At 68.6% G+C, this 112304-nt stretch carries 92 protein-coding genes and 1 pseudogene; 39 read left to right on the forward strand and 54 right to left on the reverse strand.

Features of this window, described 5'->3' with window-relative positions:
* Positions 1 to 585 precede the first annotated feature (585 nt).
* Positions 586 to 987: a septal ring lytic transglycosylase RlpA family protein gene (locus NR810_RS45150; RefSeq protein WP_257461819.1), complete on the forward strand. Its 402-nt coding sequence runs from the start codon at positions 586 to 588 to the stop codon at positions 985 to 987.
* Here the strand turns inward: NR810_RS45150 and NR810_RS45155 are convergent.
* The gene (locus tag NR810_RS45155; protein ID WP_257461820.1) at positions 956 to 1876 is read right to left on the reverse strand and encodes a LysR family transcriptional regulator; all 921 of its coding nucleotides are present in this window, start codon (positions 1874 to 1876) and stop codon (positions 956 to 958) included. The two genes, NR810_RS45150 and NR810_RS45155, sit on opposite strands and share 32 nt — an antisense overlap.
* Before the next feature lie 101 nt (positions 1877 to 1977).
* Here NR810_RS45155 and NR810_RS45160 point away from each other — a divergent pair, with 101 nt between their 5' ends.
* A complete protein-coding gene (locus NR810_RS45160) occupies positions 1978 to 2874 on the forward strand; it encodes an alpha/beta fold hydrolase (RefSeq protein ID WP_257461821.1) in 897 nt (298 codons plus the stop codon).
* Between the two features lie 91 nt (positions 2875 to 2965).
* On the opposite strand, the gene NR810_RS45165 is transcribed toward NR810_RS45160, so the two are convergent.
* From NR810_RS45165 to NR810_RS45175, 3 genes are all read right to left on the reverse strand, one after another.
* Positions 2966 to 3559, reverse strand: a complete 594-nt coding sequence (locus tag NR810_RS45165) for an SRPBCC family protein (protein ID WP_257461823.1) — start codon at positions 3557 to 3559, stop codon at positions 2966 to 2968.
* A 379-nt stretch (positions 3560 to 3938) separates the two neighbouring features.
* Complete coding sequence (locus NR810_RS45170; protein ID WP_257461824.1) at positions 3939 to 6176, reverse strand: carboxypeptidase regulatory-like domain-containing protein; 2238 nt, start codon at positions 6174 to 6176, stop codon at positions 3939 to 3941.
* Positions 6177 to 6315: 139 nt separating this feature from the next.
* Entirely contained in the window at positions 6316 to 6633 is a 318-nt protein-coding gene (locus NR810_RS45175) for a hypothetical protein (protein ID WP_257461826.1), read from the reverse strand.
* Between the two features lie 153 nt (positions 6634 to 6786).
* Here NR810_RS45175 and NR810_RS45180 point away from each other — a divergent pair, with 153 nt between their 5' ends.
* Positions 6787 to 8670: a M23 family metallopeptidase gene (locus tag NR810_RS45180; RefSeq protein ID WP_257461827.1), complete on the forward strand. Its 1884-nt coding sequence runs from the start codon at positions 6787 to 6789 to the stop codon at positions 8668 to 8670.
* A gap of 60 nt (positions 8671 to 8730) precedes the next feature.
* On the opposite strand, the gene thiE is transcribed toward NR810_RS45180, so the two are convergent.
* Together thiE and thiM are read right to left on the reverse strand one after the other, a co-directional pair.
* A complete protein-coding gene (thiE, locus tag NR810_RS45185; RefSeq protein ID WP_257461828.1) occupies positions 8731 to 9393 on the reverse strand; it encodes a thiamine phosphate synthase in 663 nt (220 codons plus the stop codon).
* A gap of 11 nt (positions 9394 to 9404) precedes the next feature.
* Positions 9405 to 10199, reverse strand: a complete 795-nt coding sequence (gene thiM / locus NR810_RS45190) for a hydroxyethylthiazole kinase (RefSeq protein WP_257461831.1) — start codon at positions 10197 to 10199, stop codon at positions 9405 to 9407.
* A gap of 138 nt (positions 10200 to 10337) precedes the next feature.
* On the opposite strand from thiM, the gene NR810_RS45195 reads away from it, so the two are divergent.
* Positions 10338 to 11309: an SH3 domain-containing protein gene (locus tag NR810_RS45195; protein WP_257461832.1), complete on the forward strand. Its 972-nt coding sequence runs from the start codon at positions 10338 to 10340 to the stop codon at positions 11307 to 11309.
* Positions 11310 to 11313: 4 nt separating this feature from the next.
* On the opposite strand, the gene NR810_RS45200 is transcribed toward NR810_RS45195, so the two are convergent.
* The 3 genes from NR810_RS45200 to NR810_RS45210 all read right to left on the reverse strand — a co-directional run bounded on the left by NR810_RS45200 (position 11314) and on the right by NR810_RS45210 (position 17337).
* Positions 11314 to 12045 carry an immunity 52 family protein gene (locus tag NR810_RS45200; protein ID WP_257461833.1) on the reverse strand — a complete coding sequence of 244 codons (732 nt, stop codon included), beginning with the start codon at positions 12043 to 12045 and terminating at the stop codon, positions 11314 to 11316.
* Between the two features lie 12 nt (positions 12046 to 12057).
* The gene (locus NR810_RS45205) at positions 12058 to 13551 is read right to left on the reverse strand and encodes a restriction endonuclease fold toxin 5 domain-containing protein (protein WP_257461834.1); all 1494 of its coding nucleotides are present in this window, start codon (positions 13549 to 13551) and stop codon (positions 12058 to 12060) included.
* 462 nt (positions 13552 to 14013) lie between these two features.
* Positions 14014 to 17337, reverse strand: coding sequence for an amidohydrolase family protein (locus NR810_RS45210; RefSeq protein WP_257461835.1), 3324 nt, complete (start codon positions 17335 to 17337; stop codon positions 14014 to 14016).
* A 420-nt stretch (positions 17338 to 17757) separates the two neighbouring features.
* Here NR810_RS45210 and NR810_RS45215 point away from each other — a divergent pair, with 420 nt between their 5' ends.
* Positions 17758 to 20706 carry a tetratricopeptide repeat protein gene (locus tag NR810_RS45215; RefSeq protein ID WP_257461836.1) on the forward strand — a complete coding sequence of 983 codons (2949 nt, stop codon included), beginning with the start codon at positions 17758 to 17760 and terminating at the stop codon, positions 20704 to 20706.
* 9 nt (positions 20707 to 20715) lie between these two features.
* Here NR810_RS45215 and NR810_RS45220 read toward each other — a convergent pair whose 3' ends face one another.
* Positions 20716 to 22065 (reverse strand): sensor histidine kinase, encoded by a 1350-nt coding sequence (locus NR810_RS45220; RefSeq protein ID WP_257461837.1) that lies wholly within the window; start codon positions 22063 to 22065, stop codon positions 20716 to 20718.
* Positions 22066 to 22184: 119 nt separating this feature from the next.
* Between NR810_RS45220 and NR810_RS45225 the strand changes: the two genes are divergently transcribed.
* A complete protein-coding gene (locus tag NR810_RS45225) occupies positions 22185 to 22901 on the forward strand; it encodes a tetratricopeptide repeat protein (RefSeq protein WP_257461838.1) in 717 nt (238 codons plus the stop codon).
* 4 nt (positions 22902 to 22905) lie between these two features.
* On the opposite strand, the gene NR810_RS45230 is transcribed toward NR810_RS45225, so the two are convergent.
* Positions 22906 to 23283, reverse strand: a complete 378-nt coding sequence (locus NR810_RS45230) for an Hpt domain-containing protein (RefSeq protein ID WP_257461839.1) — start codon at positions 23281 to 23283, stop codon at positions 22906 to 22908.
* An 87-nt stretch (positions 23284 to 23370) separates the two neighbouring features.
* Between NR810_RS45230 and NR810_RS45235 the strand changes: the two genes are divergently transcribed.
* The 5 genes from NR810_RS45235 (at position 23371) to NR810_RS45255 (ending at position 28154) form a co-directional block, all read left to right on the forward strand.
* Positions 23371 to 24795, forward strand: coding sequence for an ArnT family glycosyltransferase (locus tag NR810_RS45235; protein ID WP_257461840.1), 1425 nt, complete (start codon positions 23371 to 23373; stop codon positions 24793 to 24795).
* A 47-nt stretch (positions 24796 to 24842) separates the two neighbouring features.
* Positions 24843 to 25295, forward strand: coding sequence for a PaaI family thioesterase (locus tag NR810_RS45240; RefSeq protein ID WP_257461841.1), 453 nt, complete (start codon positions 24843 to 24845; stop codon positions 25293 to 25295).
* A gap of 3 nt (positions 25296 to 25298) precedes the next feature.
* Entirely contained in the window at positions 25299 to 25745 is a 447-nt protein-coding gene (locus NR810_RS45245) for a PaaI family thioesterase (protein WP_257461843.1), read from the forward strand.
* Between the two features lie 149 nt (positions 25746 to 25894).
* On the forward strand, positions 25895 to 27325 hold the full coding sequence (gene dgt, locus NR810_RS45250; RefSeq protein WP_257461845.1) for a dGTP triphosphohydrolase: 1431 nt from the start codon (positions 25895 to 25897) through the stop codon (positions 27323 to 27325).
* The gene (locus tag NR810_RS45255) at positions 27318 to 28154 is read left to right on the forward strand and encodes a hypothetical protein (RefSeq protein ID WP_257461847.1); all 837 of its coding nucleotides are present in this window, start codon (positions 27318 to 27320) and stop codon (positions 28152 to 28154) included. Before dgt ends, NR810_RS45255 begins: the two co-directional genes overlap by 8 nt.
* Positions 28155 to 28187: 33 nt before the next feature.
* Here the strand turns inward: NR810_RS45255 and NR810_RS45260 are convergent, their stop codons facing one another.
* The 4 genes from NR810_RS45260 to NR810_RS45275 all read right to left on the reverse strand — a co-directional run bounded on the left by NR810_RS45260 (position 28188) and on the right by NR810_RS45275 (position 31630).
* On the reverse strand, positions 28188 to 28724 hold the full coding sequence (locus NR810_RS45260) for a DUF2059 domain-containing protein (RefSeq protein WP_257461848.1): 537 nt from the start codon (positions 28722 to 28724) through the stop codon (positions 28188 to 28190).
* 114 nt (positions 28725 to 28838) lie between these two features.
* Positions 28839 to 30263: a protein kinase domain-containing protein gene (locus NR810_RS45265; RefSeq protein ID WP_257461849.1), complete on the reverse strand. Its 1425-nt coding sequence runs from the start codon at positions 30261 to 30263 to the stop codon at positions 28839 to 28841.
* A 53-nt stretch (positions 30264 to 30316) separates the two neighbouring features.
* A complete protein-coding gene (locus NR810_RS45270; RefSeq protein ID WP_257461850.1) occupies positions 30317 to 30643 on the reverse strand; it encodes a pilus assembly protein N-terminal domain-containing protein in 327 nt (108 codons plus the stop codon).
* A gap of 90 nt (positions 30644 to 30733) precedes the next feature.
* Entirely contained in the window at positions 30734 to 31630 is an 897-nt protein-coding gene (locus NR810_RS45275) for a sigma-70 family RNA polymerase sigma factor (RefSeq protein WP_257461851.1), read from the reverse strand.
* A gap of 225 nt (positions 31631 to 31855) precedes the next feature.
* On the opposite strand from NR810_RS45275, the gene NR810_RS45280 reads away from it, so the two are divergent.
* Entirely contained in the window at positions 31856 to 32521 is a 666-nt protein-coding gene (locus NR810_RS45280; protein ID WP_257461852.1) for a tetratricopeptide repeat protein, read from the forward strand.
* Between the two features lie 304 nt (positions 32522 to 32825).
* Here the strand turns inward: NR810_RS45280 and NR810_RS45285 are convergent, their stop codons facing one another.
* Positions 32826 to 33122 (reverse strand): hypothetical protein, encoded by a 297-nt coding sequence (locus NR810_RS45285; protein ID WP_257461853.1) that lies wholly within the window; start codon positions 33120 to 33122, stop codon positions 32826 to 32828.
* Positions 33123 to 33319: 197 nt separating this feature from the next.
* Here NR810_RS45285 and NR810_RS45290 point away from each other — a divergent pair, with 197 nt between their 5' ends.
* Together NR810_RS45290 and NR810_RS45295 are read left to right on the forward strand one after the other, a co-directional pair.
* Positions 33320 to 34672, forward strand: coding sequence for an RtcB family protein (locus tag NR810_RS45290; protein WP_257461854.1), 1353 nt, complete (start codon positions 33320 to 33322; stop codon positions 34670 to 34672).
* A gap of 159 nt (positions 34673 to 34831) precedes the next feature.
* Positions 34832 to 35767: a TIGR02266 family protein gene (locus NR810_RS45295; RefSeq protein ID WP_257461855.1), complete on the forward strand. Its 936-nt coding sequence runs from the start codon at positions 34832 to 34834 to the stop codon at positions 35765 to 35767.
* A gap of 9 nt (positions 35768 to 35776) precedes the next feature.
* Here the strand turns inward: NR810_RS45295 and NR810_RS45300 are convergent, their stop codons facing one another.
* Positions 35777 to 36358 (reverse strand): Uma2 family endonuclease, encoded by a 582-nt coding sequence (locus NR810_RS45300; RefSeq protein WP_257461856.1) that lies wholly within the window; start codon positions 36356 to 36358, stop codon positions 35777 to 35779.
* 148 nt (positions 36359 to 36506) lie between these two features.
* On the opposite strand from NR810_RS45300, the gene NR810_RS45305 reads away from it, so the two are divergent.
* Complete coding sequence (locus NR810_RS45305) at positions 36507 to 38066, forward strand: DUF5722 domain-containing protein (RefSeq protein WP_257461857.1); 1560 nt, start codon at positions 36507 to 36509, stop codon at positions 38064 to 38066.
* Positions 38067 to 38129: 63 nt separating this feature from the next.
* Here NR810_RS45305 and NR810_RS45310 read toward each other — a convergent pair whose 3' ends face one another.
* The 3 genes from NR810_RS45310 to NR810_RS45320 are packed head-to-tail and all read right to left on the reverse strand — an operon-like array spanning position 38130 to position 40188.
* A complete protein-coding gene (locus tag NR810_RS45310; RefSeq protein ID WP_257461858.1) occupies positions 38130 to 38648 on the reverse strand; it encodes a hypothetical protein in 519 nt (172 codons plus the stop codon).
* A complete protein-coding gene (locus tag NR810_RS45315) occupies positions 38645 to 39655 on the reverse strand; it encodes a M28 family peptidase (RefSeq protein WP_257461859.1) in 1011 nt (336 codons plus the stop codon). Before NR810_RS45315 ends, NR810_RS45310 begins: the two co-directional genes overlap by 4 nt.
* Entirely contained in the window at positions 39652 to 40188 is a 537-nt protein-coding gene (locus tag NR810_RS45320) for a hypothetical protein (RefSeq protein ID WP_257461861.1), read from the reverse strand. The genes NR810_RS45315 and NR810_RS45320 overlap by 4 nt, the downstream gene beginning before the upstream one ends.
* A 235-nt stretch (positions 40189 to 40423) precedes the next feature.
* Between NR810_RS45320 and NR810_RS45325 the strand changes: the two genes are divergently transcribed.
* Positions 40424 to 41362 carry an MBL fold metallo-hydrolase gene (locus NR810_RS45325; RefSeq protein ID WP_257461862.1) on the forward strand — a complete coding sequence of 313 codons (939 nt, stop codon included), beginning with the start codon at positions 40424 to 40426 and terminating at the stop codon, positions 41360 to 41362.
* 12 nt (positions 41363 to 41374) lie between these two features.
* On the opposite strand, the gene NR810_RS45330 is transcribed toward NR810_RS45325, so the two are convergent.
* Both NR810_RS45330 and NR810_RS45335 read right to left on the reverse strand, forming a co-directional pair.
* The gene (locus tag NR810_RS45330) at positions 41375 to 42181 is read right to left on the reverse strand and encodes a hypothetical protein (RefSeq protein WP_257461864.1); all 807 of its coding nucleotides are present in this window, start codon (positions 42179 to 42181) and stop codon (positions 41375 to 41377) included.
* Between the two features lie 5 nt (positions 42182 to 42186).
* Positions 42187 to 44463, reverse strand: a complete 2277-nt coding sequence (locus tag NR810_RS45335) for an ATP-binding protein (RefSeq protein ID WP_257461865.1) — start codon at positions 44461 to 44463, stop codon at positions 42187 to 42189.
* Positions 44464 to 44709: 246 nt separating this feature from the next.
* Here NR810_RS45335 and NR810_RS45340 point away from each other — a divergent pair, with 246 nt between their 5' ends.
* Positions 44710 to 46917 carry a tryptophan synthase alpha chain gene (locus tag NR810_RS45340; protein ID WP_257461866.1) on the forward strand — a complete coding sequence of 736 codons (2208 nt, stop codon included), beginning with the start codon at positions 44710 to 44712 and terminating at the stop codon, positions 46915 to 46917.
* A gap of 90 nt (positions 46918 to 47007) precedes the next feature.
* Here NR810_RS45340 and NR810_RS45345 read toward each other — a convergent pair whose 3' ends face one another.
* The 8 genes from NR810_RS45345 to NR810_RS45380 form a co-directional block, all read right to left on the reverse strand.
* Positions 47008 to 47586 carry a hypothetical protein gene (locus NR810_RS45345; RefSeq protein ID WP_257461867.1) on the reverse strand — a complete coding sequence of 193 codons (579 nt, stop codon included), beginning with the start codon at positions 47584 to 47586 and terminating at the stop codon, positions 47008 to 47010.
* A 117-nt stretch (positions 47587 to 47703) separates the two neighbouring features.
* Positions 47704 to 48864: an App1 family protein gene (locus NR810_RS45350; protein WP_257461868.1), complete on the reverse strand. Its 1161-nt coding sequence runs from the start codon at positions 48862 to 48864 to the stop codon at positions 47704 to 47706.
* An 85-nt stretch (positions 48865 to 48949) separates the two neighbouring features.
* Complete coding sequence (locus NR810_RS45355; RefSeq protein ID WP_257461870.1) at positions 48950 to 49459, reverse strand: hypothetical protein; 510 nt, start codon at positions 49457 to 49459, stop codon at positions 48950 to 48952.
* 2 nt (positions 49460 to 49461) lie between these two features.
* A complete protein-coding gene (locus tag NR810_RS45360) occupies positions 49462 to 49932 on the reverse strand; it encodes an endonuclease/exonuclease/phosphatase family protein (protein ID WP_257461871.1) in 471 nt (156 codons plus the stop codon).
* 551 nt (positions 49933 to 50483) lie between these two features.
* Positions 50484 to 51128, reverse strand: a complete 645-nt coding sequence (locus tag NR810_RS45365) for a YdcF family protein (protein WP_257461872.1) — start codon at positions 51126 to 51128, stop codon at positions 50484 to 50486.
* Positions 51128 to 51739 carry a putative glycolipid-binding domain-containing protein gene (locus tag NR810_RS45370; RefSeq protein ID WP_257461873.1) on the reverse strand — a complete coding sequence of 204 codons (612 nt, stop codon included), beginning with the start codon at positions 51737 to 51739 and terminating at the stop codon, positions 51128 to 51130. The genes NR810_RS45365 and NR810_RS45370 overlap by 1 nt, the downstream gene beginning before the upstream one ends.
* A gap of 400 nt (positions 51740 to 52139) precedes the next feature.
* Positions 52140 to 52526: a TipAS antibiotic-recognition domain-containing protein gene (locus NR810_RS45375; protein WP_257461874.1), complete on the reverse strand. Its 387-nt coding sequence runs from the start codon at positions 52524 to 52526 to the stop codon at positions 52140 to 52142.
* A 179-nt stretch (positions 52527 to 52705) separates the two neighbouring features.
* Positions 52706 to 53572 (reverse strand): DUF2867 domain-containing protein, encoded by an 867-nt coding sequence (locus NR810_RS45380; protein ID WP_257461875.1) that lies wholly within the window; start codon positions 53570 to 53572, stop codon positions 52706 to 52708.
* Positions 53573 to 53695: 123 nt separating this feature from the next.
* On the opposite strand from NR810_RS45380, the gene NR810_RS45385 reads away from it, so the two are divergent.
* Positions 53696 to 54325 (forward strand): TetR/AcrR family transcriptional regulator, encoded by a 630-nt coding sequence (locus tag NR810_RS45385; protein WP_257461876.1) that lies wholly within the window; start codon positions 53696 to 53698, stop codon positions 54323 to 54325.
* Between the two features lie 203 nt (positions 54326 to 54528).
* Here NR810_RS45385 and NR810_RS45390 read toward each other — a convergent pair whose 3' ends face one another.
* A complete protein-coding gene (locus NR810_RS45390) occupies positions 54529 to 55110 on the reverse strand; it encodes a TetR/AcrR family transcriptional regulator (RefSeq protein ID WP_257461877.1) in 582 nt (193 codons plus the stop codon).
* Between the two features lie 166 nt (positions 55111 to 55276).
* On the opposite strand from NR810_RS45390, the gene NR810_RS45395 reads away from it, so the two are divergent.
* Both NR810_RS45395 and NR810_RS45400 read left to right on the forward strand, forming a co-directional pair.
* Positions 55277 to 56269, forward strand: coding sequence for a Rossmann-fold NAD(P)-binding domain-containing protein (locus NR810_RS45395; protein WP_257461878.1), 993 nt, complete (start codon positions 55277 to 55279; stop codon positions 56267 to 56269).
* Between the two features lie 62 nt (positions 56270 to 56331).
* A complete protein-coding gene (locus NR810_RS45400) occupies positions 56332 to 56724 on the forward strand; it encodes a cytochrome c oxidase assembly factor 1 family protein (protein ID WP_257461880.1) in 393 nt (130 codons plus the stop codon).
* A 291-nt stretch (positions 56725 to 57015) separates the two neighbouring features.
* Here NR810_RS45400 and NR810_RS45405 read toward each other — a convergent pair whose 3' ends face one another.
* Entirely contained in the window at positions 57016 to 57960 is a 945-nt protein-coding gene (locus tag NR810_RS45405) for an HNH endonuclease (RefSeq protein WP_257461881.1), read from the reverse strand.
* A gap of 285 nt (positions 57961 to 58245) precedes the next feature.
* Between NR810_RS45405 and NR810_RS45410 the strand changes: the two genes are divergently transcribed.
* Together NR810_RS45410 and NR810_RS45415 are read left to right on the forward strand one after the other, a co-directional pair.
* Positions 58246 to 58818 carry a hypothetical protein gene (locus tag NR810_RS45410; RefSeq protein ID WP_257461883.1) on the forward strand — a complete coding sequence of 191 codons (573 nt, stop codon included), beginning with the start codon at positions 58246 to 58248 and terminating at the stop codon, positions 58816 to 58818.
* Positions 58815 to 59192, forward strand: a complete 378-nt coding sequence (locus tag NR810_RS45415; protein WP_257461884.1) for a hypothetical protein — start codon at positions 58815 to 58817, stop codon at positions 59190 to 59192. The genes NR810_RS45410 and NR810_RS45415 overlap by 4 nt, the downstream gene beginning before the upstream one ends.
* Positions 59193 to 59414: 222 nt before the next feature.
* Here the strand turns inward: NR810_RS45415 and NR810_RS45420 are convergent, their stop codons facing one another.
* Positions 59415 to 61238 carry a serine/threonine-protein kinase gene (locus NR810_RS45420; RefSeq protein WP_257461885.1) on the reverse strand — a complete coding sequence of 608 codons (1824 nt, stop codon included), beginning with the start codon at positions 61236 to 61238 and terminating at the stop codon, positions 59415 to 59417.
* Positions 61235 to 62113 carry a DUF2381 family protein gene (locus NR810_RS45425; RefSeq protein WP_257461887.1) on the reverse strand — a complete coding sequence of 293 codons (879 nt, stop codon included), beginning with the start codon at positions 62111 to 62113 and terminating at the stop codon, positions 61235 to 61237. The genes NR810_RS45420 and NR810_RS45425 overlap by 4 nt, the downstream gene beginning before the upstream one ends.
* Positions 62114 to 62270: 157 nt before the next feature.
* Between NR810_RS45425 and NR810_RS45430 the strand changes: the two genes are divergently transcribed.
* The 5 genes from NR810_RS45430 to NR810_RS45450 all read left to right on the forward strand — a co-directional run bounded on the left by NR810_RS45430 (position 62271) and on the right by NR810_RS45450 (position 67657).
* Entirely contained in the window at positions 62271 to 62747 is a 477-nt protein-coding gene (locus NR810_RS45430) for an SMI1/KNR4 family protein (RefSeq protein WP_306819061.1), read from the forward strand.
* Between the two features lie 67 nt (positions 62748 to 62814).
* Entirely contained in the window at positions 62815 to 64593 is a 1779-nt protein-coding gene (locus NR810_RS45435) for a hypothetical protein (protein ID WP_257461890.1), read from the forward strand.
* 50 nt (positions 64594 to 64643) lie between these two features.
* Positions 64644 to 65933, forward strand: coding sequence for an adenylate/guanylate cyclase domain-containing protein (locus NR810_RS45440; RefSeq protein ID WP_257461892.1), 1290 nt, complete (start codon positions 64644 to 64646; stop codon positions 65931 to 65933).
* A 176-nt stretch (positions 65934 to 66109) separates the two neighbouring features.
* Entirely contained in the window at positions 66110 to 66940 is an 831-nt protein-coding gene (locus tag NR810_RS45445) for an alpha/beta fold hydrolase (RefSeq protein WP_257461893.1), read from the forward strand.
* Between the two features lie 60 nt (positions 66941 to 67000).
* Positions 67001 to 67657 (forward strand): TetR/AcrR family transcriptional regulator, encoded by a 657-nt coding sequence (locus NR810_RS45450; RefSeq protein WP_257461894.1) that lies wholly within the window; start codon positions 67001 to 67003, stop codon positions 67655 to 67657.
* A gap of 77 nt (positions 67658 to 67734) precedes the next feature.
* Here NR810_RS45450 and NR810_RS45455 read toward each other — a convergent pair whose 3' ends face one another.
* The 3 genes from NR810_RS45455 to NR810_RS45465 all read right to left on the reverse strand — a co-directional run bounded on the left by NR810_RS45455 (position 67735) and on the right by NR810_RS45465 (position 71567).
* Positions 67735 to 69585, reverse strand: coding sequence for a glycoside hydrolase family 15 protein (locus tag NR810_RS45455; RefSeq protein WP_257461896.1), 1851 nt, complete (start codon positions 69583 to 69585; stop codon positions 67735 to 67737).
* 155 nt (positions 69586 to 69740) lie between these two features.
* Positions 69741 to 70370, reverse strand: a complete 630-nt coding sequence (locus NR810_RS45460; protein ID WP_257461897.1) for a cyclase family protein — start codon at positions 70368 to 70370, stop codon at positions 69741 to 69743.
* A 102-nt stretch (positions 70371 to 70472) separates the two neighbouring features.
* Positions 70473 to 71567 carry a glucose 1-dehydrogenase gene (locus NR810_RS45465; protein ID WP_257461898.1) on the reverse strand — a complete coding sequence of 365 codons (1095 nt, stop codon included), beginning with the start codon at positions 71565 to 71567 and terminating at the stop codon, positions 70473 to 70475.
* Positions 71568 to 71760: 193 nt separating this feature from the next.
* Here NR810_RS45465 and NR810_RS45470 point away from each other — a divergent pair, with 193 nt between their 5' ends.
* Positions 71761 to 72321, forward strand: a complete 561-nt coding sequence (locus tag NR810_RS45470; RefSeq protein ID WP_257461900.1) for a hypothetical protein — start codon at positions 71761 to 71763, stop codon at positions 72319 to 72321.
* A gap of 5 nt (positions 72322 to 72326) precedes the next feature.
* Here the strand turns inward: NR810_RS45470 and NR810_RS45475 are convergent, their stop codons facing one another.
* Genes NR810_RS45475 through NR810_RS45495 form a run of 5 tightly spaced genes read right to left on the reverse strand, consistent with a single transcriptional unit; the run spans position 72327 to position 76797 of the window.
* The gene (locus NR810_RS45475; RefSeq protein WP_257461902.1) at positions 72327 to 73868 is read right to left on the reverse strand and encodes a GMC oxidoreductase; all 1542 of its coding nucleotides are present in this window, start codon (positions 73866 to 73868) and stop codon (positions 72327 to 72329) included.
* 35 nt (positions 73869 to 73903) lie between these two features.
* A complete protein-coding gene (locus NR810_RS45480) occupies positions 73904 to 74443 on the reverse strand; it encodes a hypothetical protein (RefSeq protein WP_257461903.1) in 540 nt (179 codons plus the stop codon).
* A 24-nt stretch (positions 74444 to 74467) separates the two neighbouring features.
* Positions 74468 to 75346 (reverse strand): hypothetical protein, encoded by an 879-nt coding sequence (locus tag NR810_RS45485; protein WP_257461904.1) that lies wholly within the window; start codon positions 75344 to 75346, stop codon positions 74468 to 74470.
* Positions 75347 to 75352: 6 nt separating this feature from the next.
* A complete protein-coding gene (locus NR810_RS45490; protein WP_257461906.1) occupies positions 75353 to 75895 on the reverse strand; it encodes an NUDIX hydrolase in 543 nt (180 codons plus the stop codon).
* Between the two features lie 5 nt (positions 75896 to 75900).
* Complete coding sequence (locus tag NR810_RS45495) at positions 75901 to 76797, reverse strand: radical SAM protein (protein WP_257461908.1); 897 nt, start codon at positions 76795 to 76797, stop codon at positions 75901 to 75903.
* A gap of 373 nt (positions 76798 to 77170) precedes the next feature.
* Between NR810_RS45495 and NR810_RS45500 the strand changes: the two genes are divergently transcribed.
* The 3 genes from NR810_RS45500 (at position 77171) to NR810_RS45510 (ending at position 80875) form a co-directional block, all read left to right on the forward strand.
* On the forward strand, positions 77171 to 78640 hold the full coding sequence (locus NR810_RS45500) for an MDR family MFS transporter (RefSeq protein ID WP_257461909.1): 1470 nt from the start codon (positions 77171 to 77173) through the stop codon (positions 78638 to 78640).
* 84 nt (positions 78641 to 78724) lie between these two features.
* Positions 78725 to 80074, forward strand: a complete 1350-nt coding sequence (locus tag NR810_RS45505; RefSeq protein ID WP_257461910.1) for a transporter substrate-binding domain-containing protein — start codon at positions 78725 to 78727, stop codon at positions 80072 to 80074.
* A gap of 108 nt (positions 80075 to 80182) precedes the next feature.
* Positions 80183 to 80875, forward strand: a complete 693-nt coding sequence (locus NR810_RS45510; protein WP_257461912.1) for a C40 family peptidase — start codon at positions 80183 to 80185, stop codon at positions 80873 to 80875.
* A gap of 67 nt (positions 80876 to 80942) precedes the next feature.
* Here the strand turns inward: NR810_RS45510 and NR810_RS45515 are convergent, their stop codons facing one another.
* Complete coding sequence (locus NR810_RS45515) at positions 80943 to 83003, reverse strand: PilZ domain-containing protein (protein WP_257461913.1); 2061 nt, start codon at positions 83001 to 83003, stop codon at positions 80943 to 80945.
* Positions 83004 to 83427: 424 nt separating this feature from the next.
* Here NR810_RS45515 and NR810_RS45520 point away from each other — a divergent pair, with 424 nt between their 5' ends.
* Both NR810_RS45520 and NR810_RS45525 read left to right on the forward strand, forming a co-directional pair.
* Positions 83428 to 86289 (forward strand): protein kinase domain-containing protein, encoded by a 2862-nt coding sequence (locus NR810_RS45520; RefSeq protein ID WP_257461914.1) that lies wholly within the window; start codon positions 83428 to 83430, stop codon positions 86287 to 86289.
* Between the two features lie 95 nt (positions 86290 to 86384).
* Positions 86385 to 87089 carry a head GIN domain-containing protein gene (locus NR810_RS45525; protein ID WP_257461915.1) on the forward strand — a complete coding sequence of 235 codons (705 nt, stop codon included), beginning with the start codon at positions 86385 to 86387 and terminating at the stop codon, positions 87087 to 87089.
* Between the two features lie 16 nt (positions 87090 to 87105).
* On the opposite strand, the gene NR810_RS45530 is transcribed toward NR810_RS45525, so the two are convergent.
* The 3 genes from NR810_RS45530 to NR810_RS45540 form a co-directional block, all read right to left on the reverse strand.
* Positions 87106 to 88446 (reverse strand): hypothetical protein, encoded by a 1341-nt coding sequence (locus tag NR810_RS45530; protein ID WP_257461916.1) that lies wholly within the window; start codon positions 88444 to 88446, stop codon positions 87106 to 87108.
* On the reverse strand, positions 88443 to 90356 hold the full coding sequence (locus tag NR810_RS45535; RefSeq protein WP_257461917.1) for a hypothetical protein: 1914 nt from the start codon (positions 90354 to 90356) through the stop codon (positions 88443 to 88445). The genes NR810_RS45530 and NR810_RS45535 overlap by 4 nt, the downstream gene beginning before the upstream one ends.
* 441 nt (positions 90357 to 90797) lie before the next feature.
* Complete coding sequence (locus tag NR810_RS45540; protein WP_326522550.1) at positions 90798 to 91061, reverse strand: sensor histidine kinase; 264 nt, start codon at positions 91059 to 91061, stop codon at positions 90798 to 90800.
* Between the two features lie 248 nt (positions 91062 to 91309).
* Here NR810_RS45540 and sitA5 point away from each other — a divergent pair, with 248 nt between their 5' ends.
* Complete coding sequence (sitA5, locus tag NR810_RS45545; RefSeq protein WP_456062045.1) at positions 91310 to 92989, forward strand: SitA5 family polymorphic toxin; 1680 nt, start codon at positions 91310 to 91312, stop codon at positions 92987 to 92989.
* Positions 92990 to 93000: 11 nt separating this feature from the next.
* The gene (locus tag NR810_RS45550) at positions 93001 to 93630 is read left to right on the forward strand and encodes a hypothetical protein (protein ID WP_257461920.1); all 630 of its coding nucleotides are present in this window, start codon (positions 93001 to 93003) and stop codon (positions 93628 to 93630) included.
* Between the two features lie 186 nt (positions 93631 to 93816).
* On the opposite strand, the gene NR810_RS45555 is transcribed toward NR810_RS45550, so the two are convergent.
* From NR810_RS45555 to NR810_RS52690, 3 genes are all read right to left on the reverse strand, one after another.
* On the reverse strand, positions 93817 to 94029 hold the full coding sequence (locus tag NR810_RS45555; protein WP_257461922.1) for a hypothetical protein: 213 nt from the start codon (positions 94027 to 94029) through the stop codon (positions 93817 to 93819).
* Between the two features lie 340 nt (positions 94030 to 94369).
* Entirely contained in the window at positions 94370 to 96016 is a 1647-nt protein-coding gene (locus tag NR810_RS45560) for an ADYC domain-containing protein (protein ID WP_257461923.1), read from the reverse strand.
* A gap of 84 nt (positions 96017 to 96100) precedes the next feature.
* Complete coding sequence (locus NR810_RS52690) at positions 96101 to 100036, reverse strand: nSTAND1 domain-containing NTPase (RefSeq protein WP_257461924.1); 3936 nt, start codon at positions 100034 to 100036, stop codon at positions 96101 to 96103.
* Between the two features lie 252 nt (positions 100037 to 100288).
* Here NR810_RS52690 and NR810_RS45570 point away from each other — a divergent pair, with 252 nt between their 5' ends.
* Positions 100289 to 100726: a hypothetical protein gene (locus NR810_RS45570; RefSeq protein WP_257461926.1), complete on the forward strand. Its 438-nt coding sequence runs from the start codon at positions 100289 to 100291 to the stop codon at positions 100724 to 100726.
* Positions 100727 to 100783: 57 nt separating this feature from the next.
* Here the strand turns inward: NR810_RS45570 and NR810_RS45575 are convergent, their stop codons facing one another.
* From NR810_RS45575 to NR810_RS45585, 3 genes are all read right to left on the reverse strand, one after another.
* Positions 100784 to 102208: a sigma 54-dependent Fis family transcriptional regulator gene (locus tag NR810_RS45575; protein WP_257461928.1), complete on the reverse strand. Its 1425-nt coding sequence runs from the start codon at positions 102206 to 102208 to the stop codon at positions 100784 to 100786.
* 44 nt (positions 102209 to 102252) lie between these two features.
* Positions 102253 to 103908 (reverse strand): ADYC domain-containing protein, encoded by a 1656-nt coding sequence (locus NR810_RS45580; RefSeq protein WP_257461929.1) that lies wholly within the window; start codon positions 103906 to 103908, stop codon positions 102253 to 102255.
* A 169-nt stretch (positions 103909 to 104077) separates the two neighbouring features.
* Positions 104078 to 105544 (reverse strand): mechanosensitive ion channel family protein, encoded by a 1467-nt coding sequence (locus NR810_RS45585; RefSeq protein ID WP_257461930.1) that lies wholly within the window; start codon positions 105542 to 105544, stop codon positions 104078 to 104080.
* Between the two features lie 195 nt (positions 105545 to 105739).
* Here NR810_RS45585 and NR810_RS45590 point away from each other — a divergent pair, with 195 nt between their 5' ends.
* Positions 105740 to 106339, forward strand: coding sequence for a class I SAM-dependent methyltransferase (locus NR810_RS45590; protein WP_257461931.1), 600 nt, complete (start codon positions 105740 to 105742; stop codon positions 106337 to 106339).
* Between the two features lie 58 nt (positions 106340 to 106397).
* Here the strand turns inward: NR810_RS45590 and NR810_RS45595 are convergent, their stop codons facing one another.
* A complete protein-coding gene (locus tag NR810_RS45595; RefSeq protein WP_257461933.1) occupies positions 106398 to 106961 on the reverse strand; it encodes an imm11 family protein in 564 nt (187 codons plus the stop codon).
* Positions 106962 to 107035: 74 nt separating this feature from the next.
* A pseudogene (locus NR810_RS45600) lies at positions 107036 to 107173 on the reverse strand (AHH domain-containing protein); the annotation flags it as partial.
* 147 nt (positions 107174 to 107320) lie between these two features.
* Between NR810_RS45600 and NR810_RS45605 the strand changes: the two are divergent.
* Both NR810_RS45605 and NR810_RS45610 read left to right on the forward strand, forming a co-directional pair.
* Positions 107321 to 108301 (forward strand): aldo/keto reductase, encoded by a 981-nt coding sequence (locus tag NR810_RS45605; protein WP_257461937.1) that lies wholly within the window; start codon positions 107321 to 107323, stop codon positions 108299 to 108301.
* A gap of 221 nt (positions 108302 to 108522) precedes the next feature.
* On the forward strand, positions 108523 to 112304 hold a 3782-nt coding region (locus tag NR810_RS45610), incomplete at its 3' end, for an SIR2 family protein (protein ID WP_257461938.1).

The raw sequence follows: 112304 nt of genomic DNA on the forward strand, positions 1-112304 counted from the left end.
TGCCCCTTACTGCCCCTACCCGCCCTGCCCCTTACTGCCCGCCCTGCCCCTACCCGCCCAACCCCGTACTTCTGCTGCCCCTTACTGCCCCTACCCGCCCTGCCCCTTACTGCCCCTACCCGCCCTGCCCCTTACTGCCCCTACCCGCCCTGCCCCGTACTGCGCGTCGACCCCTGTCGACCACGGGGAAGAGCCTTAGCATTCGCCGTGCCGGACCCCCGCGATGCCTGAAACTCCTCTGATTTCAACGAGATAGGCGACGAGGCCGGGTGAGACTCCGGTACGATTGCGCGCGCATCCTGTAAAAACACCACCCCCTCCCGTTCCAGCCCTTCCGGACCTCGTCTCGCGCGCGCCTCCACGCCCACCCGTCAATCTCATCCACAGGGAAACCGAGACTCCCGTCCTACGACTCGCCCTCGCCGTGCTCGAAGGCGAGCCCCGCCAGTGGCAACGGGGGCGCTCCATTTGGCCGCATAAAACCCGAAAAAAAAGGCCAGCGCTCAATAGGGGCGTCAAGTCGCTGCTCGAAAGACAGAGGCCTGACACTCCCAATTTCTCTCACACCCCGACTGGAGAATGAGCATGAACAAGAATCTCGTTCGTCGAGCCGCCATTGCCTTTGCCGCCATGGGCCTCCTGGGCCTGACGGGCATCCTGACGGCGCCGTCCGCCAATGCCTCTCAGGTGAACGCCCTGGCCACCTGCAACGCGACCTGGTACGGCGCGGAGGGCGAAATCCCCGAGGGGTGGCCGACCGCCAGCGGTGAGCCCTTCAGCCGGTGGGCGCTCAAGGCCGCACACAACTCGCTGCCGTTTGGCACCCGCGTCAAGGTGACCTACCAGGGCCGCTCCGTCATCGTGACCATCAATGACCGCGGAGGCTTTGGCGGCTCGACCTGCCTGGACCTCACCTACGGCGCGTTCATCCAGATCGCCAATCCCGACCTCGGCGTCATCCCCGTGCAGTACGAGATCCTCTGGTGAGCTCGGCCCTCCGGGCGAACTCGGCCTTGAGTCTCGGCACGGCGAAGTCCACGAAGGCACGGACCTTGGGAACCGACAACCGTCCCTCGGGAGTAATCAGATGGACGGGCAGTGGCGGCGGCTCGGCGTCTGGCAGCAGCACCACCAGACGGCCACTGCGCACCTCATCCGCCACCTGATACGAGAACACCCTCGTCACGCCGTGACCTTCGACCGCGGAGGCAACGGCCGCCTCGACGCTGTTCACGCTCAACCTCGGCTCGATATGGACGTTGCGTTGGGGAAAGCTCCACGCGTCCTGACCCAGGTGACTCACGGCGATGCAGGCGTGCGCCAGGAGCTCTCCTGGCTCGTGAATGGGTGGCCGTCCGGCAAGATAGGACGGTGACGCGCAGACGACCCTTCGCACCTCGCCGATGCGGATGGCCACCAGACTCGAATCCGGCAGATGGGAGATCCGAAGCGCCACGTCGATGCCCTCGTCCAGCAGGTTCACCGGGCGATCGAGCAGCAGCAGCCTGGCCTTGACGGTGGGGTACAGGTCGAGAAAGGCATCGAGGATGGGCCGCAAGACACGCGCCCCGCTGACGAGCGGGGCGGTGAGCGCGAGCAGGCCCCGGGGCGCCGCGCGCTCCCCGGCGGCGAGCAGGTCCGCCTCCTCCAGCTCGGTGAGCACCCGCCGGCAGGCCGCCGCGTAGCGCTCGCCGGCCTCGCTCAGCCTCATGGAGCGGGTCGTGCGGTGCAGGAGCTGCGTCCCGACATGGGCCTCGAGAAAGGCGATGGCCCGGGAGACGGCGGCCGGTGAGCGTCCGAGCCGCCGCCCCGCGCCCGCCAGGCTGCCCTCGTCCAACGCCGTCACGAACACGCGCATGGCCTCGATGCGATCCATGATTCTTCCACTTAGCGGAAGAGTGGCTTCCGCGCCGTAGGTATTCAGCCGCCACGCGCACGGCCGCATATCTCCTCGTGTCACCGCACAGGAGACTTCCCATGACCGCAGCTGCCACTCGTTCCACGTTCGCCGTCACCCATCATCGGACCACCCAGGTCGAGGGCATCGACATCTTCTACCGCGAAGCGGGTCCGGCCGATGCGCCGGTGGTCGTGCTGCTGCACGGCTTCCCGACGTCCTCTCACATGTTTCGCCATCTCATCCCGGCGCTGGCGGATCGCTACCACGTCATCGCGCCCGACTATCCGGGCTTCGGCCAGAGCGCCATGCCCGCCCGCGAGGACTTCCCCTACAGCTTCGCGAAGTTCGCGGACGTGGTGGATGGCCTGCTGGACCGGCTCGGAGCCACGTCCTACGCGCTCTACGTCATGGACTACGGCGCACCGGTCGGCTTCCGGCTGGCCCTGAAGCATCCCGAGCGGGTGAAGGCGCTCATCGTGCAGAACGGCAACGCCTATGAAGAGGGCCTGCGGGCGTTCTGGGATCCGCTCCGGGATTACTGGGCGGACGGCTCGGCCGCGAAGCGCGAGGCACTGCGCCCGACGGTGTCGCTGGAGTTCACCCGGTTCCAGTACGTCGATGGCGTCAAGGACGTCTCCCGCATCGACCCGTCCAACTGGGTGCACGACCAGGCGCTGCTCGACCGGCCCGGCAACGCGGAGATCCAGCTCGACCTGTTCTACGACTACCGCACCAACGTCGCGCTCTATCCGAGGTTCCAGTCCTTCTTCCGCGAGCACCAGCCACCGACCCTGATCGTCTGGGGCGCGAACGATCAGATCTTCCCCGCCGAGGGCGCCAGGGCGTTCAAGCGGGAGCTGCCGAACGCCGAGCTGCACCTCCTCGAGAGCGGGCACTTCGCGCTCGAGGACAAGGCCGACGAGATCATCCCGCTGATGCGCGACTTCCTCGCGCGAGCGCTTCCCACCCGGTAACGACCACATCGACGAGGTGGAAGGACCGGGGCGTTGGCGGCCCGTCGGGCGAAGCCTACCGGGCGGCGGGCCGTGGCCCGGGGAGGGAGGCTCAGGGCACCGGGGTGGCCGCGGCCTCCTGGGCCAGGGCCTGTGCGGTCTGCCCCCGCTTCAGCGCCTCGGCTCGCGCGGCGGTGTCCAGGTCGGCAAGGCCCTTCTCGAAGTCCTTGCCCACCAGCGCGTCCATGTCCATGAAGGCCGAGAACGCCTTGCCCATGAAGTTGTTCTTCCCTTCCATGATCCAGCTCACCTGGGTCCCCGCCTCGGACTTCGTGAGCGTGAAGGTCGTCGTGTTCGTGGCCTCGAAGGGCCTGAGGAACTCGAGCTTGAGGTAGACGCGCTCGCCGGGCGTGCTCTCCAGGATCGTCATGCGCCCCGCTCCGGCCTTGTCGTTTCCGTTCCAGGAGTAGCTGGCACCCGGGCCCGCCGTGGGACCCTCGAAGCTCCTCTTCATGTTCGGGTCGAGCTTGTCGTAGGGCGACCACTGACCCCACTGGTGGAAGTCGTTGATCATCGCGAAGACGACCTCCGGGGGCGCGCTGATCCGGGCGCTCCGCTCGATGCGGAAGCTGTCCGGGCGCGTGCTGATGAAGGCGATCGCTCCGACGACGAGCACGAGGACGGCGATTCCGATCTTGATGGCCATGAGAATGACTCCTGAAACGTTCGAGTACCGTGGATGGCCGGGTCGTTTACCCGGGCTTCATGGACACGTCGAACGAGCCCCCGGGAGATCGACACGCCCGCCGCTTTTTTTCTCAGTGCGGCCAAGTGCCTGGAATGACTGGGGGAGGGGGAGACTCGACATTCACTCCTTGCGGAGAGCGGCAATCAAGCCAGGTGGAGCAGGTCCTTTCAGGGGGGCTCCTGCGGAAAGGGCGGAGAGCACCTTCTTCCGGCCGCGCGGCGCGCCAACTGGTCCGACCATCGGACCAGTTGCGCCCAAGTGCGACCGGAACCTCCCCCTGAAAGAACCTGGTTCGGATGGCTTGGAGCGCGGCCCCCGGACCAGGAAACCACGGACGTCAGAAGGCGGTGCCGTTGCTGCGCTTGCCCGCCGAGGCCGTGAGCGAGGAGAGGGTGTTGTGCAGCACGAACCCGGCCCCCACGGTGGCATCCGGGCTCCGGTTCATCGACACGCCATCCGCCGAGGCCAGCGAGCTGGAATAGGTGTAGCTGTCGATGCTGGCGTTGGCCGTGTTCTTCAGGGTGACCGTGTCGGTGGTGTTGGCCAGGTTGAGCGTCCCGGTGGAGGCGCCCACGGCGTTGGACAGGCCCACGGGGATGCCGGAGGCCCCGCCGAACACCACCAGCGCCTTGCCGGGAGCCAGCACCGTGCCGGCAGCGAAGGTGTGACGCACGGCCGTGGCGTCCGAGAGCGTCCATCCGCCGATGTCGATGGAGGTGCCGCCCACGTTGACCACCTCGACGAACTCGCCGGAAGTCGTGGAGCCGGGCTCGTTGGCGAGAATCTCATTGAGGATGACGCGCGCGGGAGCCGCCGCGCAGGTGAAGCCATCTCCGCTGTAGCCCGGCTTGCAGGCGCACGTGCGGGAGCCCGGAATATTGGTGCAGATGGCGTTCTCGCTGCACCCGCCATTGTTGTACCCACACTCGTCGAGGTCGGCGATGACGTACTCGCTGCTACCGGAGGTGGAGAACGTCTCGTTGGGAAGAGGCGTCTGCAGGTAGCCGGACCCCGAGGCGGGATTGAGCTGCATGGAGGAATAGGTGCCCGGGAGCATACGCACCGTGAACCGTCCGTCCGAGCCGGAGGTGGGCGACAGGTAGTTGCTGCCCTCCATGCTGTACCCGTAGCCCGACAACTGAGCGCCCGCGACGGGCTGGCCACTGGTGTTGAGGACACGGCCATTGAGCAGGATGTCGGAGAGCGTCAGGTTCAACGTGGTGCTGGCGCTGAACGTGTAGGACTGCACCACCCGCTGCGAGCCATAGAAGCCGGGCGAGTTGAACTGGACGCTGATGTTGTAGGTGCCAGGGCTCAGGTTCAGCGAGTACAGGCCGGAGGCATCCGAGGTGGTGTACTGCGAGGAGCTGCCCGAGGTGGGGTTGGCGGACACCGTCGCCCCGGACACCCCGCTGCCATCGGCGAACTTCACCTGCCCGCTGAGCTTGAACGCGTTGGTGAGGACGAAGTCCTTGCTGGTGGAGACGGAGAACGTCTCGTTGGGCAAGGACGTGATGGCATAGGGGCTGCTCGCGGGGGGCGTGAGCTGCATGGAGGAGTAGGTGCCCGGGAGCATGCGCACCGTGAACCGCCCATCCGAGCCGGAGGTGGGCGACAGGTAGTTGCTGCCTTCCATGCTGTACCCGTAGCCCGACAGCTGAACGCCCGCGACGGGCTGGCCACTGGCATCGAGGACACGGCCATTGAGCAGGATGTCGGAGAGCGTCAGGTTCAGCGTGGTGCTGTTGCTGACGGTATGAGACTGCACCACCCGCTGCGAGCCATAGAAGCCGGGCGAGGTGAACTGGACGCTGATGTTGTAGGTGCCAGGAGCCACGTTCAGCGAGTACGCGCCCAGGGCATCCGAGGTGGCGTACAGCGAGGGGCCGCCCGAGGTGGAGCTGGCGGATACCGTCGCCCCGGACACTCCGCTGCCATCGGCGAACTTCACCTGCCCGCTGAGGATGACCGCGTTGGTGAGGACGAAGTCCTTGCTGGTGGAGACGGAGAACGTCTCGTTGGGCAAGGACGTGATGGCATAGGGACTTCCGGTGGGAGGCGTGAGCTGCATGGAGGAGTAGGTGCCCGGAATCATGCGCACCGTGAACCGCCCATCCGAGCCGGAGGTGGGCGACAGGTAGTTGCTGCCCTCCATGCTGTACCCGTAGCCCGACAGCTGGACGCCCGCGACGGGCTGGCCACTGGCATTGAGAACGCGGCCGGTGAGCAGGATGTCCGAGAGCGTCAGGTTCAGCGTGGCGCTGCTGCCGACGGTGTGCGACTGCACCACCCGCTGCGAGCCATAGAAGCCGGGCGAGGTGAACTGGACGCTGATGTTGTAGGTGCCGGGGATCAGGTTCAACACGTACAGGCCCGAGGCATCCGAGGTGGCGTACAGCGAGGAGCCGCCCGAGGTGGGGCTGGCGGACACCGTCGCCCCGGACAACACGCTGCCATCGGCGAACTTCACCTGCCCGCTGAGGGCAACCTGCGCCCAGGCGGAGCCGGGCAGGCACAGCAGGACCAGGGCCACGAGGGCCATTCGGTAGAGCGGGACGGCGGACTGGGGCTTCAAGGTACGACTCCGGCAAAAGGGGTTCATGGTGAGAGCCATGACATTCCCGCGAAACCGTTTTCCCAGTTTATAAGGAGACGCCAAATACTGTCGGTAAGGCGCCAGCCGTTCGTCCTGCCCCCTGCCGTCCCGGTGAGCGCTACGGCTCGGCCTCCGCCTCCCCCTCCACCGCCTCCGGCTCCGGCTCTCCGGCGGCGGGGCCAGGTTCCTCGTCAGGCGCCTCCGGCGCGTCCCGCGCATCCGCGACCTCCTGCGCGTCCTCCTCGACGGGCTCCTCCCCGTCGAAGGAGAGCACCACGCCCATGAGGATGAAGAAGAACCCGGACACGTACGCCGCCACGCGCGAGGCCATCCCCACCTTGGGAATCTTGAGTTCCTTCACCTCGAGCCCACCCCCCACGATGCCCGTCAGCACCAGGAGCGCGCCGAACACGCACATCATCACTTCAACCTTCATGGATGTCCCCGGGGCGAGTCACGCCTTCGTCCACCAGGACGACACGCGCAGACGTTCGTGACACGACAGCGGGAATCACAAACGCGGACAGCGTTCTCTTTCCGTGGAGCCCGATGCTTCTTACGAGCATCCGCACGATGAAAAGAGATACTCATGGCTGCCCCAAATATCGCCATCCAGATCGAACCCTCTGAATCGGGAAAGGCCGTCTACCTGCCCCTCGCCGCGACGACAGCGACCGGCAAGACGATGGTGAAGCTCGTGCTGCGGCTCCGGCTGGAGAACAAGGGCAGCGGCACGGTGAAGGTGAAGGCCATCCGCTTCTCCTTCCCCGGCTCATCGCAACCCGCCATGGACATGCAGGGCGTGAACATGGATGGCGGCCTCGACCTCGACGCGGGCGAGACCGCCACCTGGTCCAACGGGATGGTGGACCTGGATCCAGACCCGGACGTGAAGAACATCATCAACAATTCCGTGTACCTGACCGGCGCCGCCCCCTCGCAGGTGAAGGTCGAGGTGACCTGCAAGGATTTCTCGGAGCCCGCGACGGTCACCCTGTCACTGGCGGCACATCAGAGCCCTGTCGCCGGGGAGGCCTACCGCTTCCCCTACGCGGCTGGCGAGCTGCGCGACGACGAGTACTACCAGACCTCCGCCGTCCACTGGGCCAACGGCGGCGCGGGGGGGACGCAGATCTTCGCGCATGACATCGGCGTCGTGGGCTGGGACAGCAAGGCCAAGAAGTGGTCCGGCCTCCTGCCTGGCGGTGACAGGCTGAAGAACGAGGACTACCGCATCTGGAACAAGCCCATCCGGGCCATGGCGGACGGTACCGTCGAGGCCTGGTCCGATGGCATGGAGGACAACACCCTCTCCGCCGACGAGGATGGCAACCTCCAGTTCCCCGTCCCGACGCCCTCGCCGGTGGGTGGCAACACCCTCACCGTCAGGCACGGCACCGAGCTGGTGACGTACTGCCACCTGCGCAAGGGCTCCATGCCCGAGGAGCTGAAGAAGAAGGGCACGCCCGTGTCGGAAGGCCAATTGCTGGGGCGCGCCGGCAATACGGGCAACAGCACGAATCCGCACACGCACATCCAGAGCGTCCGCGCCTCCGACTCGGCGCTGCGGCCCTTGCCGTTCCGCGACGCCTCGGTGATCGAATTCGGCAAGCTCTCGCCGCCGAGCGCCGACGGCCCGTGGTTCCGGCTCCAGGGTCACGGCATCCCCAAGGACGCCGTCGCCATCTGGCCCGCTTCCACGTCACCGGGCTTCCCCGTGCCAATGGTCGGCATCTCCATGGAGGGCGACTGGGCCAACTCCTACTTCATCCGTCCCGACCTCCCCAGCTTCCAGAAGACGGCGCAGGACCTGTTCGACCAGAAGGGCCGGCGGCTCATCCGCGCGACGACCTTCCTGGAGAAGGGCGTGCGCCGCTGGGTCGGCATCTCGCGCGCTGGCGACTGGGCCAACCAGTGGTGGGTCAGCCCGAGCCTGGCCCACTTCCAGAAGACGGCGCAGGACCTGTTCGACCAGAAGGGGCTGCGGCTGATCTACGTCAGCAGCTTCGTCGAGGGCGGCAAGCGCTCGTGGATCGGCATCTCGCGCGGCGGTGACTGGGCCAATCGCCTCATCATCCAGGACGACCTGGCCAGCTTCTCCAAGGAGGCCCAACACCTGTTCGACGACCAGGGCCTGCGCCTCATCCACGTCATGACCTGGCTGGAGGGCGGCAAGCGCCGGTGGCTCGGGATTTCACGCGCCGGCTCCTGGGCGAACAAATGGTGGATCAGCCCGGACCTGGGACACTTCTCCACCCGCGCGCAGCAGCTCTTCGACAACGAGGGCAAGCGCCTCGTCCACGTGACGACGTACCAGGAGGGCTCCAAGCGCAGGTGGGTGGGAATCTCGCGCTCCGGCACCTGGGCCAACCGCTGGTTCCACCGCTCCGATCTGGACTCCTTCGGCCTCGAGGCCCAGCGCCTCTTCGACGACAAGCACCTGCGCCTGGTGCACGTGGAGCCACTCGAATAGGAGGACCCTCCGGGTTGACGCGCTCCGTCATTCAGGGCTCCTCGCGGGCCCACGAGCGGCTCAGGGAGAGCGAGCCCCCGAGCGGAACCGTCCCTCCCGGACGGCCCTGGCGAGGGTGCTCGCGGCCACCTCGCAGTCGTCCGCGGAGCAGATGGCGGACACCACCGAGACGCCGTCCGCTCCCGCGGCGATGACGTCCGCGGCGTTGGCGGAGGTGATGCCACCGATGGCGACGACCGGGACGGGCAGCTGGCGCCGCAAGCGGGCGAACGCCTCCAGTCCGAGCGCCGGGGTGGCGTCCGCCTTGGAGGTGGTGGGGAAGAGCGGTCCCACGCCCGCGTAGTCCACCACCGAGGGGTCCAACGTGGACAGGTCTCCCGGCCCGGTAATGGAGAGCCCCACCAGGGCGTCGGGCCCGAGCAGGCGCCTGGCCACCTCGGGCGGCAGGTCGCCTTGTCCCACGTGGACGCCGTCGGCGCCCAGCGCCAGCGCCAGGTCCACCCGGTCATTGACGATGAGCGGCACCCCGAGCGGCCGGAGCCGCTGCAGCAGCACCCGGCCCAGCTCCAGCGTCTCGCGCGCCGGAGCGTCCTTCTCGCGCAGCTGCACCACGGTGGCTCCGCCCCGTACGGCGGAGAGCACCACGTCCACCAGCTCGCGCCCGCGCGACAGGGAGCGATCCGTGACGAGGTAGACGGACAGGTCGGGCACTCGGCGGGGCATGGCGGGCCTCCTCAGCGCACGCGGGCACGGGCCCGCACGGTGACCTCGTCCAACATGTAGAGCGCGTCCAACAGGTGCAGCTGCAAGGAGCCCGGTCCCTTGGAGTGCTCGGCGGCGAGCTCGCCCGCGATCCCCAGCACGGTGAGGGCCTGCGCGGCGGCCAGCACCGCGTCGGGCTCCACCGCCAGGAAGGCGCCCACGAGCGCGGACGCCGTGCACCCCATGCCCGTCACCCGGGGCATGAGCGGGTGGCCGTTCTCCACCGCCACCACGCGGGAGCCATCGGTGATGAAGTCCGTCCGGCCGGTGACGGCCACCACGGTGCCCAGACTGGAGGCCAGCCGCCGAGCCGCCTCGAGCGAGTCCTCGGAGGACTGGGTGCTGTCCACCCCGCGCGTGGCCTCCGCCTCGCCGGCCACCGCGAGCACCTCCGAGGCGTTGCCGCGGATGACGGCCGGAGCCTGGCGCGCCAGCTCGGCCGCGGTGGTGGTGCGGTAGCGCGTGGCCCCGGCGCCCACGGGATCCAACACCCAGGGCACCTGCGAGCGGCGCGCGGATTGGATGGCCAGATGCATGCCCTCCACCCAGTGCGAAGAGAGCGTGCCGATGTTCACCACCAGCGCCTGCGAGATGGCCGCGAAGTCCGCCACCTCCTCGCGCGCGTGCACCATGGCGGGCGACGCTCCCACGGCGAGCAGGGCATTGGCCGTGTTGTTCATCACGACGTAGTTGGTGATGTTGTGCACGAGCGGCGACCGCTCCCGCACCCGCCTCAACGACTCCCAGACGCCTGCGCTCAGGTCCAACGCGAGTTCCTCCTGGCGCGTCATCTCGCACCATCGCGCCAGGTGCAAGAGCGGGAACTTGCGTCGGGTACACCGCGAGTCGTGGATGGGATAAAGCTCCCGCACCCTCGTTCCGGGTCCCTACCCCAGGAGTCTGTCGTGCCGTATCCGCGCCTCGTCTTCGCCACCCTCGTCCTGCTGTTGTGCCAGAGCGCGCCCGTGTTCGCGGCCGCGCCGCCGAAGGCGGAGCAGCACCGCATCACCCTGGCCTCGGGGGTGAAGATTCGCGCCACGCCCGCCGCTGGCGGGCAGGAGGTGACCCGGCTCCCCATCGGCACGGAGCTGCGCGAGCTCGAGCGCTCCGAGCGGCAGGAAACGGTGGGGGACAAGACGGACCACTGGTACCGCGTCGCCACGGCCGAGGGGAAGGAGGGCTGGGTGTTCGGAGCCTTCGTCCGGCCCTTCGACCCGGAGCAGCGGGTGGGTATCTATCTGCAGATCGCCAGTCAGCGCATGGAGGACCAGAATGCGTCCTTTCTGGACCGGGCGGATGTGGCCAACTTCCTGAAGCGTGTGACGGAGAAGGAGACCGACAAGGCGAAGCTGGCGATGTTGGAGCTGGCGCGCTGGCGTGCGGTGAGCTGGGCGCTGGAAGCCATCACCCCGGACCTGCCACAGACGGTGTACGAGCCCTGGGCGAAGCGGCAGGGCGAGGCGCTGGTGAACAGCGAGCTGTCGGGAGGGTGGATCCTGAAGAGCGGCTTCCTGTGGAAGCTCGAGGAGAAGTACCGGGGCCTGCCCGAGGCCGAGGCGTTCGCCTGGGATGCGGTGAAGGCGCCCATCGAGGGCGAGTGCGAGGGATATGCGCCGTGCAGCCTGAACCTGGCCCAGACGATGGAGGGCGAGTACCTGCGGCGCTACCCCGCCGGGCCGCATGCGGAGGAAGCCCTGAAGGGGCTCTCGGAGGTGCTGACCCTGGACGAAAGCATCACCGAGCTGGACAAGGACGGACGCGCCGAGCTGCACAAGGAGCTGAAGGCGCTGGAGAAGGCGCTCGCCAAGGTGAAGCCCGAGCAGAAGAAGACGGTCGTGGAGAAGATCAAGGCCATGCGGAAGGCCACGGGCGGCTGACGCGTCATCCGCCAGCGCCAGCCGCTCCCACCACGGGCCGGAGCAACCCCCGTTCCTCCAGCAGATTCTGGACGAGCCGAGCCAGGGCCACGTGCTCGGGGTTGCTCTGGGTGAGTCGCTCAGGGGAGAGGATGACGAGCGTGCCCTTGTCTCCTACCGGCTCCACCCGCACGGGCGCGGGCAGGGCAGGCACCTCACCCCGTTCCCGCGAGAAGTACGTCATCCAGCCCACGAAGCAGCCGAGCCGACTGCCGCCGGAGAGTTCGTCCCATAGTCCGTCCGACGTCGCGATGGCCCACTCCGGCTCCCAGGCCACCGCCATGGCCCGCATCACGCCAGCGAGCACGGGAGCGCCGAGCATGCGCGCACTCCCCGCTGGCTCCGATGGGAAGAAAAGCCGAACACGATTCGGGGCGACCTCCGCGGCACTGCCACACCTGAGCAGAACCATGCCCCCCTGGTCCTGCTCCACATGTCCCGTCCACGCGCCAAACGAAAAACCGTCCGGGCCGCTCTGATACTTCTTCTTCCCGAAGAAGCGCAGGAAGGTCTCATGCGTGGGCTCGAATCCCAGTTGAAGCGCCTTCCGGGTGGAGTCGTTCTGCTCGTACCAGCGCGCGTAGCTCGGGTGGCACCCGGCCAGCAGCCTGAAGAATGTCTCCGCCCGCGTGGCGCAAGGGTCAGCCGACTCAGGCCGGCAACCCCAATAGGCTCCGGCTCGATAGTGTTCACTCATACGTGTCGGGCCTCACGGCAGCGGCAGCGGCTGGGTATGGACGACTTCAATCGCTTCAAAGCCCGCGTCGTCGAAATGCTTCCGAAGAACCGCGACCATGCGCTCCTCCGCGACGTGCCACCGCAGGCGCATTCCTCTCGCCACCCGAAACTGCCGCTCCGCCTGGTCGAGCATGCCTTTGAGTCCCTGATAGTTCCATTGGGGATCGAGATTCTTGTCGAACCACTTTTGGTACTCGAGGGCCTTGGCCTCGAGCAGAGTGCCCGTTTTCGGGTCGAATCCGTCGTACTCCGCGCAGTCCGTTCCGCGGCAGATCTTGTAGCACCACCGCCTGGGTGCGCCCGTCACCTGGGCCTGGTAGGCCCGGGCCTGCTCGGACATGCTGGAGGTGTCCTCCACCCACTGTCCGGGCCCACCCACCGGAGGCCACCCACTACCGCCTCCCGCGCCCTGGGCACTCGTGTTGGCCATGTGCAGGACGTAGGTGGCACCCAGCGCGTTGCCCGCCACGGCGCCGGCACCACCCACGGGCACGGCCACCAGTCGCACCGCCAGGAGGCCATCACCGGTGAGCGACAGCAGGGGGACGGAGAGGCTCCCCAGCTTGCCACCCCAAGCCGCCGCCTTGGCCGCTCCCGCACCGGCGGTGCCCACCGTCAGCACCGCGCCCGTGACGAGCCGTGAGACGGTGCGCACTCTTTCCGCGTAGGGCTTGTGGCGAAACGCCTCCCAGAGCCACGGGGCATTCTCGTACATCGCGCGCACGGCCGTTGGGAGCTGTGCCAGGCCCTCCAGCGTCTCCCCCGTGCGGAAGACGAGCCGATAGAGGCCCTCCACCATATCCACCACCGCCAGCACGGCGCCCTCCGCAACCGCCAGCGGCACGTTCTGGTCTGGCGTGTAGAGGCCCGCTGGGCGGGCTCCTTCCGGCACCTCGAGCGTTTCATCCACGGGGAAGAGGCGCCCGCCGTCGATCGCGTAGAACGGGCCCACCTCGAAGTGGCCAGCTCGCAGCGTGCCATCTTCCGCCAGCACCACCTCCCCCGCCTTCTGTACCGCAACGCCCGTGGTGGGCTTCACCAGGTAGCCATCCGGGCGGAGTACGAGGAGCTTCACGAACCGCCGCATGCGCGCGTGCAGTTCGTCGCGTGACACCGGGACGCCTCCCACGGCCACCTCCAGAAGCAGGTGCGCCACCATCCGCCGAGGGCCGAAGTTGCCCAGTACCACTGGCGTGGATAGAAGGTGGGGCAGCAGTTCCATGGCCTGCTGCGGTGACAGCGTGCGCCCATCTCCGGGCAAAGCAGTGGTGGGCACCCCAGCCTGCACGAGGAAGCCCTGGAAGTAGTCGAGGGTGATGGGCACCTCAACTGGCCGGCCATCCCCAACCCCATCTGGCCACCCTACTCCGTCGCCTTCCAGGTCCTCGCCCTTGCCCATCGTGCCAGCGCGGCGGGCCTGGAGCCCAGGAGGTGCGGCAACTCCGTTGCCAGGGGCCGTGCTCATCTCCCCTACTCCTGAACCGCTGAGTTGCCGCGTACTGGCGTCGCCGCTGGCTCTCGCCTCCGAGGGGGCGTCGGCCGTCGCCGCTGCCGGGACCGTCTCCGCCCTCCTCCTCGCGTCCGGGCCTTCCGGGGGATTCCGTGAGCTGTAGCGGTAGCTGCTCCCCATCATCCGGCCGCCCATGGGGTAACCCGTTGCACACGCGGCCTGGAGCACGACAACCAGCAGCACCAGCACCCACCGTGGCGGGCCCAGCGAGCTCCGCCGAGCCTCGAATTGCGTACCGCCGCCCTCCCCGGCCCCAGGACTTCGGTACTCCTTCGCCATGACGCTGGCCTTTCCCCCAGGTGGAACAATCCCGAAAACCTGTTTCCTGGCCATCGCGGGCAACGATCCCGCGGCGCCGGGCTCGAGCGGTAGAGGGAGAGGGGACTTCCATGTCCCCTCCCCTCCTCGTGACTCCGCTCAGTCCTCCTGCGTGCTGATCGTCGTCGTCGGGCCCCAGGTCTCCTGGCCCTCACGCTCGAAGAAGAGCGGGTCGCGTTTGAACTGACGCCCCCCCACCTCGTTCAGCGTCATCGCGTCGAACAGCCGGCCCCCCACCATCGTGTAGCGGATGGTGCTGCTGTTGCGCAGGTCCTCCAGCGGGTTCTTGTCCAGCACCAGCAGGTCCGCCAGCTTGCCCTCCTCCAGCGAGCCGATGTCCCCATCCAATCCCAGGTAGTGCGCCCCCGACAGCGTCGCCGCCCTCAGCGCCTGCAGGGGCTTCATCCCTCCCTGGCCGAACATCCAGAGCTCCCAGTGCGCACCCAGGCCCTCGCGCTGGCCGTGCGCGCCCAGCTGCACGCTCACGCCCTTGTCGTTGAGCGCCCGCGTCACCTCGGCCACCCGGATGTGGTTGAACTCGTCCTCCGGCGCCATCACCGGCCGCCGGCTGCGCGAGTCCACCACCCGCCTCGGCACGAACGACAGCAGCCGCTTGTCGTCCCACACGTTCGTCTTCTGGTACCAGTAGTTCTCACCCCACACGCCGCCGTACCCCACGATGATCGTCGGCGTGTAGCCCGTGCCACTCCGGCCCCAGAGCTGCAACATGTCCGCGTACGCACGCGACACCGGCACCGAGTGCTCCACCCCCGTGTGCCCGTCCACCACCATCGTCATGTTGTGCTGGTAGAGCGAGCCTCCCTCCGGCACCACCATCATCTGCAGCTCGCGCGCCGCCTGGATGACCTTCTGCCGCTGGTCCCGCCTCGGCTGGTTGTAGCTCTTCACGCTGAACGCTCCCACGGCCTTCATCCGCCGCAGGTGCGACCGTGCGTCGTCCAGCGTCTCGATGGGCGCGCGGAACGCCCCCGACGCGCCGTACAGGATGGTGCCCGTCGAGTAGACGCGCGGGCCCACCATGCCGCCCGTCCTCACCAGCTCGCTCGTGGCGAAGACCGCGCCCGTGTCGTTCGACGGGTCGTGCACCGTCGTCACGCCGAACGCCAGCGAGGACAGCAGCTTCCAGTTCTGCTCCGGGAGGATTCCCTCGTCCCCCATCGACCCGTGCCAGTGCACGTCCACGATGCCCGGCATCAGCGTCTTCCCGCTCACGTCCACCACCTTCGCCCCCGCCGGCACCGCCACCTTCCCCTTCGGGCCCACCGCCACGATGCGGTTGCCCTTCACCACCACCACGCCCTCCTCGAGGACCTCGTCCCCCTTCATCGTGATGACGCGGCCTCCCACGAACGCCACCGTCCCCGAGGGCACGTCCGTCTTCGCCTGGAAGCCGATGTCCTGCCCCTTCTCCGGCGCCTCCGGCAGCTTCTCCGGCGCGCCCTCCTGGAAGCGGAAGGCCTCCTTCAGCTCGCGCGTGTAGAGCTCGGGGCCCAGCGCCCAGTGCAGCCGCTTTCCATCCCCCGACCAGTGCAGCCACTCGCCCGAGTCCTTCGACACCTTCGACACCGGCAGCGCCTTGCCCTCGGGGCTCGCCACCGCGCCCTTCGCCCCGCGCGGCAGCGGCTGGATGAACGCGTTGAAGTTCTCCCGGAACGCCACCCACTTCTCGTCCGGCGACACCCGGTACTCCGTCGCCTCGTCGCTCGACAGGTGCGTGCGCTGCTCGCTCCCATCCAGCCGGATGCTCTTCAGCGCCCGGTCATCGTCCTTCTCGCGGTACTCCACCGTCAGGAAGAACACCCGCTCCGAGCTCGCACCGAAGTGCGGCTGCTCCCCGTCCTTCGACAGCCGGCGCGGCGTGCCACCCGCCGCCGGAATCACGAACAGCCCCTGCTCGTGGCTGTAGAGCCCGCTGCGCAGGTAGCCGCCGCCAATGCCCCGGTACACGATGGACTTCCCGTCCGGAGACAGCACCGGCTCCACGTAGTGCCCCGGCTTCGACGTCACCACGCGGCCTTCGCCGCCCGTCACCGGCACCACCCGGATGCTGCCCAGCTTCTCGTCGTCCCACGTCGTGTAGACGATGCTCTTTCCGTCACGCGAGAACGACGGGTACAGCTCGGTGTGGTCCGTCTGCTTCGTCAGCCGCTTCGGCGTGCCGTTGGGCAGGTCGCGCACGTACAGGTGCCCCAGCGCCTGGAACACCACCTTGTCCGCCTTCGGCGACACCTGCACCCACCGCAACATCTTCACCTGGAAGGTGTCGGGGGAGACCGCCTGCGGGAAGCGCAGCGCCTCGTGAATGGCGCGCGTGCCGCGCACGCGGAAGGGGATGGGCGTCACCTTCTTCGTCGCCACCTCGATGCGCTGCAGCTTGCCGCCCGCCCAGAACACCAGCGACTTGTTGTCCGGCGTCCAGGCGATCGTCGGGTACACGCCGTGGATGGCCCACGTCTCCTGCATGTCCCGCTCGAGCCCGTCGTAGAGGGGGCGCTCCGCGCCGCTCGCCAGGTCCGCCACGTACAGCGTGCTCTTGCCGCGCACGCGGCGCACGAACGCCAGCGACTTCCCGTCCGGCGACGGCGTGGGGCGGATGGAGCCGCCCGGTCCCACCACGAAGCGCTCCGTCTCCCGCGTGTCCAGGTCCAGCCGCTGGATGACGTAGATTTCGCCGTTCGGGTCCTTGTTGTACTCGAACGTCTTCCCGGGCGTGATGTCCTGGCTGTAGTAGACGTAGCGGCCGTCCGGGGAGAACACCGGCTCGCCCACGTCCTTCTGGTCATTGGGACGCTCGGTGAGTTGCACGCCGTCACCGCCCGAGCGGTGGTACATCCAGATCTCACCCGCGCCCAGCGAGCGCCGCGAGGTGAAGTGCTTGCGCGCGATGACGAACTGCCCGTCCGGCGACCACGCGGGGCTGTTGAGCAGGCGGAACTTCTCCTGCGTCACCGCGGTGGGCCCGCTCCCGTCGCGCTTCATCACCCAGATGTTGTCACCGCCGCCGCGGTCGCTCGTGAAGGCGATGGACTTGCCGTCCGGGCTGTAGCGCGGCTGCATGTCCCAGGCGACACCGCTGGTGAGCGCCTTCGCCTCGCCGCCGCCGATGGGCAGCACGTAGATGTCGCCGAGCAGGTCGAAGACGAGCTCATCGCCCTTGGGGCTGACGTCCAGGCTCATCCACGTGCCCTCGGTGACGTCGAGGTCCACCTGGGTGGCGGGGAAGCCGGGAGCGTTCACGTCCCACTTCTCCTCGGGCTTCTTCTCCTCGGGCTTGCCCGCGTCCTTCGACGCCTGGGGCACCGGGGGCTTCACTTGGATGGGGGCCGGCGCCTGCGCGCGGGCGGACAGGGGCAACGCGCTCGTGAGCACGAGCGCGAGGCAACGGAGGCTCAGTCGATTCACCGCGAATCCTCTTCGGGGGTGCGTGAAAAAGCGGAGCGCAGACTACCCCGGCGTCTCACGCCCTCGCGCATCCCCGTGACCACCTCGGCGAGGATGCCTGCACCCTCTCACCCGCCCTCCGCTCACACCCTCATTCCGGGCTTTTCTCACCGAGGGTCGCCGTGGTCTGTTCAAGCGCGCCCCGCTGCCTCTCGTTAGAAGTAGGGCCCACCGCCGCTCGAGTCGTGCCCCTCCCGCGCATCCTGCGGCTCCGGGGCCCGCTCGTCCGGCTGCCATACACAGGACGTCTTTTTGGGTCATGATGCGGCGCGGTACACAACCGACGATTCCTCCTGAACCTGGAACAACATCCTTCCTGCTTTTTCGGGATTGTAATATTCTGTTAGTGCTACGCAGCGAGGGCGTGAAGTCCGTAGGGGGATGTCAGTGGGGAGCCTGAAGCAGTCGCAACCGGAGCAGCAGGCGGCCCTACCCGAGAGGGAAGGTGCCCCGCATCCGGACGACTGCCCGGGTTGCCCCGAGTGCGTGGGCGACGCGCTGGAGCAGGAGCTGTTGCGCGCCCACTCGAAGATGTGCGAGGGCGAGCTCGAGCCCACCCGCGTCGTCGGCCCGCCCCCACCGCTGCCCACCTCCACGCCCGAGGCGCTGCCCCGGGGCACCTCCGTGGGACGCTACCTGGTGTTGGAGCGGCTGGGCTCCGGCGGCATGGGCGAGGTGTACGCGGCGTTCGATCCCCAGCTCAACCGCAAGGTGGCCATCAAGCTGCTGCTGCCGGGAGGCGAGGGGCTGGACCGGAACGAGGCGCGCCTGCGGCTGATGCGCGAGGCCCAGTCCATGGCCCGCCTGTCGCACCCCAACGTGCTGCCCGTGTACGACATCGGCGAGTACGGGGACCAGGTGTTCATCGCCCTGGAGCTGGTGGAGGGCTGGACGCTGCGGCGCTGGCTCAAGGAGAAGCCGCGCTCCAGCCGCGAGGTGGTGGAGGTGCTCACACGGGCCGGGCGGGGGCTGGCCGCCGCCCACGCGGCGGGGCTCGTCCACCGCGACTTCAAGCCGGACAACGTGCTGGTGGGCCGGGACGATCGCGTGCTCGTCTTCGACTTCGGCCTCGCGTGCGAGCAGGGCACGGCCAACCCCCAGGCGCCCGCGCCGGTGGACCTGGCCGAAATCCTCCGCGCCGAGCCGGTCTCGCACGACTCGGGCTCCATCTCCGGCCTGCACACCCGCGAGCCGCTGGAGACGCCGGTGACGCGCGCCGGCCTCATCATGGGCACTCCGGGCTACATGGCCCCCGAGCAGTACCGCCACGAGCCCGTCACCGCCCAGGCCGACCAGTTCAGCTTCTGCGCCACCCTCTATTATGCCCTCTACCGCGAGCACGCCTTCGAGGGCAGTGGCGCCGCGGCGCTGGCCCGCGCCACGCTCGAGGGCCGCCTGCGTCCGCCGCCCCGGGACTCGCGCGTGCCGGGCTGGCTGCGGCGCATCGTCCTCAAGGGACTCAACCTCCACCCGAGCGAGCGCTACCCTTCCATGGCGGCGCTCCTGGATGCGCTCCAGGATGATCCGCGCACCCGGCTGCGGCGCGAGGTGTTCATCGCCGTGGCCGCGGCCTTCCTCGTGGCGGTGGTGGCCGGCGCCGTGGGCCAGTGGCACCAGCGCCAGGGCCTGTGTCAGGAATCCGCCGCGAGGATGGACGGGGTGTGGGACGCCCCGCGCCAGCAGGCCGTGGAGAAGGCCTTCCTCGCCACCGGCCAGCCCTATGCCGCCACCACCTGGCAAGGGGTGAAGCGCGAGCTGGATGCCTACGCCGCGAGCTGGGTGGAGCATCAGCGGGAGGCGTGCGTGGCGACGCGGGTGCGCGGCCAGGCCTCCGAGGAGGTGCTCACCGCGCGCACCACCTGCCTGGAGCGCCGGCGCGGCGAGCTGAAGGCCCTCACGGACGTGCTCGCCGAGGCCAACGCCACCGTGGTGGAGCGCGCCGTGGAGGCCACGCGCGGCCTGGCGGAGCTCGGCCCGTGTGTCGAGGTGGAACCGGCGCCCGTGCACCTGAAGCCGGACCCCCAACTGGAGGCCCGGGTGGAGGGGCTGCGCGCCTCGCTCGCCAGGGCCCGGGCGCTGCGCATCTCCGGCCAGTACCCGGCGGGGCTCTCCGTGGCCGCTCCCGTGGTCGCCGAGGCACGCGGCCTGGGCCATCACCCGCTGCTGGCCGAGGCCCTGCTGGAGCTGGGGCAGCAGCAGGCCGGCTTCGGCAGCGCCGAGGCCGAGGACACCCTGAAGGAGGCGGTGTGGAGGGCCGACGCGGTGCGGCTGGACGAGGTGCGCACCGAGGCGCTGGTGGCCCTCACGCAGCTCGTCGCCTACGACGCGGCGCGCGTGCGGGACGGCCATGACTGGTTCCACCAGGCGCGCGCGCTGCTGATGCGCACCCACCGGCAGGGCCGCCTCCTGGCGGAGCTGGAGAGCGCCCACGGGCTGGTGTACGCCGCCCAGGGAGACGTGGGCGCCGCCGAGGCCTCGCACCGCAACGCGCTCACCGTGCTGGAGCAGGTGTCCTCCGCGCGCGGTCCCGAGAAGGCGGTGGTGCTGCGCCGGCTGGGCAACGCGCTCGCGGCCCAGGGCCGTCACGAGGAGGCGCTGGCCGTGTACCAGCGCGCCCACGCGGACTTCCTCGAGGCCCTGGGGGACGAGCACCCGCGCGTGGGCAGCTCGCTGGTGAACATCGGCACCACGCTCAGCGCGCTGGGCCGCCCCAGCGAAGCGCTGGAGCCGCTGCGGCAGGGCGTGGCCATCGTGGCGCGCACGCTCCCGGTGAAGCACCCCTTCCGCTCCCAGGCGCTCAACGCGCTGGGCTTCGCGCTGTGGAAGGACGGGGACACGAAGCAGGCGCTGGACGTGCTGCGCCGGGCGGTGGCGACGGCGGAGCACACCCGCGGGCTGGAGCATCCGGAAGTGGCGCAGCCGTGCAACACGCTGGGCCTGGTGCTGCTGGACACCGGGAAACCCTCGGAGGCGCTGGAGGCCTTCGCGAGGGCGCTGCGCATCCGCGAGCACGCGCTGGGGAAGAATCACCCGGAGCTGGCCGGGTCGCTCACCGGCCAGGGCGAGGCGCTGATGAAGCTGGGCCGCCCCGCCGAGGCGCTCGCCCCGCTGGAGCGGGCCCTGGCGCTGCGCGAGACGCACGCCGTGCCCCCGGTGGAGCTGGCCGAGACGCGCTTCGCCCTCGCCCGCGCGTTGTGGGCGTCCCACAAGGACACGGCCCGGGCGAAGCAGCTGGCGCGGGTGGCCCACGGCGCGCTGGAGCAGCCGGGCACCGAGCACCTGCGCGCGGACATCCAGGCGTGGCTCGACACCCACGCGCCGCGCGGGTAGCGGAGCGCCTCACTCCGCCTCTTCGTACACCGGGAGTTCCAGCCGCAGCCGCGCGCCGCCCTCCTCCCGGTTCTCGGCCACCAGCGAGCCCCCGAACTGCTCCACCAGCTCGCGCGAGAGGGCCAGTCCCAGCCCCGTTCCCTTCTCAGGACCCTTGGTGGTGAAGAAGCTCTCGAACAGCCGGGGGAGCACCTCGCGGGGGAAACCCGGGCCGTTGTCCTCCACCCGCAGCAGCACCTTGGAGCCCTCGCGCCCGCCGGTGACGCGCACCTCGGAGCCGGCCCGGCCCTCCAGCGCATCGCCCGCGTTCACCAGCAGGTTGAGCAGCACCTGCGCCAGCCGCCGGTGCACGGCGAGCACCGGGGGCAAGTCCCTGGGCACCTCCACCTCCACCCGCGCCACGTGCTCGAGCCTCAGCCGGGCGATCCGCACCGCGTCCCCCACCACGTCCGCCAGCGAGCACGCCGTGGGCCCCTCCACGTCCATGCGCGAGAAGCCCCTCAGGTCCGCGATGATCTGCCGCACACGCTCCAATCCCTCGCGCGTCTCGCCGAAGACCTCGACGAGCTCCTCGCGGGACGGGTGGGGATGCGCCAGCACCTCGCGCTCGAGGAACTCGAGGTTGGCGCGGATGTAGGCCACCGGGTTGTTGATTTCGTGGATGACGCCCGCGGCGAGCCGCCCGATGGTGGCCAGCTTCTCGGACTGGGCGCGGCGGCGCTCACTCATGGCGAGCGACTCGAGGGCCTCGCGGCGCCCGCGCTCCAGCCGGGCCTCGCTCTCCGCGCGCAACACCTGACGGAACTGGCTGGAGCCGTATGCCCCGATGAGGGTGGTCGTCGCCGTGATGCCGGCCCACAGCAGCGCCTTGGTCCACGGGTGCCCATCGGCCAACTGCAGGCCCGCGGCCCCGAGGCCACACAGCAGGCCGCTGATGGTGATGGCGCTCGCGTCCCGCGGATAACCGAGCGCCAGGATGAGCGGCAGGAAGGGGAAGAAGGCGATGTAGGGACTGGAGGTGGCGCCCGTGACGCGCACCAGCCCGAAGAAGCTGAGGCTGGCGAGCACGCTCTGGAGGGCGATGTGCCAGCGCACCCCGGACACGGAGCGCTCGTCCAGCAGCAGCGCGGAGGCCAGCAGACCCAGGGCCCACACGACGCGGATGGCCAGGACCCGCACGTCGTGCCCCACCGAGAGCATGTCCAACAGGTATTGGGAGAGGACGGCCCCGGAGAACAGGAACAGCATCTTGCGAGGCGGTGCCCCCGAGACGGGCGCCGGGAGACTCGCGGCGACACGCGGACCGGTGTGCGCCACCGGAGAAGCCGGCTCGGCGCGAGGAACGGGGGAAATGCGCATGGATTGCACCCGGGGGCGGGAACGAGCCTGATCCTATCAGCGATGGGTGCCCCTCCGTCCGGGACCCCGGACCTCTGTTGCTTTCGCGTAGGATGCGCGCCCGTGAGGGAGTGTAGGCAATGACGGAGCGCAAGGGGCGCGAGGCGTGGCCGCCGGAGCTCACCGAGCAGTTGCGCAAGGTGGACCGGCTGAGGCGGAGCGGCAGGTACGTGGAGGCGCTCTCCCGGATGAGCCGGCTCGTGGAGGAGCACCCGCGCCAGATGCGCGTCCTGTTGGAGATGGGACTGACACTCAGCGTGTGGGGTGGTGCTCCCGCCGAGGCCCTGCCCTGGTTCGAGCGTGCCCTGGAGATGGCGCCGGGCCACGTGTCGGCGCAGCTGCACCGGGCGCTCGCCCTGGCCCGGCTGGGCCGCCATGCGGAGGCCGTGGCCGACTTCGACGCGCTCGAGGCCCTGGGCTACCGCAAGGCGCTCGTGCTGCACATGAAGCGCGCCGAGTCCCTGGAGGTGCTCGGCCGGCTGGAGGAGGCCGAGCGCGATTGGACACAGGCGCTCGCCGAGGACCCTGGCAACCCGTGGTTGCTCCAGCAACGAGCCTCGGCGCGGGCCCGGCTCGGACGGTTGCCGGAGGCCATCGCGGATCTCACCGAGGCGCTGGCCGTGGGTGAGGGAGACGTGGACGCGGAACTGCTGCGCGATCGGGGCGTGCTGCGCGCGCGGCTGGGAGACACGGCCGGAGCCCGCGCGGACTTCGAGGCGGGACTCGCCGCCCTGCGCGAGGGCGACCCACCGGGGCTCGCGGAGGAGATGCGCCGGGGACTCCGGGAGGGCTCGTGACGTTTCAGTCCTGGAGGCCCAGCTCGGCCACGAGCAGGGGACGTGCCCGCGTGAACTCCCGCTCCACCTCGTCCAACATCTCCCCCGCTCCCGCCAGGCCCTGCTCGCGCACGAGGTTCTCCAACGCCTTGCAGAGCTGACGCACCCGCATCATCCCGAACATGCCGCTGCTCGATGCCATGCCATGGGACTCATTGGCGAGCCTCGCGGCATCACCCGCGGCCAGCAGCTTGCGCATCTGGTCCATCCGCTCCGGAGAGCGCGACAGGAAGCCACGAGCGAGATCCACCACCACGTGCGGATCCTTCTCGTCCTCCAGCACACGCAGCTTGTCCAGCTGCTTCGCGTCGAATACGGGGGCCGACTGCTCCATGGACGTCATTCTGCACGACTCGACGCCAGATGTTCAGTGGGCCCCCTCGGGACTCCCGGTGGCCGCCGGGAGTGGGATATGAGGGCTCCCGCCCCGATGTCTCCCTCCGACGCCTCTCGCATGCCGGGCCCCATGACCTGGGCCGCGCTCGTCTTCCTCGGCCTCACCACCGCCACCTGGTGGCCCCACACGGACCTCGGGGACTCGCAGCTCTACCAGGTCGTCGCCCGCCACATGGTCGAGGACGGGAGCTGGACCCAGCTGCGCTACCTCCCCACCGTCCACCCGCGCTTCTTCGAGCACCTGCCCTTCGGCTTCTGGCCCTTCGCCCTCGTCATCCGCATCCTCGGCGAGCCCGCCCTGCGCCCCCTGTGCGCCGCCTTCTCCCTGGGCACCCTCCTCCTCACCGGCTCCGTCGCCCGCCGCTCCGCCGGGACCTGGGCAGGCGTCACCGCCATGCTGGTGCTCGCCTTCCCCGATGGCTTCTTCATCCGCGGCGGCCACCCCTTCCTCGAGCCCCTCCTCCTCCTGCTCGCCACCGGCTCCGCCGTGCCCCCGCTGCTCGGTGTGCCTCGCGCCCGTGACTGGCTCGTCTGCGGAGTGCTCGCGGCGGGCGCCTGCGCCGTGAAGGGGCCCTTCGGTCTACTGCCCTTCGCCGGTGCCACCGTCGCCCGCGCCCTCGTCGAGCGCTCCTGGAAGGTGCTCGTCATCGGCACCCTCGTGGGCCTCGCCTCCACCGCGCCCACCGTGCTCTTCCTCGTCACCCACCCGGACTGGTGGGAAGGCTACGTGCGCCACCAGGTCCTCGCCTCCGCCACGGGCGAGCGCCTGGATGGACAGAACGCCTGGTACATCCCCTTCAGGACCCTCGGCAGCCGCTTCTGGCCCGGACTGCCCCTGCTCGCGGCGGGCGGGGTGCTCGCCCTCGGCCGGCCCGCCCGTGCCTTGCGCGCCCTGCTCCCCGAGGGTACCCCAGAGCCAGCCCGCGTCCTCCGCTCCGCCCGCGTGCTGCTGCTCGCGAGCCTGTTCGTCCTCACCGCGCTCTGCCTCCCGGGCCGCAAGGTGTGGAACCACTCGCTCGTCGCCTTCCCGCTGCTGGCCATGCTCGCCGGCGTGGGGCTCGGCCCGTGGCTGGAGGCCCGGCTCGCGCTTCCCGAGCGGGCGCGGCGGGCCCGGCTCGGACTGGCCGTGCTCGCGCTCCTCGTGTTGGGAGCTTCGGCGGCTGGAGCGGGCCGGCTGCTCTTCCCCAAACGGTGCCCTGCCTCGGGAGTGCTCGCCCCGGCGCTCGCGGACGTGCCTGCCGGTGCGCCCGTGCTGGTGGTGTCGACGCAATACGAGTGGACCACCCTGGCCGCGTTCGCCGTGGAGCGGCGCTGGCTGCCGAGGCGTCTCCCCGAGCTGGGCTCCGAGAACCCCGACGGGGCCCAGGTGGCCTTCGTCGCGGATGGGGCCACCGTGAGTGCCTCGGGCTGGCGTGAGGTGGGCCGCGACGGCCGTTGGCGACTGCTGCGCAGTCCGTGAGCCCCCCTGGTGCCTGGGGGCGGTGAAGCTGCTATCCACCGTCTGGCATGGCGAGCGACGACGCGTTCCCTCCAGACAAGCAGCAGATGATCGACAGCATCAACCGCTTCATGGCGGACTCCGTGCCGCACAACCGCGAGCTGGGGCTGAGCGTGGTGGAGCTCGGGGCGGAGGATGCCACCATGCGGCTGCCCTACTCGGAGAAGCTGGTGGGCAACCCCGAGACGGGGGTGCTGCACGGCGGGGCGGTGACAACGCTCATCGACGCCACGTGCGGCATCGCCGTCTTCATGAAGATGGCGCGCATGGCGCGCATCGCCACGTTGGACCTGCGCATCGACTACCTGCACCCGGCCACTCCGGGGAAGGAGCTGCTGGCGCGCGCCGAGTGCTACAAGCTCACGCGCGCGGTGGCCTTCGTGCGAGCGCTCGCGCACCACGGAGACCCCGGCAACCCGGTGGCCTCGGCGCAGGGCACCTTCATCATCGTGGAGGACTGAGGCATGGAGAGCACGTCCACCCGCATCGCCGAGATCCTCCGCCAGGTGCGCCAGACGGGCGACTACCGTCTGCTCACCGAGGCCATTCCCTACACGCGCTTCCTGGGCATCGGCGTGGAGAACACCACGGGCGAGGTGCTCTGCCGCATGCGCTACGCGCCCATGCTGATTGGAAACAGCTCGCTGCCCGCGCTGCACGGAGGGACGCTCGGCGCGCTGATGGAGTCCGCCGCCATCTTCGAGCTGCTCTTGCGCACCCAGGAGGAGCGCGTGCCGAAGATCATCAGCATCACGGTGGACTTCCTGCGCTCGGGCCGGCCGCAGGACACGCTGGCCAAGGCCACCATCACCCGGCTCGGCCGGCGCGTGGCCAACCTCCAGGTGCAGGCCTGGCAGGAGGACCGCTCCCGCCCCATCGCCAGCGCCAACGCCCTCTTCCTCCTGTCGTGAGGCACGCGGCATGCCCTCTGCATGACGCTCTCCCGCGACGCCAACAGGGTGCGCCCGGCGGAGGGCGCCCTCATCGTGCGTGGCCGCCGTCCGGCCGTCGCCGAGGCGGCATATTCATCGAGGAGAAGGAAGGAGCGCGGTGTAGGGGCATGGCTCTCGATTGGAACAAGCTGCTGTGTGCAACACGCATCCGGGAAATCCTCCGGGGTCGCGCATCCGCGTCCACGCCAGGAGACATCCGTTCAGAGTTTGAACGCGACCATGACCGGACCGTCTTCTCGACTCCCGTGCGGCGCCTCCAGGACAAGACGCAGGTCTTCCCCTTGGAGCCGAATGACGCGGTCCGGACGCGACTGACCCATTCGTTGGAGGTCTCGACGCTCGCGCGGGGTCTGACCCGAGGTGCGACCGGATGGCTCGTCACCCAGGGAGAGATTGCTCCAGCGCGAGCATCCGATATCGAGTCCATCGCCGCCACCTGCGGGCTGATCCACGACCTGGGCAATCCACCTTTCGGGCACGCGGGCGAGGCGGCGATCAGCAGTTGGTTCGAGAAGAAACGAGCGCGCGACACGGGCTTTTTCGGAGAGCTCGAGCGGAGCCGACAACTTCAGGACGACTTCCTCCACTTCGAGGGCAATGCACAGACGCTGCGCATCGTCTCCAGGCTTCAGATCCTGGCGGATCAATACGGATTGAACCTGACCGTCGGAACACTTTCCGCCGCCATGAAGTACACGGCGTCGTCCGATGCCCTCGCCGGGCCGACAGGACCTCACGAGAAAGAGAAACCCGGCTACTTCGCGTCCGAGCGGGAGATCGTCGAGGCAATCCGGGAGCACTCTGGGACCGGAGACGTCCGCAACCCCATCGCCTACCTGGTCGAAGCCTGCGACGACATGGTGTACGCGACGGTAGACATCGAGGATGGGGTCAAAAAGGGAGTCATCAGCTGGCCGGGTGTCGAGGATGCCTTCGAGCACCTGACTTCCAAACCATCCGCTCAGGCTCTGGAGTCCATCCAGGACCACATCCGGCGCGCCAGTGATTACATCGACCAGGCCGCGACCGAATTGAGTCCGAAGGCGCGTGGCGAAGCCATTGCCCAGCACTTCAGGACACTCGTCATCGGGACGACCAAACAGGCCGTCCTCGAGACCTTCGCGTCAAAGTACCAGGACATCATCAACGGCACCTACCATGGCGAGCTCATCAAAGACAGCTCCGCGGCTGGGCTCATCAAGGCTTGCAAGTCCGTCGGCCGTGCGCACATCTACCGTTCGGAAGAGACACTCAGATTGGAGACCATGGGCCGCCGCATCATCCATGATTTGATGGACTTCTTCTGGGAAGGCGCTTCCGCCTATGACCCATCCATGGATCGCGCGGAATTCGATAGGACGTTCCAGGGGAAGATCTACAACCTGCTCTCGAGCAATTACCGCGCCGTCTTCGAGACCTCCATCAAGTCCCCGACGCTCCCCATTCGGTACCACCAATTCCAGTTGGTGACGGACTACGTTTGCGGCATGACGGACTCGTTCGCCTGCAAGCTCCACTCCCAGCTCACCCATGGATAGCGGCGAGACCGGACAGCTCGAGGAGCTGCTGCGCGGGCGATTGAACGCCTTCATCCACCGCACGTCTCCATGGCATCACGCGATTCATTCCATCCTTCGAAGAGCCAGGGAGCATGACTGGAGGGTCTTCGTCTTCGGTGGAACGCTGCGAGATCTGCTCACCCACCCCGAGACCGCCACCCCCCGGGATCTGGACCTGGTGGTCTCGGGCACGACGAGCGACAGGCTGCGCTCCGTCTTCTCCAGCGAGGTCATGAGGGTCACCCGGTTCGGTGGACTCCACCTGAACCTCCACGAGCAACCCGTCGACATCTGGACCCTCGATTCGACCTGGGCCTTCCGCGAGCGGCTGGTTGCTGGCTGCGACTTCGCGGACCTCCCCAAGACCACCTTCTTGAACGTCGAGGCCGTCGTCGCCGAGCTCACCGAGCAACCCGGCCGGCCACGCACGGTGTATTCCCAGGGATTCTTCCGAGGCATCCAGGAACGGCAGGTGGAGATCAACCTGGAGCACAATCCCTTTCCCAGCCTCTGCGTGGTCAGGGCCCTCATCACGGCGCAGCGACTCCAATTCTCTCTCGGCCCCAGGCTGGTACGGTTCATCCTCCACCATGGGATGAGAACTCCCCTCGAGGAACTCGAGGCCGTACAGCTCCCACACTACGGCCACATCAGGCTTGATCGTCACGAGCTGCATTCGCTTCTCGGCTCGATGCGAGAACAGGCCAGTACCCTCAAGGTCCGTCCCGTCTCGCTGCCTCGAAAGCAGCAGCTTGAGCGACCTTCAAGATGGAACCTGGGTGCCGTCCCAGACAAGGTGCACCGCTAAGGCATCACGCGGCTTCCCGTCGTCCACGAAGGCCTACAGCTGCTGGCCCTCGCTGCTCACGCGCTGGTGCCGCAGCTCCCGCTCCTCTTCCGCGAGCGCCCGGAGCGTCTTCTCCGCGAGCCTCAGGCCCCACTGCTCGCCCAGCTGCATCGCCTCCTGCATCACCAGCGGCTGCGCCGCGAGGAAGCGCTTGCCGGCCGGTGACTCGTGGAAGGCGATGGCCGCGTCCAGGTCCTCCTCGGAGAAGTGGTTCATGTACACCGGCACCAGCAGCTCCACGATGGGCTCCTGCGCGGCCACCTCGCGGAACTTCTCCAGGAAGCCCGATGGGATGTTGGACATCTCCCCGAAGTGCTGCGTCATCGAGTCGAGCATCCGCCTGCCCGTGTCCTCCGCCCCCGTGAGCACCATCAGCTTGCGGACCTTCTCCTCCTTGCGGTGCGAGGACTGCCACTCGGCCTCGGGTGGGGAGGACTCCACCGGAGCGCTCGCGCTCGAGTGCGCGCAGCCCACGGCGAGAAACGCGAGAACACACCACCGCCAGGACGCCAGGAGCCGGAAAGAGCGCATGGAGCAGCCCTCCGCATCGAGATGGACTCCAGGATAGTCCCCGCGCCCACGCACCGGTAAAGGGGGGTGCTCCCCGCCAGGCCCGGGCCAGCTCGCGCCCGTCGACTGCCCGACTCAGTGCGCTCGCACCGACACGCGCCACTCCCGGAGGGTGCCGTCCTGCTTCCAGACCATCAGGTAGGTGCTTCCAGGCTTCAAGGGCGACAACCGCACCCTGTTATCGCTCATCGGCTGTACCTCCACGAGCTCCGGATCGCCCACCGCGACGCGCTTCACTCCGGGCACCTCGAGCTCGTGCCGCTCGCCCATCACCACCGTGAGGGGCAGGGCATCCGGACGGAGCTCCGCTGTCTCCGTGCTCCGTGGCTCCCGCTTGCCCCACGTCAGGACGTCGGCTCCCGCGAACACCAGGAGCACCGCGGCCACCAGCACCACCGGCCGCCAGCGAGAACCCGGAGGCCGGGCCAGCGCCGCGAGCAGCTCGTCCATCGAGGGGAAGCGAGCCTCCGGCTCCAGTGCCAGTCCCCGGTCGAGCGCCGCCCTCACGTGTCCCGGGAGACCGGGACGCCGGGGCACGGGCACGCGCCGCCAGCGCGCCTCGTCCCGGGCACGGGCCTCGAAGGGACGCACGCCGTACAGCGCCTCGTGGAGCGCCACACAGAAGCTGAACTGGTCGCCCCGCGCATCCACCTCGCGGCCGGCGAGCTGCTCGGGGGACATGTACGCGGGTGTGCCTGGCACAACCCCCGCCCTCGTGAGCGCCGACTCCTCCGAGTCTCCCGGCTCCGCTCCCGAGGCCCCGCCGTCCTCGCCAGCTCCGTGGCGCACCAGCCCGAAGTCGGTGACGCGCGGCCGTCCGTCCGCGCCCACCAGCACGTTGGCCGGCTTGAAGTCGCGGTGCACCAGCCCCGCCCGGTGCGCCGCCGCCAGCCCCTCGCCCGCCTGGAGGAAGAGGGCCAGCACCTCGCGCCAGGGCCGCTCGCGCTCCCGCAGCCAGCCCGCCAGCGTGGGACCTTCCACCCGCTCCATCGCCAGGAAGACACGCCCCTCCTCCAGGCCCAGCTCGAAGAGGGGCAGCACGTTCGGATGCGAGAGCCGCGCCATGGCCTGGGCCTCTCGCACCAGCCGCGCCCGCCCCTCGTCCTCGCCCGTACCCGCCCCGGGACGCAGCAGCTTCAGCGCCACCGTGCGCCCCAGGGAGGGATCCCTCGCCGCGTACACCACGCCCATGCCCCCCGCGCCGAGCTGCGCCTCGATGACGTAGCGGCCGAGCCTGTCACCCGGGCTCAACGTGGGCGACCCGGGGTGCGCGGGCAGCGTGGGAGCGCCCGTGTCCAGGCGGGTGGGTGCGTTCGTGGCCTCCGGCGAGGAGGACTCGGCCGCCACCGCGGCCACCAGGGCGCGGCACGCGGCACAGTCGTCGAGATGGGGCTCCAGCTCCGGCACGTCTTCGAGGGACAGCGCGCCGGAGGCGAAACCCGCGAGCACGTTCTCGTCCGGGCACCCGTCCGGCGCGCGGAGCTGCGATTGCGGAGACATCGAGGCCAATCCTCGCACGCTCGCACCGGGACGGGAAACCACCGGGCCCGGGCTCAGCCCTGGGTGACGATCCGGTACGCCTTGCGCGCACCGTCCTTCGTCCACACGAGCAGGGTCGTCTCCCCCTTCTTGCTCCCGGTGAGGCGGATGATCATGTCATCGGAACCCTCGAAGGTGACCTCGGCCACCTCGGGGTCGCCGATGGCCACGCGGACGAGGTTCTTCACCTCCAGGGTCCGCCCCTCGCCCTTCCTCAGGACGAAGGTGTCCTCGACCTTGGCCGGGGCCTCGGTCTCGTTGGGCGCCGGAGGCTTCGCGCCCGCCCCCGAGCCGAACATCGTCACCGCCAGGACCACGGCCACTCCGACCAGCTTCTTCATGTACATGGGTGTCTCCCTTTTTCGACTTCTGCCCGGGTGACACCGGTGGCCGCGCGGTGTTGCACGACGGCGCGAAAAAAAGTGTCCGCGTCACTTCGCGCTGGCGAGGAGCGCGGAGAGGCTCTCATCGAGCTGGGCGGGCACATCGCGCAGGAGGCTGTTCAGCTCGCCCGAGGAGAGCCGGAGACGCTCGGCGAGGCGGGCGCGGGTGCCGGCGAGCACCTCCTCACGGGCGCGGGCCAGCCAGCGCGAGACGGTGGACTTGTGGGTGCGGTACAGCGTGCCGATGCGCTCCAGCGCGAGCCCCTCCACCAGGTGGAGCCGGAGTACGGTGCGCTCGCGCGAGGGCAGTGCGGCGAGGGCCTCGGCGAGCGCGGCCTGGAAGTCGGCCCGGTGGCGCTGGCGGAGGTGCTCCAATTCGGGGTCGCCCTCGGGGAGGGTGGCATCGGCGAGCGCCTCCTCCTCGGCGCGGGCCTGACGCCGGGCCGAGCGCCGCAGGTTGAGCGCCATGCGGACGGCCGCGGCGCGCAGCCACGCGGCGAGCGGACCCTGGCCCTGGTAGTCGGCCATGCGGGGCGGGCGGCCTCCCTCCGAGGTGAGGAGCTTCTCGCGCAGCGACTGGCACACCTCGGAGGCGGCATCCGCGCTCGCATCCACGCGGGCCACGGCGGCGGCCACCTTCGGGAGGAAGTGCGTCTCCAGGAGGCCCTGCGCGACGGTGTCCCCCTGTACGCAGGCACACGCGAGGAAGAGGTCCGACACGTGGACGGCGCGCAGGGTGCGCTCGGGATCGGCGCTCGGCGGGAGACGCTCGGCCAGGTGGCGGAGGAAGACGGCCTCGTCGAGCCGCACCTGGGGCCATGCCCCACGGGCGGAGGCGAGCAGCTCCGTGAGCACCGGCTCCAGCGAGGGCAGCTCGGCGTACGTCCTTGCCTCGGATCTCAGGTGGGGAGCGAGGAAGCGGGCGAGCGGTGGGTGAGGCGGCATGGGTTGGGACCCGGGAGGGATTACAGCATGGAAGTGGGCGCTCGACCTTTCTTACAGGGTCCGGGAAGACGTGATGAGCGGGGAGCCAGCGAAATCCCTCTCGAAGCGCCGGGTTGGGGAACGTATTGCCCACTGCGCTCCCCGGCACAGCCCATGCTTGTACCCCGGGGGGCAGGATGGCGGGGACGGAGCTCGTGCACGGGTAGTGGGGGTGTGGTGATGGGGGTGAGGGAGTTGAAGGAGGAGGCGCTGGACCTCTACACGCGGCGGAAGTTCGCCGAGTGCGCGCGCACGTACGCGAAGCTGCTCGAGTTGGAACCGAGGGATCCGCACCTGTACGTGCGCCACGCGGAGGCCTGGCGGCGCGCGGGGGACAAGCGGAGGGCGATCTCCTCATACCGGACGGCGGCGGAGCTGCTGTTGCAGTTCGGGTGCGAGGCCCGGGCCAGGGCGGCGTTGAAGGTGGCGCTGGAGCTGGACCCTCGGGACACGGAGGTGGCGCGAGCGCTGGCACAACTGTCGCCCGCCTACGCGCCCCGCCGCGAAGAGACACAGACCCACCCGCGAGGCCCGGGTCAGGAGCCGCGGAGCAGACCCCCCTCGCGGATTCCCGAGCACCAGCGGGAGCAGGTGGAGCTGCACACGCGGCAGGCGAACGTTCCGGGGAGGCTGGCACTGCCACCGGGGCCGGCCGAGTCACCTGCGCCGCTGCCATGTCCGGCGGAGGTACGCAGACTGTCGGGGAACACGTTAGCGGTGAGGACAGCGCCGGGGACGCGCTGGCTGGTGGTGTCCTCGCGCACGCCGCTGACGGCCTACGAGGTAGACGAGCTGGAGCGGGTGAGAGCGAGGGAGTTCACGTTGGAAATCACGGAATCGCCCGAGGCCTGAGCCCCCATCCCCTCTCCCTTCGGGAGAGGGACGGGGTGAGGGTATCTCGCATCCCAGGTTGAGCCCGTGAATGCCCCCTCTCCCTCTGGGAGAGGGCTGGGGTGAGGGTCATCCCCCGTGCGAGAAACGACCCGCGTCCCGAAATGAGGCCCCGGGCCACCATCACGCTGGCGGCCCCCGTCCACGGCGAGTCCCGAATCACGAATCAGAGCCACGAATCCGGGGGGATCCTCTCGAGAGAGGAGAAGACCCTCACCCCGGCCCTCTCCCAGAGGGAGAGGGAGAGCCTGCTACCGTCCAAGACTCAGAGAGCGGAGGAGCACTGCTGCGCCTGCTCGGTGGAGGAGTCCTTCTCGGTGGAGAAGAGCTGCCGGGCGCTGGAGGCGTTCTGCTCGGAGGACTCAGGGGCCTGAGCCATGGCCTCGCAGTGGTCGCTCTTGCGCTTGGGGTGACAGTGGCGGATGCCGTAGACGTGGTGGCAGCCACAGGCATCCACGCGTTTCTTGGCACAGATGGCCGGGTTGAACACCGGAGCCGTCTTCACCTCGACAGGCCCCGCGTTGACGGTCACAGCCACCAGCAGCGCTCCGAAAATCCCCATCACCCAGCCCCCTTGAAGCTCCGCGAGTAGAAATGGGAATTCTTCAGTGAAGGGGCAACTGCGGGATCACTCCAGTCGACATCCGCACCACATCAGCCGTTGACCGATCGCACGAAGGGACGCCCGCTCTGTTCGTCAGCATCCAGAGGACGCATCCGTCGCTGCCAGCGGTTGAACCGACCGAGGGGACAAACGCCATGAGCTGGACGCAAAGGTTGGAGAAGATCGCGGAGGGGCACTACGTCCTGCCGAAGACCAAGACGATGAGGGTGGATGCGCACCTGTTCCTGTCGGACAAGCTGTTGTGGGGCGAGGGCCCCGAGCTGCCGGGGCTGGAGGAGGGCGTGTTCGACCAGGTGGTGAACGCGGCCTCGTTTCCGGGGGTGACGCGGGTGGCGGTGACGCCGGACTGCCACGTGGGCTACGGGGTGCCGATTGGCACGGTGGTGGAGACGGAGGGAATCCTGCTCCCCACGGCGGCGGGCTACGACATCGGCTGCGGCATGGTGCAGCTCAAGACGACGCTGACGGCCGAGGACGTGGCGGACAAGGTGAAGCGCCGGCGGTGGATAGAAGAGGTGACGAGCCGGATCGCGGTGGGGGTGGGGGCGTCACGGGTGCAGAAGCAGCGGCGGATCGACTCGCGCACGTTCGCGGAGGTGGTGCGCCACGGGGCGAAGGCGCTGGGCCGCAACGCGTCGGTGACGGAGCGCAACTTCATCCCGGTGGAGGACGACCGGGTGGACATCCCCGAGCGGGCGTACGAGAAGAGGGATCAGCTGGGGAGCCTCGGAGGCGGCAACCACTTCACCGAGATGCAGGTGGATGAGGAAGGGCGCGTGTGGGTGATGTTGCACACGGGGAGCCGGGGCTTCGGGTGGAACATCGCGAAGCACTACTTCGTGGAGGGGGCGGCGGAGCTGGGGCTGAGCAAGCGCAGCGAGGACTTCATCTGGCTGGACGCGGCGAGCCGGTTGGGCAAGGAGTACTGGAACCTGCACAACATGGCGGCCAACTTCGCGGTGGCCAACCGGCTCATCATCGGCGAGGCGGTGTGCGCGGCGCTCGAGGAAGTGTTCGGCGGGACGGCGGACATCTACTACGAGATTTCGCACAACCTCATCCAGAAGGAGTCGGGGAAGTTCGTGGCGCGCAAGGGGGCGACGCGGGCGTTCCCGGGTGGGCATCCAGGACTCAAGGGCACGCCGTGGGAGAAGTCGGGACACCCCATCCTGATTCCGGGCTCGATGGAGACGGGGAGCGCGATCCTCTTCGCGGAGAAGGGGGCGGAGCAGTCCATCTACTCGGTGAACCACGGGGCGGGGCGGAGGCTGTCGCGAGGCGAAGCGCGACGGGTGCTGAACCAATCCGAGACGGACAAGCGGATGGCGAAGGCGGACATCCTGCTCAACACGAGGACGACGCCGCTGGACGAATCGGGGCCCTGCTACAAGAACCTGGACGACGTGCTGGACACGGTGGAGATGGCGGGGCTGGCGAAGGTAGTGCACCGGCTCAAGCCGATCGCCTGCATCAAGGGAGCGGACTGAGCCCTCTACCCCTCTCCCACCGGGAGAGGGACGGGGTGAGGGTATCGGGGTTCCCGGGTTTGACTCCGTGTATGCCCCCTCTCCCCCTGGGAGAGGGCTGGGGTGAGGGTCTTCCCCACTCGTCACCCCCGAGGGCACGCGCTAGAGTAGGTGCCCGAAATGACCGCGCCGTCGCCCGCAGCCCCGTCCCCAGCGCCATCACGCGAGGCCGACCTCGCACGAGCCGAGGCCGAGCAGGCCAGCCAGGAAGCCCGGCTGGCGGATCAGCTCAACCGAGCGGCGGCGGAGGCGGAGACGCTGTCCCGCCAGCTCGCCGAGCTGCGGCAGCAGGTGTCGCAAGTGCCCGCGGAGCGGCAGGGAGACGAGCACGTACGGGGAGCGAGCGCGCGGCTGGAGTCGGCCTCGGTGCACACGGGCTCCACGGAGGACGCGCGAGAGCGGGCCCTGTCCGCGCGCAGCGAGGCGCTGGAGTCCCGGAGGCAGGCGACGCAGGAGGTACAGGCGGCGCTGAAGACGCTGCAACTCCTCAACACGCGGGCGCAGCAGGAGCTGGCGGAGGCGGAGGCGGGGCTGAAGCGCTCGGCGGAGGAAGCAGCGCGGGCGCAGCGCGAGCGCGAGGCGGCGGCCCGGGCGCAGCAACGCGAGCGCGAGCAGCGCGAGCGCGAGGCCACTCAGCAGGCCCGGCAGGCGACGGTCCCTGCGCGCCCGGCGGCGGCGGCCTCGGGGAACATCACGATTCCGGAGCCCCGGCCGCTGGGAGCCCGCTCGTCGCGGGTGCGGATGCAGACGATGATCGATCTGCGCAGCGACTCGAACTTCTTCACGGGCTTCTCGACGAACATCAGCGAGGGCGGCATCTTCGTGGCGACGGTGCAGACGGTGCCGCGAGGGACGACGGTGGACGTGGACCTCACGCTGCCGGGTGGGAGGCCCATCAAGGTGACGGGCGTGGTGCGCTGGACGCGCGAGGTGAACGACAAGACGCCCGAGCTGATGCCGGGACTGGGCGTGCAGTTCTCGAATCTGCCGCCCGAGGTAGCCGGGAGCATCTCGGACTTCGTGGCCACGCGCGAGCCGCTGTTCTTCCCGGACTGAGCCGCTGACTCAGGCGAACAGCTCCGCGACGGGGAGCGCCAGGCGGGGCAGCGTGGAGGAGGAGAGCGTCTCGCCCACTCCGAGTGTCCGCATGGTGCGGTAGCGGCCCGCGTCCGCATCCGGCTCGGAGTACACCTCGACGGTCTGGCCAGCCACATCCACGACCCAGTACTCGGGTACCCGGGCCCGCGCGTAGATACGGCCCTTGAGCAACCGGTCCCTGCGCAACGACTCGTCCGCGACCTCGACGACGAGCAACGCGGAGCGGGGGTGCACCGGAGCCGTCTCCTCCTCCTGCCGGGTGACGATGGCGAGGTCCGGCTCCGGCTCACTGTCGTCTCCCAGCGAGAGCGACAGTTGGACACGAACCCGGCAGTCGGACCGACGCGCATCCGAGAAGCTCTCGCTCAGCCGGGAAACCACCAGCGCATGGGCTCGGCCTTGTGGCGCCATCTCGACGATCACCCCCTCCAGCAACTCCACGCGCTCATCCTCGCCGAGCACTCCGACATCGATGAGCCGGTGGTACTCGTCCAGGCGGAAGAGACGTGGGGCCACGAGCCCGCTGCCGAGGATGTCTGGAGAGTGCATGGCCGAGCCTCCTTGCTCCCTCAAGCTAGTGCCGCCCGTCCCTGGGCGTCCACCGCGCCCAGGCACACAGCGAATCCTTGATTTACCCGTTTGAAGCGAATAGGTCCCGAGCCGGGCGAGAGAACCTCTCGGAGCACAGGAGACCCGAATGCGGATGATGCGTCTCATGGCGGTGGTGGCCGTACTGGGAATGAGCGCGGTGGGCACACCGGCCTCGGCGGGGCTGCCGTACCCGACGCGGAGCGCGTACCGCATCAAGGGCCTGCAGCCGGACTTCTGGCCGAGCTACGACGAGGTGGCGGGCAACAACACGGGCGGGGTGGCCATGAACCTGACGTGGTTCACCTGGGAGCCGCAGGTGAAGGCGCCCCCGTGTGCCTCGGGGCAGGTGGAGTACGGCGGGCGCTGCTTCGTGGTGGACGCGGCCGTGGACGCGGCCATCCGCGAGTGGACGGCGCGCGGCGTGGTGGTGACGGCGGTGGTGTACGGCGTGCCCGCCTGGGCTCGCGCCGGCCGGGTGTGCACGCCCGCCGCGGCGGGCTTCGACATCTTCTGCGCCCCCAACAACGCGGCGGACTACGGCCGCTTCGCCGGCATGCTGTCCTGGCTCTACAACGGGGAGAACGGGCACGGCCGCATCGCCGACTTCGTCATCCACAACGAGGTGAACTCGAATGTCTGGTTCGACGTGGGCTGCGGCCAGGGCGCGGGCGCCTGCGACACCCAGCGCTGGCTCGACACGTACGCGGCCAACTACACCGCGGCCTATGACCAGGTCGTCTCCTGGCAGCCGGCCGCCAAGGTGCTCATCTCCCTGGAGCACCACTTCGGCACGGAGTTCGACCAGCCGGGCGCCCACGAGCCGCTGCTGTCGGGCATGACGTTCCTGAATGGCTTCGCCGCCCGCGTGGGCTCCCGCGCGTGGCGGGTGGCCTGGCACCCCTACCCGCCCGACCTCACCCGCCCGCAGTTCTCCGCGGATGACTACCCGCGCGTGACGTACGGCAACATCGGCGTCCTCGCCGGATGGCTGCGCAAGACGTTCCCCCGGGTGCCCTCGGCCTGGGAAATCCAGCTCACGGAGAGTGGCGTCAATTCCATCTCGCCCAACTCCAACGAGGCGGCCCAGCAGGCCGGTGTCTGTGATTCGTTCCGCAACGTGCTCGGGACTCCCGGCATCGAGAGCTACATCTATCACCGCATGACGGACCACCCGACCGAGGTCGCCCAGGGTCTCGGCCTCGGGCTGCGCCGCCCGGACGGGAGCGCCAAGCCGGCCTGGAGCACCTGGGCGCTCGCCAACCGCAACGACCTCAACCCGCCACGGCTCTCGTGCGGCTTCGAGGACCTGCCCTACACACGCCTGCGCCGGGGCTACCACGCCTCGCGAGGCCACTGGGCCTCCTCGCGCCTGCTGCCGCCCGGCTTCACGCTCGAGCGCTCCTGGCGCCTGCTGCGCGAGCCCCAGGCCGGCACCCGCATGCTCTACGAGTGCCGCGTGGGCAACCACAACCTGCTGACGCCGGACGTGAACTGCGAGGGGCTGCAGCCGCTCGGCCCCGTGGGGTACGTCTACACCTCGCAGGTGGCGGGCACCGTGCCGCTCTACCGCTGCCGGATCGGCGCCGGACAGGACCACTTCGTCTCGCCGGCGTCCAACTGCGAGGGGCAGATCTTCGAATCGCTGCTCGGCTACGTGGTGCAGTGAGTCAACCCGGGAGGCGGATACCCTCACCCCGACCCTCTCCCAAAGGGAGAGGGGTGTGTTGGGTCACAGCGCCACGCCCACCTCGAGCAGCGTGAGCCCGTAGAGCAGGCCCAGTCCGGGACTGTCCGTCCCCACGCCTACCCCGAACTCCAGCAGGGACACCTGCGCGCTCCCCAACATGAAGCGCGCGGGCGCCACCGTCACCCCGAGCCCCAGCGCCGGTCCCGCGATGGCCACGGGGTGCTCGGGCGTGAGGAAGTCCAGCTTGTCCCCGAAGACTCCCGTCAGGTTCACCAGCACCGCGGGCGACCACCACCCCTGGCGCTGCACGCCCGCCCCCAACCGCACCGCGAACGCCGAGCCCAGTCCCGTGAGCGCATTCGCGTCGGCCTGGAGCAACCACCGCCCGTCCACCGTGTCGCGCAGGCCGAGGCCTCCTCCCAGTCCTCCCTGGGTGCGCGCCGGGGAGAGGTACACCGTCCCCCCCGAGCGGACGTACAGCGAGAGCTGGTGCCGGGGCGCATCGGCCACGGCTGGCGCGGAGGCCAGCGCGGAGAGCACGAGAAGTGTGGAAATGCTCATGGCAGCGGTCCTCCCGCCCAGAAGGAGAGCCCGGCGGCGGACAGCTGGGTGACGTCAGCGAGGAAGTCCGGATCGAGCGTGGAGGGCACGTCGGTTTTCTGGTGGTAGTGGGGGTTGCGGAAGTTGGCGGTGTCGGTGAGGAAGAGGGCGCTCTGTCCGGCCACCCAGAAGGGGGCGTGGTCGCTGCGCATGAGGTTGCCCGCGGCGGCGCCAGAGCCATCGTTCGGCGTCACCGCGCCTCGCAGGAAACCCAGGTCCAGCTGGGAGTTCAACGCGTACAGCTCCTCCAGCCGGGGACGGGAGTCCTCGTTGGCGATGGCGGCGATGAAGTCGCCCGTGGTGGGCATCGGGAAGCCCGGCAGGCCCTGCTGGGCACCGGGGCTCGGGTCCTTGTAGCCAACGCAGTCGAAGATGATGGAGGCGACGATCCGCTCGTCCGGGTGCGCCTGGATGTAGCGCGTGCTGCTCACCAGCCCGAGCTCCTCCAGGTCGAAGCCCAGGAAGCGCACGGTGCGGGCGAAGCGCTTGCCCGAGGCCAGCCGCGCCATCTCCAACATGACGGCCACGCCCGAGCTGTTGTCGTCCGCCCCCGCGAAGTAGGCGTCGTAGTGGGCCCCCACCACCACCACCTCGTCGGGGTGCTCGGTGCCACGCACCTCGGCGATGACGGTCGAGGTGGGCAAGCGCGCATCCTCCGTGTCGTGCGTGGTGACGGTGTAGCCGAGCGACTCGAAGCGCTCACGTACCAGCTGGCGCGCCTTCTCCCGGGTGAGGTTGCACACGGGCCGGTCCGCCGGGTCGGTCCGCGAGGGCGAGAAGAGGCCGCAGTCCAGCGGGGTGTCCGCGCGGTGGGCGGCGACGAGCGCGTCCACGTTCGACATCAGCCGGCCCTTGTCCACGCCCGAGGCGAAGTCGCCAGCGCGGGAGACAGCGGCCGCGTCGAGGGAGGGCCGCGAGGAACAGGAGCTCACGGCGAGGAAGAGGAGTGCGGCGAAGAGCGGTCTCACAGTGTCATCCCCAGGTGGACGAGGCCGAGTTGCAGGCGAAGGGTGGAGCCGGGCTGGCTGAGGGGGGTGCCCCACTGGAGCTCGAGGGCACTCGCGGTGAAGCGCTGGAAGACGAAGCGCAGGGGCGCGGCATGGAGCGCGACATAGGCGGGGCCGATCTGCCCGGACTGATGGCGCGTGAGGTCATCGGCATAGCCGTTCCGGGGCGTGACCATGACGGGCAGGCCACTGAGGCCCAGCTCCGGACCCACCGCGGGCCGCCACGTGCCCAGCCGTGGACCGAGGAGGACCCGGGCGAAGACCTCGGCCGGGACGCTCCCCAGACCGGCGGGAAACCAGCGGACACCGCCGCCGAGCCGCCAGGAACCGAGCTCCTTCGAGTAGGCGGCCTCGAAACCGAACCGGGGAGATCTGACGTTATAGGTGCCACCGTTGGAGAGGATGACGGCGGTGGAGCCGAGGGACACCTCGTGTCCGGCGGCGGCCGCGGCGCCCGGGAGGAGCGCGGCGGCGAGGAGGAACCAGGATCGCATGGGAGGGGACTCTACCCGGACCCGGGCAGCAGAGCAGGCGGGAGTCGCACCGATGCGGCCCCTGCCTCCCTCTCCCCCTGGGAGAGGGCCGGGGTGAGGGTCTTCCCCGAGCGCCAGGCAACCGAGCACAACCCAGCCCCGGCATCTGGCTCGCCGGATGACCACATCCCACCTTTGCGAGGAAACGAAGCCACGGGCCCGGCGAGGCCGGCCGAAGGCGGAAGGGAGCCGCGGGATGCGCGTCCACCATTTGAACTGCGTGACGATGTGCCCACCGGGTGGGCGGCTGATGGATGGCAGGCGTCGGCCGGGCGGAGTGCCGGCGGCGCTGGTGTGCCACACCCTGCTGTTGGAGACGGACCAGGGGCTGGTGCTGGTGGACACGGGCTTCGGGTTGGAGGACGTGCGCAACCCGAGGCAGCGGCTGAGCCCCATCTTCCTGGACTTCCTCTGCCGGCCGCAGCTCAACGAGGCGATGACGGCGGTGCGGCAGATCGAACGCCTGGGCTTCAAGGCGGAGGACGTGCGGCACATCGTGCTGACGCACCTGGACTTCGACCATGCGGGAGGGCTGGACGACTTCCCGGCGGCGCGGGTGCACGTGATGGCGGCGGAGGCGGACGCGGCGGTGTCGCAGCTGACGTGGCTGGACCGGAGGCGCTTCCGTCCGAGGCAGTGGAGCACGCAGCCACACTGGGTGACGTACCCGATGCCGCGCGGGGGAGACCGGTGGTTCGGCTTCGAGTGCGTGAGGGACCTGGAGGGCCTGCCGCCGGACATCCTGCTGGTGCCGCTGGTGGGGCACACGCTGGGGCACGCGGGGGTGGCCGTCCAGCAGTCGGACGGGTGGCTGCTGCACGCGGGCGACGCGTACTTCTACCACGAGGAGATGAACCCGACGCGGCCGCGGTGCACACCGGGCCTGTGGGCCTACCAGGAGCTGATGCAGAAGGACGGGCGGATGCGGCGGCTGAACCAGGAGCGGCTGCGCGAGCTGGTGCGCCGGCACGACCGGGATGTGCGGGTGTTCTGCGCGCACGACGCGGTGGAGTTCGAGCGGCTGGAGGAGGACGCCCGCGCCCACGAGCCGCACGCGCTGCGCGGACTGGCCTCGGTGGAGGAGACACGGGAACCACCCCTGCCCCCGATGCCCCCCATCATCCCGACGGTGTGAGCACGAGAAGGGTTACAGCTGGATGTTCTCGTGCTTCACCAGCGCGGTGAGCGCCTCCTCCATCACCGCGCGCGCCGCCGCCGTGTACTTGTACAGCAGCGCGTGCACCTGCCGGTCCGCCTCGTTCCGGTTCTCGCAGTGCTTCGAGTACTCCTCGAAGGCCTGCAGGCTGCTCACCAGCTGCGACAGGTGGTTGGGGCACTCGCACTGCACCGCGCTGGAGACCTCCAGCAGCTTGCCCAGCTTCTCCGGTGAGTAGAGCGGCGGCCTCGGCGTCGCCGGCACCGTCACCGTCGCCAACGTCCCCGACCCCGGTGCCCCCAACTGCAGCCCCGCCGCCGAAGCTCCCGCGCCCACCACCGGTGCCCCCTGGGCCACCGGCGCCTTCACCGCCGCCGGCTGCAACATCGCGTCCAGCACCGCCAGGTGCACGTGCGCCCTCAGCAGCGACAGCGAGATGGGCCCCTGCAGCAGCCTCACCTTCCCCGCCGGGTACTGCTGCAACACCCCCCGCCTCGCGAACCGGTACGTCACGATGGCGTGCCTCGCCCCGGAGCCCTCCAGCAGCGTCGGCACCACCCCCGTCTCCACCCCGTTCAGCTCCAGGAAGTCCAGCGCCAGCACGTCCGGACGCCTCGCCGGTACCTCCTCCCGGAAGGCTCCCAGCGACGTCCCCGACCACACCACCTCCACGTCTCGGAGCGCCTGCGGATTCTCCCGCAGCTGCGCGGGATAGGACTCCCCCAGAAGGGCCAGCTTCACCATGTGACTCACCTCGCGGAACTTCCCCAGGGTGTCCTGGCCCGATACCCCGTTCAATCGGACTAGTGCACCAGCCCCGGAGGCTGTGAGAAGGCATCCACTTCCCGACTGGCTGGCGAAATCGGAAGTTCAACGGTGAACGACGTCCCCTCCCCCACCTCGCTGTCCACCCGCACGGTGCCCCCGTGCGCCTCCACCAACTGCCGCACGATGTAGAGCCCCAGCCCGAAGCCCTCCTTCTTCTCCCCCTCCGTCGGCGCCTTCTTGAAGCGCTCGAAGATGTGGCGCTGCTGCTCCCGCGGAATCCCCGGCCCGTGGTCGCGCACCCTCAACCGCCCGTGCCCATCCGTGCGCTCCACCCGCACCTCGATGGGCCTCCCCTTGCCGTACTTGAAGGCGTTGGACAGCAGGTTCGTCAGCACCCGCTCCAGCCGCAGCCGGTCCCATCTCCCCACCACTCCCAACTGCACGTCCAGCACCAGCCGGCTCCCCACCTCCGCCGCCTGCTCCGCGTGCCGCGCCACCGCCTCGTGCGCCAGCTCCGCCAGATCCACCTCCCCCAGCTCCAGCTCCATCCTCCCCGAGCCCAGCCGCGACAGGTCCAGCAGGTTGTGCAGCAGCCTCCCCAACCGCTGCGTGTAGCGCATCGCTGCGGTGAGCCCCTCGCGCAGCTTGTCCACGTCCGCCGGCGGCGCGCGCCGCAGCTTGCCCAGCATCAACTGCAACGCCTGTAGCGGCGTGCCCAGGTCGTGCGACGCCACCCCGATGAGCTCCAGCGCCGCCTGCGCCTCGCGCAGCAGCCGCGCGTTGTCCAGCGACAACGCCGCGCGCCCGGCCAGCTCCTCGACGAACACCTGGTCCGTCTCCGTGAAGCGCCGCTCGGGCTTCTGCGTCATCAGCACCAGCACGCCCAGCGTCCTCCCCCCGGCTCGCAGCGGCACGGTCAGCGAGGAGCTCGTCGCCAGCTTCCGGACCAGCTGCTGCTGCCCGGCCTCCACCGCCACCTGCTCCAGCCGCTCCGGCGCCACCTCGGTCACCAGCTCCGAGCGTCCCGACCGGAGCACCTCCCAGAGCCGGTGCAGCAGGCCCCTCGCCGGCGTGCGGCGTTGGCTCATCTCCCACAACAGGCGCTCCATCTCCGGCGAGACGTGGCGCACCGTGCGGGGCGTCAGCTCGCCCGTGGGCGTGAGCAGGAAGAGCAGGCAGCCATCCGCCAGATCCGGCACCAGGTGCCGCACCAGCTCCGCCACCACCAGGTCCGGATCTCCCGCGGAGAGGAAGAGCCGCTCGGCCTCCACGAAGAGACGCTGGGCACGCTCCATCCGCCGGCGCTCGGTGATGTCGCGCGTGAGCACCACGAACCCATCGAGCCGGCCCCGCTCGTCGCGCAGCGGGGTGAGCAGGCTCTCACCCCAGAAGCGCGAGCCGTCCTTGCGCAGCCTCCACCCCTGCGACTCCAGCCGCCCCTCGCGCGTCGCCCGCTCCAGATCCTTCCGCGGCTGCCCCTCCGCCACCTCCTCCGGCGGGTACAACAGCGCGCCCGGCTGATGGATGATCTCCTCGGCACGCCAGCCCTGGATGCGCTCGGCGCCCGGGTTCCAGCTCGCCACCCGTCCCTGGGGGTCCAACAGGTACAGGGCATAATCCTTCACCCCCTCCACCAACAGCCGGAAGCGCTCCTCGGAGGCACGCGCCTCGTGGTGCAGGGGCCACAGCGCGCGGGTGAGCACCCAGGCCAGCCCCATCGCCACCAGCAGCCCCAGCGTGGCCGCGACGAGGATGAGCCAGAGCGCCCGGCGGTCCGCCCGCCTCTCCTGTTGGACTCCCGCCTCCAGCCGCTCCCGGGTGAGCTGCGCGAGCGCCTTCAACGCCTCGTCGGTCCGCGCCCGCGCCGCCACCACCTTCTGGCCCAGTTGCCTCAGCTCCGTGAAGGAGGCATCCCGCAGCAGCGCCTCCCTCTTCCGCGCACTGAGGGCCTGGTGCGCCTGCTCGCTGGCGGCCACCTCCTCCAGTGCCCGCACCTCATCCTCCCCCTGGGCGTGCGAGCGCAGCTCCTCCAGCGTCTCCTGGAACTGCGCCCGGGCCCGCTGCTCGTCCCCCCGGAAGGCGTCGTTGCGCGTCAGCTCGAAACCGCGCTGGGCGGCGAGCTTCTCGCTGAAGGCCCGGCGCAGGCTCTCCACCTTCGCCAGGTGCAGGGTCGGGCCCGTGGTGAGCTGCTCGTTGCCGGTGAGCACCGAGCGCAGGGCGAGCGCGGAGATGGTGGCGATGGCCAGAGCGATCGCCAGCGAGGCAGCGAATCCCACCGCGATACGTGTCGCGAAAGTCCAGGGACGCCGCATCAGCTCCCACACCCCCCTCACGCGAGCGGCAGCCCGCCCACGCAAGGTGGCGCCCTGGAGCGGATGTAGGAATCGGTGCTCCCGGGCAAGGGGGTGTCGGAAACCGTTCACCCTCCTGTACCCGGGGACGAGCCCCATCCGTTCACCGGGGAGCGCTCGGCCCCCGGGGACCCCTTCCCTCGCGGGGGGTGGCGCCACAGGTTGTGCCCTCGTCGGCCACTCGAAGCGTGGGCGAAGGGCAGGGGCATGGGCGTGCGGTGGAGCGGGCTCCTCGGGTGGGTGGGCCTGGTCTCGGTGCTGCTGGTGGCATGCGGGGGGACGGTGGATGAGGATCCGCCCCCGGGCACGCTCGCGCGCAACGGGTGCCAGCCGAGAAGCTGCGAGGAGCAGGGGCTGGAGTGCGGCACGGCCATCGATGGCTGCGGCGGCGTCCTCTACTGTGGCACCTGCCCCGAGGGCATGGCCTGTGGCGACAGTGGCCTGCCCAACCGGTGCGTTCCCATGCCCTGCACGCCGGCCTCGTGTGAGTCGCTGGGCAGGAACTGTGGCGCCGTGCCAGATGGGTGCGGAGGGATGCTGGAGTGCGGCCTCTGCACGCCTCCGGAGACGTGTGGAGGAGGCGGTACCGCCAACGTCTGCGGCCGGGCGCCCTGCACGCCCATCACCTGCGAGGCACTGGGCAAGAACTGCGGCACCCTGGCCGATGGCTGTGGGGGAACGCTCGAGTGCGGCACCTGCCCCGAGGGACAGACGTGCGGCGGCGGCGGCGCGCCCAACACCTGCGGCCGGGCGCGCTGCACGCCCACCACGTGCGAGGCGCTCGGGAAGAACTGCGGCACGCTGTCGGACGGGTGCGGGGGGACGCTCGAGTGCGGCACCTGCCCTGGGGGCACGACGTGCGGCGCCGCCGTGCCCAACGTCTGTGGCAGCCCGCCCTGCGCGCCGGCCACGTGCTCGGGGCTGGGGAAGAACTGCGGCACCCTCCCGGACGGGTGCGGTGGGACGCTCGAGTGTGGCACCTGTCCCGGGAGCGAGTCCTGCGGCGGAGGCGGAGCGCCCAACGTGTGCGGCCCGGCCACATGCATTCCCACCACGTGCACGGCGCAGGGGAAGAACTGCGGCATCATCTCCAACGGGTGCGGGGGGGTGCTCGACTGCGGACAGTGCTTCGGGAACGAGACGTGCGGCGGAGGCGGCGTGGCCAACGTCTGCGGCTCGCCGTGCCTGGCGGCCACGTGCGCCGAGCTGGGCAAGGACTGTGGCATCGTGCCGGACGGGTGCGGAGGAATCCTCGACTGCGGCACCTGCGGGCCGGGGGAGACCTGTGGGGGCGGGGGCGTGCCCAATGTCTGCGCCGAGACGGTGTGCCGGCCGTACACCTGCTGCTTCCTGGGGAAGAACTGCGGCACGGTGAAGGACGGGTGCGGCGGGACGCTCGACTGCGGCACCTGCCCCGAGGGCGAGACGTGCGGCGGAGCGGGTGTGCCCAACGTGTGCTACCGCTCGACACCGGTGTGCGTGGACAGGGATCTGGGCAGCGAGCTGCCGGTGCGGGTGAAGGGAAGCACGGCGTACGCCAATGATGACCACCAGTCCGCGTGCGGGGGCCGGGGCGCGCCGGACCGGGGCTTCCTCTGGACGGCGCCGAGGAGCGGCACCTTCACCTTCGACACGGCGCGCTCGGCGCTGGACACGCTGCTGAGCGTGAGACGGGACGGCTGTGGGGGCGCGGAGCTCGCGTGCGCCACGGACGGCATCAGCTACGGCGGAGGCGCGCGGGTGTCGGCGACGCTGCTGGCGGGCCAGCGGGTGCTGGTGGTGGTGGACTCGCCGCTGGGAGGCAACTTCAGCGCGGGGGACTTCGAGCTGCACATCGACGAGCTGCTGGCCACGGAGGCCGGGCGCTGCTTCGACGGCACGGACAATGATGGAGACCGGTGGGTGGACTGCGCGGACACGGACTGCCAGGACGCACCGGGCTGTGGCGGGAGCGGGTGCGCGGACACGGACCTGGGCAGCGCGTTGCCGGTGACGTACCTGGGGGACACGGCGCAGGCGGGGGACGGCTTCCAGGGCACGTGCGGGGCGGTGCTGCAGCAGGACCGGGCGCACCTGTGGACAGCGCCGAGGAGTGGCACCTTCGTCTTCGACACGGTGGGCAGCGGCCACGGCAACGCGCTGTACGTGCTGACGGGGTGCCGGGGCCGGGAGCTGGCCTGCTCGGCGAGCCGCACCGCGGGGAAGACGGGGGCGCCGGTGGTGAAGCTGCCCTTGCTGCAAGGACAGACGGTGCTGGTGGTGGTGGACGGCCTGACTGGCAATGACAGGGCCTCGCCCATCCGCTACTCGCTGCACATCACCGAGTACGTGCCCCGCGAGTCCGGCCGCTGCTCCAATGGCGCGGACGACGACGCGGATGGATGGGCGGACTCGGCCGACTCCGACTGTCAGTGAGCCCGCCAGGACGTCCAGGCACTGCCGCCGGGGCCGGACTTCCAGCGGGAAGCGGCCCCGGCCCTCTCCCCAGGGGGAGAGGCGTCCGGCTCAGGTCTCGTAGGCGGTCTGCTCGAAGACGATGACCTTGCGCGACTGCGGGAACAGGACGACGTACAGGTTGAACCAGCCCGTCGAGCCCGCGGCCACCAGGTAGCTGGTGTAGTAGCGCTTCACCTGCACCGTCTCCGCCCCGTTGCTGTACGCGGCGAGGAGGGAGGGGGGCACCGGCTGGAACTCCGAGTACACGTCCGTCTTGAACTGCGCGAAGCTCAGCACCACGCCCGGCTCACCGTAGAGGCCATAGTCCTGGAGGCCCAGGACGGCCTCGGCGGCCTTGTCCACCGAGGGAGAGCCCGAGTACGGCCACGCGAAGTCGAACCCGCGCAGGTAGCCCTCGGTCCAGTGGTGCACGGCGTTGCCCGAGGCCAGCGCGGACAGCGGCCCCGCGTCCACCGAAGCCTCCTCCAGCTCGAGCTGATAGTTCGCCGGGGGCGCGGGCAGCACGACACCCTGGGTGCTCTGGCCCGGCTCGGCCTCCTGCGCGGTCTCCACCGCTCCACCACAGGCGCCCAGCAGGGCCGCCGGAACCACGCACAGCAACGTCTTCATCAGCTTGCGACGCATCATCGTCCTCGGGGGTTGGTGGACGGGCCCCCCAAGCTCCGCCCTGGGTCCGAGTCGCCGTCTGCCACGCCCTCCCGGGCGACTCAAGCAACAACGGAGAAACCCCGGGCGGCGGGCGGCTCAACCCGGCTCGCGGTCCAGCTTGTCCAGGAGGGAGCGCGCCTGGGCATCCTCCTGCTGATGGGCCTGGACCTCGGCGACCTCGCGCCAGCGGATCCACCCCTGGCTCGCGGCGTGGCGGGCGGCCGTCACGGTGTCGTCCACCATGAGCATCTGGCTGCCGGCGGCGCGGATGTCCTCGGCGATGAGGGCCAGCTCGCGCTCGCGGCCGGAGTGGTGCCACACGTTGCGGATGTAGACGCAGCGGATGCGGCCGGGGAACTCGCGGACGATGGTGCGGTAGTGCTCGGCGTCCTCCTGCCCGCTGTCGCCGATGAGGATGAAGGGCAGCGACTCCAGCGTGCCCAGCACCCCGCGAATCTTCTCCAGCTTGTGCCCGTGCCCGCCCCCGGGCGCGAAGCCGTGGCGGCTCAGCCCCCAGTCGCGCAGCAGCAGCGGCCCGGCCGGAATCCGGTGCAGCCCGAGGAACTCGTCCAGGTGCTCGTACAGGTTCCACGGACTGGAGGAGACATAGAAGATGGGGTTGTTGGCCGAGCCACTCCTGCCCTGGTGGAGCGCCTCGTAGAAGGCATCCACGCCCTCGAAGGGCAGGCGCGTGCGGTGCTCGGTGAGGAAGAGCGTCCAGGTGCGCTTGAGGAAGTTGGTGACGTTGGTGACGATGACGGTGTCGTCGATGTCGCTGATGATGCCGTACTCGGCCTCGGGGCCGGCCACGAGGACGGGGGTGCGCACGCGCTCCACGCCCTGGGAGGCGGGAGAGAGCAGCTCCAGCTCCACGTCGTGCCAGCCGGACTTCAGCCCCTCGGGAGGGGACACCCAGAGCTCCAGGAAGCCCTCCTCGTCGGTGGTGCCCTCCCAGCGGTGCTCGCCCCAGCGCGCCACCAGGCGGGCATGGGGAATCTCCACCGTCATGTAGCGCTTCCACGAGGCGATGGCGCTGCCCAGCAGGGTGTGCCGCTTCCAGGGCGGGCGCACGTGGCGGTTCTCCAGCACGCGGGCCTTGATGACGGCCTGCCCGTTCGTCCCATAGCCGCGGTAGGGGAGGATGCGAGGCCGGCCGGCCAGCCCCAGCTTGCGCCGGATGCGCCAGCCCCACGCTTCGGCGTGGTGCTCGACGAAGAAGGCGAGCCGGACGAGGGCATTGGGCCGCTTGCGGGACATGGGCGCACAGCTTCCTTCCTTCGGTCCTCCCAGACAATGACTCTATCGGAGGCGCATCGCCCATCCCCCCAGTTCGTGACAGTGCCTAATCCCCCTTGCCGTTCCGCACGTCAGTCACCTGGGGATGGCCGCCAGCCCCACCACTCCTCGTCTTCGCCTGCAGGTCCATCAACTGCCGAAGCACCCCACCCGTGACGGGATGCCCGAGCAGATCGACCAGGGCCTGCTCCAACGATGGCTTGTCATGGCAGTACTCATGGACATCGGCGTAGGCGATGGAGACGGGATAACCGCGGGGGGAGAGCTTGTACTCGCACAACTCCACGGCACCCGATTGCGTCCCATCTGCGATCCTGGCCTCGAGCGCCTCGTAGGATTCATAGGTGGGCAAGACACCCGTCACCACGTCGGCGATGGTCTTATTCCCGCGACGTTCTCTCGACTTCTCCCTGTACGACAAGCTGATGGCCCCTCCACTCGCAGCACTCACCTGCTTCGCGCAATCATCGAACACCGCGAAGATCTCCTTCCTCGCGCGGTCCGCCGATTCGTAGGCCTCAAGACCTTTGTGGAATGCGTCTTGGAAGCTCGTCATGCTCATGCTCCTGGATTTTCTGAGGGGCGCATGTGGGTCAGCACGCCCAGGATGGGGAAGTGATCGAAGGAAGAGGCGAATCTGCCCGGGGATCTCAACAAAGGAGGCTTCTGCCAGATTCGTGTGCCCCCTTCCTTGAGGACCCAACCCGGGCCGGACAGGAGAGAAGCCGATACCAGGAATTGGTCATACGTATGCCAGTGCGTGGCGACCGTACCCTCGAAGTAGTGGGTGCCCGCTCCGAGGCGACCATCCTTCTCTTCTTCGAGCACCTGCCGCTCCCCCATGAGTCGCCAGAAGGGGTTGTACAAGAGCTGGGGCACCTTCCGGACCAGGTTCCGATCCCTCGACCCCAGCAGGGCGGTACTCATGGACTCGTTGAACGGCTCGTCGTTGAAATCACCGAGAACCATCACTTGGGTCGGACGCTGACCTGAGTTGGATAGCTCGTCGATACGCGTCTGGAGGGCCATCCCGAGCCCCGCGAGGGCCAATGCACGGCGAAGAGATGGAAGGGCGCTGACGAGGGGACGATGGAAAAGAGCAGGTGCATGCCCACATGAAGCCTTTTCCCACCCCAACGGTCGTATAGCTCCCATGGCCCACCGATGCGCTGGAGCCTGTCCCCATTGTAGAGCACCGCCAGGTTCCGGTGACCTCCTCCTTCTGGACCAGCGTCGACCAAGAAACGCCTTGAAAACTCAGGCTCACAGGCCCGCCTGAGTCGCTCTGCCTCCTCCGCCGTCACTTCGCCAAGCGCCAGCAGGTCGACAGCGTCGATCTGGATCAATTGCCGGACGACCTCGCGAGTACAGTCCCACTGTTCAGGCGGGTGTACCACCTGCTGGCGCTTTCGAGGCGGCCGGAGCCCTGTGTTCCACCAAGCAAAAAAGAGGAGGTCTTCCTGCACATCATGGGCCTTCAGAAGATATTACCTGAAAAGTAACTTGGAGGCCCAGAATACGACCGCTCCCGAGCGGTAGGCGACCGGGCGGCTCCTCTCTCCAGCTCCCGTCCGGGCGGCTCACTCCACCCCCTGTGCAGTCAGCTCGCGGGCGAACAGCACGCGGGGGTGGGCGAGCAGCGCGAAGGCCTCGCGTACCGTCCAGTAGAAGCGGCCGGAGGCGCGCAGGTTGCGGTCGGTGAGGAAGGCGGGGCTGGTGGAGACCTCGAAGCCGTGGAGCCGGAAGTACTGGCGGGCGCGAAGCAGGTGGTAGGGGTCGGACACCACCACCACGCGGCGGGCGCCGAGCGAGCGCAGCAGCGCCGAGGAGAAGCGCGCGTTCTGCTCGGTGGAGTGGCTCTGCTCCTCGAGGAGACAGGCGTCCGCGGGCACGCCGAGCCGCACGGCGACGTCGCGCATGACGCGGGCCTCGGAGGGGGAATTGACGCCCACGCCGCCGGAGAAGAGGAGCCGGGGAGCGAGACCCTGGTGGTAGAGGTCCACGGCCTTCTCGACGCGGGCGCGCAGTGCGGGAGAGGGGACGCCGCCCGGCAGCACGCGGGCGCCGAGCACCACCACGACATCGGCCCGGGTGGCGCGCTCACGCTGGCCGAAGCGGTCCACGACGAAGGCCAGGCCGAAGACGCCGCAGGTGAGGACGCCCAGGCCCACGAGCACCAGGCGCCGGAGGGAGCCCGGCCCCTTCTGGAGAGCGAGAGGAGGCATCAGCGCGGGGGCAGGCGGCGGAAGAGGCCGGGGTAGTCGAGGACGAGGCTGGCCGGGTCGACGGGGAGCTCGGCGCGGAAGCCGGTCTCGAGGCTCTCGAAGAGGTAGAGGGCGGGGCCGAGAGAAGTGTAGCGCTGGCGGCAGCGGCGGGTGGAGAGCGAGGGGACGTCGAGGTAGACGACGGCGATGTCATCGGACGCATCGGGGGCGAGCCCGAGGCGCCGGATCGGGAGGGTGTTGGTGAAGGGGGTGACGGAGATGTCCACGTCGATGCAGCCATCGAGCTCGGGCTGGGACCGGCCCTTGTCGTCGGACCACTGGCCGGCCCCATCGGAGCGGAGGGAGAGCCGGGCATCACTGCCGAGGAGGGCCAGCTCCACCTCGCGAACGCGGCAGGCGGAGTCGGTGCGCAGGAAGTAGCGAAGGGAGAAGCGGCGGCCCTGGTCCGAGACGCCCTCGACGGTGCTGTGCGCGGTGAGAGCACCGGAGACCTCGCGGAGGACCAGATGCTCGTGACCCGGGCCGGACCAGGGGGCCCAGGCGACGTGTAGCTCGTTCATGCTCGGACGCAGCATACGGGAGCCCCGGCCGTGGGCCAGGAGAACCTTCATGCCCGCGAGCACCGGACCTGTCCACGTTCCATTAGAATCGACCGCTCTCTCTTATCGGCATCATTCTGGCCGTGACGCACTGCTGCTGCGACTACCCCCTGGCTCCGATCTCGAGAAACGACGTAACGAATGGAATAACGCACGAGAGAAATACCGTAGGGATTGGATCGAAGAATATGGAGGCTGGCCTACTGATACGAACGGGAACAGCTGGCCAGGACATCACGTTTTCGACCTGAGACGTGGCGGGCCGTCGACAATACCAGGCGGTATCATTCCCGTGCCGCTGGATACTCATTCTCTCCCACGAAGGGGGCGAAGTGAACCCCGGCCAGCGTCGCTGACGCTCCGACTGTTCCACATGGCCGGAACGGGTGTTCCACTTCGCCGGAATACGCAACTACCGCACGTTCTGCTGCGCGTAGGCGTAAATCGCCTCGCCCAGAAACTCAACCATGCGCGGGTGGTACCCGTTGTGAAACGCCTTCATGTCGGCGTTGTCTGCGTAGAACAGGGCGGTGCCCACATAGGCGTCACGCGACGGCGTGTAAAAGCGCGATGCGATGGCAAAGTGTTTTGCCATCAGGGCCTGGATTGCGGGAGACGCGGGGGCGTTCGCATCGATCAGCGGGGCCAGTTCTTTGTAGAACGCATCGAAGTCGGCATGCGCCTGGGGCTTGTCGACATGCGCCCAGTTGTTCGTGCTGGCCAGGGACTGTTCCTGCTCCGCGCGCTGTGCGGCGCGGCATTGGTCGAGGTATTCGGGTGTGGCCTGTTGAAGACCCATGGTGTCGTGTGTTCGTTTCTAAAAAATGATGAGCGCGCCGCAGCGTGCGTCGCCACTGGCAGGGCAGTCCAACCGAGGGGAACGCGGACTATAGCGGCGCATCTGCGCAAGCCGCAACCGCCCTCGAGTGCGGAGCTCCCTCCACCTCCCTCTCCCGTTGGGAGAGGGTCTGGGCGCTCTCAGGCCAGGCCCAGGGCGGGCCCTTGCCGCGCCGCGCTCCGGGCCATTCCCCCCACGACGAGGTGATGGAAGGGCCGGATGACGTTGAAGTACACCGGTCCGGTCCAGTGCCGGTAGTGCACCAGCGTCACGACGTGGAAGCGCTTCCGGGCTCCGCCGGTCGGCTCCATGACGACGGCGAGGGTCGCCTCCAGGTGCGAGTCCGTCGCCGCCGCCACCCAGACGTGCTCCTCCTCCGCGTGGCGCACCGTGAAGAACGCGGCGGCGCTGCCCGGGGTCATGGGGATGTCTTCCGGGCGCGGGTGCTGGGGCCTGGGAATGCCGAGCTGCCTCAGCCCGAGCATCCGGACGAAGACGCGCCGCACCCCATACAGGGCCGTCACCCACGCGGGCTGGTACGACAGCAGCCCCGCGAGGAAGGCGCGCAGCGAGGCCTCTGATTCCACCGTCTTCACGTCCACGTGGTCCGCCCGTTTCGCGAAGGGGCGCAGCACCTCTGGCAGTGCCTTGGGCGTTCGGGCCTGGAAGAGGACGCGAAGGCCCAGCGGGAAGAACACCCAGGCTCCGGTCTCGAACATGGGGACCACGCAGAAGAGAGCCACGCCGAGCAGCCCCCAGCCGAAGCTCGCCGGGAGGGGGCGGTTCAGCTCGCGCTCCACCCAGCGGCACAGCGCTCCGATGAGGAGCATGAGCCCGCCCGCGGCCAGGAACCAGAAGGCCGCCGCGCGGGCACTGGTGTCCTCGCCCACGCTGTTGAACACGCCCGCATGCACCATTTCCAGCAGCGGCTTCCGGTAGACCACCAGCCCCACGACCTGGTGCACCGCTCCGGTGAGTATCAGCAACGACCCGTTCGTCACTCGCATGTGCAGCACCCCGTTCTCGTCATAGGATACGGCACCGTATCCCGATACGGTGCCGTATTGTCCAGGCCCCTGTGGACGCCACCCTGGACGCCGGGAAGGGGGTCCGCCAGACTGCGGCGAACGATGAGACGCACTTCCGCACGTACACCCGCGCCCACGCCCCTACGGCCACTCGAGGACATTCGCGGGCAGCGCCGGGGCCCGGGGCTCTCGGCCGAGGACTGGGCGGACGCCGCGCTCTGGAGCCTCGCGGATGGCATCGAGGCCCTTTCGGTGGAGAAGCTGGCCCGGCGGCTTGGGGTGACGAAGGGGGGCTTCTACTGGCATTTCAAGGACCGCGCGGAGTTGCTCCAGGCGGCGCTCGCACGCTGGGAGCAACTGGCGACCACCCATGTCATCGCCCGGCTGGACGCACTGCGAGACCCCCGGGAGCGGCTGTATCAACTCCTGGTGTTGACGTTCGAGGCGGACCCGCAGGGGAAGATCGAGGTCGCCATCGTCGCGGGCGCCGCCGCGGATCCACGCATCCAGCCGGTCCTCGCGCGTGTGTCACAGCGGCGCATTGGCTATCTGGTGACGCTGTACCGGGCGCTCGGCCTGCCGGCTCGCGAGGCGCGCCACTGGGCGCTGCAGGCCTATTCCACGTACGTGGGTCTCCTGCACCTGGCCATCTCCAGCCCGGACACGCTGGGTACGAGCCGCGCCCGCGCCGACTACGTCAAGCACCTCACCCGGGCGCTGATTCCGGCGTGAGCAGTGTCCAGCTTCAGGTCCTTGTTCAGTCCCGCGCCCCGGCTCACGCGCGCGAAGCCCCAGATGAACCCCTCCATCAGGTGTCGCAGCGTGAGCCCCGCCGCCAGCGGAACGTGCCAGTCGAAGCCTCCACAACCTGGGTGCGCGCCGAAGCCACTTCGAGTCGGTCTCGCTCCGAGCCCCGCGGGGAGTCATGTGGGGGCTCACCCGGCACTCGATCGGAGAGCCCCCAGCATGATGTGCGAGAGCGCGCTGACCGCCTGCGCGCGTGAGAGTCGGCCCGAGGCCGCGGCCTGCGACAGGGAATCGGAGGCACCGAGGAGGCCCGTCAGCAGCGCCTGCCCCTCCCCTCGGGGGAGCTTCGTGAAGGGCGCGAACGCCTTGCGGAGCTCGGCGATATAGGAGTCACGCAGGGACTGCAGGAAGTCCTCCATCTCCTCGGTGGCGGAGAGCGCCGCGGCGATCGCGCCAAACTCCGGCCCAGCTGTGAGGAGGCAGTCCACATAGGCGGCGCTGACGATCCCGACGACGTCCTCGAGCGTCCTCCCGTTGGCCTCCAGGGCCGCGCGCATGGCCTGGGCCTGTCGCTCGTCATAGTCGCGATACAGCGCGATGAGCAGCCCGGAGCGCGAGCCGAAGTGCTCGTAGGCGATCGGCTTGGTCACGCCTGCACGCTCGGCCAGATAGGAGAGCGTCAGCGCCTCGGTGCCCTCGGACCGGACGATCTCGAGCGCCGTCTCCAGGAGCTGCCTCCTGCGCGCCTCCTTCGCCATTCGTTTCGCCACCGCCAATGCTCGTGCCTCCCGTTCCCCGGCCGCCCAGGGCCAGGGACGTTCATACCCCGAACCTCCTGGCAGTCATATTACCATGCGTAACTTACTATTGGTAATTAGAGAAGCGCCGTGGGGCATTCAGTCGATACGTCATCGAGAGCCCCCCGGGAGAACACTCGTGAAGGCACGCATCCTCATCGCAGGGGGTTATGGGCTGGTGGGCAGTTTCATCGCGCGGCACGTCAGGAAGCTCAGCAAGGAGGTGGAGCTCATCCTCGCGGGGCGGAATCCCGAGAAGGGGGCGGCCCTCGCACGCGAGCTGGGCGGTGCCACGACGGCTCGGCTCGACGTATCGAACGCCGCAAGGGGACTGAGTGAGGTGGGACATGTCGACCTCATCGTCGCGGCCTTGCAGGATCCCGGCGACAACCTCATCCACGCCGCACTGTCGCGTGGCGTCGCACACATCGGCATCACGAAGCTGGCGGAGGACGTCGCGCCTGCGACCTTCGCGGCGCTGCGCTCGCCTCCGACGCGGCCCATCGTCCTGCTGGGGCACTGGCAGGCAGGCGTCCTGCTGCACGCCGCGTGGAAGGCCGCCGAGCCGTTCAGCCGTGTGGACTCGATCCAGCTCGCGGGGCTCTACGATACGAAGGACCCGATTGGCCAGATGACCGCCAGCGACAGCGAGCATTTCGTCGGCCGCGCGCTGTTGCGTGAGGCCGGAGCCTGGAAGTGGCTTGACGCCACGCAGCACGTCAGGGACATCCGCCTATCGGACGGGCGTGTCCTGCAGGGGCTCCCCATGTCCGTGCTCGACGTGCCAAGCCTCGCCGCCGTGACGGGGGCCCCCAATGTCCGCTTTGACTTCGTCCAGGGGGACTCCCTGGGCACTCTGGCCGGAGGCCCGGCTTCCCATGACCTCTACATCGACATCGAAGGCCTCCTGAAGGAAGGAACGCCGGCCCGCCGGAGAACGATGGTCTCCGGTCCGGCTGGCAACGCGCACCTGACCGCGCTGGGGGTTCTGGTCGTCATCGAGCGTGTCCTGGGCCTGGACGGACGGCCCGCCGCCCCGGGTGGCCTGCACCTGCCCGAGACGCTCGTGGCGCCCGACGAGGCCCTCGCGCGGTTCAAGGAGTTCGGCGTCCACATCGCCAGCGATGCCTGAGGCTGCCATGCTCCGCGTGACGAGCAACCTCCAACGCCCCCCAGGCAGGGATCGCGCCGCCAATGGCTGAATACGACGATGGTCGAGGCAAGCACTTCACGAAGTGGTTCATCGGCTTGATGCTGGGAATTCCGCTGCTGTGCGGCGGGTGTGGGGTGCTGGGGTTCCTCTTCCTGCGGAGCGAGAGCCCATACGATCAGGCCGTCGAGCGCGCCACGAACCACGCCAGGGTCAACAAGGTCCTTGGCGCGCCGGTGACCGCCGCCTCCCTGTTCTCGGGGCAGATGAACACCACTGGGGATGATGGCCTGGCCACGATGGAGATTGAGCTGTCTGGGAGCAAGCAGACAGGCACGCTTCACGTCAAGGGTGTGCAGACGAGCGGCTTGTGGGGCTTCAGCACGCTGAAGCTGGTAGCGCGCGATGGGACCGTCATCAACCTCCTGGGCTACTGAGGCGCCGCCAGGTCCTTGTAGTGTTCCGCGTCGTGCCTGTCCGTGGAGCACTCACCCGTCGCAAGAGTGCGCTGAGCACTCACCGGTCCACTGCCCCCATCTTGGATGACGCGGTTTTCACTCCTGGAGGTCAGTGCATTCCCCGCCAACGTGATGGTCGTACGAGCCGAAAACCTCGTCTTTGTTCTGCAGAATGCAACAAGGGGCCTCACCCAGAATCAGTTCAGAGCACTCAGCGCGGCAGCCAAAAAAACCAGCGCCTGGAGTTGAATGAGCGCGAATGGGAGATACTCATCCCACCTGACGGAAACGCGCGTACCGCTCCTCCAAGAACCGCTGTCCTGGCTGCTCCTCTCGATTCCGGGGCAAATGGAGGCTCTGGCCATGGAAGGCCTTCACCGCGTGCTCCAGCGTCGGACCATCACGAGTCTCGAGCAGCGTCTTGGACAGTTCGATGACCCCATCGGGGCGGATACCCATCAAGTCTGTGTCGAACACGCCGTGATGCAGCCGGCACAGCGCCAGTCCGTTCGGCACCACGGGCTCTCCCTTCTCCTCCCGGTCCGGCACGATGTGCGCCGCGTCCAACAGTTCCGCCCGAGGTAGCCGGCACACCGCGCATCTCGTCTCGTAGGCCCTCAGCACCTCCAGCCTGAACCGGGCCTGGTGCAATCTCCGCTTCGCCTGGACCGTGACGTACTCGCGGCGGCCGTCGCTGCCCTTCGCATCCGCCACCATCGGCACGCCGAGTTGCCGCACCGCCAGCACCGCATCGTCGGCCGAGAGCGTGCACTCCATCCGCTCCCGGTCGATTCCCCGGATGTAGATGGGCCAAATGGGTTGGTAGACGCCCACCTCGACCGCGCAGAAGTAGATCAACGGCACCGACCACTTCCACGCCCACTCGAGCAACTGATTGTCCCGATTGTCCGGGTCGTCCCCCTGCAGCTTATAGATGAAGACCCCATCATCCTTCTGGGAGTCCTCGTAGCGCGCGATGCGGCCCCCACGCGGAATGATGGTCTTGATGGAGAGGGGTCCACCTCCTCGCATCTCCTTCGGCCGGAAGATGCCTCTCGCCTTGGTGGCGAAGTGGAAGTGCTGGCCCTTGAAGTCGAAACCTCGCTGGACGATGTCCCACTCCAACGTGGGCCCGTAACGCGCCACCAGCCGCTCCAACATCTGGAAGGCGGCAGCGCGGACTTCCCAGTCTGGATCAACCGTAGGTAGGGCCATCAGGGCCCGACCAGGTTAGCGGGCCCACTCCCATCCCACAACCCTCTGGGTCCCGACCGTCGCGGGAGACCTGCCCAGGCGCTGAATAGGAGGGGCCTCCGGGCGCGAATTCGAGCAACTGGTCCAATGGTCGGACCAGGGGACCCAGGCGATGTGTTGCTCGTTCATGCTCGGACGCAGGCTGGAGGGCAGTGCGTACTGCTGGCGCTGCTGCCCATACCGGAGAGCAGTCCCGAGAACGAATTCGATCCGGTATCATGGCCTGGCAAGAAAGGACTCTTTCCCATGATGCTGCTGCCGCGACTGACCCTCGGCCTGCTCCATCTGATGCTCGCGCTGGGCGTTGGACAGATTGCTCCCAACTCGGGGCGCATGCAGTCCGACTTTCCGCTGGGCACCCCGCGACTCCTGGTGGGGCAGGTTTTGGCTCACCCAGACACCCTCAAGATGCAGATTTTCGCGGCACTCGCCAAGGGTGATGTCGAAGCAGCAGTCGCCGCCTACATGGCCAACAAGGGATTGACCGATGCACCACGTTGGTTGCAGGCGTTCCAGGCCGCCTTCAACGTGGCCAACCGGCAGATGGGGCGTTGCTCCCAGGTGGCCAGGGACATCCACGCGGCACTTACGCGCTTCGGTGGTTCACCAGAGTATGTGCGTGTCAGCAGTACGGAAGGAGAATACCTGTCATGGAGTAGCAAACAGATCATGTCAGACAACAACGTTCATTTCGCCGTTCGCTGTGGTGGACGGATTTATGATGCATTCACGGGCGTCAGTGGAATGCTCGAACAAGAATACATGGCCTCAATCCATGCTCTTGGAAGAGTGAGCCTGGTCGTCACGGGGGAGCCATGACGGCCATCCTGCCGCCAGAAGAATGGAGAGGTCACAGCATCTATACCTTGGAAATGCTCATGTTCCTCCGCGAGCAGGTTCACCAAGGGGTGATGCTCGAAATATTCATCGGGCAAGTGGATGTCATGGCTCTGCACTCCATGATCCTGGGCATCCGGTTCGGCCAGTTTTGCAACCGTATCGACGACAAGGACTACAAGGAGTTCGTCGAATGGTTGCGCGACGTGAAGAAAGAGTTCCCCAGTGGAGGTGGCTGGGCAGGGAAGTGTCTGGATGAGTGTCATGGTGATCACCGGGCGGCGATTGAGAGGTTCCTGGGCTTCGTCGCCGAGTTTGTCGAGCTCAAGAAGAGAGAACGGCAGCCCGGGACATGAAGCCCGGCTGAGAGGATGTTGAACTAATGCAGGCAGGTTTCGTCTACCGCGGCACCGTCAGTGCATCCGATGATGCGCAACGGTCGACCTCCTGGTGTGTGTGATCCCAGCATGCAGATGGTCGGTGTCCCCCTTCACCAGCCCAGTTCAACACCCTTTGAACAAGAGCGGAGTTCCTTCGCGCACGGGCTCCGCTCTTGCCGCACCAACTACGCCTCGGATTCAGTAGGGAAAGCGAGCCCCGGGCCGCTGGACGTACGTGTCCACCATGGGAACATTGAGGACGGCGGCGTCGGGGCTGTGGTCTACCTTGGTTGGGTCGACCTCGACGCCCCTGATGGGGAATGCCGCGTACGTCTGTACTCCGAACTGCTTCCTGGAGCCCTGGTCCACGGCCGCCGCGCAAATGGGAGAGGGCACGCGGCCGCGTGTCGGGTAGAGCTGATCGAGGTAGATCCGGTCGAATTGAACGTAGACCCGATCCGGAAACACCTTCGCCTCCCCCTTCACCCAGTAGGTCCTGTCGTCAGGCAAGATCATCCACCCCTCCACCGGCCCGGTCCGGATGTTGATCGCGGCCGACTCCGTGACACCCGCCAAGGTGGTTGTCACCAGTTCGACGTCCGTGAGGGGTCCCTTGAGGTTCATCTTGTCGGCCGTCGCAAGAGCCTCGGGAGGGCAGCGCGCGAGGAGTTCCCCATGGTCGGGCCTAACGGGCACTCCCGCACAGGCCAGGAGATTTGCCGAGGCCGCACAGGCTCCAAGCAGCGCACAGATGCCCCCGAAAGGTCTTGGCGGTGCTGAGAACAAGGAGGAGTCATCGTCAGTCCAGGAAGTGAGCACGGGAGTGTGTCCTTTCTCGGTAGGCGCTGGCATGACCAGCGAGGTGGAAGCCGCGCCGCGACACGCCTCTTCCATGGCAGACGCGCACACCGCGCGGATGAGCCAACACCCTATCCCGAGCAGAACCAATCCGAGAGCGAGCACTGCCAGCGACCTTTCCCAGGTTGCGTGATGCGGCGCCTCCTGCTGCCGCTCATCCGTGCGCCCGGCCTCCTCGGGAGCTTCCTGGACCTCGCCAGTTCCAGATAGGAGCAGTTCCTCCTCGCGCCCGGCGGGAAAGGCATACGGCACTGTCCAGGCTTCCGTAGCCACATCCCTTCGCAGCACTCGCATCAACTCCTCGTGGACAGCCCTGGCACTCAGAGGTCGCTGCTCTGGATCCTTCGCCAGCAGCCTCATCACCAGCGCGTTCAGGGCTGGTGGCACTCGCGGGTCCAACAGCATGGGTTCCTTGGGCGGAAGGAACTCGATGGCGAGCAGCAACTGTGCCGGAGGCAGACGGGGATTGAAGGGATGACAGTCGGTAAGGGCCTCGTAGAGCAGGGCCCCGAAGGCATAGAGGTCAGCCGAGGGCTTCGCGGGAAGGCGAGCACCGTCCTCCCACTCGCCACTTCGCAGGAAGGCAGCCACCTCCGGGGGCATGTTGTGGAACGTCACCGGCGGCAGAGCTTGCGTCAGCGTGTAGGCCCCCGGCAGGAACACCGCGCCGAAGTCGATGAGGAAGGGCTTTTCATCGCCATCCCTCACCAGGATGTTGTCGGCCTTGATGTCTCGGTGGCACACGCCTCGCTCGTGCAGTTCCGCCAGCACCAGGGCCACCTCTCCCAGCACACCCACCAGCCGGCACAACGGAGCGTGCGTCCTCCAGCGCCATTCGTTGAAGGTGGAGCCGGGAACGTAGTCGGTGACGAAGAAGAAATGGCCCCGCTCCAGGTCCGGCCAGCGGCCCATCTCGTGGACGACCAGCAGGTTGGGGTGCCGGAAGTGCCCCAGCGAGATCGCCTCACGAAAAGCCCGCTCGTCCTCACGGGCCTCGTCATCATCGCTCGGCGGATGTGCCGCCATCTTGAGTGTGTAGGGCTGGCCTTCGTGCTCCACCAGGAAGGCGATCGCGAAACCACCCCGGCCCAGGCGACGAACCACCCGGTAGTGCCGAATGGTATCTCCCGGCTGAAGCAGGTCCGGATGGAAGGGCTTTGTCATGGCGGCAATCTCACATCCTCCAGACGCAGTGTCCGAGGGCCCGCCTCCTCCAGCGTCAATGCCAGACACTGGACCCCCTCCGGAATCCACACGGCGAAAGTGTGGACCTGCCGTTGCTGCCCACCCACGGCCTTCGTCATGAGAGTGGGAGGCGTGAGTTCCACACCCGATCGAGCGTCCTTGCACCGTGTCTCCAGTCGATAACGCAGGAGCTGCCAGGGCTTGGAGGTACGTCGAATGGACTTGATGGCCACGGTCACGAACAGACGCCGATCCATCCGGAGAAGGGATTCAACCCGGGCCTGGACATCATCCACTCGCGTGAAGATCTGCGCTTCATCGTAGATGACGAGCGCCAGCCTCGGTTGAGCGCCCGGCTCGTGACTCGCGAGGAGCATCCTCGCCACCGCGTCCACGTCATTTCCCTCCACTGTCTCCGACCCTTGAGCCTGCCCCGGCGCGAGCACCACACGCGCTGTCAGGTCCACCTCGTTCCGCCGGGTGACGAGCGCCAGCGTCAGTGTGCGCGTCTCGCCCGCCTCCGTCCTTCCCGTCACCGGCAGCAGGACGCGCTCCCCGTCCGCCAGGTCGCGCAAGGGAACGACCACCAGCGAACGCGCCCCCACCCGAAGCACCCCGACCCGCTCCTCCACCCCGGGCGGCAGGAGCACGTGCGGTTCGAGCAGGCCCTCGAAGTCCACCAGCGTGGACAGACCCGCGGCCACGCACAGCACGGGTGATGCCCCTCCCGGCTGTCCCGCGAGGAGCACGGTCCCCTGCCTCTTCTCCCGCCCGGAGGCCCATGCCTCCCTCGCGGTCACCGTCGTGGACACGAGCAGGACCCAGAGCAGGACAGTCCAGGAACGAGGACGCACGGAGCCTCCGTGAAAGGGGCCGCAGGGTAGAGGAGCCCGCCTGCCCGGGCAAGGACTGTTCGACTTCGTGGGTCACCCCCTCACAGGTGACTCGAAAAATCACGTCCGGGTCCCTAGAGTCGCTCCCGCACCCATGTACTTCGACCGATTCCTCGAAATGGTGGCCCGCAGTCACTTCCCCAATCCCCCTGCCTCGCCTCGACAAATCGAAGTGTTCGAGACCCGCATGGGCTGGAAGCTCGATGACGAGCTGCGCGCCTTCTATCTGCGCTTCAATGGCGCCGCCCTCTTCAAGCGGCCCGACTCGCCCTACCGTCTCCTCTCCCTCTCGGAGATCGTCCGGGCCCGCGTCGCCCTCTTCGGCCACAGCGGGGACACCGATGCCCACGGCCCGGCTTCCTGGTTCGTCCTCTGCTCCGTCCAGGATGGAGACTATGTCGCCATCGACGTGGGCCGCTCCTCCAACGGCCGCCATCCCATCTTCGACTGTGTCCACGAGCTACTGCCCGGCTCTCCCGCGAACGCGCGCATCGCCTGGTCCTTCTCCGACTTCCTCGAACGCGCCCTGGAGAGCGATGGCCGCCTCTACTGGCTGAGCCGCGGCTGGACACTCGGAAAGCCAGACACGCCGTAGGCCCGGGAACCAGCCGAGCACTCAGGGGTGGTCAGACATGACGGCCGAGGTCATATTCTGCTCACCTATGGCTGAAGTCGACCTGTCCCATCCCCAGAAGCTCTCCCTCAAGGTGTTCCGCGAGGCCGTCGAGACGCGCCTGGAGTCCTGCTCCACCGACGAGCTGCGCGCCATCCTCCGCACCCTGTCCCACCGCGTCCGGCCCTCCGAGCGTCTGGCCTTCCTCGAAGCGCTCGCGCATCCCCTCCGTGCCGACAGCGCTCACGAGCCCCTCCACATGGACGCGCTCCTGGAGGACATCACCGAGCTGACCCAGGAGCTCGCCGAGCGCATGGAGAAGGCGGACTCCTGGGACGAGGACTACGACGAAGAGGACTCGCTCGGGCCCTACGCGGAATTCGTGGCGCCCCTCACCGCCCTCTTCGAGCGGGCGCACGAGGCCTCCGAGCGGGGCCAGTCCCAGCTCGCCCGCGAGGCCTACCGGGCGCTGTTCTCCCTCATCCAGCGCGAGGACGAATACGGCCGGGGCCCGCGCGCCGAGCACCTCTCCCAGGTGGACCTCCCCGAGGCCCGCGCCCGCTACCTCCGTGCCGTCTACCTCACCACCCCGCCCGAGCAGCGCGCTCCCGTGCTCCTGGAGGAGCTGCGCCGCGTCCGCTCCCTCCTTCTCCAGGAGCCCCGGCCCCGGATGCGCGAGTGGCTCGACATCTCCTCCGAGCCCCTCCCCGACTCCGACGCCTTCCTGCGCGAGTGGGTCTCCCTCCTCCGCCAGCACGAAGACCCGGACGCCGATGCCTGGTTGCGCGAGGCCATCGGTCTCTCCCAGGGCACGCGCGGCCTGCGCGAGCTCGCCTTCTCCGAGCCCACCCGCCACCCTCGCGCCTTCGTGGATCTGCTCGCCGCGCTGGAGCGCGAGGGCAAGCCGCGCGAGGTGCTCTCCACCGCCCGCGAGGCCCTCGACGTCCTGCCCGCGGGCCTCCCCCTGCGCGCCGCCGTCGCCAGCCATCTCGCCTCCTCGGCCGCGCGGCTGAAGCAGCCCGACACCGTGCGCTCCGCTCGCTGGGAGGCCTTCGTCGCCCAGCCCACCCTCCCGCGCCTGTTGGACTTGAGGGACGCTCACGCCCCCGAGCCCGCGCGCGCCAGCGTCATGCTCCAGGCCGCACGGCATCTCGAGGGCGTCCTCCACCAGCCCCGCCAGCTCTCGGGCTCCCTGGTGGCGCCGTCCGTTGACGTGGAGGATGACCTCGAGACCCCCGCGCGCGTCGACCGGCGGCTGCTCGCCCACGCCCTTCTGCTCGCCCATGACTGGGAGGCCGCCCACGCGCTCGCCGCCAGGGACAGCGCGCTCGGGTGGACGTACGGCGACAATCCGCAGGGCACCGTGGTGCCGTGCTTCCTCGCGCTCCTGTCCGGCCAGCCTCCCGGAAAGCTGCCCCGAAACGTGGCCCGGCTCTGGCAGTGGGCGCTCGAGACGGGCACCCAGGCCGGGGACTGGTACTCGGGTGACGACCGCCAGGACGCGGCGCTCCAGAAGCGGCTGGAGAAGGCGTATGCCGAGGCCCTGCCCGAGCTCCTCCTGGAGCCTCCGGAGCAGGAGCGGATGTTGGAGTGGTGCCTGGAGGTGGCCCGCAAGCGCGCCAGCACCATCGTCAGCCGCAAGCACCGGCGCAGCTACGACAAGGCCGCCGTGCTGCTCACCGCCTGCGCCGAGGTGCTCTGGCTGCGCGGCGAGGAGGGCCGGGGCAACGTGCTGCTCGCCGGCTTCCGCGAGGGCTTCCGCCGCCACCGCGCCTTCCAGGCCGAGCTGGACGAGGCAGTGGGGCGCTCGTCCCCCCGCCTCCTCTAAATGGTAACAAGGTGCCGGTGCGCCTCCTCCTGGCGCTATCCTGTCCTCCAATGCCCGCCGCCACCGGCTCCCACCCCCTCCCCAGTGGGTTCGACGCCCTCTATGGGGAGACCCTGCTGAAGCTCGAGTCGCGCGTGGCCCGGGTCGCCACCGTGGCCGGCGTCGTCGCCACGGGGCTGGTGCTCGCCTCCGTTCTCTCGGGCTCGTCCATCCCCCGCGTCATCCTCGCCGCCACCCTGGGGTTCCTCGGCTGGTACCTGTGCGTCGCCCTGCTGCTGCGCACCGGCCACTTCCGCCCGTGGATGCGCTACGCCTCGTCGCTCGTGGACGTGTCCATGGGCACCTTCGTCGCCCTGTTGGACCTGCACGTCAACGGCCCCGCCTTCGCCCTGTCCGCCGGGGGGCCCGCCCTCTACGCCGTGGGCGTGGCCATGGCCACCCCCCGCCTCCAGCCCCGCCTGTGTCTCTTCGCGGGCCTTGCCGCCTCCGTCCAGCTCGTCGTCCTCATCCACTTCATCCTCCGCCCCGCCGCCTCCCCCGAGCTGCTCGCCACCGGCGCGTATGACTTCTACGTCACGCTCGCCAAGGCCATCTTCCTCGTCACCATGGGCGCGCTCGGCATGGTGGCCAGCCGCTCCATGCGCGCCATGCTGCTGCGCCTCACCGAGAGCGCCGTCGAGCGCGAGCGCGTGCAAGGCCTCCTGGGCATGCACGTGAGCGAGCAGGTCATGGAGCACCTGCTCTCCGGCCGCATCCCCGAGGGCGGCGAGCGCCGCGCCGTCACCATCTGCTTCACCGACATCCGCGACTTCACCCGCCTCTCCGAGTCCCAGTCCCCCGAGGAGACGCTGCGTCTGCTCAACCTCTACTTCGGCCGCATGTGTGAAATCGTCGCCAGCCACGGGGGACTGGTGAACAAGTTCCTCGGGGACGGGATGCTCATCGTCTTCGGCGCGCCCACGCACCAGCCGGACGATGCCCGGCGCGCCCTGGACGCCGCGCGCGAGATGCTCGCCGAGGCCGACCTCATGCGCGAGCGCGGCGAGTTCCCCGGCCTGCGCATCGGCGTGGGGCTGCACCGCGGCGAGGCCGTGGTGGGCAACGTCGGGGGTGCCCAGCGCCAGGAGTACACCGTCATCGGCGACACGGTGAACACCGCCGCCCGCGTGCAGGACCTCACCAAGGTGCTCGGCCGCTCCCTGCTCCTCTCCCGCGAGTGCCGTGAGGCCCTCGGCCAGGACTCCGCCTTCGAACCGCTGGGCGCGCATGCCGTGAAGGGCCGCCTGCAGCAGCTCGAGCTCTTCGGCCTGCCCGAGCGCGACTCGCGCCAGGCCGCGTGACACCGGCGGGAAGACCCTCACCCTGGCCCTCTCCCAGAGGGAGAGGGGACTTCACGCAGTGATGGGCAGCCGACGGCGGCACCGCACCCGCGTCCCCTGTCCTTTCTCTCCCCTCCTGGAGCATGACTTCGCACCCGCACGAGGGATGGACCCGAGTGCCCCGGGGGAGCACGCACATGGCCGAGACACGCAAGGGTGGGGCTCGCATCCACTACGATGACCTGGGTCAGGGAGAGCCCGCGCTCCTCTTCATCCCCGGCTGGTGTACCAGCCGCGCCGTATTCCGCGAGCTCGTCCCCCCGTGCAGCGCCCTCCACCGGGCGCTCGTCGTGGACCTGCCCGGCCATGGTGAGTCCGATGCCCCCGGCCCCGACTTCGACAACGCCACCGTGGTGGAGCACCTGCGCGCCGTCATCGACGCCAGCGGCGCCCGCCGCGTCATCCCCGTCGCCCTCTCCCATGGGGGCTGGTGGGCCCTCGAGCTGCGCCGCCAGCTGGGCCCCCGCGTCCCCGCACTCGTCCTGCTGGACTGGCTCGTGTTGGAACCGCCCCTGCCCTTCCTCCAGGCCCTCCAGGTCCTCCAGACGCCCCAGTGGACGCAGGCCCGCGATGGGCTCTTCTCCGTCTGGCTCCAGGGCACGAGCTCCCCGGCCGTCACCCGCTTCGTCCACGAGGACATGGGCTCCTTCGGCCAGGACATGTGGAAGCGTGCCGGGCGGGAGATCTCCCGCGTCTACGCTCAGCACGGCAGCCCCCTGAACGCGCTCGCCGCCCTCCCCCTCCCCGTCCCCACCCTCCACCTCTACGCCCAGCCCGACGACGACGCCTGGCTGGCCGCCCAGCGGGCCTTCGCCTCCTCGCACCCCTGGTTCCACGTCCAGCGGCTCGCCTCCCACAGCCACTTCCCCACGCTGGAGATGCCCGAGGAAATCGCCGCCCGCCTCGGCCGGTTCCTCGACACCCGTCTGGGCACCCCTCCTGAAGGGTTGTCCTCTTCCAACCCTTGATTCCCACCCCGTCGAGGGGTTAGTTAGTTAGCACTAGCTAACCAATCAGCGGGCGGTTTCATGGGGCGTCCCCGACAGGTCCTGGACGAAGACATTCTGGTAGCGGCGCGAGCCTGCTTCATCGAGCACGGAGCCTCGGTGAGCACGGAGACGATCGCCGCGCGTCTGGGGGTGTCGGGTCCGGCGCTGCTCAAGCGCTTCGGCAGCAAGCGGGAGCTGCTCAAGGCCGCCTTCGGGGTGGCCAAGGAGCCACCCTGGCTGCGGCTGCTGGAGACGGGCCCGGACGAGCGGGATTTGATGGCTCAGATCCTCGAGGTGGCCTCCGCCATCGATGCCTTCTTCCGGGAGATGGTGCCGGCCTTCTCGGTGTTGCGCGAGGCGGGCATCACCCCCGAGGAGTGGCGGGGCGAGAACAAGGACGTGCCCCCGCCGGCGCGCACCTACGAGACGGTGGCCGGTTGGTTCCGCCGCGCCCAGGAGCAGGGCCGCCTGCGCAAGGGAGACCCCAGCGCCATGGCCGGCATGTTCCTGGCCGGCTTGCAGTACCGCTACTTCCTCGCCCACATCACCAACCAGCCCGTCCCCACCGAGCAGGAGGTCCCCTGGATGCAGAACATGGTGGACATCTTCTGGCGCGGCGTGGCCCCCGAGTCCGAGCGGGGCTCCTCCGACAAGGCCCGCGCCCCCAGGGGCAAGGGTGATGCGAAGCGGGGCTGAGTCCGGGAGGGGAACTCTGGATTCTCGATACCCTCACCCCGTCCCTCTCCCAGGGGGAGAGGGGTGGGTTCAGGGGTTCAGTCCCGGTGGCCCAGGAACCGATCCAGGTTGTACGCCGCACTGATGAGGGACAGGTGCGTCAGCGCCTGCGGGAAGTTGCCCATCGCCTCCCCTGATGTCCCTATCTGCTCCGCGTACAGCCCCAGGTGGTTCGCGTACCCCAGCATCCTCTCGAACGTCAGCCGCGCCTCGTCCAGCAGATCCGGCCTCGTCACGCTCGCCCGCGTCATCGCCTCCACCAGCCAGAAGGTGCACAGGTTGAACGTCCCCTCCCTCCCGTACAGCCCGTCCTGTGTCGCCTCCACGTCGTAGCGGAACACCAGCCCGTCCGACGTCAGCCCCGCCTTCGCCGGCGCCTGTCTCACCCGGTCCAGCGTCGACAGCATCCGCGGATCCACCGGTGACAGGAAGAACACCAACGGCATCAGCAGGTTCGCCGCGTCCAGCACCTTGTGCTCGTACGACTGGATGAACGCGCCCCTCTTCGCGCACCACCCCTTCTGCATGATCTCCTCGAAGATGAGGTCGCGCGTCTGCAGCCACCTCGCCCGGTCCGCCGGGAAGCTGCGCTTGTCCGCCAGCCGGATCGCCCGGTCCACCGCCACCCAACACATCATCTTCGAATACACGAAGTGCTGCTTCCCCCCTCGCACCTCCCAGATGCTCTCGTCCTTCTCCCGCCAGTGGTCGCATACCCAGTCCACCAGCCTCCGCAGGTGCCGCCAGAAGTCATACGAGATGGGCGCCCCGTGCTTGTTGTACAGGTACACCGAGTCCATCAGCTCGCCGTAGATGTCCAGCTGCAGCTGGTGCGCCGCCCCGTTCCCCACCCGCACCGGCCTCGCACCCCCGTACCCCGCCAGGTGCCACAGCTCCTGCTCCTTCGGCACCTCGCCTCCGTCGAGCGCGTACATGAGGGGCAGGGGCTCGCCCTCCGGCAGCTCCGCGATGCGCTTCTCCAGCCACCGCATGAAGGCCCCCGCCTCGTCCCGGAAGCCGATGCGCATCAGCGCGTACACCGTGAAGGCCGCGTCTCGAATCCACACGTAGCGGTAGTCCCAGTTGCGCACCCCTCCCGGTGACTCCGGCAGGCTGCACGTGGGCGCCGCGACGATCGCCCCCGAGGGCTCGAACGTCAGCAGCTTGAGCAACAGCGCCGAGCGCTGCACCACCTCGCGCCACCGCCCCGTATAGGTGCACTTCGCCAGCCAGTGCCGCCAGTAGTCCACCGTCGCCCGGAACAGCGCCTCCGAGGCCTCGTGCCCCAACACCCGGTCCGTGCACGACTCCGGCGCCCCCTCGCGCAGCGTGAACACCGCCGACTGGCCCTCTTGCAGCGTGAAGCGCGCCGTGAGCCGCTGCCCGTCCGTCTCCAGCTTCACCCCCGTGGCCAGCGTCAGCTTCAGCTTCTCCGACAGCAGCGTCGCCCCTCCCTGGATGAGCCGCACCGTGTGCGTGTCCCGCCCGTAGTCGAACGCCGGCAGGCACTCCATCCGGAACGTCAGCGCTCCTCGCACCACCCGGATGCGCCTCACCACCTGGCGCACCCGCTCCCCCTTCCCCAGGGGCATGAAGTCCACCAGCTCCCCCACCCCGTCCGGTGAGTAGAAGCGCGTCACCAGCACGTTCGTGTCCGGCCAGTAGAACTGCTTGCGCATCACCCGCTCGCCATCCAGCTCCGGCGTGATGCGGAAGTGCCCCCCCTTCTCCGGATCCAACAGCGCCGCGAACACGCTCGGGCTGTCGAAGTGGGGAAAGCACAGCCAGTCCAGCGTGCCGTCCGTCGCCACCAGCGCCACCGTGCGCAGATCGCCGATGACTCCGTGGTCCTCGATCGCTGGAGGCCGCGACGTCTTGTCGCTGTCCATTCACTCCTCCCGACTGAAGGGCCTCGGATTTCTTCCTATCCGGTGGCCCTGCCGCGTTCAGAGTCTGGAGGGGCCCGGCGTGATGTGCTCGCCCCCTCGCATGGACCTCGGGGCCGGACCGAGCGCCCGGCCGCCAGCTCGGTGTCCTTCCCGCCCTACTCGCGCAGTGCTCGCACCAGCGCCCGCGCCGGCGATCCCCACTCCGCCTTCACCTTCAACGGCAGGCACACCAGCTCGTGCATCCCCACCCTCACCTCCGTCAGATCCAACCCCTCGATGAGCCACATCCCCGCCTCCCTCATCAGCTGGTGCACGCCCCGGCTCTCCGAGTGGAAGCCCGCTCCCGCCCTCGACACGTAGTCCACCCCCACGCACGCCACCTGGCGCTCCACCAGCAGCCGCGCCGCCGCCTCCGACAACATCACGAAGTCCTCCCCGTGCGGCTTCTTCCACCACTCGCGCTGCGAGTTGCGCGTGCGCAACAACAACCTCTCCCCCGCCCTCGGCTCGTACTCCGCCAGCGAGTCCGCCCGGATGCAGTCCACGTCATCCAGGTGCAGCACCCTCGCCTTCCCCACCGTCGCCGACAACGGCAGCCTCTCCGTGTCCTCCAGATCCAACTCCAGGCTCGGCGGCGCCGTCACGTACGTCCCCATCCACGCCGCCCTCTTCAGCCACTCCGCCTGCGCCTCCGCCCCCTCCGGGAGCCCTTCTCTCGCCACCGCGCCCTCCTCCGAAGGCTCCTCTCCGAACGGCACCGAGATGTCCAGCCAGGCTCCCTCCATGTGTTCCTCCTTTTCGAGGCGCGGATGCGCAGCAGGTAGAGATGACCCTCACCCTAACCCTCTCCCAGGGGGAGAGGGGATAGACGCAGTGTCATCTACTTCTCACCCCTGGGAGAAGACCAGGATGTCCTTGATGTCCGTCCTCTTCTCCCCATTCACCACCTGCGCGTAGTCCTCCGGCCGGTGTCTCGCCGTGATGAGCCGCTCCGTCTTCCCTGGCCACTTCGTCCGGAATCGTCCCAGGTCCTCCAATGCCGCCTCGAAGTCCACCGCCGCCGCGTTCACCGTGCCGATCAGCACCTGGTTGTTCATCACCCACTGCTTCATCATCTCGCCCTGGTCCAGCTCCTCCTCCTCGCTCTCCGGCACCCCCGTGAAGACGAACACCCCGTTCGGCGCCAGCCCCTTCACCAGCTCGAACGCCGCGCTCGCCACCCCCGCCGCCTCGTACACCACGTCCGCCTTCCCCCTCCGCTCCACCAGCGCTTCCACCCTGTTCTTCTTCGACGACACGTAGGCCGCTCCCAGCGCCTCCGTCATCTCCGTCTTCGCGTCCGGCCCCTCCCCTCGCGAGTACACCGTCGTCTCGAAGCCCGCCCTCATCAGCGCCATCGCCCCCAGCAGCCCCACCGGCCCCGCTCCCAGCACCACCGCCCTGCCCGGTAGCGCCCGCTTCCACGGCATCCGCGTCTGGATGTGCGCCACCTCCCGCAGCGCCTTCTCCGCGATCGTCAGCGGCTCCGTCAGCACCGCCACCTCCCGCAGCTCGCGCGGCACCTTGTGCAGGTACTCCACGTCCTCCACGAAGTACTCCGCCGCGAAGCCGTGCGCCCCGTGGATTCCCCGCTCCGTGTACTCACCCGTCACGCAGAAGTCCGTGTTCCCCGTGCGGCACGGCAGGCACTCCTCGCTCGGGCACGGTCTGCGCACCCGCGGCACCACCAGGTCCCCAGGCGCCAGGTTCTTCACCTGCCCGCCCACCTCCACCACCTCGCCCACGCACTCGTGCCCCACGATGAGGTGATCCTCCCCCTCCGGTGGCTTGCCGTGCTTGAACTGCACCACCTCCCGATCCGTCCCGCACACGCCCACCTCGAGCGTCCGCACCTTCACCTCCGTGGGGGAGCGCAGCTTCGGCTCCGGCACGTCGATGACCTTCACCTCTCGGCCCTTGGGAAAAACCGCCACCGCCTTCATGGCACCTCCTCGCTGTGTCCCCGTCGATGCATCGGATTGCTCCACCGTGCACCTGCCCCGTCACCGGGAGCCCCGCTGGTGGACACTCCCGCGCGCCGCCCGTCTTCCATCCGACCTTCGGCACTCGTGCGGGGCCTTCCCGGGACGCGAGTTCGCGCGTGCTCCCACCTCCCGGCTGGTCTATGACGGGGCCGTGAGCAACCCAGCGCCTTCCGTCACACCCTCGCGCTCCCTGTTCATCGGCGCCATCGGCGTCCTGGCGCTCGCCGTCCCCTTCTTCATCTTTGGACTGGCCTTCCTCGACATCAAGGCGCGCGTCGAGCTGCAGTGCCAGCGCGGCGGGCCCTGCACCGTCACCCGCGTGGGCTGGCTCACCCGGGACGAGGTGGGCACCTTCCCGCTGGCGGAGATCCAGGGCGCCCGGGTCGAGCGCGGCCGCAGCCGGCGCGGCAGCCAGCCCAGCATCTACCGTCCCGTGCTCGTCACCACCCGGGGCGAGCTCCCCCTCTCGCGCGAGTGGATGGCCGAGGAGGCCGAGGTCCAACGCGCCGTCGACGCCTTCGAGCGCTTCCGCCAGGCTCCCGAGGCCTCACCCTTCGAGCTCGTGTACGACGACCGGCCCCAGGCCAGCCGGATGGGTGCCCTGTTCACCGTGGCGGCCATGCTGGTGCTGTGCCTGGGGCTGTGGCTCACCACGCGAGCCCTCAAGCGGCGCGCCGAGGAGCGGGCGCGCGCGGCCGCGCCCAGGGCGTAGCGCCTCTACAGGGTGGGAAGGACTTCCCGGGCCCACCGCAGGCACATGGCCGTGAGCGTCAGGGTCGGGTTGACGACCGAGCCGTTGGGGAAGTTCCCGTTGGACAAGGCGTAGAGGTTGGTCGTCCCGAAGGTCCGGTGCCGGGCGTCCACCACGCCCGTGCGCTCATCATCGCCAAAACGTACCGTGCCTATCGAGTGGTCCGCCCTGCGGGTGGTCTCCACCGTCTGGATGGTGTCCTCCGGGCAGCCCGAGGCGCGCAGCACCTGCTTCATCTTCTGCTCCGCCCAGCGCAGCCGCTCCGGGAAGCCCGTCCGGCTGTGGTACTCCACCTCCACCTGCCGCAGCGGCGAGGAGGGGCCCAGCACGATGCGGTTGGACTCGTCCGGAATCTCCTCGATGAAGCCGTGCAGCTCGATGACGTTGTCGCGGGCGAACCGCTCCACATAGGCCGCGTCCATGCCCTTGCGCACCCACGTCTGGGGGCTGGGGTGCTGGGGATAGTCGGCGAACATGAACTTGCCCTGGGCCTGGTGCTCCGGCGTGTCGAAGTGGCGCGAGAACAAGCCCGGCATGGGGACCTCGCGGCCATTGAAGGCACGCGAGGAGCGCGCCACGCCCCGCACCGTCAACATGGGGTGCGAGGTGAGGAAGCGGCCCAGCATGGGCAGCCGCCGCTCGTCCAGACCGGAGCGCCACAGCAGCTTGGGCGTCTCCAGCGCCCCCGAGGCCACCACGAAGACATCCGCCTCCACCCGGGCCTCACCGCCCTCCGCCGTGCGGTACACCGCCGCGGCCACCTGCCCCTTGGACAGCTCCAGCCGCAGCACCGGGCTGTCGGAGAGCAGCCGGAAGCCCGGCCGCTGCTCCAGCGTCTCCAGCAGGAGCGTGGGATCGAACCGGGCCCCCAGCGGGCAGTAGCGGCACGTGCCAACGGCCATGCACGGCAGGCCGGGGCTCTCCCCACCCGGTCCCCGGCGTGACAGGGGCACGTGGTCGTAGGTGATGCCCATGGAGTCCAGCGCGCCGCGCAGCTCCTCCGTCGCCTCCGGGAAGGGCGGGCTGTCCCAGGGGTAGTGCACCGAACGCCACGGCGTGGGATGACCGGAGCGCGGCGCGCTCGGGCCCGTCACGTTGAGCAGCCGTTCCGCCTCACAGTAGTAGGGCTCGAGCTGCGCGTAGGTGAAGGGCCAGTCCCGGCCGAGCCCCGTGCGCGAGTGCAGCTCGAAGTCCTCCGGCTGGAAGCGCGGCGTCCACCCGCTCCAGTGCAGCGTGGAGCCGCCCACCCCCATCAACCGCCCCCCCTTCAGCTCGAAGGTGGTGGAGCCGGGCGCGGACTCCTGGAAGCGCCGGTTGACGTTCTCCTGCGTGTCCTCGCACGAGTGGTAGGGCCGCACTCCCGTGGTGACGAAGTCCAACCACTTGCGCCGCTCGCGCATGGTCACCCGCGGACCCGCCTCCACCATCACCACCTCGTCGCCGCGCTCCAACATGGCCCGGGCGATGACCGTGCCGGCCACACCACTCCCGACGATGCAGAATCTCATGACACCTCTCCCTGGAGCCCGGCTCCGCTGCCCACTCAGTCCTTGCTGACGCGGAACGCACCACTGGTGGCGGACTGGTGCCAGGAGCCAGCCAGGTACCCGTTGAAGTTCTGGAAGCCGAAGGCGCGGAAGCCACCGTTGACGAGCAACAGCACGGCCAGCTCTCCCACCACGAGCACCCGGTAGGATTCCTCCAGCTCCTCGACCCAGCGCGCGGACATCTCGGCCGGCAGCCGGACCTCCTCCGCGTAGCGCTCATACAGGCCCAGGTACGAGGGCTGCTCCGAGCACTTGAGCTGGATGGCCTCCGCGACCACCTCCTCCTGGAAGGACTCACCGAAGCGCAGGTGCTCGGCCAGCGACCGCGCCGTGCGCAGCAACGCCTCGCGCACCTCCGGAGAGGGCGTCCCCGTCCGCTCCGGCCGCACCAGGCCCACCGGCCGCTCCGCCTTCAGCAGCCGCCACGCTCCCCCGGTCCCACCCGCCACCAGCGCGACGCCCAACAACCGCAAGAAGTGCTTGCGGCTCAGCCCCTCCGACGGGCGCTCCCCGCTCCCCGGCGCAGCTTCCTTCATGACACCTCCACTCCTTTCCGCTCCCTAGAGGCTACCCTTGAGCAATGACAGGCAGATGATGGCCGCCACCGTCACCATCTCCCGGCGCGCCGGCCTCTCCTTGAGGAAGAGCCCCGCCAGCCCCACCGACACCAGCGTCGACGAGTTGAGGATGGGCCACACCACCACGCGATGACCCCCCGCCAGCGCCAGCATGAAGGTGACCTGCGCCGCCACGGTGAAGAGCGCCCGGAAGAGCGCATGCAGTTGCATCCGCGCATCCAGCACCACCGCCAGCATGCTCGCGGGCGGGTGCGTCCGGAAGCCCAGGGGCAACAGCAGCAGGCACAGCATGCTGCGCCAGAACATCAGCGCCGTGACCGTCCCCAGGTCCGTCCCCACCGCTCCCTGTCCCTGGAAGAAGAGCTCCCCACACAGGCTCTGCACGATGAGCGCCAGGGCGATCCACAACCCCGGCACCAGCAACAGCTTGCGCGAGCTTCCCCCTCCCTGCCCCAACACCAGCGAGCAGCCCGACAGCGCCGCCGCGAAGAGGTAGTCGCGCCAGCCCACCACCCCCCCACACAGCAGGATGGAGAAGGGGATGAGGATGTCCCCCACCCGCGACGCGATGTTCACCTGCGCCACCGTGAGGTGCCGGAACCCATACGAGAAGGCGTAGCCCACCGCCTGCACGCTGAGCGCGAAGAAGATGAGCCTGACATCACCCAGCGCGGCCGCCAGCCCCTCCTGCTTCCCCAACACCGCCCCTCCCGCCAGCAACAGCAGGAAGGGAACGAAGTTGTTGAGGAAGTTGATGAGGGTGATGGACTGGTTGCGCAGCCCGAAGCTCAGCCGATCGAACACACTGTTCGCCGAGCGGAAGAGCACCGAGGCCAGCGCCAGCAGGATCGTCTCGAGCACGAAACCTCACCCCTCGGAGCGCGAGGGCTGGCCGAGGTAGCGCTCCAGACATGGCACGAGCTGCGGGTGCAGCTTGTCCCGCGGCAGCGCGTCCAGCTCCTTCCGGTCGCAGAACATCCCCCCGTCCACCTCCCCGTCCGCGAAGTGCACCGACTGCGCGGTGCGCGCCCGGAACAGGCTGATCCTCCGCCGGTGGCCGCCCGACTCGAAGTCGAACTCCTCCACCAGCTCCACCGGCACGTCCAGGCCCAGCTCCTCCTTCAGCTCGCGCCGGGCCGCCACCTCCACCGGCTCACCCGCCTGCACGTGTCCCCCCGCCGAGGTGCAGTAGAACCCTGGCAGGAAGGACACCGTCTGGGAGCGGCGCTGGATGAATACCTTGCCCTCCCACTCCAGCATGACGTGGACGATGCGGTGCGGCAGCTTGCGGCCATAGATTTCCTCACGCGGCACGCTGCCCACCACGTTGTTGGCCGTGTCGAGGACGTCGATCAAATCCATCATCCACTCCTTGTCTCCCAACCCCGGGGGAGGCCGCAAGACCGACATCCACCTCACCCCGTGGGCGAGAGGGCCTGGTCCAGCTTTCCGTAGTGCAGGTGATGGTTGTCGTTGTAGTTGACGCCCGTGATGTGCTGCTGCCAGCGCCCCACCACTTCCTCGAGCGGCATGCGCAGGAAATCACCCACCGGCAGCTCATGGGTCACCCCGTTGCGATCCGTGGGGATGACCACCTGCGCCTTGGGGTTCACCATGAAGTACGCCTTGTCCCGGCTGCCGGCCGAGGCGAGCATGATCTTCGACGCCAGCGAGGTGTTGGCCTTCAGCTCCGCCATCTCCTTGTCGAAGCCGCCACGCTCGTGGACGATTTCCTTGCGCAGCTCCGGCTGGAACTCGTAGTCGATGAGCTCGTAGACCTTCCAGGTGTCGATGACGTCCGCGTATGGCTCCAGCAGCCGCGCCATGTTGACGAAGTCCCCGATGGTGGCCTTGGAGTACACCGTGCCCACCCGCAACAGGGAGGGCTTGGCGCCCGGGTGTGTCTGATAGCGGCGCAGCACGTCGAAGAAGGTCTTGAAGGTGCGCTCGTCCTTGCGCGACAGCGCGTGGATCTCCGCCGTGGAGCCATCCAACGGGATGTTGAGCGAGGAGACGCACTCCTCGATGACCTCTTGATGGTGCTTGAAGTAGGTCGTGTTGGTGGAGAGCGCGATGCGGATGCCGGCCGCCTTGAGCCGCCTCATCACCTCATCAATGCCTTTCACCATCAGCGGTTCGCCGCCGGTGAGCACCACCCAGGAGATGCCCATCGACTGGTATTTGTCGACGATCTCGAAGAGCGATTCCTTGTCCAGGGCCTTCTCCTCCTTCGGCGGCCCGTAGCAATGCAGGCAACGGAGATTGCAGGCCCCGATCAGCTTCCAATCCACGACGTCGATCTTTACCTTCATGAATGACTTCCTGTGGGTGGCTGGCGCAACGGTTCCTGGAGGTCATTGCCCCCAAGGACGTGGATCACTCATTCGCTTCCGTCCGCTGACTGGCTCCACGCACCTCAGGACAGACCCGTGACGTTCAGGGGATGGACCCCTCAGAGCCGCAATCAACGGACAAGCAGTATAACAAAAATTTCATGATTTGTGACGGAAAAGTCACGAATACGTGAATTTTCGCCTCCCCGGGTCTCCGAAGGAGGCCTGGGGGGGACCGAGTATGGCGAGCGGTCTGACAAGGCCGTGGCCCCCCATCCCCACGTCTTGACGATGGCGGCCCCTGCTCCCACCCGTTAGGCAGAGCACCATCTCCCAGCTCCGAATCGACAGCATGCGACCGACCCACCGCCCCCTGACCACCGTCGCCCTTGCCCTGTGCCTCTTCATGGCCGCCCTGGAGATGACCGTGGTCTCCACCGCCATGCCCACGGTGGTGAGCGAGCTGGGCGGGCTCGAGCATTACGCCTGGGTCTTCACCTCGTACATGCTGTCCTCCACCATCACCGTCCCCATCTTCGGCAAGCTGGCGGACCTCTACGGGCGCAAGCCGGTCCTCCTCTTCGGCATCGTCCTCTTCCTCATCGGCTCCATCGCCAGCGGCCTGTCCACCTCGATGAGCATGCTCATCGCCTTCCGGACGCTGCAGGGCCTGGGCGCGGGAGCGATGCAGCCCGTGTCGCTCACCATCATCGGAGACATCTACACCCTGGAGCAGCGCGCGAAGGTGCAGGGCGCCTTCAGCGGCGTGTGGGGACTGGCCGGACTGGTGGGCCCGCTCACCGGTGGCCTCATCGTGAAGTACCTCACCTGGCACTGGGTCTTCTTCATCAACGTCCCCGTGGGGGTGGGAGCCATGGCCCTGCTGCTGGGCTTCTTCCACGAGCAGGTGCAGCGCAAGCCCCAGAAGCTGGACTTCGCCGGCGCGGCGCTGCTCTCCGCCGGGGTGGTGGCGTTGCTCTTCGGCGTGCAGGGACTCGGCCGCAACCTGCTGGCGCTGCCGGTGGCGGCGGTGCTGCTCATCGCCTTCGTGCTCGTGGAGCGCAAGGCGCCCGAGCCCGTCATCCCCCCGTCCCTCTTCAAGATTCCCGCCATCGTCATCTCCTCGGCGGCGGGCGCGCTCTTCTCCGCGGCGATGTTCGGCGCCACCACCTACGTGCCCCTGTACGTGCAGGGCGTGCTGGGTGGCTCGGCCACGCTGGCGGGCGGGATGATTACGCCGATGATCGTCGGCTGGCCGGTGGCGAGCCTCGTGGCGGGGCGGCTGTTGCTCAAGACGGGGTTCCGCCCGCTCATCGTCGGAGGGCTGGGGCTGACGGTGCTGGGCACGGGGCTGATGGCGCTGTTCCTCAACCCGCACTCGTCCATCCTCGTGCCCGAGCTGGCCATGGGGCTGTTCGGCATTGGCCTGGGCTTCACCGCCACCGCGCTGCTCATCGCCGTGCAGACCAGCGTGGGCTGGGAGCTGCGCGGCGCGGCCACCGCCAGCCACATGTTCTTCCGCACCATCGGCGGGGCGCTCGGGGTGGGGTTGATGGGCGGCGTGCTGGTGTCCCACCTCCTGAAGGATCCGCGCGTGCCCGTCTCCGCCGCCAACGAGCTGCTCGGCCCCGAGCACGGCCGCGGTCTGCCCTCGGAGATGTTACAGACCCTGAGCGGCGCGCTCGGCGCCGGCCTGTCCATCAACTTCTGGATCATCTGCGCGGCCACCATCGCCGCCTTCGCCGCCGGGCTCTTCTACCCCAAGAGCAAGCGCGACCCGGGGACGCCCCTGCCCACCACCGACGTGGCCGCGCCTCACTGACTCCGCTCGCACCGTGAAAAGCCTTTCACAGACTCTCCCCCTTCCCGCTGGGTGATTCGCACGCCCCTGGGGCAGAGTCGGGGCATGCACCCCTGCTCCGCTCCGAACGTGTTCCGCCGATTCGCGCGCGCCCGCCTCCTCCTCGCGGGCGCCATGCTGGCCCTGCTCGCCGCGTGCGCGGCCCGTCCCGAGGCGCCTCCTCCCTCGCGGGAGACCCGGGTCCTCCGCGTGGGGACGAGCGGCGACTACCCTCCCTTCAGCACGCTGAAGGAGGGACAGGCCTCCGGCTTCGACGCCGCCCTCATGGAGTCGTATGCGTCCGAGCGCGGACTCCGTCTCGAATGGGTGCGCTTCCGCTGGCCGGAGCTGGTGGCGGATCTGCGCGCCCACCGCTTCGACGTGGCGACCAGCGGCATCACCGTCCGGCCCGAGCGCTCGCTGACCGGGCGCTACACCGTCCCCGTGGCGCGCAATGGCGCCCTGCTGCTCCTGCGCCGCCCCGACTGGGCGCCTCCTCCCGTGAGTGGCGCCTCCGAGGAGCCGCTCGCGCTCCTGCGCGCACTCGACCGGCCCGAGTTCCGTCTGGCCGTGAACCGGGGCGGACACCTGGAGCGCGTGGCACGTGCGCACTTCCAACAGGCGCGCATCCTCGCCATCCCCGACAACGCGGCGGTGCGCGAGGCGGTGGCCTCCGGTCAGGCGGACGCGGCCCTCAGCAACACCGTCGAGGGTCCCCGCTGGGCCGAGGGCCTCACCGGCCTCGAGCTGGTCGGCCCATTCACCCGCGACGTGGTGGCGCTCTACGTGGACCCCTCGCAATCCGAGCTGGCCGCGGATCTGGACACGTGGCTCCTGCGGCAGGAGGAGAGCGGCGCGCTCGGGGAGCTGCGTGCGCGGTACCTGGGCCCCGGTGCCACCGGGCCCACCGCGACTCCGGTGGATGCGCTGCTCTCCGCCACCTCCGAGCGGCTGTCGCTGATGCCCCTGGTGGCCGTGGCCAAGCAGCGCGAGGGCCAGCCCATCGAGGTGCCCGCGCAGGAGGCCCGGGTGCTGGAAGCCGCACGGGCCGAGGTCCAGAAGGCCGCGGCCGCCCTGGGTGTTCCCCCGCCTCCGGACGAGGCGCTCACCGCGTTCTTCCAGGCGCAGATGGACGCGGCCAAACGGCTCCAGCTCCGCGCGCCCACCCCGGCCGATGCGCCCGTGCACTCGCTCGATGAGGAGCTGCGGCCCGCGCTCGCGCGGATCAGCTCGCGCATCAGTGCTCTCGTGCCCCGCGTCCCCGGAGGGCTGGACCGTGACGACACGCGGCGCAAGGCGCGCGAGGAGCTCGCCTCCACCGGCCTGGAGGGCGAGGAGATCGACCGCCTCGCCGATGCGCTGGTGGGGCTCGGTGCGAACCCGTCTGCCCGGCAGCCAGGCTCCCTCACCCCCTGACGCGCCCGAGCGCCATCGCATCACAAAAGACAGACACGGCCTTCTCTCCGGGAGAAGAGAACTCCCGAGAGAAGGCATGACACGCCTTCCCACACGAGGTTTGTCACCATGGCTGCTCCTGTCTCCTCCACTCGCAAGGCGGCGCGGTCCGCCCGCTCCTCCATGCCCACCCTCCAGCTGGGCTCCCGCGGAGAAGCCGTGCGCGAACTCCAGACCCTGCTCAAAGGCAAGGGCTTCAACGCCGGCCGCGTGGACGGCGTCTTCGGCCCCACCACGAAAGCCGCCGTGGAGGCCTTTCAACGCGCTCGCAGGATCACCGTGGATGGCATCGCCGGTCCCCAGGTGTGGGGTCAGCTCGAGGGCTCTGCCTCCATGAGCCCGACGCTGCCTCTTCCTCCCCCGGGCTCCTCTGGCACCACCGCCGAGGCCTTCGTCCAGAAGGCCCTCGCCCAGGCCGGCGATCGCTACGTCTTCGGCGTCGAGGCCCGCCTGGATGATCCCAACCCCAGGCAATTCGACTGCTCCGAGCTCGTGCAGTGGGCCGCCCACCAGGTCGGCGTCTCCTTCCCCGATGGAACCATGAACCAGCTCCCGCATATCCAGCGCGCGGGTAGGGAGATCTCCGTCGATCAGGCCCTCCGCACTCGCGGCGCCCTGCTTTTTCGCCCAGGACATGTCGCCATCAGTCTCGGCGACGGCCGCACCATCGAGGCCATGGGCTCCAAGTACGGCGTCGGTATCTTCAGCGCCCACGGCCGCCAGTGGACCCACGGCGGTCTCATTCCTGGGTTGAAATACTGATGCTTTATACCCTCACCCCGTCCCTCTCCCAGAGGGAGAGGGGTTTTGGGAGTGATTAAGCGATGGGTTAGAGATCTCCCCTCGGCGTCGTCGCCTCGTACAGGTGCTCGATGAAGTCCGGCAACAGTTGCGCCGAGAGGATCCAGATCCTCCCTTCTCCCAAGTCCGCCAGCTTCGCCCTCTCCGTGTAGCCCGTGTGCTCCGTCTCCACGTAGTGCACGAACACGTCCAGCCCCCGCTGCCGGTACCACTCCGCCGCCCCCGCCAGCAACGCCAGCATCGCCTCCTGCCCCTCCGCCGAGGCCTCGTCCACCAACGGCACGATCCGCAGTCCGTCCAGCACGTGGAACAGGTTCAGCCCCGGATGCGCCGTCTCCAGCACCCCCACCGCCAGTGCACGCCCATCCTTGCGCGCCACCAGCACGTCCCGCTCCCTCTTCAGCCCCGCCTCGTTCCACTTCCTCTTCAGCTCCGTCAGCTCGAACCGCTCCGGCACCAGATCCAGCGCCTCCCGGTACGCCTCCGGCCTCGTCTCCCTCACCCGCTCGAAGAAGGCCTCCTTCTCCTCCTCCGTCGGCGCCCCCAGCGTGAAACCCTCCGGCAGCTCCCACTCCCGCCGCGCGTCCGCCTCCATGAACCGGAACGGCACCATGCACGCCTTCCCCGTGTGCTGGTACCACTCCGCGAAGTCGAACGCCGTGAAGCGCACCCACCTCACGTGCGCCTCGCAGTACGCCAGGAACCACTTCACCTCCGGATCCATCTGCGCCGGCTCGAAGCCCCTCAGATAGATGTCCCGCAGCGCCTCGCGCGCCGTCCCCCGCGTCCGCTCGTTCCCCGGCTGGTGTCTCGCCAGCTGGTGCCCCAGCCAGCTCCCCGAGTACGGCTTCAGCCACGACAGGCTCGCCTCCACCGCCTCGCCCCCGGGCATCGGCCTCACCACCCGGTAGCCCAGCCGCGGATTCCTCTCCAGCCGCTCGTGCGCCTCCCGGTACTCCGCCTGCATCCGCTCGAAGTCCGCCGGGCTCTTCCCCGACAGCCGGAAGTACCCCGAGCGCTCGAACAAATCCCACGTCCCCTGGTTCCACTCCCCCGTCACCCGCGTGTTCGGGTGGCTCTGCTCCTCCACCAGGCTCCGCCAGCGCACCGCCTCTTCCGACGTCACCGGCACCACCGACATCCCGCAGCGCCTCGCCACCGCCGAGCCCGTGATGCTGCGCACCTCCGCCTTCAGCCGCACCGGCTCCCGCCCCGGCATCCCCACTTCGATCTCCGGCAGCACCAGCCCCGGGTACATCACGTCCTCGCCCGGATTCGTGCAGAACGACAGCCCGTCGTACGACAGCTCCGCCAGCTCCCGCTCCACCCGCACCTGCGGCCACAACGGATGATGGAAGCGCACCGCGCACCCGCCCCACGCCGGTGCCCTCCGCAGCCACCGGTGCCGGTAGCGCACCAGCTCCTTCGGCAACGGCACGCTCCACAGCCCGTCCTCGTATGTCGCGTGCTCCACCTGGAAGTGCAGCACCGAGCTGTAGCCGAACAGCTCCAGCGTGAAGGGCACCGGCGGCAACACCCCCGTCACCTCCCACGCCACCCGCCCGTCGTATTTGTCATACAGCGCCGCCACCAGCTCCACGTCCCCCGTGCTCGCGCGCGCCCTGCCCCGGCACCGCCTCGCCGTCAACGCCTCGAAGATGCGGCAGATGCGATCCGCCCTCGTGATCCGCTCCCGCCAGATGGGCCTCGAGCGGGGCATCTCCACCTCGCCCTTGTCCCTCATCCCCTCCAGCACCGACACGATGTGCCGGCCCTGGTCCAGCGGCGGCGCCACGAAGCGCAAGCTCAACTCCGGCGGCGCCTCCGGCCCTGGCACGTGCACGTTCGTCACTTGCGCCCTCAACGACGTCACCTTCCCTCCCATCCCCAACACCACGTTCGCCGTCTGCCCCGGCCTCAGCACCGTCGGCCTCGACAGACTCAACGTCAGGTCCTCCGGCGACAGCTGCACCAGCCTCGCCACCGGCTGCTCCCCCTCCAACGCCGCCTCCGCCCGCAGCCCTGGTCCCATGCGGTAGCCCAGGATGCTCTCTCGGGCGCGCGTGACGTCCGCCTTCTCCGTCGCCATGGGTACTCCGTCCGTCCTGGAGAGCCGAGTTACTCGAGCCATGAAAGTTTTTATCGCCACCATCTTGACGGCCATCGGGCTGGCCTTCCGTTCCGCCAATGTGGACACACGCCTCGGGGGTTGCAGCCGCACCGGGGGGTCGGATCCGTGGAAGCGTTGCGGACCCATCGCGTCATCCGTTCACGGACGACAGTGAACACACTCCCCGTGCACCCGGTCGGGATTGCCCCCTCCACTCCCCGTGCGCAGGGCTCGCTCCTTTCCAACCCCCCGAGAATCCCGGTGGAATCCGCTCCCGTTGCACCCTCACTCGAAAATCACGACGGTGGCTTTCGACTCGGGGCCGCCCGCCATGTAAGCTCGTCCCTCTCGAATGGCTGGGCCAAGGCAACCCCTCGCGCCGGACGATGTGCGCGGCAGGCAGATGGGCAACTATGAGGTGCTCTGCCGCCTGTCCACCGGCGGGATGGCGGAGATCTTCCTCGCGTCCAAGCGCGGCCTGGCCGGCTTCCACAAGCCCGTGGTGCTCAAGAAGATCCTCCCGGACATCCAGGGCCAGGAGGAGTTCGTCCGGATGTTCCTGGACGAGGCCAAGGTCACCGCGGCCTTCAACCACCCCCACATCGCCCAGGTGTTCGATCTGGACGTGGCCCAGGGAGAGCTCTTCCTCGCCATGGAGTTCGTCCCCGGCGCCACGCTGCTGGAGGTGGCCCGCGCCTGCCGCGTCGCCGACGAGCCCATGCCCATCGGCTTCGGCCTGGCCGCCGTGCGCGACACCGCGCTCGCGCTGCACTACGCGCACACCTTCACGGACGCGCTCGGCCAGCCCTCGCCCGTCATCCACCGCGACGTGGCCGAGAAGAACATCATGGTGACGTACGAGGGCGTCACCAAGCTGCTGGACTTCGGCATCGCCAAGAACCTGGCCGGCGCCCACCGCACCCAGGTGGGCATGGTGAAGGGCACCAACGGGTACATGTCCCCGGAGCAGATCCTGGGCGAGCCGTTGGATGCGCGCAGTGACTTGTTCAGCCTGGGCGTGGTGCTGCACGAGTGCCTCACCGGCATGCGGCTCTTCCCCGGCAAGGTGCCCTCGGCGGTGTGGAACGCCGTGCTCAACGGCCCCATCGCCGAGCCCTCGCGCACCAACAAGGCCATCCCCCCCGAGCTGGATGCCATCGTGCTCAAGGCGCTCGCGCGCCAGCGCGAGGACCGGTACGCCAGCACGCTGGAGTTCGCCCGCGAGTTGGAGCGCGCCGTCAATCCGCTCATCTGGTTGCCCGAGCGCAGCGGCGAGCTGCTGCGGCGCCTCTTCGCCGAGCGCCGCGAGCAGACGCGCCAGCTGCTCGCCAGCGGGCGGGCCGCCATGGGGGGCACGGGCGAGGTGAAGCTCGCGCAGCTCTTCTCGGACAGGGAGACGCCCTCCACACCGCCTCCGGTGCCCACCGCGCCTTTGGCGCCCTCGCCCGGCGTCGCCGCCCCGAGGACCCGCACGCCCATCGCCGCGACGCCTCCGCCCGGTGCGGCCGCTCCCCCGCGCGCCTCCACCGCGGGGCGCGTCCCCGTCATCTCCGCGCCCAACTTCCCCGTGCCCGCGCCCGGGTCCGATCACACGGACGTCGTCCCCTACCCGGCCACGAAGTCCCTGGCGCCCATTGCCCCTCCGGACGAGGTCACCCGGATCGCCGCCCCGCCCCAGCCTCCGGCCGGGATGCCTCCCGAGGAGACGCCGGGCCTGAACCGGCCGGTGCTGCCCGCGCCCCGCGCGCCGGCGCGCACCTCGGGCCGCCAGCCCCCTCCACCGGAGCCCTCGCGGACCACGGCCCCCGAGCCGTCTCCCGCGCGCCCGCGCAGCCTGAGCCGCACCGACGCCCCTCCCGCGGTGAAGGAGCCGGTGGAGCCGGAGCTCAAGACGGCCGTCATGCGGCCGCCACGCCGCGCCAGCGAGCAGCCCATCACCCTGGACCCCGGGGCCGCCTCCGGAGGCGGCCCCGCGCGTCCGACCCGCCGGCCCTCGCTGTCGCACCTGGACGCCGTCACCCAGCCGGTTCGCGCCCTCGAGCCCTCGCTGTCGCACCTGGACGCCGTCACCCAGCCCGTTCATTCCCTCGGACAGCCCAGGTCCTCCGCGCCGGAGCAGCCCTCCCCGCCCGTCTCGCGCCCGCCACCGGCCCCTCCGCGCCAGGTGGAGCTCGAGGACGACGAGGACGCACCCGAGTACCCCACCGTCCCCGCCCTGAGGCTCCCCACGGCCGCGAAGCCGCGCCCGATGGGGTTCGAGGCACGCCGGGTGGAGTCCGAGGACGACGAGGACGCACCCGAGTACCCCACCGTCCCCGCCCTGATGTCACCCCTGTCCGCGTGGCCGGCTCCGGCCGAGCCCGGGAACGAGGAGACCGAGGAGCGCACCTCGCCCAACCGAGAGGTGAGCGGACCCCAGGAGCAGGAGACCGCCGCTCCGAGCCCGTCAACGCGAGAGCCCCCATCCTCACGCCGGGGTGTGCTCGTGGCCACGCTGCTGCTCGCGATCCTCCTGGGCGCGGGAGCGGCCCTGGTCGCACTGCGGCTGGACGGAGGGCTCTTGTCCGAGGCCCCTCCTCCGCCTCCCGCTCCGAAGGCCGCGCAAGCCAGCACCGGGGACTCCGCTCCAGCGCCCCAGAGTGGCATGGGCGACATGCCTCCGGCCGACCCGGCCGCGCAGGCGGCTCCTTCGAGCGCCACATCGGAGACCCCGGACACCCCCGGGGTGCCCACCTCCACGGAAGTGGCCGCCGCCGACGCGGGCCAGGCCGAGGCGGAGAACGAGGCCGTTCCCACCGATGCGCCCCCGCCCCCGGACGCGAGCGCGACGGACGGTCAGGCCGGTGCACCCGAGGCCGCCCAGGCCGGGTCTCCCGAGCCCGAGCAGCCGGCGAAGCGCGGCAAGGTGGCGGCGCCGTCCCGCCGCAAGAAAGCCTCCGCGGACGTGGAGAACGCTCCCGAGCAGGTGACGAACGCCAACGAGGCGGAGCGGGCGTGGGAGGCGATGGAGCGGGAGCGCGCGGGCGCGGCCGAATCGTCTGGTGAGACGGGCAGCCTCACGCTCACTTCCGATCAATACGCCAAGGTGTACCTGGGCAACCGCCTGCTGGGCGAGACGCCGCTCTTCCGCGTGGCCCTCCCCTCGGGCAAGCACACGCTGCGGCTGGTGGGTCCCGACGGGAAGTCGCAGAAGGTCCCGGTGGAGATCAATCCGAAGGAGCTCACCTCCCTCCGCGTCTCGATGGGGAAGCCCGCCCGGGAGTGAGCGGCCGGGCGGCCCGGGTGCAATCGCCCCCGGCCCCGGTGCGTACCTTGGAGGACACGAGGCCCCGCGCCTCCTCCTTCCCGAGGTCCGCCCAGATGCTGCTCCGCACTCTGCTCCTCCCCGTCGCCCTCCTGGTGTCCGCGCCGGCCTTCGCGCAGGCCCCCGCCGCCGACTCGCCCAAGGGGCAGATCGAGGTTCCCGACTTCCGGGGCGTGGCGGTGACCCACGGCATCCACGCGGAGGTGAAGCCGGGTCCCAAGTCGGTGCGGCTCGAGGGCCGCTCGGAGGATCTGGCCCGGGTGAAGCTGGTGGTCGAGGACGGGGTGCTGACGACGCAGGTGGATCGGGGCTCGCTCTTCTCGCGGGGGATGAAGAAGGTGCGCCTCTACGTCACCAATCCGCGCGTGGAGAGCGTGTCCGCCAGCGGAGGCGCGCACGTGAAGGCCGAGGCCACGGCGGCGAGCAGCTTCGAGGTGTCGGCGAGCGGGGGCAGTGAGATCGAGGTCACCGGCCTGGACACGAGGAAGCTCGACGTCGCGGCGAGTGGGGGCTGCGAGGTGTCGCTGAAGGGACAGACGGGAGAGATGCGCGTGGAGGGAAGCGGGGGCTCGGTCATCAAGGCCCGGAAGGTGCAGACCGAGTCACTCGATGTGTCGGCGAGCGGCGGTACTCACGTCGAGGCTTCTCCTGAGAGGAGCCTGACGGGCTCGCTGTCCGGAGGCTCGACGCTGAAGGCCGCGCACAAGCCCGAGAAGGCCCAGGTGAACACCTCGGGAGGCTCCGAGGTCGACTACGAGTAACTCCGCATGAGCAACATCAGCCCCGGTGCCGCTCGGCCACGCAATAGAGTTGGGTGAGGGAGTAGTCCAGCAACGCCTGACACGAGCGCATGTAATGGTGAGCTCGGGCAAAAGGAAACCACACACGGTTGCCTACGAGCACCTGGGCCTCCTCCAACTTCTGGCGCGGAATCCACTGGCCGCCGAGGTTGCGCACCAGCACCTCGCCCAGGTATGCGCCAATGGCTGGCACGGCGCGCTCGTCAATGACTTCCCGCGGGCGGCTCGTCGGGAACTCCTCGCGCCAGAAGTAGGAATCGACGTCCGTGAGGGACTCGGGCGTCGCCTGGAAGACGGAGGGCACCTTCGTGTGCAACAGGGCCACGAGGCGCTCGGCGAGGTCGCCGTAATGCTCGCGAGCACGCTCCGGGGCGTCCACGTCCGGAGGCAGGGCGGACTCGGCGGGGCGCCACTCCTCGGGCTCGGGTGGCTGCCAGGCGTTCAATTCGGCGATCTTGCGCTGGCGCTCGTGACTGGCGACGCGCTCCACCACGCGCGAGAGGAGAGGCGCTACGTCCGGGTGGAAGCGGGGCTCCACGGGAGCGAGCGTAGCACTGCGCTCGCGCAGGGTGCGCAGCACGGTGTCGAAGTCCAGATCAGGGCGGAGGTGGACGTGGGCACGAGCCTGGGCCTGGCGCGCCTCGTCGCTGGCGAAGTCGGCAGCGGTGGGCCACGTCACCAGGAGGACGGAGCCGTTTGGAAGTTCCTCCACCCGGTGGGCTGGCGTGGACAGCATGCGCTCGCGACCCACCGTTTCCACCAGCTTGGGACCGAAGACGTTGAGCCAGAAGACCTCGTAGATTTCGTCGAACCCGTCTCGAATGGAGGTCTGCTGATCGCGGCCGAAGCGGGGGGAACCCGCCAACTGCGCGTCATCAGCGCTGTGGGCCCTCGCATGAGTGACCGGATAGCGGGAGGCCCAGGCGCGCACCATCTCCACGAAACCCTGGCAGAGCCGCGCCTCAGCGAAGAAAGAGAGAGGCTTCACCTTGATGATGATGTCCAGTTCGGGAGCCCGCGGTGGGAGCCACAGCCAAAGCCGGCTGTCTAGCGCGGGCCACTTCGTCCGATAGAGTCCGATGGCCGTGCTGTTCCCATCGCGCCGCTCTTCCAGTGCCTTCCAAATGGCGTCGCGAGCGTATTTGCGTTGGCGCTTGCCGGTGATGACATCCGGCATCCACCCGCCTGCATACTCCTCCAGCGCTTCAAGGAAAGGCTCTAGTTCACTTGTCAGTGCGGCCTGTGGATTCATGGCGCCCTTGAAGATGAGCCCAAGGTGGTCCTCGCTCTTCTCGCCGTGAAACTCCAGTACTTTCATTGGAACAGCACCTCTACTTCCGGAACCTGACTCCTGGTTTTTTCCATGGCTGCATCCAAGTAGTCTGGATTCGTAGGTTGGAGTTTGCCACCCTCGTAGACGAGGCGAACCCTCGGAACCCGCACCTCACTGCCTCCCGGGAGAAGGGGCTGGAGGGATTCTCGGCGGATGTCCAGCGTCTCGCCGTAATTGCGTAGAGCCTCCTTCGCATCGGCAATCATCTGTGCCTCCAGTGCCGTCTCTCTCAACCCCGAGAGGTCCCGGCTCTTGAAGCTGAACGTCTCCACCCGACGTGGCCGTCCGGCGAGCTCGCCCTCTTCGATGACGAGCACGTCCGCGAAGCGCAGGCCGGAGCCCGGCTTGCTCACGCCCACGTTCGTCTCGATGCGGGGCCTGGCGAAGTCGCCGAGGAAGCGGCGCTGCTCGCGTGGCAGCTGCGCGTCGGCTTCCAGCCGCTTCACCATGACGCGCTCGAAGGCCAGCCCTCGGGCGAACCACCCTCGCATCTGCTCATAGGCCTCCCACGGCAGGGGGCCCTTGGCCGCCTTGCGCTCCTTCACCTCACCCAGGCGCTTCTCGTAATACTCGACGTACTCGGGCCAGCGCGGGTTGCCCCGGGCCCCGGGTGGCGGGGCGTCGAGAGAGGGACGCTGCTTCTCCAGCATGCTCACGTCTCTGGGCAGGCGCGGGCCCGTGGACTCGAGCTCCAACGCCGAGAGCTTTGCTTCCACCACCTCCCGCGTATGGCCGGTCCCCTCGTCTACCAGCGAGACCAGGCTGCCCGGGCGCTCGGTGCCACGCACCTCCTTGGGGGAGGAGGTGCCCGAGGCCCCGGGCCTGGCCCTGGACATCAACGGCCGTGCCTTGGCCACACTCCCCCGGGACTCATACAGCGCCAGGGCGGCATCCACTCCCCCCACGGCGACGAAGCGGCTCGCCTCCCGGCTGGCTCGTAGGTAGCGGGCCAGTTCCCGCAGGCCATCCACGCCCAGCAGCCCTTCCAACTGCCGCGCCGTGTGCTCGAGGGCCCGCAGTCGCAGCTCCATCGCCTCGAAGCCGGTGAGGAGTTGTCTCCCCATGCCCGGTGCACCTCGGGCCTCGGAGAGGGAGCGCATGCCCTTTCCTCCCGCGTAGAGGGCCACCAGCAGCGCCGCCGGCGCCAGCTCGCGCGTGGCCTGCTCGTACCTTCCCCGCGCCAGCGAATGCGCGCCATGGCCCGTGCTGGCCAGCAAACCGTAGAAGCCCAGCGGCACGCCGAAGGTGAGCTGGTCCAAGCCGCCCAGCACCACGTTGCCGGCCGAGAAGTGCTGCTCCGCCCACCTTTTCTCCGCCTCGTCGAGAGCCTCCTGGTAGTCCGGTGGCAGCTGGCTTCGTATCGTGGAGAAGGCGAAGGCCGCCCCATCACCACGCATGGGAGAGCTGGAGAGCGCGTCCCTGCCAGCACGGGCAAAGCCTCGGCCCACATCGCTCATTTCAAAGTCCCGGTCCGGACGGGCCGTGGGTTTCAGGCCTCTCCTTTCCAGTGCGGTTTGGAAGGCGGGCAGGACCGCGAGTATCTCCTCCAGCCGCTTGTCCTGGGCCAGCAGGAAGAGCATCTCCCTCAAGTCATCGTCATGGGCCGAGTTGACGGTGAAGAGGGCGAGCACCTGGGCCCTGACGGCTCCATGGTTCTCGAGGGCATTCACGAGGAAGGAAGCACGCTTGCGGTTGAGGAGGCGGGCGGCATCCTCGCGCGGTGTGCCCTGGGCCCCGAGCCGTACGGCGCGCCAGTCATCCAAGGCCTCCACCAGCCGGGGCATGTCCACGCGCTCCTGCAGCGCGAGGAATTCCGCGGGCGAGGTGCACGTGAGGAAGGGAGCGAGGAGCGCCTCCGCGTTTCCGGAGGAGAAGTCGGGCCAGCCTGGGGGCACGGCCTCACCTCCGCAGGAGGGTGGGCCTTGGGTAACACTCGCCAGAGCAGCGTCCCAGCCCAACCCCCGGGTGCTTCTGCTGCGGTGCAGCCACTCCTCCTCTGCCGACGCGGTGGATGCGAGAGCGGAGGGGGCACCGAGGGAGAGAGTACGCGGACCCTCGGGGTGTCTTCCACCGGGTCGCGGTGCCAGCGTGACGCAGCCGGTAGTCAGCAACGCGGCCCCCAGCAGTAGCGCCGCCCACCTGTTCGCCCGGGCCTCAGCGTGCATCATCCACGGTCAGTCCCAGAGAGGCGTAGGTGCCCGGCCGCAACGCCCCGTCCTCCTCCGAGCACAGCAGGTCGCAGTCACCGTACATTGGGACAGGTCCCCTCTGAAGCCGACCCTCATGACGGCGTGCACCGCGAACCTGGCATGGATTCACCGCTCTCCAGGGTGGCGTTACCTCTGGCCCTCATGCCGTGGCAGGCGCACGGTGAAGGTGGTGCCCTCTTCCAGCGTGGAACGTACATGGATGCTCCCGCCATGGGCGAGGGCGATCTGCCGGGTGATGAAGAGCCCCGGACCAAGGCTGCCCTGACACGCACCGGCCTCCGGTCCCCGCCGGTAGGGCTCGAAGAGGTTCGACAGGGTCTCCGGTGGGATGGGGTTCCCCGCGTTCTCGTTGTGCAACTCGAGGAGGCTCCGAGTAGCGCGTCGCTTCACTCCGGCCCGTGCGGAGACCCGTCCTCGGCGGCTTCTATCAGGGCCCGATTGGAAACCTCCAATCGGAAGTCCGGTGTGAGCCAGAAGTTGGCATTGCGATCCTCGCCGGTGATCTTGAGCCAGCGAAACTCCGGTAGGGTACGAAATGCCCTCGTAAGGAGCGCGTCTACAGCTTGACGGGCCAACCCGCCTTCCCGTGTAATTCCGGAGCGACGGATGGCACGCCGCGTCGCCTCCAGAGGTGCGCCGTGTCCACCCGTCATCCTGGCGCTCGCCCTACGGGCGCACGTCTGGGCCCTTGCTCTCGCGCCTGGGCCCTCATTGTCCTCTTCCAGTTCGCGTGTGCTACGGGCACTCCCCCTGGCAGCCTCCTTGCTGGCTACCGCCACAACTCGCTCACGCCCTCACCAGCACCCATGGAGCGTGTGGCCGCCACGGTGGAGCCCGGGCTCGAGTCGGCCACTGTGTACGTCGTGGACTTCATGGAGCCTGGTGCCGTCGCCACGCGGCCAGTGCCCATCCCCAGGGCCGAGTTCCAGCAGGCCTTCCTGCGCCTCTCCCGTGACGCGGGGCCAGGCGCGAAGACGCCACGGCAGGCCGCCCACGAGTTGCTGAACCTCATGGCGACGCAGCCAGACGCCCCGATGGTGGCCGTGACGGGCTACTGGAAGCTGGAGCACCACCGCGGCGAGGCCCTCACCTGGATACCCGAGCGCCAGGAGGGTCCTGTTGCCCTCACTCCCCAGGCAGAAGAAGCCCTCAAGGAGAAATACTTCCAATGGTGTGAGCGCCAGGGTGGGGGCGACTGCCTGGGCCTGCTGGACGATGGGCCCTACCTTCGCGCGGATGAACGGCGGGCGTTCGCCCTGGCCCTGGCCTTTGGCTCGGTGCTCGACGAGACGCGCGACGCCCTCAAGCGAGAGCTGTTCAGCGTGCAGGCTCTCGTGGCCATGGTCGTCTGGACGGTGGCTCTGTACTGCATGATGTGGGTGGTGCCCGAGCCGACGACCAAGGCCATTGCCGCCGGCATGACCCTCCTCCTGGTGGGCTACCTGGGCCTTGAGACGGTGTACGGGCTCATGGACGGCTGGGCCCGCATGGCCGACACGGCGAACCACGCCACCACCTTCGAGGAGCTGCGCGCAGCCGGTGAGGCATTCGGCACGGTGCTGGGCGAGGACGCCGCCCGGGCCATGATTCTCGCCGTGGCTACCCTCAGCGGGCACACACTGGGACAGGTACTGCCGCGGGTGAAGTCACTTCCGAGATTCAACCTCGCGGGGGCACAATTCGAGGCTCAGGGTGGGGCCGCCGTCATGGGGCGCCTGGAGGTGACGGAGGCGGCGCTCGCGATGGAGGGGGCCCTGGCCAAGGCCGTAGCGGCGGCGGAAACGGTAGCCACGTCTCCGCAGGGCCCCATGGCCGTGGTGATGCTCAAGAAGGGCTCGGGCGCGAGCGCACGGGTCCCTGGGGAGCACGGCTCCGAAACCGTCATCCGCCACCGGGGCGGCAACCGGCAGGTGGAACTTAGCGACGGCCAGCGCTGGCATCTACCGCGCGGCAAGTCGGCTGCGGACATTCCCGCTGAAGACAAGGTGGGCGACATGCTCCAAGAGGCCGTCACCCGGGCCGCTAACGAGTGGGGATCCCAGTGGCTCTCTGGCGCCGAAAAAAGGGCCATCGCCGAGGCTCAGAGGAAAGGCGAGTACTGGCTGGCAAGGTTGCTGGAGCGCGAGGCCCGGGGGCGTTTCGTGGAAAATAGGGTGCGCGAACAGTTCCAACACCTCTACAACTTCAGCCGGAGCAAGGGAGTCGATGTGGAGGTCCCCGGAGGCTACAAGTACGAGATTCTCTCCGGCACAGACTCGAATCTGGCGCGGCATGGCAGGCGCATGGCGGGCGAGTTCTTTCGGATGCTCACCTTCTGAGAAGGCAACGGATGCTCTACAACAAGGTCTTCTACGAGGGCCGGGAAATCGAAAACGAGCGGTTGGAGCTGACGGACAAGGGCTCGCTTTATTTCCTTGGCCACGGACTGACGCTGCGCAACTGCACCATCGTCCTGAAGGTTTCCGGCAGGAACGTGTTTCTGACCGGCGCGCGTTTCATCGACTGCACCTTCGAGGTGAAGCAGGAGTTGAAGAACCACCAAGCGTGGGTAGCCGCGTCCCTGAAGGGCTGCCGGTTCAAGGGGCGCCTGACTGGGTGTGATTTCGGGCACTGGCCTGAATACAGCAGCCTGCCGGGGTATGAGTCCGGTTCCATTGAGGACTGCGACTTCTCCGAGGCCCGATTGGACGCTTGCCGAATCATGGGTTCTGACCCTTCCACTATTCGCTTTCCCAAGTGGCCCTGCTTCACCATCCTGGACCCCATTGGTCGAGCCCGCGAGATGCGCAGCGTCAAGTGGCCGGGCCTGGTCGGCGATGTCATCGTGGATGATCTCCACACCCATCCGCCTCGTACCAAGGCCCTGACCTACTACGCCCCCATTTTGGCTGAACGGCTCGAGGCCACACTCGAAGAGCTCCGGGCTGTCATCGAGAAGTTCGACTGCATCGTCTACTGACCCGAAACTGGCGCGGCACAGCCGTCGCATGGTGGGCGACCCCTCTTCCGGATGCGCCCGTGCAGATGACGGCATCGGCGGCCATGCCGCCACCGACAGCCTTGCCGATGGGCTCGCCTGCGCACCGCCGCTGAACCAAGCGAAGAGCGGAAGAGCCACATCACCAGGGCAAGTCCTCGCGAGCCATTACTCTTCATAGACAAGCCCTACCGGTTCTCCCGCTACCAGCTTCTCGAGGTCGTCCTCTCCTTTGAGCTGGAACTGGGAGTAGGTGACCTCGACACCTTCCTCGAGTGGATCATCGTCACACTTGATGATCTTGCGGACGCCCGCGAAGACCCAGCGGGCCGGATGGTCGTCCCAGAAGAACGTGCCCGAGCAATCACCCTCCGAGGCCAATGCCCTCGCAACTCCCTTGCATGGATTCACCGCTCTCCGCTGTCATTCAATTCCCATCAGCCCGGGATATGGAGGTCATCCTTTAGTAGCATTCACGAAGGGTGAACGAGCCGTCAGGGTGTACTTCAGAGGGCGTGCATTCGGTGAGCTCCCACACGAACACCGCAACGAGCACCGCCAGGCACACGAGTAAGGTGACCGCCAGCATCCGGTGCGGGCTCCACTGCTGAGTGCGGTACGCACTGAAAATAGAGGACATCGAGTGGGTCTCCTCGAGCTCAGAGGCCCATTGTACATGAGGTGCTCGCAATTCAGGATGGATGATGACGCGGGCCCGGCGCTACGGCATCCGGGCGTATTCGTTCATCGAGGGCAGGTAGCCCATCTGCTCGACCAGCGTATAGTCCCATGCGCTCAGGTCCCGCGTGGACGTCGCGTAGGCCTCGTCCTTCTGCCGGTACCACAGCGAGAGCACGGGCGTCGTCATGGATGCATTCGGCCCCACATAGACATAGCCCTCGAGGTTGTCGATACCATCGGGCTCATAGCCCTCGGGCACCTGCACCCCCATCACCAGCGAGAGGAAGCCTTTCCCGGAGGTGGAGCGGTAGCGCAGCAACGGCTGCGTGGATTGCAGCACCGGGAACGTGTGCGGCACATTCGGGCCGAGGATGTTCCCCTCGAAGGACTGGACATGCGGCAGATCCAACACGTACTCCTCCGCGTCTTCCACCTGGGGCACGTACCCGTCGCCGTTCGGCGCCGTGGCCGCCAGGGCCGTGGTGAGGAATTGGTTCGTCTGCGATTTCTTGAATCGATAGAGCCCCTTATCGATGTACGTCGAATAGGAGAACAACCTCGAGCCCTTGCCGATCAGCTCGTCCGCCGAGAGCTGCTCGCAGAAGAACGGCTCGTGCTCGCGCTGGCGCGGATCCGGCAGGCTGTAGGAACACGAGCCGCCATACTTCAGCGTGGACCAACGCTTCTTCGTCAGACACAGCGCCTTGCCCTGCACCGCCCTGCTCTCGCCCGTGGGGTCGGAGACATACACCGGCGTCGCCGTCCACGCCGACTCGAAGAAGAAGTCACGATCCGCTCCGAAGGGGCCCGCCGAGACGTACTTCGTGAGCGGATCCTCCGGCTCCACCTGCGTCTCCACGTTCCCCTTGTTGAACATGATGAGCGGCGTTCCATGGAGGGTATTGGGCGTGCCCTCCCCGCAGTAGTCCGCCATGGCCATCGCCGTGCAGGCCGCGTGGTACTCGAAGGCCTCGACGATCGACGTCGCCGGAACCACCGGCGCCCCGCGCGGCATCGGATCCGCGCTCAGCCACGGTGCATAACCCCAATCCACGCACTTGGCCGCCACCCCTCCCCCGATGAACCGCGTCTCCCTCCCACTCCTCACCGGCCGGCAGGCGAAGGAGAACGCATCCGGCTGCGTGTAGATGAGCACGTTCATCCGCGCGTCCGGATCCGCCGCGTTCACGTTCGTCTCCCCCGCCTTCACCGTCTTCCAGCGGCCGGGCAGCACCAGCGCCCACGACCCCTTCGGGCACAGATTCCCGGTCCGCGCCGGCGAGCTCCATTCCACCTGGTACTCCCAGACGGTGCTCGACTCGACGTCCGTGTAGACGTTGGCGTGCCGCTGTGCCGCGACGATCTTGAACGTCACCAGCTGGTCCCCCACCTCCGCGGAGAAGCTCACGTTCCTGAACTGATCCCCCCTCCTGAGGCTCCCCTGCCACGTCCCCACGAGCTCGCCGCGATCGATCTCCACCTGCTGGAAGCCGACGCCCTGATACCTCGCGCTGCTCAGCAGCAGCGTGACGGGCTCGAACTGCCGGTCCATCGTGCCGTGCAGGTGCGTCCCCTGATCGCTCTGATAGCCCCCCGTCTGCGCCCAGGCCGTGGTGGCGAAGAGAGCCAGCATGCCGCCGAGGAACGTCGCCCCTACCCGCTGCTTCCTTCGCGTCCCCAACTCCATGGATCCTTCCTCCCCGAGCGCCTCGCGCCCGCTTTCCCGCTGTCCTCTAGCAAGGGCCTTGCCAGGGCAGCTGGAAACGGAAACTCAAAGAGCCGGGTCGGGGACGGGTGGATCCGCGCAGACGCGCAGGCCGACGAGCGGCGTGCGCAGCGAGGGATCGCGGTTGGTGTAGTGGTTGTTGCTCCGGGCGTCCATGAAGCTCTGGTAGTAGCTGCCGCCCGAGTAGAAGGTCGAGTCCGGCATGGCGTTCAGGTGCACCCATTCCCAGACGTTGCCGGAGAGGTCCGAGACGCCGAAGGGACTGTCGGAGGCGGGGTGGCTGCCCACCTCGTCGGGGCCAAAGGCCAGGTTCTTCTGCCCGTAGGCACGATCGAAGTTGGCGTCCTCGGGCCCGAGCTCGTAGCCGTGGGGGTAGATGCGCGCGTCCGCACCGCGGGCGGCCCGCTCCCACTCGTAGATTTCGCACAGGCGCGCCCCGGGCAGCTTCCCCGTGCGCGAGAGCCACGCCACGTAGGCCCGGGCATCGTCCCAGGAGATGCCGGACACGGGGAAGCGCAGCCAGTCCTGCTCCACGAACCGCGTGCGCTCCGGGTAGCGCACCCGCTCGCCCTCGCGCGCGAGGAAGGTGTGGTTCCGCGGCTTCAGCAGCAGCTGCCACTGCCCACCGGGCAGCTCCGTGAGCTCGACGCTCCCGTTGAAGTGCTGGACTCGCGGCCGGCGCAGCTCGCGCTCGGCGGGGGGCAGCTCGCGCAGGAAGCGCAGCCAGTCGGCGTACGTCACCTCGTGGCGGGCGATGAGGAAGCCGCCCGTGCGCGCCTCGTGCAGCGGCTGCACCCGCAGGATGTTGCGCCGGATCGTCTCCTCGTCCTCGCTGCCCACCAGGAAGCGCCCGGGGGGCACGTAGACGTAGCCCTCGGGCACGGAGGCCGGCAGGGGGATGCTCAGGCGGAGCCGCTCCCCGCGTGTCACCCGCACGGGGTAGTACACCGGCGGGCGATCCGGCAGCGACAGCACCAGCCGGTACGAGCCCGGTTCCAGCTCCACTCCCGTCAGCGGTGTGGTGCCGAGCGGCCGGGGCTCGGAGGGCCGGAGGTATCCGCCCTCCCGGAAGTAGCGCTGCACGGAGACGGTGGCGCCCGTGGGGCCGCTCTCCACGTCCACCCGCGCCGGGGCCTGGAGGCGGCGGCGGTACTCGCCGGTCCCGTCGTACAGGTCGAGCTGGCGCGACAGGTCCTCCCGCAGCGAGGTCTGGTGGGCACGCTCGGCCAGCAACAGGCGCTCGTAGATGGCACCCGCCAGGAGCTGGCGCGTGTCCTCGCGGCCGGGATCCTTCAGCAGCGCCTGCCGCAGCTCCTGGTTGATTGGATCATGCAGCTCCTCGTTCAACCGGGCGGCCTTCCGCAGGGCGCTGGCCCAGAGCTCCTCCCCCTTCTTGTCGTCCCGCACCTCGAGGGTGGCGAAGGCCTGCCGCCGGAGCGACTCGACGGCGGCGCTCTCCCGGCGCGCCTCCTCGAGCAGCTCCCGCGCCTTGTGGAGGTGGGCATCCACCTCGCGCCGCGTCTCCCACCGCGTCAGCACGAGGTTGCCTCCATAGGCGAACCCCGCGGTGAGCGGCAGCGCCAGCACGGCCCCGAGCCGCACCAGCCGTCCCCGGCGCACGGCCCGGCGCGAGGCGGCGAGGAAGTCCGCCTCCTGGGGCGCGAGCCCGCCCGGCTCCAGCGACGCGACCTCCGCCAGGGAGCGCGCGCCCCACAACGCGTCCGCCGGACGGCCCAGCCTCCGCCACTCCGCCGCCGCCCGCTCCAGGCGCTGGTGGGCCGCCCGCCGCTCGGCGTCTCCGGCCAGCCAGCCGCGCAGCAGATCCCACCCCGTCAGCAGCGCCTCGTGTGACACCTCGTAGGTGGCTTCACCCTGGGCCTCGCGTGCCACCAGCAGGCGCCCACGCACCAGCGCCTCCAGCGCCGCCCGCTCCTCCTCCGCCTCCACGCCACCGCCCAGCAGCTCCGCCGGGGTGCGCCGCGCCCGCGTGCCCTCGGCGGTGACGAGCTTCAGCAACAGCCGGCGCGCCGCGAGCCGCTGATCCGGCAGCAGCCGGGCGAGGACTCCATCCGCATGGCGGGCCAGCGCCCCCGAGACGCCTCCGAGCGCCTCCAGCGCCGCGGCGGGAATGAGGTGCCGCTCCACATCCCGCGCCTCCCAGAGCTCCGCCAGGGCGAACTGGAGCAGCGGCAGCCCTCCCTCCGCGCGTCCCGCCGCCACCAGCGCCTCCACCAGCGCCTCGGACTCGAAGGCCACTCCCCGGGCCCGCGCCGGAGCGGTGATGGCCTCGCGCAGCCCCGCCTCCGACAGCGGCCGCAGCAGGTACAGCGCCCCGGAGAGCATGTCGCCCAGGCCGGGCAGCGCCGCCAGCCGGGTGAGGAAGTCCCCGCGCGCCGTGGCCAGCACCCGCACACCGGGCAGGCCCTCCGCCAGCGTCCCCAGGGCCTCGGAGACGAGCGCGGCCTCCTCCGGCTCGGCCAGCGTGAGCAGCTCCTCCAGCTGGTCCACGAAGAGGAGCGTACCGGTGGCGCCCTGGTGCGTCCGCAGCAGCCGACCCAGCCCCTGGGGCCCGGCCCGCAGCGCCTCCACCACCCGGGCCTCGTCCAGCCCCGGCAGCGAAGCCAGCGCGGAGGCCAGCGCCGCCACCGGGTGCCTCCCGGGAACGAGCGTCACCCCCGTCCACCCGCCCCCGAGCGCCCCCTCCGCCACGCGCGGCAGCAGGCCCGCGCGGCACAGCGAGGACTTGCCCACGCCAGAGTCACCCGCCACCAGCACGAAGGGCTCGGCGCGCAGCCGGTCCAGCAGCGCGCGCACCTCCGCCCCGCGGCCGAAGAAGACACCGCGCTCCTCGGCGGAGAAGGCGTGCAACCCCGGGTAGGGCCGCTCCGTCACCACCAGCTCCGCGTGGCCTCCTTCGCGCAGGGACTCCAGCGCCTCGCGCAGCTCCTCCCCCGAGGAGAAGCGGCGCTCGGGCTCGAGCTCCAGGCACCGCTCGATGATGGCCGCGAAGCGTGGCTCCATCCCGGGCACCTTCGAGGTCACCGGGGCCGCGCGGCCGCTCAGCACGGCCTGCCGCAGCTCGCTCAGGCTCGAGCCCTGGTGCGGGGCGTGGCCCACGCACATCTCGTAGAGGACACCCCCGAGCGAGTACACGTCGCTGCGGGCCGAGGCCGGCTCACCGCGCCACACCTCGGGCGCCATGTACCGGGGCGTGCCCACCCAGGCGCCCGCGGCCGTCAGCCCGAAGGCCTGCCCTTCCCCTGGCTCCGGCTCCGGTGACTTCCCCGACGCGGGCTCGCTCCGAGCGGGTTTCCCCGGGGAGGACAGCGTCGCCAGGTCATCCTCGCCCGTCCGCTCCCGCGCCTCCGGGAGGGAAGAGGGCGGAGGCTTGCCCGGGGAGGACAGCGTCGCCAGGTCGTCCTCGCCCGTCCGCTCCGTCACCGGGGGCGACGGGGCCACCCACCGGGGTGCTCCGTCTCGCGCTCCCTCGGCGGCGTCCAGCAGCTTGGCCAGGCCGAAGTCGAGCAGCTTCACCTCCCCATCCTCGGTGAGCATGGCGTTGGCGGGCTTGATGTCGCGATGCAGCACGCCCTTGCGGTGCGCCGCCGCCAGCCCCCGCGCCAGGCCGATGCCCAGTCCCAGCACCTTCTCCCACGGCACGGGCCACGACTGCTTGTCCAGGCTCTCGCCGCGGATGAACTCCGAGACGAGGTAGGGCCGGCGCAGCACCTCGCCGATGCGGTGCACGGCGACGATGTTGGGGTGCTGCAACCGGGCGACGGCCCGCGCCTCGGTGCGGAAGCGCTCGCGCTGGCCCTCGTCCGGGGCGACAGCCGAGAGGAACTTCACCGCGACGAGCCGGTCCAGCAGTGTGTCCTGGGCCAGGTGCACCTGTCCCATGGCCCCATGTCCGAGTGGACGGACGAGCCGGTACTCCTCGAACGATGATGGGGGCTCCCATTGGGGAGCGGGGGCGGCCACGGCCGGGCATTCTCCGCTGCCTACCGCTCACGGGCAATGCTTGCGCTCCAGGCAATGGCTGCCTCCCTCACGGCAAGAATTGCCTGCCCGTTCCCCCTCCGTCTTCATGGCCGGACCCCCGCTCCCTGTTCTGGGGAGCGGCATGCCCCTTGCTCTTCCAGGCTCCGCGACGACGCGGGGCACGCGCTCTCCGCGGCGGCGGTCACAAACCAGCGCATCCAAGTCCATCGAAAAGCAACTCAGGAGAAGATCATGGCTGAAGTCAAGAACGTGGTCCTGACCGTCACCAACAGCGCCAACGCGGGCAAGAAGAACGTGAAGGTCGACTACACGTTGCTGTTCGATCCCTCCGAGGCGGGAAAGCAGTACCAGGTGGCGATCAGCCTCATGGGCGAGGACACCCCGTCAGATGAAGAGCCGCCCAAGCCGTTCGTGTTACCCCAGCCGCTCTACACCTTCGGGTTCGGCCTGATTCCCCCGCAGAAGTACACCGTGGTGACCGCGCAGGCGGGTGAGCAGAGCTTCTCCGAGACACGTGAGGTCGACACCTCCGTCCTGAACGAGGATCCCGGTGTCAACATCATCCAGACGCCGTCCGGCAACCTCAAGATCCCTCACCCTGATGAGGTGTACGCGGCCGTCAACGTCAGCCGGGTCGCTCGTTCGAACACGGTCAATTTGTTCATCTGAGCAGGGCTGAGCAGGAGAGGGCCTCCCGGAATCCACCCGGGAGGCCCTCTTGGCGCATTACAGCCCGTACTGCTTGCATTTGAAGGTGAAGGTACGCAGCGGCATGCCGATCAGCTCGGCGGCCCGCGCCTTCACGCCTCCCGTCTCACGCAGGGCCTTGGCCATCGCCTCGCGCTCGATGGCGCGCAACTCCTCGGAGAGCGGCACGCGGCGGAGCGGCTCGGAGTCGGCGGGGACCTCCGCCGGCGCGGCCTCCGGCTCCGACGAGCGGGGCGATGCTCCAGCGGTGGGAGGCGCGGGAGGCGACAGCGCGGCGAGGATGCGCTCGGGCAGGTGGCCCGGCCGCACCACCGCCTCCGTCACCGTGGCCGCCACGTAGTCCAGGGTGTTCTTCAGCTCGCGCACGTTGCCCGGCCAGCCGTAGCGCTCGAGCATCACCAGGGTCTCGGGTGCCAGTGACATCGGCTCGCGCCCCGAGGCGGTACAGGCGGCGGCGAGGAAGCGCTCGGCCAGCACGCGTACCTCCGCGCGCCGGTCTCGCAGCGGGGGCAGCACCACGGTGGCGGCTCCGAGGCGGAAGAAGAGATCCTTGCGGAAGCGCCCCGCCTCCACCTCCTTCTCCAGGTTGCGGTGCGTGGCGGCGACGATCCGGACGTCGATCTCCCGCTCCTTCGTCCCGCCCACGCGCAGGATGCGCCGTGTCTCCAGCACGCGCAGCAACTTGGCCTGGGCGGCCGCGGGCAGCTCGCCCGCCTCGTCGAGGAACACCGTGCCCCCCTCGGCCGTCTCCAGCAGACCCGGCTTGGCGGCCATGGCCCCGGTGAAGGCACCCTTCTCGTGGCCGAACAGCTCGCTCTCCACCAGCGTCTCGGCGATGGAGGCGCAGTTGATGGCCACGAAGGGCTTGCCCGAGCGGCGCGACCAGTGGTGCACGGCGAAGGCGGCGTTCTCCTTGCCGGCACCCGTCTCGCCGAGGATGAGCACCGTCAGCTCGCTGGCCGCCAGGCGGCGGATGAGCTCGTAGAGGCGCAGCATGGCCGGATCGGCCACCACCACGGTGCGCTCGCCGAGCACCAGCTCCGTGGCCTGTGCCGCCCGGCCGCCCTGGCCGGGGAGCGAGGGCGGGGAGGACGCGGCATACAGCACCAGGTTCACCTCGCCGATGGACACCACGTCGCCCGGCTGGAGCGGAGACACCTCCTGGATGAGCTGTCCGTTGACGCGTACGCCGTTGTGGCTGTCCCAGTCGGAGATGCGCACCTGGCCGCCCTGGACATAGAGCCGGGCATGGCGGCGGGACACCGAGCGGTCCGTGACGCGGACATCCATCTCGGTGGCCCGGCCGATGTTCAGTTGCCCCTCGACCGGCAGGTCCACCATGGACGACGTCGTCCCATCGACCACGAGCAGGCGGAACCGCTCGACATTCTTGCGCACGTTCACCTGGCCCACGCTCCAGGTCTGATCGTCACCCTCGTCCATGGGGCTGGATTGTAGCCCCAGGGACGCACGGGCGGAGTATCCGGCTAGTAGAGCCCGGAGTAGGTGTTCATCGAGGGCAGGGAGCCCATCGGCGCCGCCTGCCAGGGGGCGATGATGTACCCGGGCCACATGCTGCTGGTGGTCGTCAGGAGGCCCGGGCCCACGTCCTTCCGCCAGAGGCGGAGCACGGGGGCACCGGCCGGGGGTGGCCTGACGTAGATGTATCCCTCGAGGTTGTTGGACCCGTCGGAGGCATAACCCGGGGGTACCTGAGAGCCCTCGACCAGGGTGACGTAGCGCCGCTTGCCATCGGGCTGGGTGGAGGTGTAGCGCCGCAAGGGCAGCGTGTCCTTCAAAGCCGGGACGGCGAAGGGGGCGTTCGTGCTGAAGAGGGGGCCCTCGTAGAAGGGGGGCCGATTGGCACCGATGTCCGGCAGGAAGTCAGCCGCGCCCGGGATGCTCGAATCCGGCCTGTAGCTGGCATATCTGCCCGACGCACCGATCTCCACCCTGGACGTGGTCAGGTACGCGCCGGTATTCGAGTTGACGAAGCGGTAGAGCCCCGCATCGATATAGGCGGAGTAGGAGAACAGCAGCGCACCGGCCGCCTGCAGCTCGCCCCTGGACATGTCCTCGCAGAACCGGGGCGGGTTGGGACGGGTGATGGGATCCCGGGGATCCTGCACGAAGCTGGCGTCGCTGGCGCAGGCGCCGTTGAGCGGCAGGGTGGACCAACGCTTCTTGGTCAGACACAGGGCCTTGGGACGCAGTCCGCCGGACACGGCGGTGGTATCGCGGACCGGGGCCCGGACCGCCGCCCAGGCCGCCTCGAAGAGAAACTTCCCCCCCGAGCCGAAAGGACCGGCCGCGACGTAGGGGGTCGGGTTGCCCATCCCATCCTTCCCGTTCTGCACGTTCTGGGTGTTGAACATGACGATGGGCGTGCCATCGACGGTGTTGGACCTGGCCTCGCCACAGTAGTCCGCGGAGGCCATGGCGACGCAGGACACGTGGTAGCGCAGCGCCTGGTCGAGCGTGGTGGCCGGATAGACACCATTGCCCGGAAGAGCGTCCTTGTTCAGCCAGGGCGGGTAGCCCCAATCGACGCACTTCGCGGCCACGCCTCCCTTGGCGTACCAGAAGGTTCCATTGGCGTTCTGCGTCTTGATGGGCACGCAGGCGAAGGAGAACTTCGCCGGATTGTTGGAAGGAACGAAGGTTCTTTCCTCCCAGTAGCCCGGCAGCGCGAGTGCCGGCCTGCCGTCCCGGCACAGATCGCCACTGCCATTCGGCGACGTCCACGTCACCTGGTACTCCCAGGCGGTATTCGACAGCTTCCCGGTGTAGACGTTGGTGTGCCGGGCGGCCGATTTGATCGTGAACGTCACCTGCTGGTTCTGGCTGTTCGTCGTGGTGAAGGTCACGTCCTTGAAAGCAGTGCCTTTCAACGACCCGTCCGTCTGCTCCAGCTTGCCCTCGACGAGCGAGACCTTGATGCCCACGCCCTGGAGCGTCGTCGCGGAAGCCAGCGGTATGCCGATGCGCTCGTAGAGTTCCCCCGCGCTGCCATTCAAGCGCGTGCCCTGATCGTTCTGGGTCCCCCCCTGCTGGGCCCATGCCGTGGTGGCGACAAAGAGAACGAGTACGCCCCCCTTGAACGCGGCCCCTGTCGACCGCCCCCACATCGTCCCGAAATTCATCGACCTCTCCTCCGTGAGCGCCCGAGCGCTCCTGACGGGGTGTCCTGGTGCAAACGCCCTACCAACACGCTCCCGTGAGGTGGAGCCCCGCGGACGGCAGGATCTTGCCCGGGCTCCAGGCAAGACTTGCCCGCCACCGGCCCCTCCACCGGGCAAGGTTTGCCCGGTCTCAGGTGAGCCGGAAGATGTTCTTGAGCCGGCCGAGGATGTGGCTCTCCTCGGTGATGGGCGGCGTCTCGCCCGAGGCCGTCATCACCGCGTCCAGCTGCGTGCGCCGGTGCGCCAGCATCCCCGATAGCTTCGGCGCCAGCTCGGGGTGCTCGCTGAACAGGCGGGCGAACACCGGCCGGTCCAGCTCCAGCAGCACCACGTCCGTGAGCGCCACCACGGTGGCCGTGCGCGGCTCGCCCGTCAGCAGCGACATCTCTCCGAAGTAGTTGCCTCGCGTGAGCCGCGACACCTCCACCCCGTTGGCCCTCACGGACAGCTCCCCCCGGCCCACCAGGTAGAAGGTGTTGCCGTGCTCGCCCTGCTCGATGACGTGCTCGCCCCGGGCGAAGCGCTTGGGCACCATCTCCCGCCTCAGCCCCGCGCGCTCCTCCTCCCGCAGCACCTTGAACAGGTCCACCCGCCGCAGCATCTCGGCGATCATCTCCTCGGGGAAGTCCGACCCCGCCGGAGCACTGTTCATGTGCATCTTCCGGTTCGGATAGGGCAGCTCGATGCCCTCGCGCCGGAAGCGGTACCAGAGCCGGGTGTAGATCTCCTCCATCACCCAGTCCGCCTGCCCGAAGTCCTCCACGAAGTAGCGGATCTGGTAGCGGATGCCCACCTCGTCGAAGCCCCACGTGCGGCAGATCGGCGGAGGCTCGCGCAACACCAGCGGCACCTGCTCCAGTGAATCCAGCACCGCCTCCTTCACCTCGTTGGGCGCTCGATCGTACGGCGCATGGAAGTAGACGTCGGCTCCCACCGGCTGCGCCCCCCGCGAGTAGTTCTTCACCGCCTCCTTGGAGCAGATGTTGTTGGGCAGGGTGACGATCTCCCTGCGGCCCGTCTCGATGCGCGTCGCCCGCCAGGCGATCTGCACCACCCGGCCCGTGACGTCCCGGATGGTCACCCAGTCCCCCACCTGGAAGGGGCGCTCGAGCTGCAACGACAGGCCCGCGAAGAGGTTGCCCAGCGTGTCCTGCATCGCCAGACCGAGCATCACCGAGAGGATGGCCGAGGTGGCCAGCAGGCTCGTCAGATCGACGTCGAGCTGCGTCTTGAGGATGGCGATGAGGGCGACGATGTTGAGCGAGACGTCGATGACGTCGCGGAGGATCTTCGGCTGGGGGATGCGCGAGCGCAGCCGCAGAAGGTACAGGCCGAAGGACACCACCGTGCGGATGCCGCCAAAGGCGAGGGTCAGCATCCACGCCACGCGCAGCAGCTTGCCCACCTGCGGATACGGGAGCGGATCGAGCTCGGCATCCACCGCGCGCAGCACGAGGAACATCATCAGGAAGCCGAGCCCCCCGCCGAGATCCTTGCGCAACTGTTGATCCGAGCTCAGCGCCCGAGCCGCGAGCACCAGCAGCGTGAGGACGACTCCCACCGCCAGGGAGGTGTGGCTCTGCAGGAAGGGAAGCACGCCGCGAGCCTGCGCTCCCCTCTGTTGGTGGGTCAAGGCACGGAGAGTCTCGCTACACGGGTGGGAACACGGGGACGGAGACCCTCACCCCGCCCCTCTCCCGGTGGGAGAGGGAGGGAGGCGCGAATTTTTCGCTCGATTCACAATCCGATGCTCGCCCGGTAGAAGAGGGCTCCACCCTCCGAGCCCCGAGCCATGAAACGTCACGCCCCCTCCGCCGAGCGCAACCGCGAGCCCATCCTCTCCGTCCTGCGTGAGGTGCTGCCCTCCCGGGGCACCGTGCTCGAGGTGGCCAGCGGCACGGGCCAGCACGCCGTCTTCTTCGCCCGCGCCTTCCCGGAGCTGGTGTGGCAACCCACCGACGCGGACCCCTCCGCTCGCGAGAGCATCGAGGCCTGGCGTCAGGAGGAGGGCCTGGCGAACCTGCGCGCACCGCTCGCGTTGGATGCCAGGGCTTCCACCTGGCCCGTGGAGTCCGCGGACGCCATCGTCTGCATCAACATGATCCACATCTCCCCGTGGGAGGCGTGCCAGGGATTGATGCGGGGTGCTGGCCGGGTGTTGCCTCCCGGCGGGCCCCTGGTGCTCTACGGGGCGTATTTCATCGAGGGCCGGCCCACCGCGCCGAGCAACCTCGCCTTCGATGCTTCCCTGCGCGAGAGGAATCCGGCCTGGGGCGTGCGCGAGCTGGGCGCCGTCACCGCGGAGGCCTCGGCCCACGGGCTGGAGCGGGATCGCGTGGTCGACATGCCCAACAACAACTTCACCGTGGTCTTCCGCAAGCGCGGCGGGTGAGCGGCGAGTCCTCCCCAACTTCTCCACAGCCCCGCCGTCCACTCCCGCGCAGAGGCACCTAGACCTCCTCGAATCGCGTGCCTGTAGCGCCCATGCGCTCCAAGATGTCCCGGATCTCCTCGGCGACGATGAGTGTGCCTGACCACCCCTCAGGACGGAACACCTTGGCGTTCCCCACCTTCGACTTGTCGATGCGCAGGCGATCCACGCCCATGTAGTGCCCGACCTTTTCGGGTACTCCATGCGCTGGCGTCCAGAAACTCACCTCGGATGCCTCTTCGTCGATGCACCGGATGAGGCGCGTTGCCACGAGGACGAGGTACTGATCCGGTTGACCCTCGATGTCCGCCGGGATGAGCTGCACGTCGCCAGGGGCACGCTCCGCCAGCATGGAAGCCACCTTGATGTGGACGACAGGGACCCTCAATCCCGCTTCCGTGTAGTCCAACGGTTTTCCCGCCATCTTGATGGGGATTTTCAACCGTCCCTCCACATGCACGGGCGTTCCTCTCTTGAAGTCCCAGTCCTGCACCTTGCGGCCATGGCGATCGATGGGAGTGGCCAGGTGCCAGCGGTGGGGAACATAGACATCATCGGCGAGGTCGAAGAAGCGCTGGGACATAGGAAGGTTCTAGCGTCATTTCCCCAGGGTGATGAGTCGGTTCAACTCCGTTCCGGGTGTGGCGATCTTTCTGGCGATTCCGCCGCGCTCACCTCCGACAACAGGATGCCCTCGCGACCCGCAACCTGCATCGACACCTGGGCCGAACCGGGCAGCGTCCCCACCTGCTCCGCGAAGCTCTTCGCCGTGTGCGTCAGCAGCGAATCTGCCACGGCCTCATGACTTCACCCCTTCTCGTGAGCAACGAATCATCACGGCGCGGGACACGGGCCGGATCGTGCCACACCCGGACACGCGGCTCGTGGTGCGCTGCGGCACATGGCGAGCGTCCAGGCCGGATATGTCGTAAGCAGGAGGCCATGTCACGCACCCTCGGGGCCTCCGGGCCCGCCGTGTCACCTCTGGGATTGGGACTCGCCGCGCTCGGCCGTCCCGGGTACATCACGCTCGGACATGGAGGGGACCTCGGCCGGGACCGCTCCGTCGAGGCCATGGAGCGCCAGGCCCATGAGGTGCTGGATGCCGCGTACCGCTCGGGCATCCGCTACCTGGACGCCGCGCGCTCCTACGGCCGGGCCGAGCAATTCCTCTCATCCTGGCTGGTGTCTCGTGGCGTACGCCCCGGGGAGGTCGTGGTCGGCTCCAAGTGGGGCTACACGTATACCGCCGACTGGCGCGTGGACGCCGAGCGCCACGAGGTGAAGGACCACTCGCTCCCCACCCTCCGCCGGCAGTGGGAGGAGAGCCGGACCCTGCTCGGCTCCTGGCTGCGGCTGTATCAGATCCACTCCGCGACCTTCGAGAGCGGGGTGCTCGATGACGCGAGCGTCCTGGAGGAGCTCGGGAAGCTGAGGGACTCGGGCGTGTGCGTGGGGCTGACGCTCAGTGGACCCCGGCAGGCGGAGGTCCTGCGGCGCGCATTGGACATCCGGGTCGGAGGGTCACCGCTGTTCTCGTGCGTGCAGGCGACGTGGAACCTGCTCGAGCGCTCCGCGGGTCCCGCGCTCGCCGAGGCCCATGCGGCGGGCTGGGGCGTCATCATCAAGGAGGCCGTCGCCAACGGGCGGCTCACCGGACGCAACGCGGATCCGGGCCTGCGCCCCCTGCGCGAGGTGGCGGAGGGACTGGGAGTCGGTGTGGACGCGGTGGCCCTTGCCGCCGTGCTCGCGCAGCCGTGGGTGTCCGTGGTGCTGAGCGGAGCCACCACCGTGGAGCAGCTCCGGGACAACCTGCGTGCGCTGGAGGTGAAGCTCGGGGATGAGGCGTGGGAGCGGATGCGAAGCCTCGCCGAGACCCCGGAGACCTACTGGGCGAAGCGCTCCTCCCTTCCGTGGAACTAGACTGTCCACTATTCCCCCTACTGTATCATCAGCCCCTCGCGCTCCTTGCTCTCATAACGACCAGCTGAGCTCCCCACCTAGGCTCTATTTATGGATGGAGGTATGGTCGTGTCCTCATTCTACATTGGCTTACGTTCCTGCTTCGGAAGTCCCCTCTTATGCCCTCTGCTTCGCCCGATCTTCCTAGGCCCATTCCGGCAACTACCGAGGCACTCTCGAAGGTGCTCGATAACAAGCCAGTCCTATTTGTGGGCGCAGGCCTGTCCATGGCGGCTGGTTACCCATCAACCCAAAATCTGGTCGAGGCCATGGCCAAGGCCGCCATCGACCCCATCGACACATCTCTCCCATTCTTCGAGGTGGCAGACGCCTTCGAACGCTCCGAAGGTAGGGGAGCTCTCGGCGAATTGCTACAACGCAAGCTCGGGCAGCCCCGTAGGCCCACGACTTCGCATCGCGCCATCGCCAAACTCGTGAAGGCAGGGCGCTTCCATTCCATAGTCACCACCAACTATGACCCGCTCATCGAACAGGCCCTAGCCGAAGAGGAAGTTCCTTACTTGCTTCAACCGTTGGAGGACAACGCCCCCATCACCGGGGATGGGGAGATCCGCATCCTCAAAGTCCATGGCTCTTATGACGATTGGCTGAAGGTCGTCCTCTCCGGCCGTGCCTACACTGAATTCACTTCCCGCTATCCGTTCCTGGAGAGGCAGCTTTACGTGCTCCTCCGTCAGCACCCCATTCTTTTCACCGGCTACTCCTTCCAGGATCCACGCATCCTCAACTGGATTGCGGCGCTTTCTGAAGAGGAAGCCCGGACGCTAAAGCAGTGGCGCCTCATGATCACTCAGGGGGGCTGGGAAGGAGCTCTCGCTTTCCGCTACGTGGAAGGAGGAGTGGAGCATCGAGGCCAGGACGCCATCCTCAAGGCCAACATCCGGCCACTCATTCTTTCGGGACATGATCATATCCCTAAGCTATTCGGAACTCTCGCAGCCAAACTCGCACCCAATTCATCCCCCAGCGTATTAGTCAACCTGTATACTGGTCCTAGGCTGAGTGCATCAACAGAAGGATGCCCTCAATGGACGCCTCATGATCCGCTCTCCGCATTGGACTTTGCTTCCGAACTAGACCAGCTCCGCACCCTCGCGGACATGGCTCTTCCGATGGATGAGAGTGGTAAACCGACGCCGCAGGCAATGAATGTGCTTGCTAGGATCCAAACACTCTCTATCCGCCTCGGTGAGGCGCTCACCGAGGCGCTGCTCTCCTCCGAAGCGCGTTCGAGAATTGAAGCCGCGATCAACGCCTCCACTGGAGCCACACCGCCGCTGCTGCTCTTGCGCGTCCATGCTCAAGATAACAGTGAGGCGGAGCGACGCAGAGCGGATCGACTGTTATCGCTGCCATGGGAACTGCTCCGCCTGAATGGTGAGTTCCCCGTCGAGCGAGGAGCCCTCGACATAGCTCGAGAGGCCGTCGTAGCGGGCGCTCAGGGGTTAGCACCACCTGACCAGGAACTCACAGTCGTTGCTACAATTGCTGCTCCTGTTGACGCCGTGCGTTTGGACTATGAGGGAGAAAGCTATCGTCTTTGGCAGGCTATGGGCTCAGAAGAACGCCGACTTCTCATAACTGACACAGGCACTGCTGACGGGCTAATCGATGCAATCCAATCTCACGCCCCAGTGGCCATGCACTTCACCGGGCATGGAGAGCCTGGCATCCTACTCTTTGAGGATGACGCGGCACGCTCTGCTCCGCTCTCTGTGCGTGATCTGATTGCGCGGCTGCGAGGCACCCAACTGCCACGACTCGCATTCCTTGCCTCTTGCTACAGCGCCTCGATCGAGCACCACAGCCGAGCGGCAGCAACTCACCGTATGGTAGACCCAGCAGCGCTGCAAATTGACCCCGCATCGTCCTCGGCAGCCGAATTGCACCGCGAAGGTATCCACCAAGTAGTCGCATGGCTGGGTCCTGTGGGTGACGCACTGTGTACGCGTGCGGAGGAGGTCGTTTACGCCTCGCTGGTACGCGGGCGCACCGCACGAGAAGCGGTAAGGGAGGCACGGCAGGCTTGCCGCTGGTCATTTTCCTCTGAGGCAGGCACCAAGCACATCCATCCGCTAGGCTGGGCACAACTCGTACTTTACCATCGAGGAGATGATCAGCCCGTAGCGCTCCCCGCTACATCAGCCGGTCCTGACCTCGGTCGTGCTGAGCGCAAACGTGTTCAGGAGAGGATGGATCACTCCACCGGGCTTGTGGGGGTCGAACGGTTGAAGTTCGGTTTTGTCGGTCGAAGGACAGTTCGTGCGGAACTCATCCACCGGTTCCGCGACGGTTGCCGTGCGTTGGTGATCCACGGCTTGGGTGGATTGGGAAAGACGGCGGTCTGTACTGAACTCTCAACGGTGTTGGCACGAGAGATGGGTGTAAGAGACAGCCAGGGACGGGTGGATCCAGTGCGAGTCGTTGCGCTCGACGGCCGATTCTCAGGACAGCGAAGTGACCCTGTAGCAGCCCTTTGGGAACAGGTGCAGTCCTTCGGAGAGGGGCCTGAGTGGGACAGTGCACTTGCTGAATTGCAGCGTGAGGGAATTACTGGCAAAGCGCTGGCAGGAGCACTCACATGGCTCAGTCGTCAAGAGGGTGGACTGCTCGTCTATTTGGATGATGCTGAGAGCCTACAGGTGCCGGTGGAACAAGGTGAGGTGGGTGCATGGAGGTCACCAGCACTTGCAACCTTTTGGCAGGGCCTAATCGAAGCTACGACCAAAGAGAAGCGGTTCGCAGTACTGGCCTCAACGCGATACGTACCAGAAGTGCCGCGCTCGGTCGCCACCTATCCGCTGCCGGTGATGAGGGAAATTGACATGGTACGCATGGTACCATGGTGGCCTGCGTTCAAAGACCTCAATGCTGCGGATGTATCATGGCTCGTAGAGCGGATTGACGGACATCCTCGAAGCCTGCAGTGGCTCGACGGTCTGGCATCCGCGTGGATGGAGAAACACTCGGCACCAGGGAGACCATTTAGCGGGAAGCTGCGACAAGAGATGCTTGAGCCGCTCTTACGAGAACGGGATGCGAAGCTCAGCACAGATCTGCTGCTTCCAGAATTGATTGCAGTCGTAGGAAAAGAAGCGCGGGACCATCTGCAGCGCTGCACGGTGCTGATGGGACCAATGCCCTGGGGAGCCATCGAGGCGCTGGAGGACGTAGAGGGCACGGGCAAGCGTCTAGTGAGTATGGGACTGCTCAGTGCATTCGAGCCACCACGCGGAGGCGAACCATTTTGGGCTCCTCATCGTGTTGTGGTGAATGCCATGGAAAATCTAACTTCAGCAGAAGAACTTCAAGCACACTCGCGTTTGGGAAGTTGGTGCAAGGCCGAGTGGGAAAAGGATCGGAATTCACTCGGCAGGGCAGAAGTGACAGCTTGGCACTTATGTAACGCAGGACGGGGAGATGCTGCCTGGGAGCCAACGATCGAGTTGGTATTGGCTCTGTGTAGCTCCGCTCGATATCAGGAGGCTCTGGAACGGGTGGACCGAGTCCTGAGTACAGGAGTAAATGGACCGATACGTGGTTTGGCTCTCACCTATAAAGTGCAACTCGAAGAGTTTTGTGGCAGATTGCTGGCAGATGCAGAGGAGCGCCTGAAGGAATCCATCGAACTGGTTGCTGAAAAAGATAGAGCATTTGTACTCTCACAACTTGCTAGGTTATTTTGGAATAAGGGACAATTAAATAAAGCCGCAGCAACACTAGAAGAATCCGTCACATTAGAAATCAATCAAAGAGGTGAGACGGCTCCTCAGGTAGCTTTAGCTTTGCACGCCCTAGCTCAAGTGCTAATGCGACAAGGGGACCTGCTTGGTGCTCGCAAGCGGCTCAAGCGTGCCATACGCCTATTCATTAAAGAATTCGGTTCAGATGAAAACCCTAACACAGCAGCATCTTTGCATGAACTTGCACGAGTGCTCCATGC

This window comes from Archangium lipolyticum (assembly GCF_024623785.1).
Taxonomy (GTDB): Bacteria; Myxococcota; Myxococcia; order Myxococcales; family Myxococcaceae; genus Archangium; species Archangium lipolyticum.

What these genes read in the sequence shown, in the direction of transcription:
- NR810_RS45320 (WP_257461861.1), bottom strand. Translation starts at nt 40,188, where the DNA reads ATGCGATCCTGGTTCCTCCTCGCCGCCGCGCTCCTCCCGGGCGCCGCG.
- NR810_RS45305 (WP_257461857.1), top strand. Translation starts at nt 36,507, where the DNA reads ATGCGGATGATGCGTCTCATGGCGGTGGTGGCCGTACTGGGAATGAGC.
- NR810_RS45155 (WP_257461820.1), bottom strand. Translation starts at nt 1,876, where the DNA reads ATGGATCGCATCGAGGCCATGCGCGTGTTCGTGACGGCGTTGGACGAG.
- NR810_RS45235 (WP_257461840.1), top strand. Translation starts at nt 23,371, where the DNA reads ATGTCTCCCTCCGACGCCTCTCGCATGCCGGGCCCCATGACCTGGGCC.
- NR810_RS45515 (WP_257461913.1), bottom strand. Translation starts at nt 83,003, where the DNA reads ATGGCGACGGAGAAGGCGGACGTCACGCGCGCCCGAGAGAGCATCCTG.
- NR810_RS45530 (WP_257461916.1), bottom strand. Translation starts at nt 88,446, where the DNA reads ATGAAAGTACTGGAGTTTCACGGCGAGAAGAGCGAGGACCACCTTGGG.
- NR810_RS45340 (WP_257461866.1), top strand. Translation starts at nt 44,710, where the DNA reads ATGGGCGTGCGGTGGAGCGGGCTCCTCGGGTGGGTGGGCCTGGTCTCG.
- NR810_RS45595 (WP_257461933.1), bottom strand. Translation starts at nt 106,961, where the DNA reads ATGTCCCAGCGCTTCTTCGACCTCGCCGATGATGTCTATGTTCCCCAC.
- NR810_RS45345 (WP_257461867.1), bottom strand. Translation starts at nt 47,586, where the DNA reads ATGATGCGTCGCAAGCTGATGAAGACGTTGCTGTGCGTGGTTCCGGCG.
- NR810_RS45505 (WP_257461910.1), top strand. Translation starts at nt 78,725, where the DNA reads ATGCACCCCTGCTCCGCTCCGAACGTGTTCCGCCGATTCGCGCGCGCC.
- NR810_RS45450 (WP_257461894.1), top strand. Translation starts at nt 67,001, where the DNA reads ATGGGGCGTCCCCGACAGGTCCTGGACGAAGACATTCTGGTAGCGGCG.
- NR810_RS45525 (WP_257461915.1), top strand. Translation starts at nt 86,385, where the DNA reads ATGCTGCTCCGCACTCTGCTCCTCCCCGTCGCCCTCCTGGTGTCCGCG.
- NR810_RS45435 (WP_257461890.1), top strand. Translation starts at nt 62,815, where the DNA reads ATGGCTGAAGTCGACCTGTCCCATCCCCAGAAGCTCTCCCTCAAGGTG.
- NR810_RS45560 (WP_257461923.1), bottom strand. Translation starts at nt 96,016, where the DNA reads ATGGAGTTGGGGACGCGAAGGAAGCAGCGGGTAGGGGCGACGTTCCTC.
- NR810_RS45400 (WP_257461880.1), top strand. Translation starts at nt 56,332, where the DNA reads ATGGCTGAATACGACGATGGTCGAGGCAAGCACTTCACGAAGTGGTTC.
- NR810_RS45385 (WP_257461876.1), top strand. Translation starts at nt 53,696, where the DNA reads ATGAGACGCACTTCCGCACGTACACCCGCGCCCACGCCCCTACGGCCA.
- NR810_RS45415 (WP_257461884.1), top strand. Translation starts at nt 58,815, where the DNA reads ATGACGGCCATCCTGCCGCCAGAAGAATGGAGAGGTCACAGCATCTAT.
- NR810_RS45475 (WP_257461902.1), bottom strand. Translation starts at nt 73,868, where the DNA reads ATGAGATTCTGCATCGTCGGGAGTGGTGTGGCCGGCACGGTCATCGCC.
- NR810_RS45375 (WP_257461874.1), bottom strand. Translation starts at nt 52,526, where the DNA reads ATGGGTCTTCAACAGGCCACACCCGAATACCTCGACCAATGCCGCGCC.
- NR810_RS45270 (WP_257461850.1), bottom strand. Translation starts at nt 30,643, where the DNA reads ATGAAGAAGCTGGTCGGAGTGGCCGTGGTCCTGGCGGTGACGATGTTC.
- NR810_RS45350 (WP_257461868.1), bottom strand. Translation starts at nt 48,864, where the DNA reads ATGTCCCGCAAGCGGCCCAATGCCCTCGTCCGGCTCGCCTTCTTCGTC.
- NR810_RS45580 (WP_257461929.1), bottom strand. Translation starts at nt 103,908, where the DNA reads ATGAATTTCGGGACGATGTGGGGGCGGTCGACAGGGGCCGCGTTCAAG.
- NR810_RS45275 (WP_257461851.1), bottom strand. Translation starts at nt 31,630, where the DNA reads ATGCCGCCTCACCCACCGCTCGCCCGCTTCCTCGCTCCCCACCTGAGA.
- NR810_RS45230 (WP_257461839.1), bottom strand. Translation starts at nt 23,283, where the DNA reads ATGACGTCCATGGAGCAGTCGGCCCCCGTATTCGACGCGAAGCAGCTG.
- NR810_RS45240 (WP_257461841.1), top strand. Translation starts at nt 24,843, where the DNA reads ATGGCGAGCGACGACGCGTTCCCTCCAGACAAGCAGCAGATGATCGAC.
- NR810_RS45370 (WP_257461873.1), bottom strand. Translation starts at nt 51,739, where the DNA reads ATGAAGGTTCTCCTGGCCCACGGCCGGGGCTCCCGTATGCTGCGTCCG.
- NR810_RS45205 (WP_257461834.1), bottom strand. Translation starts at nt 13,551, where the DNA reads ATGAGCACGGCCCCTGGCAACGGAGTTGCCGCACCTCCTGGGCTCCAG.
- NR810_RS45220 (WP_257461837.1), bottom strand. Translation starts at nt 22,065, where the DNA reads ATGCGCATTTCCCCCGTTCCTCGCGCCGAGCCGGCTTCTCCGGTGGCG.
- NR810_RS45150 (WP_257461819.1), top strand. Translation starts at nt 586, where the DNA reads ATGAACAAGAATCTCGTTCGTCGAGCCGCCATTGCCTTTGCCGCCATG.
- NR810_RS45410 (WP_257461883.1), top strand. Translation starts at nt 58,246, where the DNA reads ATGATGCTGCTGCCGCGACTGACCCTCGGCCTGCTCCATCTGATGCTC.
- NR810_RS45255 (WP_257461847.1), top strand. Translation starts at nt 27,318, where the DNA reads ATGGATAGCGGCGAGACCGGACAGCTCGAGGAGCTGCTGCGCGGGCGA.
- NR810_RS45510 (WP_257461912.1), top strand. Translation starts at nt 80,183, where the DNA reads ATGGCTGCTCCTGTCTCCTCCACTCGCAAGGCGGCGCGGTCCGCCCGC.
- NR810_RS45480 (WP_257461903.1), bottom strand. Translation starts at nt 74,443, where the DNA reads ATGAAGGAAGCTGCGCCGGGGAGCGGGGAGCGCCCGTCGGAGGGGCTG.
- NR810_RS45495 (WP_257461908.1), bottom strand. Translation starts at nt 76,797, where the DNA reads ATGAAGGTAAAGATCGACGTCGTGGATTGGAAGCTGATCGGGGCCTGC.
- thiE (WP_257461828.1), bottom strand. Translation starts at nt 9,393, where the DNA reads ATGCCCCGCCGAGTGCCCGACCTGTCCGTCTACCTCGTCACGGATCGC.
- NR810_RS45380 (WP_257461875.1), bottom strand. Translation starts at nt 53,572, where the DNA reads ATGCGAGTGACGAACGGGTCGTTGCTGATACTCACCGGAGCGGTGCAC.
- NR810_RS45360 (WP_257461871.1), bottom strand. Translation starts at nt 49,932, where the DNA reads ATGGCCCTCCAGACGCGTATCGACGAGCTATCCAACTCAGGTCAGCGT.
- NR810_RS45500 (WP_257461909.1), top strand. Translation starts at nt 77,171, where the DNA reads ATGCGACCGACCCACCGCCCCCTGACCACCGTCGCCCTTGCCCTGTGC.
- NR810_RS45590 (WP_257461931.1), top strand. Translation starts at nt 105,740, where the DNA reads ATGAAACGTCACGCCCCCTCCGCCGAGCGCAACCGCGAGCCCATCCTC.
- NR810_RS45295 (WP_257461855.1), top strand. Translation starts at nt 34,832, where the DNA reads ATGACCGCGCCGTCGCCCGCAGCCCCGTCCCCAGCGCCATCACGCGAG.
- dgt (WP_257461845.1), top strand. Translation starts at nt 25,895, where the DNA reads ATGGCTCTCGATTGGAACAAGCTGCTGTGTGCAACACGCATCCGGGAA.
- NR810_RS45455 (WP_257461896.1), bottom strand. Translation starts at nt 69,585, where the DNA reads ATGGACAGCGACAAGACGTCGCGGCCTCCAGCGATCGAGGACCACGGA.
- NR810_RS45365 (WP_257461872.1), bottom strand. Translation starts at nt 51,128, where the DNA reads ATGCCTCCTCTCGCTCTCCAGAAGGGGCCGGGCTCCCTCCGGCGCCTG.
- NR810_RS45300 (WP_257461856.1), bottom strand. Translation starts at nt 36,358, where the DNA reads ATGCACTCTCCAGACATCCTCGGCAGCGGGCTCGTGGCCCCACGTCTC.
- NR810_RS45290 (WP_257461854.1), top strand. Translation starts at nt 33,320, where the DNA reads ATGAGCTGGACGCAAAGGTTGGAGAAGATCGCGGAGGGGCACTACGTC.
- NR810_RS45520 (WP_257461914.1), top strand. Translation starts at nt 83,428, where the DNA reads ATGGGCAACTATGAGGTGCTCTGCCGCCTGTCCACCGGCGGGATGGCG.
- NR810_RS45575 (WP_257461928.1), bottom strand. Translation starts at nt 102,208, where the DNA reads ATGGACGAGGGTGACGATCAGACCTGGAGCGTGGGCCAGGTGAACGTG.
- NR810_RS45215 (WP_257461836.1), top strand. Translation starts at nt 17,758, where the DNA reads ATGTCAGTGGGGAGCCTGAAGCAGTCGCAACCGGAGCAGCAGGCGGCC.
- NR810_RS45325 (WP_257461862.1), top strand. Translation starts at nt 40,424, where the DNA reads ATGCGCGTCCACCATTTGAACTGCGTGACGATGTGCCCACCGGGTGGG.
- NR810_RS45165 (WP_257461823.1), bottom strand. Translation starts at nt 3,559, where the DNA reads ATGGCCATCAAGATCGGAATCGCCGTCCTCGTGCTCGTCGTCGGAGCG.
- NR810_RS45200 (WP_257461833.1), bottom strand. Translation starts at nt 12,045, where the DNA reads ATGAGTGAACACTATCGAGCCGGAGCCTATTGGGGTTGCCGGCCTGAG.
- NR810_RS45570 (WP_257461926.1), top strand. Translation starts at nt 100,289, where the DNA reads ATGGCTGAAGTCAAGAACGTGGTCCTGACCGTCACCAACAGCGCCAAC.
- NR810_RS45605 (WP_257461937.1), top strand. Translation starts at nt 107,321, where the DNA reads ATGTCACGCACCCTCGGGGCCTCCGGGCCCGCCGTGTCACCTCTGGGA.
- NR810_RS45160 (WP_257461821.1), top strand. Translation starts at nt 1,978, where the DNA reads ATGACCGCAGCTGCCACTCGTTCCACGTTCGCCGTCACCCATCATCGG.
- NR810_RS45260 (WP_257461848.1), bottom strand. Translation starts at nt 28,724, where the DNA reads ATGCGCTCTTTCCGGCTCCTGGCGTCCTGGCGGTGGTGTGTTCTCGCG.
- NR810_RS45490 (WP_257461906.1), bottom strand. Translation starts at nt 75,895, where the DNA reads ATGTCGGTCTTGCGGCCTCCCCCGGGGTTGGGAGACAAGGAGTGGATG.
- NR810_RS45335 (WP_257461865.1), bottom strand. Translation starts at nt 44,463, where the DNA reads ATGCGGCGTCCCTGGACTTTCGCGACACGTATCGCGGTGGGATTCGCT.
- NR810_RS45440 (WP_257461892.1), top strand. Translation starts at nt 64,644, where the DNA reads ATGCCCGCCGCCACCGGCTCCCACCCCCTCCCCAGTGGGTTCGACGCC.
- NR810_RS45420 (WP_257461885.1), bottom strand. Translation starts at nt 61,238, where the DNA reads ATGACAAAGCCCTTCCATCCGGACCTGCTTCAGCCGGGAGATACCATT.
- NR810_RS45245 (WP_257461843.1), top strand. Translation starts at nt 25,299, where the DNA reads ATGGAGAGCACGTCCACCCGCATCGCCGAGATCCTCCGCCAGGTGCGC.
- NR810_RS45225 (WP_257461838.1), top strand. Translation starts at nt 22,185, where the DNA reads ATGACGGAGCGCAAGGGGCGCGAGGCGTGGCCGCCGGAGCTCACCGAG.
- NR810_RS45180 (WP_257461827.1), top strand. Translation starts at nt 6,787, where the DNA reads ATGGCTGCCCCAAATATCGCCATCCAGATCGAACCCTCTGAATCGGGA.
- NR810_RS45355 (WP_257461870.1), bottom strand. Translation starts at nt 49,459, where the DNA reads ATGACGAGCTTCCAAGACGCATTCCACAAAGGTCTTGAGGCCTACGAA.
- NR810_RS45175 (WP_257461826.1), bottom strand. Translation starts at nt 6,633, where the DNA reads ATGAAGGTTGAAGTGATGATGTGCGTGTTCGGCGCGCTCCTGGTGCTG.
- NR810_RS45430 (WP_306819061.1), top strand. Translation starts at nt 62,271, where the DNA reads ATGGTGGCCCGCAGTCACTTCCCCAATCCCCCTGCCTCGCCTCGACAA.
- NR810_RS45550 (WP_257461920.1), top strand. Translation starts at nt 93,001, where the DNA reads ATGCTCTACAACAAGGTCTTCTACGAGGGCCGGGAAATCGAAAACGAG.
- NR810_RS45445 (WP_257461893.1), top strand. Translation starts at nt 66,110, where the DNA reads ATGGCCGAGACACGCAAGGGTGGGGCTCGCATCCACTACGATGACCTG.
- NR810_RS45405 (WP_257461881.1), bottom strand. Translation starts at nt 57,960, where the DNA reads ATGGCCCTACCTACGGTTGATCCAGACTGGGAAGTCCGCGCTGCCGCC.
- NR810_RS45285 (WP_257461853.1), bottom strand. Translation starts at nt 33,122, where the DNA reads ATGGGGATTTTCGGAGCGCTGCTGGTGGCTGTGACCGTCAACGCGGGG.
- NR810_RS45460 (WP_257461897.1), bottom strand. Translation starts at nt 70,370, where the DNA reads ATGGAGGGAGCCTGGCTGGACATCTCGGTGCCGTTCGGAGAGGAGCCT.
- NR810_RS45265 (WP_257461849.1), bottom strand. Translation starts at nt 30,263, where the DNA reads ATGTCTCCGCAATCGCAGCTCCGCGCGCCGGACGGGTGCCCGGACGAG.
- NR810_RS45465 (WP_257461898.1), bottom strand. Translation starts at nt 71,567, where the DNA reads ATGAAGGCGGTGGCGGTTTTTCCCAAGGGCCGAGAGGTGAAGGTCATC.
- NR810_RS45310 (WP_257461858.1), bottom strand. Translation starts at nt 38,648, where the DNA reads ATGAGCATTTCCACACTTCTCGTGCTCTCCGCGCTGGCCTCCGCGCCA.